Origin of the sequence: Bradyrhizobium sp. 6(2017) (genome assembly GCF_011058295.2) — a bacterium.
GTDB classification, from domain to species: domain Bacteria; phylum Pseudomonadota; class Alphaproteobacteria; order Rhizobiales; family Xanthobacteraceae; genus Bradyrhizobium; species Bradyrhizobium septentrionale.
On record NZ_CP049289.2, the window covers coordinates 6,822,449 to 6,934,063 of the forward strand.

Annotated in this window: 112 protein-coding genes and 1 pseudogene (2 of these 113 only partly in view); 50 read left to right on the forward strand and 63 right to left on the reverse strand. The window is 63.4% G+C overall.

Going from position 1 to position 111,615, the window contains the following annotated elements:
* The 3 genes from G6P99_RS32285 to G6P99_RS32295 all read right to left on the reverse strand — a co-directional run.
* On the reverse strand, positions 1–773 hold the 5' portion of the coding sequence (locus G6P99_RS32285; RefSeq protein ID WP_029079956.1) for a pyridoxal-phosphate-dependent aminotransferase family protein. It extends 424 nt beyond the left edge of the window; 773 of the gene's 1,197 nt are visible here — the first part of the coding sequence; its start codon is at positions 771–773; its stop codon lies off the left edge, out of view.
* 128 nt (positions 774–901) lie between these two features.
* Entirely contained in the window at positions 902–2,185 is a 1,284-nt protein-coding gene (locus G6P99_RS32290) for an MFS transporter (protein WP_165124917.1), read from the reverse strand.
* A gap of 67 nt (positions 2,186–2,252) precedes the next feature.
* Positions 2,253–3,455 (reverse strand): pyridoxal-phosphate-dependent aminotransferase family protein, encoded by a 1,203-nt coding sequence (locus G6P99_RS32295; RefSeq protein WP_165124920.1) that lies wholly within the window; start codon positions 3,453–3,455, stop codon positions 2,253–2,255.
* 132 nt (positions 3,456–3,587) lie between these two features.
* Between G6P99_RS32295 and G6P99_RS32300 the strand changes: the two genes are divergently transcribed.
* The 3 genes from G6P99_RS32300 (at position 3,588) to G6P99_RS32310 (ending at position 7,847) form a co-directional block, all read left to right on the forward strand.
* A complete protein-coding gene (locus G6P99_RS32300; RefSeq protein ID WP_165124923.1) occupies positions 3,588–4,340 on the forward strand; it encodes a GntR family transcriptional regulator in 753 nt (250 codons plus the stop codon).
* Positions 4,341–4,453: 113 nt separating this feature from the next.
* A complete protein-coding gene (locus G6P99_RS32305) occupies positions 4,454–7,426 on the forward strand; it encodes an FAD-binding and (Fe-S)-binding domain-containing protein (RefSeq protein ID WP_165124926.1) in 2,973 nt (990 codons plus the stop codon).
* Positions 7,419–7,847 carry a GlcG/HbpS family heme-binding protein gene (locus G6P99_RS32310; RefSeq protein ID WP_165124929.1) on the forward strand — a complete coding sequence of 143 codons (429 nt, stop codon included), beginning with the start codon at positions 7,419–7,421 and terminating at the stop codon, positions 7,845–7,847. Before G6P99_RS32305 ends, G6P99_RS32310 begins: the two co-directional genes overlap by 8 nt.
* A gap of 54 nt (positions 7,848–7,901) precedes the next feature.
* Here G6P99_RS32310 and G6P99_RS32315 read toward each other — a convergent pair whose 3' ends face one another.
* From G6P99_RS32315 to G6P99_RS32325, 3 genes are all read right to left on the reverse strand, one after another.
* On the reverse strand, positions 7,902–8,681 hold the full coding sequence (locus tag G6P99_RS32315) for an enoyl-CoA hydratase/isomerase family protein (protein ID WP_029079962.1): 780 nt from the start codon (positions 8,679–8,681) through the stop codon (positions 7,902–7,904).
* Between the two features lie 91 nt (positions 8,682–8,772).
* Positions 8,773–10,872 (reverse strand): molybdopterin oxidoreductase family protein, encoded by a 2,100-nt coding sequence (locus G6P99_RS32320; protein WP_165124932.1) that lies wholly within the window; start codon positions 10,870–10,872, stop codon positions 8,773–8,775.
* A gap of 125 nt (positions 10,873–10,997) precedes the next feature.
* On the reverse strand, positions 10,998–12,068 hold the full coding sequence (locus G6P99_RS32325; protein WP_165124935.1) for an ABC transporter substrate-binding protein: 1,071 nt from the start codon (positions 12,066–12,068) through the stop codon (positions 10,998–11,000).
* A 149-nt stretch (positions 12,069–12,217) separates the two neighbouring features.
* On the opposite strand from G6P99_RS32325, the gene G6P99_RS32330 reads away from it, so the two are divergent.
* Entirely contained in the window at positions 12,218–13,192 is a 975-nt protein-coding gene (locus tag G6P99_RS32330; RefSeq protein ID WP_165124938.1) for a Bug family tripartite tricarboxylate transporter substrate binding protein, read from the forward strand.
* A gap of 38 nt (positions 13,193–13,230) precedes the next feature.
* The gene (locus G6P99_RS32335; RefSeq protein WP_165124941.1) at positions 13,231–13,929 is read left to right on the forward strand and encodes a molybdate ABC transporter substrate-binding protein; all 699 of its coding nucleotides are present in this window, start codon (positions 13,231–13,233) and stop codon (positions 13,927–13,929) included.
* Positions 13,930–14,026: 97 nt separating this feature from the next.
* On the opposite strand, the gene G6P99_RS32340 is transcribed toward G6P99_RS32335, so the two are convergent.
* Positions 14,027–14,833, reverse strand: coding sequence for an SDR family NAD(P)-dependent oxidoreductase (locus G6P99_RS32340; protein ID WP_165124944.1), 807 nt, complete (start codon positions 14,831–14,833; stop codon positions 14,027–14,029).
* A 164-nt stretch (positions 14,834–14,997) separates the two neighbouring features.
* On the opposite strand from G6P99_RS32340, the gene G6P99_RS32345 reads away from it, so the two are divergent.
* The 3 genes from G6P99_RS32345 (at position 14,998) to G6P99_RS32355 (ending at position 17,906) form a co-directional block, all read left to right on the forward strand.
* A complete protein-coding gene (locus G6P99_RS32345; protein WP_165124946.1) occupies positions 14,998–15,693 on the forward strand; it encodes a cyclase family protein in 696 nt (231 codons plus the stop codon).
* A 19-nt stretch (positions 15,694–15,712) separates the two neighbouring features.
* The gene (locus tag G6P99_RS32350) at positions 15,713–16,708 is read left to right on the forward strand and encodes a Bug family tripartite tricarboxylate transporter substrate binding protein (protein ID WP_165124948.1); all 996 of its coding nucleotides are present in this window, start codon (positions 15,713–15,715) and stop codon (positions 16,706–16,708) included.
* Positions 16,709–16,811: 103 nt separating this feature from the next.
* Positions 16,812–17,906, forward strand: a complete 1,095-nt coding sequence (locus G6P99_RS32355) for an amidohydrolase family protein (RefSeq protein ID WP_029079970.1) — start codon at positions 16,812–16,814, stop codon at positions 17,904–17,906.
* A gap of 99 nt (positions 17,907–18,005) precedes the next feature.
* Here the strand turns inward: G6P99_RS32355 and G6P99_RS32360 are convergent, their stop codons facing one another.
* From G6P99_RS32360 to G6P99_RS32390, 7 genes are all read right to left on the reverse strand, one after another.
* Complete coding sequence (locus G6P99_RS32360) at positions 18,006–18,287, reverse strand: hypothetical protein (RefSeq protein ID WP_029079971.1); 282 nt, start codon at positions 18,285–18,287, stop codon at positions 18,006–18,008.
* Between the two features lie 117 nt (positions 18,288–18,404).
* Positions 18,405–19,148 (reverse strand): Crp/Fnr family transcriptional regulator, encoded by a 744-nt coding sequence (locus G6P99_RS32365; RefSeq protein WP_051346129.1) that lies wholly within the window; start codon positions 19,146–19,148, stop codon positions 18,405–18,407.
* Between the two features lie 274 nt (positions 19,149–19,422).
* Positions 19,423–20,262: a phosphodiesterase gene (locus tag G6P99_RS32370; RefSeq protein ID WP_029079973.1), complete on the reverse strand. Its 840-nt coding sequence runs from the start codon at positions 20,260–20,262 to the stop codon at positions 19,423–19,425.
* A 9-nt stretch (positions 20,263–20,271) separates the two neighbouring features.
* Positions 20,272–21,336, reverse strand: coding sequence for an ABC transporter ATP-binding protein (locus tag G6P99_RS32375; protein ID WP_029079974.1), 1,065 nt, complete (start codon positions 21,334–21,336; stop codon positions 20,272–20,274).
* On the reverse strand, positions 21,333–22,118 hold the full coding sequence (locus G6P99_RS32380) for an ABC transporter permease (RefSeq protein ID WP_029079975.1): 786 nt from the start codon (positions 22,116–22,118) through the stop codon (positions 21,333–21,335). Before G6P99_RS32380 ends, G6P99_RS32375 begins: the two co-directional genes overlap by 4 nt.
* A gap of 4 nt (positions 22,119–22,122) precedes the next feature.
* The gene (locus G6P99_RS32385; protein ID WP_029079976.1) at positions 22,123–22,938 is read right to left on the reverse strand and encodes an ABC transporter permease; all 816 of its coding nucleotides are present in this window, start codon (positions 22,936–22,938) and stop codon (positions 22,123–22,125) included.
* Between the two features lie 38 nt (positions 22,939–22,976).
* Positions 22,977–23,984, reverse strand: a complete 1,008-nt coding sequence (locus G6P99_RS32390) for an ABC transporter substrate-binding protein (RefSeq protein ID WP_029079977.1) — start codon at positions 23,982–23,984, stop codon at positions 22,977–22,979.
* A gap of 192 nt (positions 23,985–24,176) precedes the next feature.
* Here G6P99_RS32390 and G6P99_RS32395 point away from each other — a divergent pair, with 192 nt between their 5' ends.
* The gene (locus G6P99_RS32395) at positions 24,177–25,328 is read left to right on the forward strand and encodes a zinc-dependent alcohol dehydrogenase (protein WP_029079978.1); all 1,152 of its coding nucleotides are present in this window, start codon (positions 24,177–24,179) and stop codon (positions 25,326–25,328) included.
* Between the two features lie 45 nt (positions 25,329–25,373).
* Here the strand turns inward: G6P99_RS32395 and G6P99_RS32400 are convergent, their stop codons facing one another.
* The 8 genes from G6P99_RS32400 to G6P99_RS32435 all read right to left on the reverse strand — a co-directional run bounded on the left by G6P99_RS32400 (position 25,374) and on the right by G6P99_RS32435 (position 33,855).
* Positions 25,374–26,078 carry an ABC transporter ATP-binding protein gene (locus G6P99_RS32400; RefSeq protein ID WP_029079979.1) on the reverse strand — a complete coding sequence of 235 codons (705 nt, stop codon included), beginning with the start codon at positions 26,076–26,078 and terminating at the stop codon, positions 25,374–25,376.
* Between the two features lie 4 nt (positions 26,079–26,082).
* Positions 26,083–26,853 (reverse strand): ABC transporter ATP-binding protein, encoded by a 771-nt coding sequence (locus G6P99_RS32405; RefSeq protein WP_029079980.1) that lies wholly within the window; start codon positions 26,851–26,853, stop codon positions 26,083–26,085.
* Positions 26,850–27,836 (reverse strand): branched-chain amino acid ABC transporter permease, encoded by a 987-nt coding sequence (locus G6P99_RS32410; RefSeq protein WP_029079981.1) that lies wholly within the window; start codon positions 27,834–27,836, stop codon positions 26,850–26,852. The genes G6P99_RS32405 and G6P99_RS32410 overlap by 4 nt, the downstream gene beginning before the upstream one ends.
* Before the next feature lie 7 nt (positions 27,837–27,843).
* Positions 27,844–28,728, reverse strand: a complete 885-nt coding sequence (locus G6P99_RS32415) for a branched-chain amino acid ABC transporter permease (protein WP_035976572.1) — start codon at positions 28,726–28,728, stop codon at positions 27,844–27,846.
* A gap of 54 nt (positions 28,729–28,782) precedes the next feature.
* Complete coding sequence (locus tag G6P99_RS32420; RefSeq protein ID WP_029079983.1) at positions 28,783–30,036, reverse strand: ABC transporter substrate-binding protein; 1,254 nt, start codon at positions 30,034–30,036, stop codon at positions 28,783–28,785.
* Between the two features lie 68 nt (positions 30,037–30,104).
* Positions 30,105–32,495: a xanthine dehydrogenase family protein molybdopterin-binding subunit gene (locus tag G6P99_RS32425; RefSeq protein ID WP_029079984.1), complete on the reverse strand. Its 2,391-nt coding sequence runs from the start codon at positions 32,493–32,495 to the stop codon at positions 30,105–30,107.
* Positions 32,492–32,977 carry a (2Fe-2S)-binding protein gene (locus tag G6P99_RS32430; protein ID WP_165124950.1) on the reverse strand — a complete coding sequence of 162 codons (486 nt, stop codon included), beginning with the start codon at positions 32,975–32,977 and terminating at the stop codon, positions 32,492–32,494. The genes G6P99_RS32425 and G6P99_RS32430 overlap by 4 nt, the downstream gene beginning before the upstream one ends.
* Complete coding sequence (locus tag G6P99_RS32435; RefSeq protein ID WP_029079986.1) at positions 32,974–33,855, reverse strand: FAD binding domain-containing protein; 882 nt, start codon at positions 33,853–33,855, stop codon at positions 32,974–32,976. Before G6P99_RS32435 ends, G6P99_RS32430 begins: the two co-directional genes overlap by 4 nt.
* A 170-nt stretch (positions 33,856–34,025) precedes the next feature.
* Between G6P99_RS32435 and G6P99_RS32440 the strand changes: the two genes are divergently transcribed.
* Together G6P99_RS32440 and G6P99_RS32445 are read left to right on the forward strand one after the other, a co-directional pair.
* A complete protein-coding gene (locus tag G6P99_RS32440) occupies positions 34,026–35,123 on the forward strand; it encodes an LLM class flavin-dependent oxidoreductase (RefSeq protein ID WP_029079987.1) in 1,098 nt (365 codons plus the stop codon).
* 15 nt (positions 35,124–35,138) lie between these two features.
* Positions 35,139–36,014, forward strand: a complete 876-nt coding sequence (locus G6P99_RS32445; protein WP_165124952.1) for a polysaccharide deacetylase family protein — start codon at positions 35,139–35,141, stop codon at positions 36,012–36,014.
* Between the two features lie 6 nt (positions 36,015–36,020).
* Here the strand turns inward: G6P99_RS32445 and G6P99_RS32450 are convergent, their stop codons facing one another.
* The 4 genes from G6P99_RS32450 to G6P99_RS32465 all read right to left on the reverse strand — a co-directional run bounded on the left by G6P99_RS32450 (position 36,021) and on the right by G6P99_RS32465 (position 39,150).
* Positions 36,021–36,707 carry a TetR/AcrR family transcriptional regulator gene (locus tag G6P99_RS32450; protein WP_029079989.1) on the reverse strand — a complete coding sequence of 229 codons (687 nt, stop codon included), beginning with the start codon at positions 36,705–36,707 and terminating at the stop codon, positions 36,021–36,023.
* Entirely contained in the window at positions 36,704–37,258 is a 555-nt protein-coding gene (locus tag G6P99_RS32455) for a flavin reductase family protein (protein ID WP_029079990.1), read from the reverse strand. Before G6P99_RS32455 ends, G6P99_RS32450 begins: the two co-directional genes overlap by 4 nt.
* 10 nt (positions 37,259–37,268) lie before the next feature.
* Positions 37,269–38,426: an acyl-CoA dehydrogenase family protein gene (locus G6P99_RS32460; protein ID WP_371261157.1), complete on the reverse strand. Its 1,158-nt coding sequence runs from the start codon at positions 38,424–38,426 to the stop codon at positions 37,269–37,271.
* A gap of 442 nt (positions 38,427–38,868) precedes the next feature.
* Entirely contained in the window at positions 38,869–39,150 is a 282-nt protein-coding gene (locus tag G6P99_RS32465; RefSeq protein WP_334262151.1) for a GNAT family N-acetyltransferase, read from the reverse strand.
* A gap of 992 nt (positions 39,151–40,142) precedes the next feature.
* On the opposite strand from G6P99_RS32465, the gene G6P99_RS32470 reads away from it, so the two are divergent.
* Positions 40,143–40,328, forward strand: a complete 186-nt coding sequence (locus tag G6P99_RS32470) for a hypothetical protein (RefSeq protein WP_029079993.1) — start codon at positions 40,143–40,145, stop codon at positions 40,326–40,328.
* Between the two features lie 103 nt (positions 40,329–40,431).
* Here the strand turns inward: G6P99_RS32470 and G6P99_RS32475 are convergent, their stop codons facing one another.
* A complete protein-coding gene (locus tag G6P99_RS32475) occupies positions 40,432–40,734 on the reverse strand; it encodes a hypothetical protein (RefSeq protein WP_156928499.1) in 303 nt (100 codons plus the stop codon).
* A 254-nt stretch (positions 40,735–40,988) separates the two neighbouring features.
* On the opposite strand from G6P99_RS32475, the gene G6P99_RS32480 reads away from it, so the two are divergent.
* The gene (locus G6P99_RS32480; RefSeq protein WP_165124954.1) at positions 40,989–41,249 is read left to right on the forward strand and encodes a hypothetical protein; all 261 of its coding nucleotides are present in this window, start codon (positions 40,989–40,991) and stop codon (positions 41,247–41,249) included.
* A gap of 82 nt (positions 41,250–41,331) precedes the next feature.
* Here the strand turns inward: G6P99_RS32480 and G6P99_RS32485 are convergent, their stop codons facing one another.
* Entirely contained in the window at positions 41,332–41,685 is a 354-nt protein-coding gene (locus G6P99_RS32485; protein WP_029079996.1) for a phasin, read from the reverse strand.
* A 227-nt stretch (positions 41,686–41,912) separates the two neighbouring features.
* Here G6P99_RS32485 and G6P99_RS32490 point away from each other — a divergent pair, with 227 nt between their 5' ends.
* Positions 41,913–42,098, forward strand: coding sequence for a hypothetical protein (locus tag G6P99_RS32490; RefSeq protein WP_029079997.1), 186 nt, complete (start codon positions 41,913–41,915; stop codon positions 42,096–42,098).
* Between the two features lie 108 nt (positions 42,099–42,206).
* On the opposite strand, the gene G6P99_RS32495 is transcribed toward G6P99_RS32490, so the two are convergent.
* The 3 genes from G6P99_RS32495 to G6P99_RS32505 all read right to left on the reverse strand — a co-directional run bounded on the left by G6P99_RS32495 (position 42,207) and on the right by G6P99_RS32505 (position 44,863).
* On the reverse strand, positions 42,207–42,410 hold the full coding sequence (locus G6P99_RS32495; protein ID WP_029079998.1) for a hypothetical protein: 204 nt from the start codon (positions 42,408–42,410) through the stop codon (positions 42,207–42,209).
* 134 nt (positions 42,411–42,544) lie between these two features.
* Positions 42,545–43,678 (reverse strand): alpha-hydroxy acid oxidase, encoded by a 1,134-nt coding sequence (locus G6P99_RS32500; RefSeq protein WP_029079999.1) that lies wholly within the window; start codon positions 43,676–43,678, stop codon positions 42,545–42,547.
* A gap of 165 nt (positions 43,679–43,843) precedes the next feature.
* Entirely contained in the window at positions 43,844–44,863 is a 1,020-nt protein-coding gene (locus G6P99_RS32505; protein WP_029080000.1) for a GlxA family transcriptional regulator, read from the reverse strand.
* A gap of 42 nt (positions 44,864–44,905) precedes the next feature.
* Between G6P99_RS32505 and G6P99_RS32510 the strand changes: the two genes are divergently transcribed.
* The 4 genes from G6P99_RS32510 to G6P99_RS32525 all read left to right on the forward strand — a co-directional run bounded on the left by G6P99_RS32510 (position 44,906) and on the right by G6P99_RS32525 (position 48,030).
* The gene (locus tag G6P99_RS32510; RefSeq protein ID WP_084518392.1) at positions 44,906–45,640 is read left to right on the forward strand and encodes a hypothetical protein; all 735 of its coding nucleotides are present in this window, start codon (positions 44,906–44,908) and stop codon (positions 45,638–45,640) included.
* Entirely contained in the window at positions 45,640–46,932 is a 1,293-nt protein-coding gene (locus tag G6P99_RS32515) for an MFS transporter (RefSeq protein WP_029080002.1), read from the forward strand. The genes G6P99_RS32510 and G6P99_RS32515 overlap by 1 nt, the downstream gene beginning before the upstream one ends.
* Positions 46,933–47,026: 94 nt before the next feature.
* Positions 47,027–47,713, forward strand: a complete 687-nt coding sequence (locus G6P99_RS32520; protein ID WP_245284604.1) for a YqcI/YcgG family protein — start codon at positions 47,027–47,029, stop codon at positions 47,711–47,713.
* Positions 47,710–48,030 carry a cupin domain-containing protein gene (locus G6P99_RS32525; RefSeq protein ID WP_165124956.1) on the forward strand — a complete coding sequence of 107 codons (321 nt, stop codon included), beginning with the start codon at positions 47,710–47,712 and terminating at the stop codon, positions 48,028–48,030. The genes G6P99_RS32520 and G6P99_RS32525 overlap by 4 nt, the downstream gene beginning before the upstream one ends.
* A gap of 23 nt (positions 48,031–48,053) precedes the next feature.
* Here G6P99_RS32525 and G6P99_RS32530 read toward each other — a convergent pair whose 3' ends face one another.
* Complete coding sequence (locus G6P99_RS32530; protein WP_084518393.1) at positions 48,054–48,236, reverse strand: hypothetical protein; 183 nt, start codon at positions 48,234–48,236, stop codon at positions 48,054–48,056.
* Positions 48,237–48,261: 25 nt separating this feature from the next.
* On the opposite strand from G6P99_RS32530, the gene G6P99_RS32535 reads away from it, so the two are divergent.
* The gene (locus tag G6P99_RS32535; protein ID WP_016847356.1) at positions 48,262–48,447 is read left to right on the forward strand and encodes a hypothetical protein; all 186 of its coding nucleotides are present in this window, start codon (positions 48,262–48,264) and stop codon (positions 48,445–48,447) included.
* Positions 48,448–48,600: 153 nt separating this feature from the next.
* On the opposite strand, the gene G6P99_RS32540 is transcribed toward G6P99_RS32535, so the two are convergent.
* From G6P99_RS32540 to G6P99_RS32555, 4 genes are all read right to left on the reverse strand, one after another.
* Complete coding sequence (locus G6P99_RS32540; RefSeq protein WP_029080005.1) at positions 48,601–49,863, reverse strand: CaiB/BaiF CoA transferase family protein; 1,263 nt, start codon at positions 49,861–49,863, stop codon at positions 48,601–48,603.
* 305 nt (positions 49,864–50,168) lie between these two features.
* Positions 50,169–50,591 carry a GFA family protein gene (locus tag G6P99_RS32545; RefSeq protein WP_029080006.1) on the reverse strand — a complete coding sequence of 141 codons (423 nt, stop codon included), beginning with the start codon at positions 50,589–50,591 and terminating at the stop codon, positions 50,169–50,171.
* 378 nt (positions 50,592–50,969) lie between these two features.
* Entirely contained in the window at positions 50,970–51,545 is a 576-nt protein-coding gene (locus G6P99_RS32550; protein WP_165129059.1) for a DUF6456 domain-containing protein, read from the reverse strand.
* A gap of 94 nt (positions 51,546–51,639) precedes the next feature.
* Positions 51,640–52,200 carry a GcrA family cell cycle regulator gene (locus tag G6P99_RS32555; protein ID WP_051346131.1) on the reverse strand — a complete coding sequence of 187 codons (561 nt, stop codon included), beginning with the start codon at positions 52,198–52,200 and terminating at the stop codon, positions 51,640–51,642.
* Positions 52,201–52,327: 127 nt separating this feature from the next.
* Here G6P99_RS32555 and G6P99_RS32560 point away from each other — a divergent pair, with 127 nt between their 5' ends.
* The 3 genes from G6P99_RS32560 to G6P99_RS32570 all read left to right on the forward strand — a co-directional run bounded on the left by G6P99_RS32560 (position 52,328) and on the right by G6P99_RS32570 (position 54,713).
* Entirely contained in the window at positions 52,328–52,957 is a 630-nt protein-coding gene (locus G6P99_RS32560) for a LexA family transcriptional regulator (RefSeq protein ID WP_029080008.1), read from the forward strand.
* A 157-nt stretch (positions 52,958–53,114) separates the two neighbouring features.
* Positions 53,115–53,390, forward strand: a complete 276-nt coding sequence (locus G6P99_RS32565) for a hypothetical protein (RefSeq protein WP_029080009.1) — start codon at positions 53,115–53,117, stop codon at positions 53,388–53,390.
* Positions 53,391–53,558: 168 nt separating this feature from the next.
* Positions 53,559–54,713, forward strand: coding sequence for an OpgC domain-containing protein (locus tag G6P99_RS32570; RefSeq protein ID WP_029080010.1), 1,155 nt, complete (start codon positions 53,559–53,561; stop codon positions 54,711–54,713).
* Positions 54,714–54,723: 10 nt separating this feature from the next.
* On the opposite strand, the gene G6P99_RS32575 is transcribed toward G6P99_RS32570, so the two are convergent.
* On the reverse strand, positions 54,724–56,028 hold the full coding sequence (locus G6P99_RS32575) for a glycoside hydrolase family 3 N-terminal domain-containing protein (RefSeq protein ID WP_051346132.1): 1,305 nt from the start codon (positions 56,026–56,028) through the stop codon (positions 54,724–54,726).
* Between the two features lie 297 nt (positions 56,029–56,325).
* Between G6P99_RS32575 and G6P99_RS32580 the strand changes: the two genes are divergently transcribed.
* The 3 genes and pseudogenes from G6P99_RS32580 to G6P99_RS32590 all read left to right on the forward strand — a co-directional run bounded on the left by G6P99_RS32580 (position 56,326) and on the right by G6P99_RS32590 (position 60,065).
* Complete coding sequence (locus G6P99_RS32580; protein WP_334261762.1) at positions 56,326–57,762, forward strand: DUF4173 domain-containing protein; 1,437 nt, start codon at positions 56,326–56,328, stop codon at positions 57,760–57,762.
* 28 nt (positions 57,763–57,790) lie between these two features.
* Positions 57,791–58,476 (forward strand): annotated as a pseudogene (locus G6P99_RS32585) (response regulator transcription factor).
* Positions 58,473–60,065 carry an ATP-binding protein gene (locus tag G6P99_RS32590; protein WP_029080012.1) on the forward strand — a complete coding sequence of 531 codons (1,593 nt, stop codon included), beginning with the start codon at positions 58,473–58,475 and terminating at the stop codon, positions 60,063–60,065. Before G6P99_RS32585 ends, G6P99_RS32590 begins: the two are co-directional and overlap by 4 nt.
* A gap of 71 nt (positions 60,066–60,136) precedes the next feature.
* Here G6P99_RS32590 and G6P99_RS32595 read toward each other — a convergent pair whose 3' ends face one another.
* The 10 genes from G6P99_RS32595 to G6P99_RS32640 form a co-directional block, all read right to left on the reverse strand.
* Complete coding sequence (locus tag G6P99_RS32595; RefSeq protein WP_029080013.1) at positions 60,137–60,991, reverse strand: HpcH/HpaI aldolase/citrate lyase family protein; 855 nt, start codon at positions 60,989–60,991, stop codon at positions 60,137–60,139.
* 3 nt (positions 60,992–60,994) lie between these two features.
* Positions 60,995–61,450 (reverse strand): MaoC family dehydratase, encoded by a 456-nt coding sequence (locus tag G6P99_RS32600; RefSeq protein ID WP_029080014.1) that lies wholly within the window; start codon positions 61,448–61,450, stop codon positions 60,995–60,997.
* Positions 61,451–62,227 carry an enoyl-CoA hydratase/isomerase family protein gene (locus G6P99_RS32605; protein ID WP_029080015.1) on the reverse strand — a complete coding sequence of 259 codons (777 nt, stop codon included), beginning with the start codon at positions 62,225–62,227 and terminating at the stop codon, positions 61,451–61,453.
* 16 nt (positions 62,228–62,243) lie between these two features.
* Entirely contained in the window at positions 62,244–63,449 is a 1,206-nt protein-coding gene (locus G6P99_RS32610) for a CaiB/BaiF CoA transferase family protein (protein WP_051346133.1), read from the reverse strand.
* Positions 63,450–63,558: 109 nt separating this feature from the next.
* Positions 63,559–64,275 (reverse strand): ABC transporter ATP-binding protein, encoded by a 717-nt coding sequence (locus G6P99_RS32615; RefSeq protein ID WP_029080016.1) that lies wholly within the window; start codon positions 64,273–64,275, stop codon positions 63,559–63,561.
* Positions 64,272–65,030: an ABC transporter ATP-binding protein gene (locus G6P99_RS32620; protein ID WP_165124958.1), complete on the reverse strand. Its 759-nt coding sequence runs from the start codon at positions 65,028–65,030 to the stop codon at positions 64,272–64,274. Before G6P99_RS32620 ends, G6P99_RS32615 begins: the two co-directional genes overlap by 4 nt.
* A 2-nt stretch (positions 65,031–65,032) precedes the next feature.
* Complete coding sequence (locus tag G6P99_RS32625; protein WP_165124960.1) at positions 65,033–65,812, reverse strand: SDR family NAD(P)-dependent oxidoreductase; 780 nt, start codon at positions 65,810–65,812, stop codon at positions 65,033–65,035.
* Positions 65,809–66,837 carry a branched-chain amino acid ABC transporter permease gene (locus G6P99_RS32630; RefSeq protein ID WP_029080019.1) on the reverse strand — a complete coding sequence of 343 codons (1,029 nt, stop codon included), beginning with the start codon at positions 66,835–66,837 and terminating at the stop codon, positions 65,809–65,811. The genes G6P99_RS32625 and G6P99_RS32630 overlap by 4 nt, the downstream gene beginning before the upstream one ends.
* Positions 66,834–67,736 (reverse strand): branched-chain amino acid ABC transporter permease, encoded by a 903-nt coding sequence (locus G6P99_RS32635; protein ID WP_029080020.1) that lies wholly within the window; start codon positions 67,734–67,736, stop codon positions 66,834–66,836. Before G6P99_RS32635 ends, G6P99_RS32630 begins: the two co-directional genes overlap by 4 nt.
* Before the next feature lie 88 nt (positions 67,737–67,824).
* Positions 67,825–69,084, reverse strand: a complete 1,260-nt coding sequence (locus G6P99_RS32640; protein WP_029080021.1) for an ABC transporter substrate-binding protein — start codon at positions 69,082–69,084, stop codon at positions 67,825–67,827.
* Positions 69,085–69,256: 172 nt separating this feature from the next.
* Between G6P99_RS32640 and G6P99_RS32645 the strand changes: the two genes are divergently transcribed.
* The 5 genes from G6P99_RS32645 to G6P99_RS32665 all read left to right on the forward strand — a co-directional run bounded on the left by G6P99_RS32645 (position 69,257) and on the right by G6P99_RS32665 (position 75,211).
* Positions 69,257–70,753 (forward strand): AMP-binding protein, encoded by a 1,497-nt coding sequence (locus tag G6P99_RS32645; protein ID WP_165124962.1) that lies wholly within the window; start codon positions 69,257–69,259, stop codon positions 70,751–70,753.
* Complete coding sequence (locus G6P99_RS32650; RefSeq protein ID WP_165124965.1) at positions 70,750–71,394, forward strand: TetR/AcrR family transcriptional regulator; 645 nt, start codon at positions 70,750–70,752, stop codon at positions 71,392–71,394. Before G6P99_RS32645 ends, G6P99_RS32650 begins: the two co-directional genes overlap by 4 nt.
* Entirely contained in the window at positions 71,391–72,164 is a 774-nt protein-coding gene (locus G6P99_RS32655; protein ID WP_029080024.1) for an SDR family NAD(P)-dependent oxidoreductase, read from the forward strand. Before G6P99_RS32650 ends, G6P99_RS32655 begins: the two co-directional genes overlap by 4 nt.
* A gap of 9 nt (positions 72,165–72,173) precedes the next feature.
* The gene (locus tag G6P99_RS32660; RefSeq protein WP_029080025.1) at positions 72,174–74,096 is read left to right on the forward strand and encodes a flavin-containing monooxygenase; all 1,923 of its coding nucleotides are present in this window, start codon (positions 72,174–72,176) and stop codon (positions 74,094–74,096) included.
* Between the two features lie 485 nt (positions 74,097–74,581).
* Positions 74,582–75,211, forward strand: a complete 630-nt coding sequence (locus G6P99_RS32665; protein ID WP_029080026.1) for a 2-hydroxychromene-2-carboxylate isomerase — start codon at positions 74,582–74,584, stop codon at positions 75,209–75,211.
* A 33-nt stretch (positions 75,212–75,244) separates the two neighbouring features.
* Here the strand turns inward: G6P99_RS32665 and G6P99_RS32670 are convergent, their stop codons facing one another.
* Both G6P99_RS32670 and G6P99_RS32675 read right to left on the reverse strand, forming a co-directional pair.
* On the reverse strand, positions 75,245–76,255 hold the full coding sequence (locus G6P99_RS32670) for a glutathione S-transferase N-terminal domain-containing protein (protein WP_029080027.1): 1,011 nt from the start codon (positions 76,253–76,255) through the stop codon (positions 75,245–75,247).
* Positions 76,252–77,748, reverse strand: a complete 1,497-nt coding sequence (locus G6P99_RS32675) for a M81 family metallopeptidase (RefSeq protein ID WP_029080028.1) — start codon at positions 77,746–77,748, stop codon at positions 76,252–76,254. Before G6P99_RS32675 ends, G6P99_RS32670 begins: the two co-directional genes overlap by 4 nt.
* A gap of 188 nt (positions 77,749–77,936) precedes the next feature.
* Here G6P99_RS32675 and G6P99_RS32680 point away from each other — a divergent pair, with 188 nt between their 5' ends.
* Together G6P99_RS32680 and G6P99_RS32685 are read left to right on the forward strand one after the other, a co-directional pair.
* Positions 77,937–78,731, forward strand: coding sequence for a class II aldolase/adducin family protein (locus G6P99_RS32680; RefSeq protein ID WP_165124968.1), 795 nt, complete (start codon positions 77,937–77,939; stop codon positions 78,729–78,731).
* 112 nt (positions 78,732–78,843) lie between these two features.
* Positions 78,844–79,782 carry a GAF domain-containing protein gene (locus G6P99_RS32685; protein ID WP_029080030.1) on the forward strand — a complete coding sequence of 313 codons (939 nt, stop codon included), beginning with the start codon at positions 78,844–78,846 and terminating at the stop codon, positions 79,780–79,782.
* Positions 79,783–80,575: 793 nt separating this feature from the next.
* Here G6P99_RS32685 and G6P99_RS32690 read toward each other — a convergent pair.
* Entirely contained in the window at positions 80,576–81,217 is a 642-nt protein-coding gene (locus G6P99_RS32690) for a TetR/AcrR family transcriptional regulator (protein ID WP_029080031.1), read from the reverse strand.
* Positions 81,218–81,359: 142 nt separating this feature from the next.
* Here G6P99_RS32690 and G6P99_RS32695 point away from each other — a divergent pair, with 142 nt between their 5' ends.
* The 4 genes from G6P99_RS32695 to G6P99_RS32710 all read left to right on the forward strand — a co-directional run bounded on the left by G6P99_RS32695 (position 81,360) and on the right by G6P99_RS32710 (position 85,687).
* Complete coding sequence (locus G6P99_RS32695) at positions 81,360–82,589, forward strand: HlyD family secretion protein (RefSeq protein ID WP_246709679.1); 1,230 nt, start codon at positions 81,360–81,362, stop codon at positions 82,587–82,589.
* On the forward strand, positions 82,586–84,079 hold the full coding sequence (locus G6P99_RS32700) for a DHA2 family efflux MFS transporter permease subunit (RefSeq protein ID WP_029080033.1): 1,494 nt from the start codon (positions 82,586–82,588) through the stop codon (positions 84,077–84,079). Before G6P99_RS32695 ends, G6P99_RS32700 begins: the two co-directional genes overlap by 4 nt.
* Before the next feature lie 32 nt (positions 84,080–84,111).
* The gene (locus G6P99_RS32705; RefSeq protein WP_029080034.1) at positions 84,112–85,053 is read left to right on the forward strand and encodes an aldo/keto reductase; all 942 of its coding nucleotides are present in this window, start codon (positions 84,112–84,114) and stop codon (positions 85,051–85,053) included.
* 169 nt (positions 85,054–85,222) lie between these two features.
* Positions 85,223–85,687, forward strand: a complete 465-nt coding sequence (locus G6P99_RS32710) for a GNAT family N-acetyltransferase (RefSeq protein WP_029080035.1) — start codon at positions 85,223–85,225, stop codon at positions 85,685–85,687.
* A 28-nt stretch (positions 85,688–85,715) separates the two neighbouring features.
* Here G6P99_RS32710 and G6P99_RS32715 read toward each other — a convergent pair whose 3' ends face one another.
* Complete coding sequence (locus G6P99_RS32715) at positions 85,716–86,177, reverse strand: invasion associated locus B family protein (protein ID WP_246709680.1); 462 nt, start codon at positions 86,175–86,177, stop codon at positions 85,716–85,718.
* A gap of 269 nt (positions 86,178–86,446) precedes the next feature.
* Between G6P99_RS32715 and G6P99_RS32720 the strand changes: the two genes are divergently transcribed.
* Positions 86,447–86,569 carry a hypothetical protein gene (locus G6P99_RS32720; protein ID WP_256375154.1) on the forward strand — a complete coding sequence of 41 codons (123 nt, stop codon included), beginning with the start codon at positions 86,447–86,449 and terminating at the stop codon, positions 86,567–86,569.
* A gap of 124 nt (positions 86,570–86,693) precedes the next feature.
* Here G6P99_RS32720 and G6P99_RS32725 read toward each other — a convergent pair whose 3' ends face one another.
* The gene (locus tag G6P99_RS32725) at positions 86,694–87,680 is read right to left on the reverse strand and encodes an NADPH:quinone oxidoreductase family protein (RefSeq protein WP_029080037.1); all 987 of its coding nucleotides are present in this window, start codon (positions 87,678–87,680) and stop codon (positions 86,694–86,696) included.
* Between the two features lies 1 nt (position 87,681).
* Complete coding sequence (mddA, locus tag G6P99_RS32730; RefSeq protein WP_165124971.1) at positions 87,682–88,446, reverse strand: methanethiol S-methyltransferase; 765 nt, start codon at positions 88,444–88,446, stop codon at positions 87,682–87,684.
* Positions 88,447–88,543: 97 nt separating this feature from the next.
* Here mddA and G6P99_RS32735 point away from each other — a divergent pair, with 97 nt between their 5' ends.
* Together G6P99_RS32735 and G6P99_RS32740 are read left to right on the forward strand one after the other, a co-directional pair.
* Positions 88,544–90,079 (forward strand): alpha/beta hydrolase, encoded by a 1,536-nt coding sequence (locus G6P99_RS32735; RefSeq protein ID WP_029080039.1) that lies wholly within the window; start codon positions 88,544–88,546, stop codon positions 90,077–90,079.
* 258 nt (positions 90,080–90,337) lie between these two features.
* On the forward strand, positions 90,338–91,372 hold the full coding sequence (locus G6P99_RS32740) for an AI-2E family transporter (RefSeq protein WP_029080040.1): 1,035 nt from the start codon (positions 90,338–90,340) through the stop codon (positions 91,370–91,372).
* A gap of 90 nt (positions 91,373–91,462) precedes the next feature.
* Here the strand turns inward: G6P99_RS32740 and G6P99_RS32745 are convergent, their stop codons facing one another.
* Together G6P99_RS32745 and G6P99_RS32750 are read right to left on the reverse strand one after the other, a co-directional pair.
* Positions 91,463–93,181: a metallophosphoesterase family protein gene (locus G6P99_RS32745; protein ID WP_245284605.1), complete on the reverse strand. Its 1,719-nt coding sequence runs from the start codon at positions 93,179–93,181 to the stop codon at positions 91,463–91,465.
* Positions 93,182–93,293: 112 nt separating this feature from the next.
* Complete coding sequence (locus G6P99_RS32750; protein WP_165124974.1) at positions 93,294–94,436, reverse strand: epoxide hydrolase family protein; 1,143 nt, start codon at positions 94,434–94,436, stop codon at positions 93,294–93,296.
* A gap of 244 nt (positions 94,437–94,680) precedes the next feature.
* Here G6P99_RS32750 and G6P99_RS32755 point away from each other — a divergent pair, with 244 nt between their 5' ends.
* Positions 94,681–95,112 (forward strand): hypothetical protein, encoded by a 432-nt coding sequence (locus G6P99_RS32755; protein ID WP_029080043.1) that lies wholly within the window; start codon positions 94,681–94,683, stop codon positions 95,110–95,112.
* Positions 95,113–95,123: 11 nt separating this feature from the next.
* Here G6P99_RS32755 and G6P99_RS32760 read toward each other — a convergent pair whose 3' ends face one another.
* The 5 genes from G6P99_RS32760 to xoxF5 all read right to left on the reverse strand — a co-directional run bounded on the left by G6P99_RS32760 (position 95,124) and on the right by xoxF5 (position 100,388).
* The gene (locus tag G6P99_RS32760) at positions 95,124–96,077 is read right to left on the reverse strand and encodes a hypothetical protein (RefSeq protein WP_029080044.1); all 954 of its coding nucleotides are present in this window, start codon (positions 96,075–96,077) and stop codon (positions 95,124–95,126) included.
* Positions 96,078–96,225: 148 nt separating this feature from the next.
* Entirely contained in the window at positions 96,226–96,789 is a 564-nt protein-coding gene (gene gfa, locus G6P99_RS32765; RefSeq protein WP_029080045.1) for an S-(hydroxymethyl)glutathione synthase, read from the reverse strand.
* A gap of 34 nt (positions 96,790–96,823) precedes the next feature.
* Positions 96,824–97,933, reverse strand: coding sequence for an S-(hydroxymethyl)glutathione dehydrogenase/class III alcohol dehydrogenase (locus tag G6P99_RS32770; protein ID WP_029080046.1), 1,110 nt, complete (start codon positions 97,931–97,933; stop codon positions 96,824–96,826).
* 49 nt (positions 97,934–97,982) lie between these two features.
* Positions 97,983–98,459: a c-type cytochrome, methanol metabolism-related gene (locus G6P99_RS32775; protein WP_035976611.1), complete on the reverse strand. Its 477-nt coding sequence runs from the start codon at positions 98,457–98,459 to the stop codon at positions 97,983–97,985.
* Between the two features lie 123 nt (positions 98,460–98,582).
* Positions 98,583–100,388, reverse strand: coding sequence for a lanthanide-dependent methanol dehydrogenase XoxF5 (xoxF5, locus tag G6P99_RS32780; RefSeq protein ID WP_029080048.1), 1,806 nt, complete (start codon positions 100,386–100,388; stop codon positions 98,583–98,585).
* 422 nt (positions 100,389–100,810) lie between these two features.
* Here xoxF5 and G6P99_RS32785 point away from each other — a divergent pair, with 422 nt between their 5' ends.
* Together G6P99_RS32785 and G6P99_RS32790 are read left to right on the forward strand one after the other, a co-directional pair.
* Positions 100,811–101,785 carry a helix-turn-helix domain-containing protein gene (locus tag G6P99_RS32785; RefSeq protein WP_029080049.1) on the forward strand — a complete coding sequence of 325 codons (975 nt, stop codon included), beginning with the start codon at positions 100,811–100,813 and terminating at the stop codon, positions 101,783–101,785.
* Between the two features lie 30 nt (positions 101,786–101,815).
* Positions 101,816–102,232: a YkvA family protein gene (locus G6P99_RS32790; protein WP_051346134.1), complete on the forward strand. Its 417-nt coding sequence runs from the start codon at positions 101,816–101,818 to the stop codon at positions 102,230–102,232.
* Positions 102,233–102,328: 96 nt separating this feature from the next.
* On the opposite strand, the gene G6P99_RS32795 is transcribed toward G6P99_RS32790, so the two are convergent.
* Entirely contained in the window at positions 102,329–103,693 is a 1,365-nt protein-coding gene (locus tag G6P99_RS32795; protein ID WP_165124977.1) for a histidine kinase, read from the reverse strand.
* 180 nt (positions 103,694–103,873) lie between these two features.
* On the opposite strand from G6P99_RS32795, the gene G6P99_RS32800 reads away from it, so the two are divergent.
* The gene (locus G6P99_RS32800; protein ID WP_029080052.1) at positions 103,874–104,494 is read left to right on the forward strand and encodes a response regulator transcription factor; all 621 of its coding nucleotides are present in this window, start codon (positions 103,874–103,876) and stop codon (positions 104,492–104,494) included.
* A gap of 30 nt (positions 104,495–104,524) precedes the next feature.
* Entirely contained in the window at positions 104,525–105,364 is an 840-nt protein-coding gene (fghA, locus tag G6P99_RS32805) for an S-formylglutathione hydrolase (protein WP_029080053.1), read from the forward strand.
* Positions 105,365–105,561: 197 nt separating this feature from the next.
* On the opposite strand, the gene G6P99_RS32810 is transcribed toward fghA, so the two are convergent.
* Positions 105,562–106,041 carry a DUF3280 domain-containing protein gene (locus G6P99_RS32810; RefSeq protein ID WP_029080054.1) on the reverse strand — a complete coding sequence of 160 codons (480 nt, stop codon included), beginning with the start codon at positions 106,039–106,041 and terminating at the stop codon, positions 105,562–105,564.
* 175 nt (positions 106,042–106,216) lie between these two features.
* On the opposite strand from G6P99_RS32810, the gene G6P99_RS32815 reads away from it, so the two are divergent.
* From G6P99_RS32815 to G6P99_RS32840, 6 genes are all read left to right on the forward strand, one after another.
* On the forward strand, positions 106,217–107,398 hold the full coding sequence (locus G6P99_RS32815) for an ABC transporter substrate-binding protein (protein WP_029080055.1): 1,182 nt from the start codon (positions 106,217–106,219) through the stop codon (positions 107,396–107,398).
* Between the two features lie 14 nt (positions 107,399–107,412).
* Positions 107,413–108,381, forward strand: a complete 969-nt coding sequence (locus G6P99_RS32820) for a YVTN family beta-propeller repeat protein (protein WP_245284606.1) — start codon at positions 107,413–107,415, stop codon at positions 108,379–108,381.
* Positions 108,378–109,199, forward strand: coding sequence for an ABC transporter ATP-binding protein (locus G6P99_RS32825; RefSeq protein WP_029080057.1), 822 nt, complete (start codon positions 108,378–108,380; stop codon positions 109,197–109,199). The genes G6P99_RS32820 and G6P99_RS32825 overlap by 4 nt, the downstream gene beginning before the upstream one ends.
* A complete protein-coding gene (locus G6P99_RS32830; RefSeq protein WP_029080058.1) occupies positions 109,196–110,044 on the forward strand; it encodes an ABC transporter permease in 849 nt (282 codons plus the stop codon). The genes G6P99_RS32825 and G6P99_RS32830 overlap by 4 nt, the downstream gene beginning before the upstream one ends.
* Entirely contained in the window at positions 110,041–110,658 is a 618-nt protein-coding gene (locus G6P99_RS32835) for a hypothetical protein (RefSeq protein WP_035976578.1), read from the forward strand. Before G6P99_RS32830 ends, G6P99_RS32835 begins: the two co-directional genes overlap by 4 nt.
* Positions 110,659–110,786: 128 nt before the next feature.
* Positions 110,787–111,083 (forward strand): copper-binding protein, encoded by a 297-nt coding sequence (locus G6P99_RS32840; RefSeq protein WP_029080060.1) that lies wholly within the window; start codon positions 110,787–110,789, stop codon positions 111,081–111,083.
* A 26-nt stretch (positions 111,084–111,109) separates the two neighbouring features.
* Here G6P99_RS32840 and G6P99_RS32845 read toward each other — a convergent pair whose 3' ends face one another.
* Positions 111,110–111,615: the 3' portion of a PQQ-dependent catabolism-associated CXXCW motif protein gene (locus G6P99_RS32845; RefSeq protein WP_035976615.1), read on the reverse strand. 31 nt of this gene lie beyond the right edge of the window; the window shows 506 of its 537 coding nt (coding positions 32–537); its start codon lies off the right edge, out of view — the gene reads right to left on this strand; it ends in the stop codon at positions 111,110–111,112.

A 111,615-nucleotide genomic window follows, 5' to 3' on the forward strand; every position in this document is an offset into this window, starting at 1 on the left:
GCCTCCCTCAGGCCGAACAGCAGGTTGGTCGCGGGCGTGTACGGCCAGGTGCCGGCCTTGTTGATGTTGATGACCTCCTGCCAGTCCCAATAGGAGCGCATCGCGGGATTGGCCTTGGCCACTGCCAGCGCCTTCTCCGACACGGCGTTGAAGCCGAGGCCGGGCGGCAGCATCAGTCCCTTCTGGGAGCCGGCGATCGACACGTCGATCCCCCAGGCATCGTGCTCATATTCAAGCGAACCGAGGCCCGAGATGGTGTCGACCATCAGCAGCGCCGGATGCTTCAAAGTGTCGAGGATCTTGCGGACGTCGCGCGGATAGGTCACGCAGGCGGTCGAGGTCTCGTTATGGACCACGCAGACCGCCTTGATCTTGTGCGCCTTGTCGGCGGCAAGCCGCGCCTCGATCTGCTCGAGGTCGGCGCCATGGCGCCAGTCGCCCGCAATGAAATCGACGTCGAGCTTGAACTTGTCGGCGATGCCGTGCCACAGCACGGCGAATTGCCCGGTCTCGCACATCAGAACCTTGTCGCCGGGTTGCAGCGTGTTGACGATCGCGGCCTCCCAGGCGCCGGTCCCCGACGAGGGGTAAATGATCACGGGCTGCTTGGTGCGGAACACACGCTGCATCGCCGAAAGCACGGCAAAACCGATCTCGGCGAATTCGGCACCGCGATGGTCCATGGTCGGCATATCCATGGCCCGCAGCACCCGGTCCGGCACGTTGGTCGGTCCCGGAATCTGCAGAAAATGCCTTCCAGTATGCACGGTCATGAGCGTCTTCCCGGTCTTGTCTTGGTCGTGGTGAGCCGCTCGCATATCACTATTCGCCGGGTTTGTCCTAGGCCCGGCGAGGGGCCGTCATGCATATCTGACGGCGCTCCACCACCGCCGACGGCCCCTCATTCGGCGGCCACCACCCTTCCCGGTGCCACCGGTTCGCTCGCCTCCTCGAACGGCCGCTCCGGGTGCATCAGCAATGCCGAGAAACCACCGACCAGCAAGAGCCCCATCGACATCAGGAACGGCAGGTACCAATTGCCGGTCGCGTCGATGACGAAGCCGGCGACCAGCGGCGAGACGATGGCCGCAAACGCCGAGCCGGAGTTCATGATCCCCGCCGCGGTGCCGGAATATTTCGATGCGATGTCCATCGGGATCGACCACATCGGGCCGATCACGAGCTCGGCACAGAAGAACCCGGCCGACAGGCTGAGCGCGACCACCGTGATGTCGTGAACGAACAGGATCGGCATCAGCGACAGCAGCGCGCCGGCGAATCCCACGATCGTCACGCTGAGCCGCGCCAGACGCACATTGCCGGTGCGCTCGAGGATGCGGTCGGAGATGACGCCGCCGATGCTGTCGCCGACGACGCCGGCGAAGAAGACGCCGGATGCGAACAGCGCCGAGTTCTTCAGATCGAGGTTGTAGTTGTTCTTGAAGAACAGCGGCAGCCAGTTGAGGTATAGCCACAGGGACCAGCCGTAGCAGAAATAGGTCAAGGTCACCGGCCACATGCGCTGCAGCAGAGGCCCCCACGGCACCTTCGGCCGCTCGCCCTGCGGACGCGGCGGCAGGGTCGCAAGCTCGGCTGCGGTGATCGAGCCATGGTCGCTCGGCTCGTTGCGGAAGTACCAGACCCACGCGACGCCCCAGATCAGACTGACAATACCGAGCGCGATGAACGCGCCGCGCCAGGTCAGCCACAGGATCAGCAGCGCGACCACCGGCGGGGTGACGGCATTGCCGAGCCGCGCGAACGAATGCGTCAGCCCTTGCGCGAAGCCGCGCCGCTTGGCCGGCGTCCAGTACTGCATCGCGCGCGTCGCGGTGGGGAAGGTCGCGCCTTCGCCGAACCCGAGCGCGAAGCGGGCAACGAACAGCGCGGCGAGACCATGGACAAAGCCGGTCATGATGGTCGCCGCAGCCCAGATCATGCCGCACCAGAACAAGGTCTGGCGCGGCCCGAAGCGATCGCCCACCCAGCCGCCGATCACCTGGAACAGCAGATACGGATAGGCAAAGGCCGAGAACACCAGGCCGAGCTCGGTGTTGGACAGGCCGAGCTCCTTCTGGATATCGCTGGCCGCGGTGCCGATGTTCACCCGGTCGACATCGGTGATGAAGTACATCACGCAGAGCATGGCCAACACGACATGGGTGGCCTTGAACCGAAGCCTCATCTCCTCCCCTTCCCTGATCCGCGATTTTTCTGAGTTCGTTGGCTTGCGGGATGCCGTGGACTGCTGATTAGGTGCCGACCACTTTCAGATGCGACGGTGCGTTGCGCTGATCGCGCTGCTCGAGAAGCCGCATCGCGGCCTCGACGCCGCCCGGGCGATGCGGGACACCGGCGACCGACAGTCCCATCTCCACGCCGGTGAGCGCGCCAAGCAGCGTCAGCTCGTTGCACTCACCGAGATGGCCGATGCGGAACACCTTGCCGGCGACCTTCGACAGGCCGGCACCGAGCGACATGTTGAAATTGTCGAGCACGACCTTGCGGAACTGATCGGCATCGTGGCCGGGCGGCATCATCACCGCGGTCAGCACCGGCGAGAATTCCGACGGTTCCTGGCAGAGATTCTCGAGCCCCCAATGATTGACGGCCGCACGTGTCGCGGCGGCGAGCCGCCGATGCCGGGCGAACACGCTGTCGAGCCCCTCCTCCAGCAGCATCGCGATCGCTTCGCGCAGCCCGTAGAGCAGGTTCGTCGCCGGCGTGTAGGGGAAGAAGCCCTTGGCGTTGGGCTTCAGCATCTCCTCCCAATCGAAATAGGAGCGCGGCATCTTGTTGCTGCGCGATGCGGCGCGCGCCTTGTCGGAGATCGCGTTGAAGCCGAGGCCGGGCGGCAGCATAAAGCCCTTCTGCGAGCAGCTGACGCTGACATCAACCTTCCACTCGTCGTGCCGGTAGTCGACCGAACCCAGCGAGGAAATGGTGTCGACCATCAAGAGCGCCGGATGCGAGGTGCGGTCGATCGCGGCGCGGATCTCCGCGATGCGGCTGGTGGCGCCGGTCGAGGTCTCGTTGTGGACGACCATCACCGCCTTGATGCTGTGCGCCGTGTCGCCGGCGAGTCTCGCCTCGATCTCGGCGGGGTCGGCGCCGCGGCGCCAGTCGCCGGGCATGAAGTCGACCTCGATGCCGAAGCGGCCGGCCATCTGGCGCCACAGCGTGGCGAAGTGGCCGGTCTCGACCATCAGGACCTTGTCGCCCGGCGACAGCGTGTTGACGATCGCGGCCTCCCAGGCGCCGGTCCCGGACGACGGGAAGATGACCACCGGTCCTGCAGTCTGAAACACCTTCTGGCTGCCCTCGAGCACGGTGCGGCCAAGCTCGCCGAATTCGGCGCTGCGGTGGTCGATGACCGGCATGTCCATCGCGCGAAGAACGCGGTCGGGGACCGGGCTCGGTCCCGGAATCTGGAGAAAATGGCGCCCTTGATGCATAAGAACCTCCCAATCGCCGTGCTTCGGTCTGCTGATTGGCTATTTTGCATTCATTTTTTGTCTTTTCAACGCATATTTGGTATTCGATTGGAGACGTCGACGCGACCCTGTGGGTAAATTATTGTCCCGGATATGAAATCTGCGATTCCCGAAATCGGGGTTCCGATCACCCCACCAGCCGCCAGCAATGGCGGCGACCGCCAGGAAGCCTCGCTGCACGGGGAGATCCTGCTGCGGCTTCGCGACTATGTGGTGGAGGGCAACATCCCCGAAGGCGGGCGCGTTCCGGAGCGGCAGCTCTGCAACATGCTGGGGATATCAAGGACGCCGCTGCGCGAAGCGCTTAAGGTGCTGGCCGCCGAAGGCCTGATCGAGCTCCTGCCCAATCGCGGCGCGCGGGTGCGCCGGCTCAGCCCGCGCGACCTCGAGGAACTGTTCGACGTCATGGCCGGGCTCGAGAGCCTGGCCGGTCGGCTGGCCTGCGAAGCCATCACCGATGAGGAAATCGCCGCAATCGAGCAGCTGCATTACGAGATGTACGGCCACTATCTGCATCGCGACATGCACGGCTACTTCCAGATCAACCAGCGCATTCACGAGAGCATCGTTGCCGCGGCGCGCAACGAGACCCTGAAGACCGCCTACGCCAATTTCGCCGGCCGGATCCGCCGGGTGCGCTACTCCGCCAATTTCGCCCGCAAGCGGCAGCGCTGGGCCGAGGCGATGCGGGAGCACGAAGCGATCCTCGATGCACTGCGCCGCCGCGCCGGCAGCGAGCTCAGCGACATCCTGTTCGCACACCTGCGCAACAAGCGGACCGCCGCCATCGAGCACCTCGCCGAGGGACAGGACAACGCCGACGAGGCGACGCCTCAGGGCGATTAGCCCTTGAGGCCGCAAGTCTTGCTCATTATGAATTCATAATGTAATTCTGAATGCAATAGAATGAATAATCCATGGGCAATATCGGTTGCGTCGTGGATCACATCGGATCTGGGATGAAGAACGCCTCATCGCTCGAACAGCGCCTGCGGTCCGAAATGACCGGCGACGTCTTTTTCGATGACTTCAACCGCGGCCGCTACGCGACCGACGCCTCGTTCTACCAGATCATGCCGGCCGGCGTGGTGGTGCCCCGCACCGTCGACGAGGCGCTGCGGGCGCTCGCGATCGCCCGCGACGACGGGCGGATCGTGACCCCGCGCGGCGGCGGCACCTCGCAATGCGGCCAGACCGTCAATGACGGCATCGTGGTCGATCTCTCCAAGCACCTGAACCGGATCCTCTCGCTCGACGTCGACAACCGGACTTGTGTGGTCGAGCCCGGCATCGTGCTCGACGACCTCAACCGCCAGCTGAAGCAGCACGGGCTGTGGTTTCCGGTCGATGTCTCGACCGCGTCGCGCGCCACGATCGGCGGAATGGCCGGCAACAATTCCTGCGGCGGCCGCTCGTTGCGCTATGGCACGATGCGCGACAACACGCTGTCGATGGATGCCGCGCTTGCGGACGGCACGCTGCTGCATTTCGGCGAGGTGCCGCGCGATCTGACGCGGATCAATTCTCCCGACAGCGGATCGAGCCTGTTCCGCGACATGCTCGATCTCGGCGAGCGCGAGGCGGCCGAGATCGCGGACAAATTCCCGAAAGTGCAGCGTCGCGTCGGCGGCTATAATCTCGACGCGCTGGTGCCGCGCAACGCGCCGAACAACATGGCGCATCTTTTGGTCGGGTCGGAGGGGACGCTTGCCTTCACGACCCAGGTCGAGCTGAAGCTGTGGCCGGTGATCCGCAACAAGGCGCTCGGCGTCTGCCATTTCGGCAGCTTCTACGAGGCGATGGACGCGGCCCAGCATTTGGTCAAGCTGCGGCCGATCGCCGTCGAGCTGGTCGATCGCACCATGATCGCGCTCGGCCGCGAGATCGCGATGTTCCAGCCGATCATCGCAGCGGCCGTGCGCGGCGATCCGGATGCCATCCTGGTGGTCGAGTTCGCCGAAGAAGACCAGGCCGACAATCTCGCCCGCCTGAAACAGCTCGGCGAGCTGATGGCCGACCTCGGCTTCGGCTGGGACAGGCCGCAGCGCAAATGGGGCGGCGTGGTCGAGATCATCGAGCCCGCGCTGCAAGCCGGCATCGCCGACTTCCGCGCCGCCGGCCTCAACGTCATGATGTCGATGAAGCAGGAGGGCAAGCCGGTCTCCTTCGTCGAGGATTGCGCGGTGCCGCTGCCGCATCTCGCCGACTACACCGAGCGGCTCAACGCCGTCTTCGCCAGGCACGGCACTCGCGGCACGATGTATGCGCACGCCTCCGAAGGCTGCCTGCATGTGCGCCCGGTGCTCAACCTCAAGCTCGAGAAGGACGTCAAGGCAATGCGCGCCATTGCCGAGGAAGCCTTCGAGATGGTACGCGAATACAAGGGCTCGCATTCCGGCGAGCACGGCGACGGCCTGGTGCGCTCGGAATTCCACGAGACGATGTTTGGCGCGCGCATCGTTGCCGATTTCCGCGAGGTCAAGCAGCGCTTCGATCCGGACAACACGCTCAATCCGGGCAAGATCGTCGATCCGCCCAGGATGGACGACCGCTCGCTGTTCCGCTTCTCGCAAGAGTATCGCGTCGGCGAATTGCAGACGGCGCTCGACTGGTCGGCCTATCCCGGCGCCGGCGGCGGTTTCCAGGGCGCCGTCGAGATGTGCAACAACAACGGCGCCTGCCGCAAGCTCGAGGGCGGCGTGATGTGTCCGTCCTATCGCACGACCCGCAACGAGAAGGATGTCACCCGCGGCCGCGCCAACACGCTGCGGCTGGCGATCTCGGGCCAATTGGGTCCGGACGCGCTCGCCTCCGACGAGATGATGGACACGCTCAAGCTTTGCGTCTCCTGCAAGGCGTGCCGTCACGAATGCCCGACCGGCGTCGACATGGCCAAGATGAAGATCGAGGTGCTGGCCGCGCGCGCCGCGACGCACGGTCTGTCGCTGCGCGACCGGCTGGTCGGCTATCTGCCCCGCTATGTCGATCTCGCCTCGCGCTTTGCTCCGCTCGCGAACTGGCGCAACCGCAGCCCGCTGTTGCGCGCGCTGTTCGAGAAACTCGCCGGGATCAGCGCCAAGCGCGCGCTGCCGGCGTTTCGCCGCGACACCTTCCGGCCTGACGCCGAGGTGCTGGGTCCGCCTGACGGCCGCGAGGTGGTGCTGTTCGCCGATACGTTCAACCGCGGTTACGAGCGGGAAAATCTCGACGCGGCGATCGAGGTGCTGCTCGCCGGCGGCTATCGCGTCCACCTTCCCCGGCCATCGGACGGCGGGAGGCCGCCGTGCTGCGGGCGGACGTTCCTGTCGGCCGGACTGGTCGAACAGGCCCGCGCCGAACTCGACCGGCTGGTTGCGACCTACGTGCCGTTCGCCGCCCGCGGCGTGCCGATCATTGGTCTGGAGCCGAGCTGCCTGCTGACCCTGCGCGACGAGCTGCTGTCGCTGCGTTCGGATGACGCCGCAAAGGCGGTGAGCGCGCACGCCTTGCTATTCGAAGAATTCCTGGTGCGCGAGGCCGAGGCCGGGCGGCTCGCCCTGCCGCTCGGCGCGGTCGCCGGCAAGGCCGTCGTGCACGGTCATTGCCACCAAAAATCCTTCGGTGCGCTCAAGCCGGTGGAGAAGGTGCTGCGCCTGGTGCCGGGCCTCGAGGTCAAGATCATCGAGTCGAGCTGCTGCGGCATGGCCGGTGCGTTCGGCTATGGCGCGGAGACCTATCAGGCCTCGATCGAGATGGCCGAGCTGTCGCTGCTGCCGGCGATCAGGAGCGCCGATCCGGACACGCTGATCGTGGCCGACGGCACCTCATGCCGGCACCAGATTATGGACGGCAGCGGCCGCACGCCGCTCCATGTCGCCTGCGTATTGGCGATGAGCCTGAAGTGTGCGAAATCCAGTTCAGATCAATCGATAAAGGAAGAGGCCCATGGCTGATCTCACGCTCGACATTACCCGCAAGATTCTGGATGCCGCGCTGGCCAAGGGGGTCGAGAAGAAATTCAAGCCGCTCGTCGTCACCATCCTCGACGCCCGCGGCGCTGTAAAGGTGACAGCCGCGCAGGACGGCACCAGCCTGATGCGGGCCGAGATCGCCCACGGCAAGGCCTACGGCGCGCTGGCGTTGGGAATGGGATCGCGCGCCCTGTTTCAGCGCGCGCAGGAGCAGGCCTTTTTCGTCGACGCGGTGAACACGCTGGCGCAGGGCCGGATGGTGCCGGTCCCCGGCGGCGTGCTGATCATGGACGGCTCGACCCTGCTCGGCGCCGTCGGCGTCAGCGGCGACACGTCAGACAATGACGAGATCTGCGCCGTGGCCGGCATCGAAGCCGCCGGCCTGAAGGCCAACGCGGGCTAATTTTTGCGCACCGCCGCGCGACCCAGTCGCGCGGTGCGTGGTCGTCGCGCCGCTCTAGCGCCCGGTCCATGTCGGCTTGCGCTTCTCGCCGAAGGCCTTGAGGCCTTCCTTGGCGTCTTCGGTCATCGCGAGCAGCGCGATCTGGCTTTCGGTGTAGGCGATGCTTTCGTCGAACGACATCGAGGCGATCGCGCGCATGGCGTATTTGCCGCGCCGGATCGCGGTCGGCGACTTGTCGACGATGCGGCCGATCAGCCAATCGACCTTGGCGTCGAGCTCGGCTGCGGGCACGACATAGTTGAGAAGGCCAGCCGCCTGCGCGGTCCTGGCGTCGAACGGCTCGCCGGTCAGCGCCCATTCGTTGACGAGGCGCGGCGGGGCGATCGACTGCAGCAGGCTCAGCACCTGCATCGGAAACACGCCGACCTTCACCTCGGGCAGGCCGAAGATTACGCCTTCGGCGGCGACCGCCATGTCGGTCATGCACAACAGCCCCATGCCGCCGGCCATGCAGACGCCGCCGACCCGCGCGATCGCGGGCTTGGTCGCGCTCTGCGACAGCCGCAACAGGTCGGCGTAGTCGACATTGGGACGCGAAAAATCCATCGAGAACGCCGCGCCGCTGTTCTGCAAATCGGCGCCGGCGCAGAACGCCTTGTCGCCGGCGCCCGTCAGCACGATGACGCGCACGTCCTTGTCGTCATGCGCATCGCGGTAGCCCTTGGCGATGCCGGCGATCACACCGGCATTGAGCGCATTTCGCTTGTCCGGGCGGTTGATGGTGATCCAGAACGCCTGCCCGCGCTTCTCGAGAAGAACGCTGTTGTCGGTCATGTTTCCCGCCTGTTTTCTTGCCCGGTTTCTTGCCTGTGCGCTGTTGTCAGCCGACATTTGCGGCAGGATCGGCGCCGACTGCAAGCAGGATTTAGCCGGCGGCCGACGCCTTCCTGATCCAGACCTTGTTGTCGTGGAACGCGGCGCCACCAAGCGGTGCGACGGCCTCGGCCCCGGTCAGCATGTTGATGCCGCGGCCACCGATGTGGGACTTGTTCGGGTGGATCGATTCGGCGATCAGCACGCCGCGGCGAACGCCATCGAACAGCTTCGCGGTCAGCGTGGTCTCGCCGCGCATGTTGCCGAGCGTGACGGCCTCCCCGTCGGCGATCGACAGCGCAGCCGCATCGTCGGGGTGAATCATCACGGTCGGCGCGCCCTCGCGGGCCTGCGACGACGGCGTTTCGTTGAAGCTGGTGTTGAGGAAGCTGCGCGACGGTGATGTCGCGAGACGGAACGGGTGCTGCGCGTCCGCCTCCTCGATGATCCTCCAGTGGTCGGGCAGCGAGGGCATCTTGTCCCACGCTCCCATCAGCCCGCCTGTCCCAACCGGGACCTTGCCCCAATCGACCTTGAAGTGGAACTTCTTGTCGGCATGGGCGAATCCATCGAGATAATGCGAGGTGCGGAAATCCGGCTGCAGATCGCGCCACAAATCGGCTTCCAGCGCCTCGATATCGCCGTGCCCGCTCTTCTTCAAAGTTGCGTCTATCAGCTGGCGCGGCGTCATGTCGAAACCGGGATGCACGGCATTGAGCCGGCGGCCGAGCCCCTGCATCACCTCGTGGTTGGAGCGGCATTCGCCGGGCGGGTCGATCAGCTTGGGACCGACCGAAATGTGCTGATGGCCGCCACCGTAATAGAGATCATCGTGCTCCATGAACATCGTCGCCGGCAGCACGATATCGGCCATCTGGGCCGTCTCGGTCATGAACTGCTCGTGCACCGCGACGAACAGATCCTCGCGGGCAAAGCCCTGGCGCACCAGCGCCTGCTCGGGCGCGACCGTCATCGGATTGGTGTTCTGGATCAGCATCGCCTTGACTGGCCCGCCGCCGCGCAGCGCTTCGGCATCGCCGGTAAGAATGCGGCCGATCTTCGATTGATCGAGCACGCGCGTAGAGGGATCGATCGCGTCGTGGCCCTCGATGATCGACTCGTCGAAGCGCCAGATGCCGGCATTGTTGAAGAAGGCGCCGCCGCCCTCATACTGCCAGGCGCCGGTGACCGCGGGAATGCACGTCGCGGCATGCATCTGCGCAGCGCCGTTGCGGCTGCGCGTAAAGCCGTAGCCAAGACGGAAGAAGGAGCGCTTGGTGGTCCCGACCAGCCGCGCGAACGCCTCGATCTCCTCGACCGGCACGCTCGAAATCTCCGACGCCCATTCCGGCGTCTTGGTCTTCAGATGCGCTTCCAGTTCGTCGGGGCAATCGGTATAGCGCGCGAGATAATCGCGATCGGCAAACCCTTCGCGGAACAGCACGTGCATCACGGCGCAGGCGAAGGCGCCATCGGTTCCCGGCCGCAGCAGGATCTTGATGTCGGCCTGCTTCATGGTCTCGTTGTTGTAGACGTCGACCGCCGCAATCTTCGCGCCACGCTCCTTCCGCGCCCGCGATGCATGCGTCATCACGTTGACCTGGGTGTTGACCGGATTGGTGCCCCAGATCACGACGAGGTCGGAGACGCCCATCTCGCGGGGATCGACGCCGGCGATCTTGCCGGTCCCGGCCGCAAAGCCGATGCGCGCGATGGTTGCGCAGATCGTGCCGTAGAAGCGCGAATACTTCTTCACATGCGACAGCCGGTTGAGGCCGTCGCGCATCACCAGCCCCATGGTGCCGGCGTAATAGTAGGGCCAGACCGACTGGGCCCCGAACTCCCGCTCGGCGGCATCGAAACGCGCGGCGATCTCGTCCAGCGCCTCATCCCAGGAGATCCGCGTGAACTGCCCGGAGCCCTTCGGCCCGGTCCGGCGCAGCGGATACGTCAACCGTTCGGCATGATGAATCCGCTCGGCATAGCGCGCGACCTTGGCGCAGACCACGCCGGCGGTGTAGGTCTGCTGCTTGGAGCCGCGTACCCTGCCGATCGAACGTCCGTCGATCACCTCGACGTCGAGCGCACATGCCGAGGGGCAGTCGTGCGGACAGGTGGAATGGCGGATGTCGACCTTGGCATGCTGGTTCATGGCCAAATTGGTAACATCAAATGTCCCCTCCGCCGAGGGGCATTATTGACCCAGTCTCGGCGAAAACCGCGCATATGGCATGCGACAGCCGCCCAAATGCTCGGCTATCGAGCCCACGCCGTCCGTCAAACGCGGAAGATGCGGGTGTAGCGCGATTTGATCGATTCCCCTTCGCGCTCCACCGCCGCGGGATCGTCCTTCATCGTCTTGATGTCCTTCAGCGGCTTGCGGCCCGCCTTCTCCTGGGCCTGCGCGTGAACCGAGCGCAAGCCGCCGATCTCGATGTTGAGTTGCTGCCCCTCGCGCCCGAGCGCGAACGATTGAAACAGCCTTGCGGCGTTCGGATGCGGGCAATCCTTGAAGATCCCGTTCGGGCCGACAATGAGCGGCGACCCTTCGGTGGCGTAGACCGGCTCGACCGGGCGGCTGGCCTCCTTCATCTGAAAGATGTTGTACTCGTTGCCGTCAGCCATCACGGCGCGCTCGCCGAGATCGAGCTTCTTCGGCGGATCGGTGGAGGACTGCACCTGCATGATGTTCTGCTTTGCGAGTTGCTCGAAAAAGCTCCAGCCGAGGTCGCGCTGCATCTGATAGGTCGCAGTCATGATGGTGCCGCTATAGCCGGGATGCGCCTTGACGATCTTGCCCTTCCATTTCGGGTCGAGCAGATCGGCAAAGCTCTTCGGCGCCTCCTCGGCCTTCACCAGATTGGTGTTGTAGGCAATGATCGACAGCCAGACCCGGAAGCTTGCGAACTGGCCGTCGGGATCGCGATGCTCGTCCGGATAGTATCTTGCGACCTCCTCCGGAACATAGGGCGTCAGAATGCCGTCGCGCTTCCACACGATGAAATGTGCCGCGTCGGAGGAGTTGACGACGTCGACCGCATGAATGTTGCTGGAATATTCCTGGCCGACCCGCTGGAACACACGCTCCGCGCCGGTGCGCTCGACACGCACGGTGATCCCTGGATATTTCGCTTCGAACGCCCTTGCCAGCTTCTCGGCGACCGGCAGATCGGTCGAGGTGTAGTAGACGACCTGGCCCTCTTTCCTCGCCGCCTCGATCAGCGTCGGCGTGACCGGTTCGGCGGGTGGCGCAGCGGCCATCACGCGCGTTGAAAAAGCGGCCCCTGCCAGCACAGCGCCCGAGCCCTTCAGCATGGCGCGGCGCGATAGCCCAGGATGTTTCCTCATATGATTCCCCGCACACGATGGCGAAGTTGATACACCGTCCAGCCGCTCATATTCCGATACGCAAGGACGGAGTCTGTCGTCGACAGATGCTTCAGGTTGCAGCTAGACTTCTAACCAAGAAACAAGACTAAAGTTGGGGGAGAGGATCGATGGCGGGCTTACGGTACGCCTTGGTGCTTGTCGCGGCGCTGCTGACCGTGTCGATGGCAGGCTCACGTGCTGACGCCGAAGACTACCCTGCCCGGCCGGTCAGGATCATCGTTCCCTTCGGTCCCGGCGGCCCGGCCGACGTCGTCGCGCGACAGATCGGCAGCATCTTGCAGGAAAACCTCGGCCAGCCCTTCGTGGTGGAGAACCGCACCGGCGCCGGCGGCGTGATCGGCACGCTCGAGGTCGCCAAGGCGCCAGCCGACGGCTACACCCTGCTGATGATGTCGAACACCCAGACCGCGAATGAATCGCTGGTGCCGCAGCGCAAATATGAGCTGATGCGCGACCTCGTGCCGATCGCGTCCCTGAACACTTCCGACCTCGTGATCGTGGTCCACCCTTCCGTGCAAGCGAAGACGCTGCAGGAGTTCATTGCACTCGCAAAAGCCCAGCCCGGAAAACTGAACTACGCCTCGTCGGGTCAAGGCACGCCCTATCACATGGCCGGCGAGTTGTTCAAAGCCATGGCCGGGATCGACGTCGTGCATGTGCCCTACCGCAACAGCGGCGAAGCCCGTAGCGGCGTCATCGGCGGCCAGGTCCAGATGATGATCGACGCCGTGCCGGCGATGGCGGCGAATGCTGCCGAAAACCAGGTACGCGCGCTCGCGACAACCGGCAAGGTTCGTTCGGCGGTGCTGCGCAACGTTCCAACGGTGATCGAGGCCGGTGTCCCCGGCTATGAGGCAACGATCTGGCTCGGCTTGATGGCGCCAGCGGGTACGCCGAAGCCGATCATCGACAAGCTCAACACGGCCGTGAACGCCGCGATCAGACGGCCGGAGGTCGAGAAGCTCTGGGCCGCGCAGGGCGCGGTACCGATGCCGATGACACCGGACGAGTTCGACAGATTCCTGCGCGCCGATGTCGTGAAGTGGGCAGACGTCGTCAAAAGGCTGGACAAGACCCAATAGGCACGCGGCGCAAAGACTGCGGCGAAGGAACAGTGCGAATGAAGACGTTGAACATCTTGAGCGGCGGCGCAGCGCAGGGCCTGGTGCGCAGCCTCGCGCCGGCATTCGAAGCCGAAACCGGTCTCAGTATTACCGGCGATTTTGGCGCGGTCGGCGCCATGGCCGACAAATTGCGCGCCGGCGCTCCAACCGACATCGTGATCCTCACCGCCACGCTGATCGCGAAGCTTGCCGACGAAGGGCTGGTCCTGCGCAGTTCGATTGCCGACATCGGCCGGGTTGAAACGGCGCTTGCGGTCCGGGCGGGCGATCAGCCGGTGAGCGCAAAGGATGCGGCGAGCCTGCGCGCGGCGCTGCTCGCTGCGGACGCGATCTTCGCGCCCGATACCAAGGCCTCGACGGCCGGAATTCACGTTGCCAAGGTCCTCGCAGAGCTCGGCATTGCAGACGATATTGCCGATCGGCTGAGGATCTTTCCCAACGGCGCGACCGCGATGCGGCATCTGGCTGCCACCAATGACCGGCGGCCGCTCGGTTGCACGCAATCGACCGAGATCAGCAGCACCCAGGGTGTCGTGCTGTCGGGCACCTTGCCGCCGGGATGCGACCTTGCGACCATGTATACGGCCGCCGTTCCGACGCAGGCAGCCTCTGCATCGCAGGGGCTACGCCTGATCGCGTTGCTGACGTCGTCGGATGCATCGGAGCTGCGCAGCAAAGCGGGCTTCGTCTCCTAGAGCCTTTCCCGTTCCGATTGAATCGGAACGGGGCTCTAGATTCTAGTTTTGACGCGTTTTCTGCACGCGACCGGTATCCACTTCGCTCGAAAACGCTTTAGCGCGCCAACTGCGTGAGGCCGGTCGGCGGCCCGTCGACTGCGGTCCAGCCACCGTCGACGAACAGCGTGCTGCCACTGACGTAACTCGCCGCATCCGATGCAAGGTAAGCGACGGCGGTCGCGACCTCATCGGCACTGCTCCAGCGATTGAACACGGTGTGGCCGGCGTAGAGATTGTAGATGTCGGGCCGCTGCTTGAACGGGCCGGTCAGCGCGGTCTCCGCGATGCTCGGCGCGATCGCGTTGACCCGGACGCCGGATCGGCCGACCTCGGACGCGAAGCCCTTGACCAGCAGCCCGATCGCCGCCTTGGTCGATCCATAGACCGCAAGCCCCGGCTCGATGGTCACCGCGCGCACCGAAGAACAGGCAATCAGGCTGCCGCCTTGCTGCTTGACCATGATGCGGCCGAACGCCTGGAAGAACCAGACCGTGCCCTTGATGTTGAGGTTGATGACACGGTCGATGTCCTCCTCAGTGTAGTCGAGGATGGTCTTGCGGATATTCAGGCCCGGCGTCGTCACCGCGATATCGATGCGCTGAAATTCCGCGAGCGCCTTCGCCGCCAGCGCCTCGACATCAGCACGATCAGCCGCATCGCAACTGCTGGCCGTCGCCGATCCGCCCTGTTGCCGGATCGCCGCGGCGGTTGCCTCCGCACCTTCCACCGTCCGATCGGCACACAGCACGCGTGCACCAAGCGACGCCAGCGCCTCAGCCGAGGATTTGCCGATGCCCGAGGCCGCACCCAACACCACGGCGGTCTTGCCGGTGAGATCAAACAGCTTGCGATAGTCCTTCATATGACCCCTCCCTTCGGCAACGCATGCCGGAAATGTAACACTTCCCCGATTTGCTTCAGGTCCGGCACTGAGGGCAAGCGACACCTTGCACAAGCGCGGCAAACGCGTCAGCATTGTGGGTAGAAGCGCGCCTGCGCCAGCTCCGTCAAGAAAGTGCACCCGTCGTGAGGATCGTCGACCTGAGCCGAGAGCTCTATCACCGCACGCCGAGCTACCCCGGCCATCCGCCAATCATCCACGGGATGTGGAAGAACCACGCGGAAGCCCTTGCGGATTCGCGAAATGTTTATGGGCTGGCATCGATGTTCATCTCGATGCCGGACCATGGCGGAACCCATATCGATGCGCCCCGGCATTTCGGCCCGAGCGGCATCCCGATCAACGAATATCCGCTGGAAAAATGCATCGTGCCGGGCATCTGTCTCGACCTGCGCCATATTGCGCCGCGTGCCGAGATCACCCCATCCGACCTCGACGCCGCCGTGAAGGCGGCCGGACGGCCGATCCCGAAAGGCGGCACCGTCCTGCTCTGCACCGGCCATCATGCGCGAACCTTTCCGCGCAAGGAATACTCGACCGACAATTCCGGCGTGAATGTCGCCGCCACCGAGTGGCTCGCGCAGCAAGGCATCGTGCATTTCGGCATCGATTCGATGCGCCCGGGTCCCGATAGCGACGAGAACCTGCTGGTTCACAAGGCCTGCCTCGACCTCGACATCACCCACATCGAAAGCCTGTGCAATCTCGAGGCCCTGCTTGGCCAGGGGCAGTTCACCTTTATCGGCCTGCCGATGAAATGGCGCGACGGGACGGCATCGCCGATCCGCGCGGTGGCGGTGTTCGGCCTGCAGGAGCCGTGATGCGGGTGAGGCATATCCGATGACGGGCAGCAGGCCAGCCTCGCCCTCGCGTCGTGCCGTCTTGAAGGCCGGTGGCGTGCTCGCGGTTGCGGCTCTCGCCGGCGAAGCCAGGGCGGCCGGCTATCCGGAACGCCCGATCAAGGTCATCGTGCCGTTCGCGCCGGGCGGGCCGACCGACATCATGGCCCGCATCCTCGGTACTCACCTCGGCGAAGCGCTCGGCGGCACCATCGTGGTCGAAAACCGGCCGGGCGGCGGAGGCAATATCGGGATCGGTATAGCGGCACATGCCGACGCAGACGGCTACACGCTGCTGATCACGTCGAGTGCCTATGTCGTCAATCCCGGCCTCTACGCCAAGATCCCGTACGATCCGGCGAAAGACTTTGCACCAATTGCCGAGCTTGGTACCTCGCCCAACGTGATCCTGGTCAATCCGAAGCTCGGGATCAATTCGGTCGCGGACCTGGTCGCGCGTGCCAGGGCCAACCCGGACGAACTGAACTATGCGAGCCCAGGTCTCGGCACGACGCCGCATCTCGCCGGAGAGTTGTTCAAGATCTCAGGCCAGATCCAGATGACGCACGTGCCGTTCTCGGGCGCCGGTCCGGCCATCCAGGCGATCCTGAGCGGAACAACCCAGGTCGCGTTTGCAGCGCTGCCACCTGCCCACTCGCACATCGAGTCGGGCGCGCTAAAGGCGCTGGCCATCACTGGAACCCATCGATGGTTCGATTTACAGGACGTGCCGACCATGATCGAGCTCGGCTACAAGGATTTCGTCTCCGACACCTTCCAGGGGTTTCTTGCGCCCACAAATACGCCCTCCTCCATCGTCGCGCTGCTGTCGGCGAAATCGATCGCGATCCTGAAGACGCCGAAGATCGCTGAACAGCTGCGCAATGACGGTTTCGAAGTGCTGGCAAACGGCCCCGACGGCATGCGCAAGCGAATTGCGGACGAAGTGCCGAAATGGCGCGACATCATCGCGAAGGCCGGGATCAAGCCGGTCTGAGCAGATCAACATTGCGCGACACGCACAGCGTGTGGTCTTGCGACCGCCAAGGCGCATCCCTAGGCTGCCCCCATAACAAAACAACACTTGGGAGGCGATCGTCATGGCTACAAGGCGGGATTTCCTGAAGGTGGGAGCAACGGCGGCGGCCGGCATCGTGTTCTGCGGCTGCGGGCTCGTGCACAACGCGAACGCGCAGCAATCGCGCCAGAAATTGCCGGTCTCCGTCAGCGACAAACGCGTCAAGACGATCGACATTCATTCGCATTGCCACTTCCGCGAGGCGGGAGCCCTGCTCGGCGCTGACGCCGGGAAACTGCAACTGCCGCCGGTCAACGGCGCCATTGAGGCCTTCGTCGAGATCGACAAGCGCCTGGCTGCGATGGACGCGCAAGCGGTCGATATGGAGGTGCTGTCGATCAATCCATACTGGTACGACCGCGATCGCGAGCTTGCCGGGCAGATCGTGAAAATCCAGAATGAAAAGCTCGCCGAACTCTGCGCTTCGAAGCCCGAGCGGTTTGCGGCCTTCGCCTCGCTGACGCTGCAGGCGCCTGATCTCGCCGTGCAGGAGCTGGAGACGGCGGTCAGGAAGCAGGGCCTGAAGGGTGCGGCGATCGGCGGCGGCGTCAACGGCGTCGAATTCTCCGATTCCAGGTTTCATCCGGTGTGGGCCAAGGCTGAGGAACTCGGCGTCCCCCTGTTCATCCATCCGCAGGGCGTGCCCGAGCTCAACAAGCGGCTCTCCGGAAATGGCTGGCTCGGCAACACGATCGGCAATCCGCTCGAGACCACGATCGCGCTCTCTCACCTGATCTTCGAGGGCACGCTCGATCGCTTCCCGGGATTGAAGGTCATCGCCGCGCATGGCGGCGGCTACCTCCCCTCCTATGCCGACCGCTCGGACCATCCCTGCCTGGTCGGCCCCAAGGGATGCAACCCGGACGTCAAGCTCCAGAAAGCGCCGACGGAATATCTCAAGCAGATCTATTTCGACTCCTTGATCTTCACGCCGGAAGCTATCCGGCACCTGGCCACCCAAGTGGGCGCCGGCCAGATCGTGCTGGGAAGCGACTATCCCTATCCCTGGCAACTGGCACCGGTCGACCACATCTTCGCGTGCGCGTCGCTGAGCGACGACGACAAGGCCAATATTCTCGGCCAGACCGCAGCAAAGCTGCTCGGTGTTGCCGCGTGAGGATGGAAGCGGAGCGTTGGACGATCTGAATTGCCGACATCGCGCCTTGGCACGCGAACCTTGGCGCGCGACTTTGGCACGCGACGACGGCAGCAACGATCAGTAAGCTTTCACTGTCCGTATTTCGTTGCCCGGCCGGGCCGTTGGCGCCTGCTGTGCGATGTTGGGTACCGGATCGGCGTAGATGGCATCAGTTCCAGCGAACTCGGCTTGCGCCGCGTCCGATATCCATTTGACCGCCGCCGGGCGACTGACCAGCATCCCGATCAAGGCAACGATGACGAGCACCGGCAGAGCGATCAGCTTGATGCTGAAGCTCTGGTAGTTGCTCGCTGGGTCCTGCCGTCGCTTGTCGAAAGAGCCCTGCATGGATTCCTCCATAGTGTGCTCCCCGAAGCGTCACTTACCGCAATGCATGGAAGGCCGATGTGATTGGTTTCACAGGGCCTGCCCAATTCACCGTTTCGTGACATGCTGACTGGTCGGCCGCCGCGGCGACTACTCGCCGTCATCAGCTCCGGCCTCGACCAGCGCCTGAAGCGTCTCGGGCTTCAGCACGACGATCGCGCCATGCTCAAGCCTTACCCAGCCGCGTATCGCCCACGCCCGGAGCTGCTTGTTGATGCTCTCGCGCGTCATGCCGACCATCTCGCTGATCTCCTGCTGGGTGATCGAGATGGTGCGCCCCTGCGGCTCGCGCTTGTGCTTGTCACTCAGGCGCAGCAGCGCGCTGGCCAGGCGACCGGGCAAGTCCTGCAGGATCACTTGCTCGACCTGGTCACTGGTCCGGCGCAATCGTTCGCAAAGCAGTTCGATGAACTTCATCGCGAGCGTCGGCTGGCTGCGCACGAAGGGAATGAACTCGCGCCGGTCGATGACGAACAGCTCACAATTGCTGTTGGCGGTCGCATCGGCCGTCCGCGACAAGCCGTCGAGCAGCGCGATCTCCCCGAATATCTCTCCTGCCTCGATCAGGTTCAGGATAGCGTTACGACCATCCGGCGATGAGATGCTGATCTTCACCGTGCCCGAAATCACCGCGATCAAACTCGTGCCGGGATCGCCCTTGGAAAAGATCGTCGTCCCGCGCTTCAGCGTGGTGTGCTTGGCGTAGCGGCAGAGCTGATCGAACGCCTCTGGCTCCAGATCGGAGAAATAGGGATGCTTGCGCAGCACCGAAAGCTTGTTGTTCGGAAACGACGGCGCACCGGCAATTCGTTCTATGGGCGACGCACCGGTCATTGTCATCCAGACTGATTGTGTTGCGTTTAATCGGCCGCCAGAGCGGACGCCGACAAAGCCATCGATCAATGAAAGCGGAGGGGACTATAACCCCGCCGGGGACCTACAGCAACAAAGGTCCGTGCAGGGGATTCAAAGTACAATTTGGAATAAATAAACACCTAGTTGCAACGCTCAATTGTACCCGACAGCGCCACCCGATCCGGAAACCCGGTCCAGCAACGCAAATCCCGCGTGGCGAAACGCCTAAGTGCCGGCCGGCACCCCGGCCGGCTCACAGCAGCTTGCCGTCAGGCCCAAAGAACGGATGCGGCCCGTCGAACTGACCGATTGGGACCTGATGCGTGACCAACTGCCCAAAGCCCTGCCCCGGAAACCACGCGTGCAGATGGAACGCGGGCGGTTCCACCTTGAATGACGGTTCTCGGAGCTGTCCGAGATCCAGGTCGACCGCGTGGTTCGGCGCAGGACATATTGTCACGGGAATGCCGGCAAGGGTGGTCAGCATGGCCCGGTGGACGTGCCCGCACGCGATCAACTGCGCACGCGGGTGGCGCCTGACGATTGCGGCCAGTTCCTCGGCATTGAAGAGGTCCTGGCGGTCCATGTGCCAGATCCCGCCCTTGAATGGCGGGTGATGCAGGAAAAGCAGCGCCGGCCGGTCGACCGCGATCGCCAGCGTCGCATCCAGCCATTGCAGCGTCGACGCTTCGAGCAGGCCATGCGGCTTCCCGGCCACGCTTGAATCAAGCAGCAGGAGATCGAGGCCGTTCACCTCGATCTTCTGGTCGAGCGGTCCCGTTGCGTGAACATAGGGCGCGGCGGGAAATGCTGCGCGCATCCACTCCCGCGAGTCGTGATTGCCGGGAATGCCGGCTAACGGCAGGCGGAGCGGCGCGAGCAATCGCTTGAGATAGTCGTATTCTTCGATGGACGGCGTATCCACAAGGTCGCCGGAGATGACGACGAAATCCGGCGCCGGCTCGAATGCGCCGAGCGCCGCCACGCAGCGTTCAAGCGCTTTGGCGGTATCGACCCGGCCATAGGCCAGCGCGCCGGGCGGCTTGATGTGGAGGTCGGATATTTGGGCGACGAGGACCGGTTTCGACGGCATCGATGGAGCTCAGGGTTCGGAGGGCAGGACACGAAGAGCATCGGGCGCGATCGAAAGTCCGATCCGGTCGCCGACTTTGGCTTGAATCGTGTTCGGCGCATCGACATTGAGCGGCTTGCCCGATGCACCACTCACGACGATCCGCTGCCGGTCGCCGATGAAGCTGACGGAATCGACAATGCCCGAGAGCACCCCCGCTCCCGCGCCGGTCTCCGTCACGCGGATGGTTTCGGGACGGATCATGACAATTGAGTTCGCAGTCGTCGCTCCACCGTCGATCGGCAATCGCCCGCCGGGCAGCAGCAATACACCGTTCTCGATCGGAGCTTCCACAATGTTCGCCGCGCCGATGAACTCCGCCACAAACCGATCCTTCGGCGCGAAGTAGACCTCGCGCGGCGTTCCGATCTGGGCAATCGCGCCCTTCCGCATCACCACGATACGATCACCGAGTTCCATCGCTTCGGACTGGTCATGCGTGACATAGATCGTCGTGATTCCGAGCGCGCGCAGCAGCCGGTTGAGCTCGCTGCGCAGCCGGTCCCGCAAGGCGGCGTCAAGCGCGGTCAAGGGCTCATCGAGCAGCAAGATGCCGGGCCGGATCGCAACCGCACGCGCCAATGCGACGCGCTGACGCTGGCCGCCCGAAAGCTGGTCGATGCGGCGGTTCTCCAATCCCGTGATGTTCGTCAACGTAACCAGCTCGGCGACGCGTGCGGCCCGCTCGCTCCTGGCGACACCGCGGATCTTCAGGCCGTAGGCGATATTGTCCGCCACCGTCATGTTGGGGAACAGGGCGTAGGACTGGAACACCATTCCGACATTGCGCCGCTCGATCGGGACCGAGGTCATATCCTTGCCGTCGAACAGGACCTTGCCGCCGGCATCGGGCAACTCGAGGCCCGCAATGATGCGCAGCATCGTGGTCTTGCCGCAGCCGGATGGCCCGAGCAGCACCAGCGTCTCGCCGCGCGCAATGTCGAGGGTCGCGGGATCGAGGGCGCGGGTGCCGTCGGCAAACGTCTTGCCGCAGCTTTCAATCCGCACCGCTGCGCCATGGCCGGCCATACTCATCGCTTGTGATCCCTGTCGGCCAGCAGCTGCATCGCAACCAGGAGCGGAATGATCATCACGAAGAAGATCAGGGTGTAGGCCGACGCCACTTCGAGCCGCATCGAGGCGTAGCTGTCGGCGAGCCCGATCGGCAGCGTCTTCGTCAACGGCGTATGCAGCATCCAGGTCAGGTTGAATTCGCCGAGCGACAGCGTGACCACCATCAATGCGCCGGCCAGAATTCCCGGCAGGGCATTCGGCACGATGACATCGCAAAATCGCCGCCACGGCGATGCGCCGAGCGAGGCGGCGCCTTCATCGAGCGTCTTGATGTCCACGGTGGCAAACACCGCCATGACCGACCGCACCATGAACGGCATGGTGAAGGTGACGTGGCCGACCAGGATGAACAGCCAGGAACGGCGAAAGCCGCCAAAGCTCCCATAGGAGAGCAGCAGTGCAAGCGCGATCGCAAGTCCGGGGATCGCCAGCGGCAACGTGATGATCTCCTCGACGATGCGGGCAAGCCGGCCGCCGCGCGCGTGCAGCGCGTAGGCCGCGGGAACACCGACGAGCAGCGTGACCACGAGTGTCGCGAAGGCAATCACGAAGGACAGCAGAATGGTGCCGGCATAGAGCTCCCAGACCTGCGCGACCCATTGCAGGGTCACGCCGGATTGGATGCCTCGGAAGTAATTGACGGTAACGCCGGCAGAGATGGAAAGCCCCGCGGGCACCACCAGGAATGCGGCAACGAGCAGCGTGAAGATGAACTGGCCGGTGAAGATCAGGCGGTCGCGCATGCGTTCACCCGGCCGCCGCGATCGCACTGCCGCTGAACGTGCGGGCAAGCGCGAGGATGAGCCAGGTGATCAGGCCAAGCCCCACCGACAACGCCGCGGATGTCGCGAAATTGGCGGCCAGCGTGAACTCGGTGTAGATCAGCATCGGCAGCACGTCGATATTCGTCGCCAGCGTGAAAGCGGTCCCGAAGGCTCCCATCGCGGTGGCAAAGGCGATCGCACCGGAAGCGACAAAAGCCGGCGCGAGCGCAGGCAGCACGACGTCACGCTGCACCGCCCATGGGCTGGCGCCGAGCGAACGCGCGGCTTCCTCCAGGCCGACATCGAGCTTCTGTACGGCCGCCATGATGGTGAGGATCACGCGCGGGATCGAGAAATAGAGATAACCCAGGAAAAGCCCGTAGATCGAATAGGCGAAAACGATCTTCTCGCCGAAGATCCTGTTCGAGAGATCGCCGATCAGCCCCTGTCGTCCGGCCAGCAGAATGATCATGAAGCCGACGACCACGCCGGGAAACGCCAGCGGAAAGGTCAGCATTGCGATCAGCACGGCCCGCCCGGGAAAGCGGTGCCGCTGTAGAAACATTCCGGCAATCGTCGCCACGATCAGCGTCACGACTGTGGTTGCCGCCGCGAGAAGCAGGGTGTTGATCAACGTCGCGCGATAGCGGCCTTCCGCTAGGATCGCGAGATATCCGGCGAGCCCGTGCGGCCCTTCTGCACCTGCGATCACTAGCCGTGCCATCGGCAACAGGAAGAATGCCGTCGTCACCACCGCAAGCGGCAGCAGACAGAGCCAAACAAAGGACTTTTGCGACATCGGAAGATTGGTGCCCTGGCGAAGGGCACCATATTGCCTCAGCGAACCTCGGCGAGATAGCGGTCGACGAAGGCTTTTTGCACGTTTTCCATCTCGCCCCAGTCGACGCTCTTGGCGCGCGCGTAGTCGCTGTCGGGGAGGAATTTGCCCTTCACGGAAGCGGGCAGCTCGATCGGGCGGGCCGGACGCAGATAGGCATTGGTCCAGATCGCCTGGCCCTTGTCGGACAGGAGATAGTCCATGACCTTCTTGGCCTTCTCCTTGTCGGGCGCGTTCTTCACGAGACCGACGACATAGGGAAACACCACCGAGCCCTCGCAGGGAATCACAAACTCGAAGTTGCCCTTTTCCGAATATTTCGCGCGGTAGGCGTTGAAGTCATAGTCGAACAGAATAGGCATCTCACCCGAGACGACGCGGGCATAGGACGTCTGCTTCGGCACGATCGGATCGTTCTTGCGCAGCTCCTTGAAGAAGCCGATCGCGGGATCGAAATTGCTGGGCGAGCCGCCCAGCGCCAGATTGACGGCGACTGCGCCGACATAGCCGACGGCCGCCGACGACGGATCGAGGTAGCCGACCATCCCCTTGTAGTCGGGCTTCAACAAGTCCTTCCAGCAGGCCGGCACCGGCTTGCCGCCAAGTGCGTCCTTGTTGACGAACAGGCCGAGCGTGCCGGAGTGGATCGTGGTCCAATAGCCGTCCGGATCCTTGAGGCCGGCGGGGACCTGATCCCAATGCGCCGGCTTGTAGGGCTCGAGCGCGTCCTGAGCCTTGGCCTTCATGCCGAAGGTGACGCCGAAATAGCCGATATCGCCGACCGGATTGGACTTCTCAGCCAGGATCTGAGCCAGCGCCTGGCCGGAATTCTTGTTGTCGTGCGGGATGTCGTAGTTGAGGTCGGCCTTGATCGCCTTCAGCATCGAGGCCCAATCTGCCCATTCCGGCGGGCAATTGTAGCAGATCACGTCGGCCGCCCTGGCCGATTGCCACGGCGCGATCAGCGTCAACGCCAGCAACGCGAGGACAAGGCGGACGGTTTTCATGGGAGGCTCCGGTGTGGCGGGATGCGATGAGGATTTCAACATCAACCGGGCGATCAAGTATAGTCCGCGTATGAAGGTTTTGCGACGCGCCCGCTGCTGTGCAGCAAACGGCGGAGCCGAGACGCCAACCATCGGCTGCTCGCGGCCGCCGGCGGTTTTGCGCTAGGTTGCCAGGCAAAAGAGGAGGCGACCATGTACCAGCCGCCCGGCGTCAAGACATCGCCCGACCTTCCCGTCCCCGACCGCATGAAAGCTTGGGTCCTTGGCGACCCCGATCAGCTCCACCTGAGCGAGAAGCCGACGCCTGCCCCGTCGCGTGCCGAGGTGCTGGTCCGCATCGATGCGGTTGCGATCTGCGCCACGGATCTCGAGATCATCCATGCCGGGTCGCCGGCGAGCATTCAGGGCGGCCTGCCCTTCAACAAGAACTTTACGCCGGGCCACGAATACATGGGCACGGTCGCCGCGCTCGGCCCTGATGTCGACGAATTCAGGATCGGCGAGCGGGTCAGCGTGGAAATTCACGCCGGTTGCGGCCAATGCAAACGCTGCCGCCAGGGCATGTACACGTCGTGTCTCAACTATGGAAAACCCGAGAAGGGTCACCGCGCCAACGGCTTTACGACCGATGGCGGATTCGCCGAATACGCGGTGAACCACATCAACACGCTGGCGCGCGTACCTGATGCGATGAGCGACGCGGAAGCGACGCTGGTCGTGACTGCCGGTACGTCGATGTATGGCTTGACGGAATTGGGGGGATTGGTTGCCGGCGAGAGCGTCGTGGTGATCGGCCCCGGGCCGATCGGACTGCTCGCGGTGGCGGTGGCCAAGGCGCTTGGTGCAAGCCCGGTCATCCTGACGGGAACACGCAACAAGCGGTTGGCGATCGGCGGGGAATTGGGGGCCGATCGGGTCATCAACATCAACGACGAAGACGCCGTTGAGGTTGTGAGGCAACTAACAGGGGGGATCGGTGCGGACTATGTCGTCGAATGTGCCGGCACCGAAGCGACACTCAACCAGGCGATTCACATGACCAACCGTGGTGGCAGGATTTGTCTGGCCGCCTTCCCGCACGAGGCCGCAACACTGGACATTGCACATCTCGTGCGAAACAACATCTACGCCTACGGCATCCGCGGCGAGGGCCGCAGCGCCACCCACCGCGCCATGGAACTGATGGCAGCGAAGCGGTTCGACGCGACCAGGATCCACACGCACACGTTTCCGCTGGCTGACCTGCCGACGGCGCTCAGATATGCGCGGGATCGCGTCGACGACGCGATCAAGGTCGTCGTGACCAATCGCAGAGCCGAAAAGATCGCAAGCGCCGCGGAGTAAGATGGCGACCGCGCCGGTTGCAACTGCGCCGGCCTGGGAGCCTGCTCACACCGAACAATATCGCTCCTTGATCTCATTGTCGGCCAGCAGTGCCTGCGCAGATGCCTGATGCACCACGGATCCCTGGTCCAGCACATAGGCACGATCCGCGATACCCAGCGCCAGCTCGACGTTCTGCTCGACCAGCAGCACCGTCGTTCCCTGTGCCTTCATGCTGCGGAACAGCTCGAACATCTCGTCGACCAGCACCGGCATGATGCCCTCCGAGGGCTCATCCAGCATGATCAGGTCGGGCTTGGCGATCATCGCCCGCGCGATCGCCAGCATCTGCTGCTCACCACCGGACATCGTGACCGCCTCTTGATCCATGCGCTCGGCCAGTCGTGGGAATATCACGGCGATCTCGTCGATCAGCTCGGCCTCCCGCTTCTTCTGCTTCGATGCGACCAGCCCGAGCCGCAAATTCTCCCGCACGGACAGCCCCTGCACGATCCGCCGCTCTTCGGGAACATAGGCAAGCCCCAGCGCGAACCGAACATGCGCCGGCTGGCGCAGCAGCTCTTCACCCTTGAAGGTGACCGAGCCGCGCGTCCGCCCCATCAAGCCCATGATCGATTTCAGCGTCGTCGTCTTGCCGGCTCCGTTGCGGCCGATCAGACAGACGATTTCGCCCCCAGCCACCTCGAGATTGATGTCCTGCAATGCGTGGCTTGCGCCATACCAGGCATTAAGCTTGCTGATCTGCAGCATCACCTCAATGCTCCCGCTGGCCGAGATAGACACGCTTCACGGCCTCGTTCTGCCGGACCTCCTGCGGAGTTCCCTCGGCAAGAAGTTCACCATGGTGCAACACGAGGATGCGATCGCTGATCCCGAGCACGAGTTTCATCTTGTGCTCGACGAGGATGACCGTACGTTCCTTTGCGAGCTTCACGATGAGATCCATCATGGTCCGGGTTTCTTCCGGGCTCATGCCGGCCGTCGGCTCGTCCAGCAGCAGCAAGCGAGGCTGACTGGCAAGCGCCATGCCGATTTCCAACGCCCGCTGCTCGCCATGAGCCAGCGTTTTGGCGGCGCGTTCGCGGGACTCCCACAACCCGACCAGGGCAAGCAGTTCGTCCGCCCGCTCCACCAGTTCGGTCAGCCGCGCGCGCGGGCGCCAGATGTCGTATCTGGACACCAGGGCCTGCAGACCGACGCGGATGTTCTCACGCGTCGTCAGCTGCGGAAACACGCTGGTGATCTGGAATGACTTTGCGATCCCCATGTGAGCAAAGCGGTGCTGCGGCAGACCGGTGACATCCTTGCCCTCGAACTCAACGCCGCCATTCGACGGCGGAAAGGCACCGCACAGCAGATTGAAATAGGTGCTCTTTCCGGCCCCGTTCGGACCAATGATGGAGGTGATCGCCCCTCTGGCAAATTCGGCCGAGATGTTGTTGAGCGCGACAAACTTGCCGAACGTCTTGCCGACGCCCCTGGTGCGCAGAATGATCTCCCCTGCCTGATCTGCCGCCGCGGTCATCGCTTGCCCCGCGCGATCAGCGTGCCCCAGATGCCGGCAGGGAAGAACAGCACGCATGCAATGAAGATGGCACCAACGATCAGTTGCCAGTGCACGGTCCAGACGGAGACGATGTTCTCCAGCACCAGGAAGACCGCGGCGCCGATCATCGGCCCGAAGAATGTCCGCATACCGCCCAGCAGAGCGATCATCACGACGAGGCCCGAGGTCTCGTAGTGCAAAATCTCGATCGGCACGATCGACAGATGCAGGGCCTGCAAGGCACCCGCGAGGCCGCAGAAGCCACCGGACAAAACGAAGGTCAGCAACCGGGTCAGGGTCACGTCATAGCCCGACGCGCGGGCACGCATCTCATTCTCGCGCACGGCCTCAATGACGGCCCCAAATGGCGACGCGAGAATGCGCGACATCACGAAGAATGCAGCGATCACGAAGGCCGCAATGACGTAGTAGCGGACCATCGGGTTGATGAAATCAATCCGCAGGCCGAACAGATCGATGGTACGGACGTTGATGCCGCGCAGGCCGTTTTCGCCGCCGGTCAGGTCAACCGCCTGATAGAAAAGGTAGTAGACGCATTGCGACAGCGCCATCGTCACCATGGCGAAGTAGATGCCGCGGGTTCTGATCGCGAGTACCCCGATCAACAGCGCCATCAACAGGCCGCCGGCGACCCCCGCCGCGATGGCCGCATACCATGGCCAGCCAAAGTGCACGATGGCGATGCCACAGACATAGGCACCGGTCCCAAGCAGCGCAGCATGACCGAACGAGAGCAGACCCAGATAGCCAAACACGAGGTTGAAGCCGAGGGCGTACAGCCCATAGATCAGGATGTTCACGGCCAGGGCCGTGAACGGCATCACCAGCGGAAAAACCAGGATCACCACGGCCGCGATGCTGGCGCGATGCTTCGTTGCAAATTCGTACCAGCCGGCCGTCGTGGTATCGGGCTGTTTGATGGATTCGGTGGCGTCGGTCATGCCTGGCTCAGCTCATCAATCCGGCGCGGCCGAAGAAGCCCTGGGGACGAACGATCAGCACGATCGCCATCAGGGCAAAGATCGAAACCTTGGCCATCTCTGGTGCAAACAGCGAGGTCATGCTGACCACCACACCGACCAGCAGGCCTGCCAATATGGCGCCGCCGATCGATCCCATTCCGCCGACGACGGTCACCACGAAGGCTTCGGCGAGAATCGTGCCGCCCATCTCCGGGATGACGCCCTGCAGCGGGGCGGCCAACAGCCCGGCCAAGCCCGCAATCGCGGTACCTATCCCGAACACGATCAGCCAGACCCTGGAAACATCAACCCCAAGGACGCGGACGATCTGTGGATCGCGCGCGCCGGCGCGGATAATGAGCCCGAAGCTGGTCTTCTCCAGAAACAACCAGAGCGCCAGCAGGACGACGGCCGTCGCCGCGATGACAAACAGGCGGTAGAGCGGGAAATAGCCGACACCGATGTTGACCGCCCCCTGCAGGATCTCGGGCGTGTCAAAGGGATAACCGGTCTTGCCAAAGGCAATGCGCACGCATTCGACCATCACGTAACTCAGCCCGAAGGTGAGCAGCAGCGGATAGTCGATGCCGCGGCCGTAGAGCGGCCGGATCAGCACGCGCTCAACCACAAGGCCGAACAGTCCGACCAAGAGCGGCACCGCCACCAGGCAGATCCAGAAATTGCCGCCGATCGAGATCAGGTAAAGGCCGACATAGGCGCCGACCATGTAGAAGGCGCCATGGGCGAAGTTGACGACCGTCAACATCCCGAAGATCAGCGAGAGGCCGATCGCAAACAGCACGTAGATCGCGCCGAGCGCCAGCCCGGCAAACAGTTGCAGCGCAATCAGGTCAAAGCTCAGGCCGGCCATCTCATCACCCCAATATGGCGCGCACCGTCCCGCGGCGCGCGCCACCGCACGAGCTCAGCTCTTGTGACCGAGCGCCTCGCAGGTACGCAGGTTCTTTTCGTTGGGTTCTTCGGTCGACAGAACCTCGAACACATCGGATTCGTTCTTCATGTCCTTGGACTTCGACTTGATCACGAGCACCGACTGCACCGATTGGTGATCGCATTTGCGATAGTATTGCGGCCCCTTGTAGTAGTCGTACTTCAGAGCCTCCAATGCAGCGACGACCTTGTCGGTCTCCACGCTGCCGGCGCCCTTGACCGCCTCGAGCACGGTCCGAACCCCGCCATAGCCGAGCGCACCGTAATCGGTGGGCAGCTTGCCGTCATACATCTTGCGGAACGCATCGTTGAACGCCTTGGTCGAGGCGAACTTGTCATCGATGCCCCAGTAGAACGAGCAGCCACCGACGACGCCTTCGAATGCCTGCGGACCCGCCGCAACGCGACTGGCATGCGAGAGCAGCGGCGCGATGATCTGGATCGATTTCTTGATGCCAAAATCGGTTGCCTGCTTCAGTGCGATTTGCTGGTCCCGACCGAAATTGCTGATGCACAAGATATCGGGCTTCAGCGCCTGGAGACGGGGCAACAAGGTCGAGAAATCGGTCGTTCCCAGCGGATGGCGGATGTCACCGAGGTTCTCGATGTTGAACTCCTTGCCGACCTCAAGGAAGCCGCGAACCATCTCGTGACCGTAGGCATAATCCGCCGTGAGAAACGCAACCTTCTTGCCGAATTTGGTGAAGGCGTAGCGGCCGACCGCACCTGACGTCATGTGCGGGTTCAGCGCTTCGTGGAATGTGTATTTGCTGAAGTCGGCCACCTCGTTGATGGCGTCGGACTGGCTGATCGAATTGAAGATGACGCCCCGCTCCTTGGTGACGTTGTTGATCGCAAGCTGAACCGCCGCCGAGAGACTTCCGACGACAAAATTCACCTTCTCCTTCTCGACCAGCTCCAATGTCCGCGTCGCCGCCTCACCGGGATTGAGCTTGTCATCGCGCACGACGAGCTCGGCCTTGCGGCCGTTGAGACCGCCGGCATCATTGAATTGCGCGACGGCCAACTGACCCGCCCGGACCTGGTCCTGGGCCTCGGCGCCATAGGGGCCGGTCAAGGGAACCGGGAAACCGATCTTGATCGGCGCTTCCTGGGCCTGCAGTAGATTGATGCGAAAGGGCGAGACGGCGAGAGCGGCGCCGGCACTTGCCGTCGTCAGCAGACGACGCCGCGATATCGATCCAGCTTTGGTGACCTTGTTCGTCATGACCATTCCTCCCCAAGAACTGTCTGTGTTTTGCTTATCGTATTGTCTTTGCCCGAAACGTCTCCACCTCAGATTCGTCCCAGGGCCGTCAGGATAACCTGAGGCGTCAGCGGAATCTCGGTAATTATTGCGCCGAACGGCCGGAGCGCGTCATTGACCGCGTTGGCCACGCAAGCTGCCGCGCCGGCTGTCCCCGCCTCGCCCGCCCCCTTGGCGCCCAGCTCCGATTCCAGCGTCGGAGAGACCACGTGGCCGATCTCGATATCGGGCATCTCACCGGACATCGGGACCAGGTAGTCCGCCATATTGGCGTTGGTCAGCTGACCGCGTTCATCATAGATGCACTTCTCGAACAGTGCCGAGCCGAGCCCCTGCACGACGCCGCCCCGGATCTGCTCGTCGACCAGTTGCGGGTTGATGATGGTGCCGCAATCTTCGACAACCCAATGCTTGAGCAGCGTAACGAACCCGGTCTCGGTATCGACCTCGAGCCACGAGGCCTGAACGCCGTTGGTGAACGCAAAGGGGTACTGACGTGGAACGAAATGCCGGGTCGCCATCAACTCGGGCTGGATGCCTGGCGGGAGCGTGTCTGGTCGAAAATAGACGATCCGCGCCAGCTCATTCAGCTCGATGCGCGGCGCACCGTCGTCGGCATTGACGATGCTGTTGTTGACGATATCGAGCCCGGCCGGCGTCGATTGCAGGATGGCCGCAGCAACGTCGAGAATATTCTTGCGCAGAGCCTTGGCGGCCTGCAACGCGGCTTCGCCGCCGATGCCGGCGCCGCGCGAGGCCCACGTACCGCCGCCATAGGGCGTGTTGTCGGTGTCGCCCAGGATCACGCGGACCCGCTCCATCGAAACGCCAAGCACGCTGCCGACGATCTGGGCAGTCAGCGATTCCGACCCTTGCCCCTGCTCCGTGATGCTGGTCTGGCAGATCACCGATCCCTGGGCGTCGAGCCGAACCGCGACGCCGTCCTGCGACGAGATCCGCGCGCCGCCGACGCCGTAGAAGGCGGCGCTGGGATTGGTAACCTCAATGAAACTGGCGATTCCGATGCCACGGTGAACGTTTCTGGTACGCAAGGCCGCTTGTTCGGCACGCAACGCGTCGTAGTCCATCATCTGGAGCAGCTTGGCCAGCGAGGCGTGATGCGAGAGCTGCTCGAACTTCATGCCCGAGGGTGATGCGCAGGGATAGGCGTCGTCGGCGATCAGATTGCGTCGGCGAATTTCGACGGGGTCCATGCCGATCTTTGCCGCGGCCAGATCGACCAGGCCTTCGGTCACCGAACAGGCGATCGGGTGTCCGACCGCCCGGTACTGGCACATCACATTCTTGTTCTGGAAAACGACCCGCGCCCGCGCCCGATAGTTCGGGGTGACATATGGTCCACCGACCAGATTGACCACCTGATTTGCCTCGATGGCGCTGGTCCGCGGATACATCGAATAGGGGCCGATCCCCGTCAGATCGTCGATCTCGAAAGCCGTAATCGTGCCGTCCGGTCTGACGCCGATCCGTCCCCTGCATCGATGATCGCGGGCGTGGATGTCCGTGTTGAAGCTCTCGACGCGGTCAGCCACGAACTTGACCGGCCGGCGCAGCAGCTTGGACAGCGCATAGGTCGCCATTTCGTCGGCGTAGATATGGACCTTGATGCCGAACGAGCCGCCGACATCCTTGCAAACCACCCGGACCTGCGCTTCCCTCAACCCGAGATGGAGGGCCGCGATGTTCTGCACCATGTGGGGCGCCTGCGTGCCCTGATAGATCGTAAGCCGCGCCTCGGCTGCGTTCCAGTCGGCAACGACGGCCCGCGGTTCAAGCGTCACGCCGGTGTGGCGCCCGAACACGAAGTCGGCTTCGACCACCTCGGACTCCGACAATGCGAGGTCGACATCGCCGGCGTTGAGGGTCCGTTCGAAGGCGAGATTGTCACCGAGCGAGGCGTGAATGACGGGAGTGGCCGGATCGAGTGCCGCGCGCATGTCCGTGACCGCGTCGAGCTCCTCGTAGTCGACGGTAATGTGCTCCATGGCATCTTCAGCGGCCGCACGACTGGTTGCCACAACCGCCGCCACCGCCTCACCCTGCCAGCAGACCCGGTCGACCGCGATCGCGTGCTGCGGCGCCGACTTCAATCCCTTCAGATGCGAGAGCACACCGACCCAGGGCGTAATCACAGCCTTAAGCTCACGGCCGGTGACGATGGAAATGACGCCCGACATGCGCCTTGCCGCGGCGGCATCGATCGCCACGATCTTGGCGTGGGCATATGGCGACCGCAGAAAGACCACGTGCGCCATGCGCGGCAATTCCAGATCGCTGACATATTGTCCGCGCCCTTGCAGTAGCCTGTCGAGATTCGGACGCGGCACCGACTTGCCGATGTAGGAATTCGGGCGATCGAGCACCGAAAGCGTGTTTGTTGCCGCGCGGGTCACCGTCATGCGCGCCGCCCCGCGCGCGTTTTGGCCGTCGCTTCCACGGCGTCCACGATGGCCTGATAGCCAGTGCAGCGGCAATAGTTGCCGGAAAGATGCTCGCGGATCGCTTGACGATCAGGCACGGACACTTGCTTCAGCAAGTCCTGCGCCGTCATCAGCATGCCAGGCGTGCAATAGCCGCACTGCAATGCATTGCGCTCGCGAAACGCAGCCTGAAGATCGGCGACTTCTCCGCCGTCGGACAGCCCCTCGATTGTCTCGACCGACGCCCCCTGCGCCTGGACCGTCAACATCAGGCAGGAGCGAACGATCTCGCCATCGACCCGGACAGTACAGGCGCCACAGACGCCGTGCTCACAACCGACGTGAGTGCCGGTCAGCTTCAGGTTCTCCCGGAGGAAATCAGCGAGGTTGAGCCGCGGCAAGACAAAGGCATCGATAGGTTCGCCGTTGACCAGAAGCGAGATCGATACCGGAGCGCTCACTTGGTTGCTCTCGTTTCCAGGTCAGGTCGCGCGAGTAATGCGGCCACGCAACGCCGGAGCAAGACAGTGGCGAGATGTCGGCGCATGGCTGGGCTAGCCTGCTGATCCTCATGTGGATCGAGTTCATTGGCCAGCGCGGTCGCAGCCTCTGCGAGCAAGTCGGGAGTAACCGACGCATTGATCAGCATGTCGGCGACGGTCGCGAGCAAAGGCCGGTCGCCAACCGCAAAGAAGCCGAGCCGAAGATCGGAGAACCTGCCACCCGCGACGAGAGCGCGAGCGGCGAGACCAACGATGGCATAGTCGCCATGCCGCCGGGCGTACTCCTGAAAGAAGAACGTCGAGCCTTGGCCTGCGACAGGTACCTCGACTGCGACAAGCAACTCCTCCGGAGACAGTGCCGTCTCGTAGATTCCCTTGAAAAACCCGGTCGCAGCAATCCGGCGCTCGCCGGCCGGGCCGCGAACGATAATCGTGGCGTCAAGTGCTACGACGCAGGCGGGCAGTTCAGACGCAGGATCGGCATGGGCGAGGCTACCGCCAATCGTTCCGCGGTTGCGAATTGCGGGATGAGCAACATGGGCAACGGCATCGCGCAACAACGGCGCATGCAGAGCAACCTCCGGCGAATGGAGCAGGTCGACATGCCGGGTCAACGCACCAATGACCAGCACATCTCCCTTCACCGCGATGCCGCGCAACTCGGCGAGGCCGCCGATATCGACCACAATGTCCGGAGATAGGAGCCGCAGGTTCATCGCCGGCATCAGGCTTTGACCACCCGACAAAACCTTCGCCTTGTCGCCATGCGCAGCGAGCAATTCCAGCGCATTCACGACGCTGGTCGCGCGGGCATAGGCGAAAGCCGCAGCTTTCATGTGGGCGTGGCCTCCCGGGCCCAATTTTGGTTTGCCCGATTAGAGGGCCGCCCTCTTCAAAGGTCAAGCTTGTTTATCGAGTGATTATTTGCGCGGCGGGACTTGTCTTCGTCGCAGGAAGGCCGCAGGTTCCTCGCCAACTAAAGTTCTACTCGCAAGGGAGGCGGATCATGAAGCTCGGATTCTTTACGATGCCGATCCATCCTCTCGACAAGGATTGGCGGCAATCGCTCCGGGAGGATCGGGAGGCCTTCCTGCTCGCGGACGAGCTCGGGTTCGCTGAGGCTTATGTCGGCGAGCATGTCACCGACAAGGCCGAGAACATCACTTCCAGCATCGCGTTCATTGCCTGGCTCGCGGCCGCGACCAAGCAGATCAGGCTTGGAACCGGCACCATCAACATGCCGAACACCCATCCGGCTGCAGTCGCGGCATCTGTCGCCATGCTCGACCACATGCTTGATGGCCGCTTCATATTCGGGATCAGCCCGGGCGGGTTGCTGTCCGATGCGGAAGTCTTCGGTAATCTCGATGCCGACCGCAATGCGATGTTCCTGGAAGCGATCAATCAGGTTCTCGACATCTGGGCCGGCAAGCCGCCCTATGATCTACAGGGCAAATATTGGAATGTCTCGGTCAAACGAACTCTGATTGAGGATATTGGCCAAGGCACCGTCGCCCGCCCCTTGCAGACCCCTCATCCGCCGATCGTGGTGACCGCGGTCGCGCCGTTCTCAAAAGGGGTCACGGAGGCCGCGGCACGCGGCTGGGATCCGATCTCGGCAAACTTCCTGATGCCAGCCTGGGTGAAGAGCCATTGGCCCAAATATGTCGAGGGCTGCGAGCGCGCAAACCGGCCGGTCGACAGCGCCAATTGGCGTGTCGCCAAGAGCGTGTTCGTGGCAAGGGACGCAGCAACCGCGAAAGCCTATGCCACGTCCCCCGACAGTCCCTACGTGTACTACTATCACCAGCTGTTCACGAAGCTGAAGCGCAGCGGCCGGCTCGAATTGTTCAAGACGCGGCGGGACCAACCTGACGCCGAAGTCACATTGGAAGAGATCTGCGACAAGCTCATCATCTACGGCACGCCCGAAAGCGTGGCCGATCAACTGCTGGCGTTCCAGGAAGAGATCGGCACCTTCGGAACCTTGCTGTACGCCGGCAAGGACTGGAAGGATCGCGAGCTTGGCCGGCAATCGATGATCCTGATGGCCGAGAAGGTCTTGCCGCGGATCAATGCCACCGCTGCCGGATCATCGGCGTGATCAAGGAGTTTCGACATGGCCTTCACTGATCGCATTCCGTACCAGGCCCAGGTCGATCGCCCGAAGCTGACATTGCCGGGCGGCAAGAAACTTGCCGTGTGGGTCATCCTCAATGTCGAGGAATGGCGCATCGGGAACGCGATGCCGCGTACCGTGCTGAGCCCGCCGATGGGTCAGCCCCTGCTGCCCGACGTGCCGAACTGGTCGTGGCATGAATACGGCATGCGAGCCGGCTTCTGGCGGCAATTCAAGGCCCTCACCGACCGAAATATCCCAGTGACGCTGGCCGTGAATGCCAACGTCTGCAACAGCTATCCGCGGGTGGCGTCGGCAGCGCTTGAGGCGGGCTTCGAATTCATGGGACACGGATTTGTCCAGGGCCCGATGCACAAGGTCGAGAACCAGGCTGACGCAATCAAGCGCGCGGTCGACACCATTGCTGGATTTACCGGCAAGCCGCCGCGATCGTGGGAAAGCCCAGGCCTGACCGAGACCGAAGAGACGCTCGATCTCCTGCGCCTCAACGGCATCGAATACGTGGCCGACTGGGTGATCGACGATCTCCCGCAGGACATCGCCACGCCGCACGGAACGGTGACGACAATTCCCTATTCCGTCGAGACCAACGACATCGTTATCCACGCGCTGCAGCACCTTCCGTCAGAACAGTTCCTGACGCGCTGCACCGACCAGTTCGATCGGCTTTATCTCGAAGGCGCAGAGAATGCACGGATCATGGCGATCTCGGTGCATCCCTACATCACTGGGGTGCCACACCGAATCAAGTACCTTGAGGCCCTGCTCGATTACGTCATTGGTCATGACGGCGTGGCCTTGATGACGGCGAGTGAGATCGGAGATTGGTATCGAGGTCAGATGGCGACAAAGTAGTACGGTTCAGCCCACAACCTTGATCGGCGCCCGTCGACGATCGGTCGCGCTCTCCGCCATCCTCTCGAATCCTGCGAGAAAGATATCCAGCGCATCGCTGATCATTTGTGCCTTGTCCTCTAGGACCGGCGCTTCGTAGATGTACTTCCGTACACCATAGTAGAAGATGCCGCCGTGAAACACCCAGGCCAATTCCAGTTCGGCGGCGCTGGGCCTGCTTTGCGTCGCGAGGCCGGCATCGTGCCGGCATTCCCTGAGAATGCGGGTCAGTATCTTGTCCTTGACCATGCCGACATACCAGCGATTGATATCGAGGCCCTTCAGGCCGGAGTAAAGATAGATCCTCAGCCATTTGCGGTTGAAGATCGCATCCGTATAAACTTCGTAAAACTCCTGCAGGCGCACGCGAAGCGGACGCGACCGATCCGAGAGCAACTTCTCCCAGCCGATTTCCAGGGGTTCGAGATATACCTTGCGGTAGACCTCCTTGATGAGATCATCCTTGCTCGGAAAGTAGCGGTAAAGCAGCGGCTGGGTTACGCCGAGCTTTCGCGCAAGGGTACGTGTACCGCCGCCGAATCCCTCTTCCGCAAAAAGCTCAGTCGCCTTGGTGACGAATTCGCTGCGTCGGTCGTCAGCTGATAGTCGCCTCTGCTTGGTACGAGCTCGCTTGACGGGCGTCTTTCGATTCATGATGTCTTGTCACCATCGTCAGGCAGGAATCGGCCAAAACCTCCCCGCGCGAACAACAACGGATTGCTCCGGTTATAAGCGTAGGCTTCCACCGCCCCTAGAAAAATGACGTGATCTCCGCCGTAGTAGCGGTTGGCGGCACGGCATTGAAAATTTGCAACCACGTCAGCAAGCACAGGAGCTTGACCGAGGCCCGGCGTCCAGCCCACACCTGCGAACTTGTCGCCCGACGATCTGGCAAACTGCATCGCCAGCGTCTGCTGCGACGCATCAAGAACGTTGACCGTGAAATGGCTTGCATTCTGGAAGATCGGCAGCCCCTGCGAAAACATGCCCAGGCTCCACAGCACCAGCGGCGGATTGAGCGACACCGACGCGAAGGAATTGCAGGTAATTCCGTACGGCCGCCCTTCGGCAGACATCGCGGTCACGATCGTCACGCCGGTCGCAAACGTGCCGAGCGCGTTGCGGAAGTCACGAGGGTCGATCGTCGAACTGTCGCTTGCGAACTCACTGGCCGGATCCGGCGGATGTTTGGGTAAGTCAGACATCCAATCGGCCTCAAAGCGTCAGGTTTTCAGACGGAAGCCCGAGGGCCACCCGCCCGTAATTGGTACCGGCCGCGTCGAAATTGAAGGCGAGGTGCGAGTTCACCGCATGCGCATCGCGGAATTGACGCTGCAGCGCGCCCGAGGTGAACAGGCTGCGCGCCCCGCTCGCCGCGAACAGAAGAGACACCGCTTCGGTGCAAAGATTGACCGCAAACGCGCCGTCACGTCGGAGCTTCGTCTTCGCGGCAATGCTCGGGATGTCGCCGCGCCGAACTTCCGCTAACACCTCGACGCAGTTCGTACGCATGATCAGCCGCGCGGCATCTATCTTTGCCGACGCCTCAGCGATCTTGATTTGTGTGCTCTGCAGGTCTCCGATCTTGGCCCGGTTGTATGTCGAGGCGCGGTGTCGCGCGATCTCGACATAATCATCAAGGCAAGCCTGGGCATTCCCCAGGCCGACCCCTGACAATACATAAGGAAACAACGAGAAGACCGGAAGCGCGTAGAGCGCATTCGGATTGACAACACTGCCGGGCGTCGCACCACCCGCAAGATCGCTGACGGCAACGGTCATATGCTCGGGGACGAACGCGTCAGTTACCCGAACGTCGTTTGATCCCGTTCCGCGCAAACCAGCCGCATTCCAGGTATCGTCGATGCTGTAGTCCCGCCTGTTCAGCAGGAACAACCGATATTCGACGCCATCGGCTTCATCGTCAGAGGCAACCACGCTCGCGAGCATGTTCCATCCGCACGCTTCCACCCCGGACGAGAACGGCCAATGACCATTCAGCACATATCCGCCACTTGTCTTCCTTGCACGGCCTGCCGGGAAAACAAAGGAAGACGCGATCAGCGTATCCGGATCCTTGCCCCACACCGCGTTCTGCGCCTCAGGCGCGAACATGCCGAGCATCCAGTGGTGACTGGCAAGATTGGCAAAATTCCAGGAGACCGAGGCGTCGCCCTGCCCCAGGGCATCGGCGCAATCGACCAGTGCAACATAGTCGAGTTCGCTTCCCCCGACGCGCTTGGGCTGCAGGATCCGGAAAAGCCCATGATCGTGCAGATCCCGTTCGGTCTCCGGCGGCAATCGGCGCAGCTCTTCGGTCCGTTGAGCCCGCTCACGCAAGGCCGGCACAAGCGCCCTGGCTCGTGCGACCATGACCGAATAGCGGTCTATATCTGGGCCTGGCGGCACCTTCGCGTCGAGCCCGCGGTCAACCTCAACCATGGTCTCTTCCTTCGTTCGATCTCCAAGACATCTGCGCGTGCGATCGAGCCGTACGACTCAGTTTATCGATCGATCACCAGAGATCAAGCCGCGCAAGCCTACGTCCCGCGAATTCAACGCCCAGGATTAACGACTGCGGCGGGGTCCCTATTGAAGGAACGCTTCCAGCAATGCCCCGTCCGCTCGGGCCAGGCCACTCTAGCATTTTCCCGCCAAGATTCGAGACGTGGTCCAGTTCCCGGCTAACGACCGCTGCTTACCGAAGGCACCACCAACGGTGCGGAAACGCAAAAAAGCCCGGTGGTCATTCGGCCACCGGGCGGCGCTCTAGGTCGTCGAATTGTTGGCAACAGCCCAAACCGCCTCGCGGGATCTAGACGAGCCCCTTTCGCCAATACAGCGTGTGCTGCCATGCCCAGGGCGAGACAGGTTCGAAGAGCCGATATCCCTGCCGGATAAAGTTATTGGCAGAGAAACAATTGTCGGTCGTATCCGAAACGATCGCCATCCAGCCGGCGCGCTGCGCTCGCGCTTCCAACGCACGAGTAAGCCGCACCTGCAGGCCGCGGCCGCGGTGCGGTATCGCGACGCCGACGCGGCACAGATATCCGGTATTGGCAACATGGGTTGAGGGAACGACGCCCGCGAACGCTATCGGCCGCGTTCCGCGGAACGCAAACCACTAATATCCCTGCTCGAAGTCAGGCACATGTGTCCCATCGCAAAATATCAGCTGATGAAGCTCGGCGAGCGAGTCCGCGACCTCATCGTCCTGCGGATTAACTTCGCGTATCCTGTACATTTTCACCCCTCGAGATTCTATTGTCTGCCAGGATGCCCAGACGTCTGACGTGGACATCAAGCCGCCCAGCCTCAGTTACAACGCCAGTCACTTTCCGAGCGTGGCCTTGATGCCCAACCAAACGGCACCGAGAAAACCAGTAGCGATCACGGTGATCACCGCTTTGAAAGTATAACTAGGCGGTCATACGAACCTCGTTGAATTGGTCCACCGCGCGCAGCGCGAGACCATGGAATGAATGTGCGGCAGGTCGCGCAAAATGCTGCGACCGTTTGGGGCGCGAACCTTATCCCTGACGAGTGGGGCCGCGGGCAGCGCCGGCTTGCGCCGCGCCGCAGGACCGGCGCGTTCGCGCGCGCCGGCCAATTTCGTGCTCGTTCCAAATGGTTCGGACGGCGGCGCGCTGACGACGCTCAGGCGATGGGCGGGGAGGATGTGGCGTCGTGACGTTGCGGCCGCCGTCCGATTGGTGAAACGGCAAACAAAAAGCCCGCCGCGGATTGCTCCGCGCGGGCCCAACAATTTCGGAATGTTTGAATTATGCAGCTGAGTTGCCCGACGTGTCAAACCTTTTTACGAGCTGAATGCGATCGGTAAAATTCAACGCGTCGGCTTCGACGGTGGGAAACCGCCTTGATCGAAAGTTTACACATGATCTGGAATCGCAACATGAGTTGGCGTCGATCGGCCGTATGCTTGTTGCGATGATGTCAGTGTGCCGCTGAGTTGCCCGACGCGTCAAGTGGGACAAGCGGTTCATATTTGCACCGACATCAATTACGGTTTTCGGCTCGCGCCGGTCGAACCGGCCCGCGCCGTACGTTGATTGCAGGGAGGACGCGTCGATGTATTTCGTTGCTGCCGTGCTCGCGGTCTTGTCCGGCCTGTTCTATGCCGCAGGCCATCATCAGATCGGTTCGCTCGGTACGACCATGTGCCAGTACGGCGGCTTCTTTTGCGACGCTCCGGTGCTGGTTCTCGTCGGTGCCGGGTTCGCCGCGGCGTGGGGCATGCTCGTCAGCGTTCGCTGATCATCGCTTGATACTGCCGACAGTGATCTTGTGCCGCTGAGTTGCCCGACGAGTCAATTCCTGCGCTCCGCGTCATCGGACGCATCTCCACGAACACCCGCATCTATTGCGGCGGGATTGGGTTTGCCGGTTGCGCTGGTTTGGGGCCAGGTGGAACGGGCTCAATCGGCGCCTTCGGCTCGGTCGGCATGACCGTTGCGCCGGCCGCACGCGCCGCCTCGCCGGTCGTCGAGTAGTTGGCGGAGGCGGCCGGCTGCACCTTCGGATTATTCCATGGACCATGGTCGACGATCAGCATCCCCAACACGCCAAGGATCGCAACCACGGCTGCAACCACCAGCGGCATACCGCCGTGCCGATTGCGATGCCTGAGCGAACCACCGTCCATTATGCCGTACGCTTGCATTGTCATCATCGTCTCCCCGGAAACAAGCCGCGACCCGCGCGTAAGTTTCCGGTTCCCTGACGTGAAAGGACGGCATGTCGGTGGAACCAATCCGCGGCTGTGGCATTTGCACGATGTGCGGCCGCCACCCGCAATTCAAAACGGCGCCTGTCGCGGATAGCCCGAGGTCATGACCCGCTGTTCAAAAACACGCGCATGCACGGACAGCCAAAAGTGGCGGCCACCTGACCTTTAGCGAGATCGCGGTACGGCACATGAGCTCCGAGACACCCGAGTCCCCGCTGCAGCCAACGCTCGGTGAGCGAGCGATCGACACCGCGACGGACGTTTCGCGCACCATCACGGAGGTGTCGGACGGATTGCGAGCGGCTGCAGATCGGCTCAGCGACGCGATCGCAAGCTCGCGCCGGTCAGGCGGAGTCCTTGCCACGGTGAGCGCGGTCACGCGCGAAGCGCCGCTCGCCAGCCTGTTCGTCGCGTTTCTGCTCGGCGTTGCCGTCGCGCGCCAGCGCTAGAGCGTTTTCGAGCGAAGTGGATACCGGTTCGCGTGAAGAAAACGCGTCAAGGCAACAGCCTCGACGCGCTGCGAAAGCCGTCCTAGAACTTGCCTTTGGTGGCGTCCTTGGTTGCGGACATGACGCTTCCGCTGATCTGCCGCATATGTTCGCCGGCGTTGGTGAACTGGCTGCGCAGGAACTCCGACTGGATCCGCATCGCCTCTTGCAGATCGGTCGCGTGCACGAGCTTGCGCGCATGCTCGAACGCGGCCTTCATGTTCTGCTCGGTGAACGACAGCGCCTGTTTGGAAATCTCGGTACCGGTGCCCGGCATCGCCGTCATCGACTTGCTCGCGGCATCAAAGAACAGGCTGAAGGCCTTTTCGGCCTGGTCGATGGTCTTTTCCGCGAGATCGCGCAACTCGGCGGGAACTTCAAGCTTCGGCTCAATCATGATCGCGCCCCCTGAAATAAGCGTGGGGCAACGTTAGCATAGTTTGTGACGGCGTCAGCGCCGGATCGCCAGCCAGGACAGGCCCGCTCGTTCCAGCCCAAAGGAAAATTTACCTAGCCTGGCCGGAGCGCAAGCGTAGCCGATTCCAATCATGTCAGCACTGTGGCATAGTGATTCGACTTTCTTCGTTGGTCGCGTCCGCGTCTCTTGGGGAATAAGGGGATCCGATGCTGCGCGCCGTTCGTCCGACACCGACCTGCACCCGATTCAAGACCAGTATCGAGATGCCGTGCATGAAGTGCGGCACGCAAATGCGGCTGACCTTGATCGAGCCGCGCGACCAAGTCTACGACGTGCTGACCTATCAGTGCACGCCCTGTAATTCCGGCGAAAGCTTTCTGAACGCGCGATAAAGCGTTTTCACGCGAAGTGGATACCGGTTCGCGTGAAGAAAACGCGTCAAAATAAGCATCTAGGGCCCCGTTCCGATTCCATCGGAAGGCTCTAGGCGGCTACCCCGTTCAGTCGCTCAACACCGCAGCTCCCGCCGGCGTCAGCACGGGCTCGTCGTCATGCAGTTCGACCAGACCAAGCTCCGTCAGGACGCGCAAATCCTCGTCGCTGATCGGGGACAGTCCGAGCCGGCGGGCCTGGATATCCCGCAGGGTCCAGCGCAAGCCGATCGCGCGTTCAAGGGAAAACTCAGCGAATGGATTATCTGCCATCCGCCTCGACTAGTGCGGCATTTGGATCAGACTTTGTCTTTGCCGCGGCGGCTTCATGGACACCACAGATTGATGGCGACTTGGCGCGACCGAGGCGCCCGTGGGCCCCGATCGCGCTATCGCTTCGTACCAGTTCAGTAGCGGTAGGGATCGATATCGAGCAGCGGGAATGCGCTGAACACGCTCGGCAGATTGGTCGGCAGCGCAGGGTGAAGATAGGATTTGTCCAGTTCGGCAAAGCTGGTGACGCCGAGCAGCCCGAGGCACCGGATCACCTCGTCCTCCAGCAATTCAAGCATCCGGACAATGCCCGCCTCACCGGCCGCGGCGAGCGCCCAGCACTGCAAGCGGCCGATCCCGACAAGGTCGGCGCCCGAGATGATGGCCTTCACGATGTCGGTGCCTCGGCAGAACGAGCCGTCGACCATGATCTTGGCTCGCCCTGCGACGGCCTGGACGATCTCGGGCAGGACATGCATGGAGCCGCGGCCGTGGTCGAGCTGGCGTCCGCCGTGATTTGAGACGTAGATCCAGTCGACCCCGTGATCGAGGGCGATCCTTGCATCTTCGGCGGTGGCGATGCCCTTGAGGATCAGCGGAATCTTGAACTTGTCCTTGATCAACTTCACGGTCCGCCATTCCAGCCCCTTCTGGAAATCGCCGCCGGTGGCGCGGATGCGGCTTTCACGGACGTAGCGCTTGGCGATGTCGCGTTCGCGCCGGCTGTAATGGGCGGTGTCCACGGTGAGGCAGAACGCGGCATAACCGTTGTCGATGCTACGGCTGACCGTGTCCTCGACGAAGGCGTCGTCGCCACGCACATAGAGCTGGAAGATGCGCAAGGCGTCAGGCGCGGCCTTGGCCGTGTTCTCCAGACCTGGCTCCGACACCGAGCTCAGCATATGCGCCGCGCCGAACGTTCCAGCTCCGCGCGCAACGGCTGCGCCCGCATCGGGATCGAAGATCTCGAGCGCGCCGACCGGAGCGATCATCACGGGAAGCCGGAGCTTGCGTCCGAATACCTCAACGGAAGGATCGACATCGATGACGTTGCGCAGGACGCGCGGCCGGAACGCGATCTCGTCGAGGGCCATTCTGTTGCGGCGCATCGTGGTCTCGGTCTCCGAGGCGCCGACGATATAATCCCAGGCGTTCTGGTTCAGCTTGGCGCGGGCCTTCTGCGCGAATTCGTGCAGATTCTGGAATTCCTCGCCGCTGGCGCCGAGCTCGACATTGCGCGTCTGTTGAATGGGGGTCCCGTCATTCATGGTGTTTCTTCTCCCGATTTTGGCCGGCACATTAGCCGCAGACAAACCGGAAAAGCTACACCTTGAACATCGAATCCGGCCAGCGAAGGCCAGCTATTCGCTCGTGAGATAGATCAATTTCGACAGCAGGCGCCCGGCGTCCGGACTGAGCCAGCCGGAGGCGAGCTAGCTGCCCGAAAACCGGTTTCGGTACTCGGTCGGTGACACGCCAAGGTGGCGCAGGAAGGCCCGCCGCATTCGTTCGTCATCGCCGAAACCCGCGCGCTTGGCGACTTCGACCACGCCGCCGATCTGACGGCTCTCGAGCAGCAGGCGCGCGGTCTCCACGCGCAGCGCCTCGACGCCGCTTGCGGGCGTCATGCCGGTGCGGCTGACATAGGTCCTGGCAAAGGTGCGAGGCGTCATCCCGGCCTTTTCCGCGAGGGTCTCGACCTTGAGGTCGTCAGTGATGTTCTCGATGATCCAGGCGTGCAGCGCGCTGAAGCGTCCCTCGACGTCCGACGCCTGGGCCGCGAGCACAGTCGAGAACTGGCTCTGACCGCCCGGCCTCTTGAGAAACACAACAAGCCGGCGTGCGACATCGAGCGCGGTGGTGTGGCCGAAATCCTCTTCGATCATGGCAAGCGCGAGGTCGATACCAGCGCTGACGCCGGCCGATGACCAGACCCGCCCATCCTTGACGAAAATCGCGTTGGGCTCGACGCGGATGTTGGGGAAGCTGTCCTGCAAGCGCGGGCAATACCGCCAGTGCGTTGCAGCACGCTTGCCGTCCAGGATTCCGGTCCAGGCCAGCGCAAACGCGCCGAGGCACACCGATGCGATACGGCGCGCCTTCGGCAGCGCCTCCGCAATCCAGTTCATCAACTTGGCGTCGTTGCGGAGCTTCCAGATGCCCGGCCCACCAGGGATCACCAGCGTATCGACCTCGGCGGGTGCAACACTGTCGATCGGCGCCGTGTCGATCATCATGCCGACATCGGTCGGCACCAACCCACCGGACGCCGACAGGTAGGAGAGCGAGTAGTCCGGCCCGGGCAGTTCGATCGCCTCCAGCTCCGCGAACACCTGGGCGGGCCCGGAGATGTCGAGCAAGGTCACGCCCGGAAAGGCGACGATCGCGATCCGCCGCGTGGTTTTCTTGTCGCGCGGCTCCGGCCGAGGCGCTTTGGCAGCTTTCGAGGGCATATTGTCCTTTAAGCCATTCGAGGCTGCCCTGTATAGGTCGCGATGGAATTCTGGAGTTCTGCCATGTCGCGAAATCTGGGCAGCGGATACGAGGCGATCAAATCGCCTCGGGCGGATTACGCGATCTACAGTCTACCCGACGCCTCCCGGATCGAAGCCTGCGACCGTCAGCCGCTGATGGACGCCATGAACGGCATCATTGCCATCAACTGGCAAGCCCGCGAGCCGCACTGGACCGCAACCTCCTCGCCCTTCGACAAGAAGTACAGCCTGATCCTGGTCTACGACGGCTCGGGCCTCGTGGCCTTCTCGGTTTACCGCATCCTGCAGATGTCGGCCGGACTTGGAATCTACCGCAGCGGCACGGAAGTGCTGCCCGCGCACCAGGGCCGCGGCTTGTACGGCTCCTTCACTTCGGAAGTCCTGAAATGTTCGGGTGCAGCTGCGAGAGCCGACGGCAACGTCCTCTACGGCTGGCGGACCCGCAATCCAATCGTGTGGGCAGCGAACGCTAAGATTTGCGAAAAAGTGTCTCCATCGTTGCTCGACGATGCACAGGATCCCGCGTTGCAGGCGGCGTGTGTCGAGATGTGCACCTCGCTCTATCCGGGCAAGCCGCTCGAACTTCCCGACATGATCATGCGCGGCGCCTACGGCCACATTAAGCACCATCGGCAGACCTACCATGGCACCGCATCGCTGGTCGACGCCGCGATGTCGCGCAAGATTCCGAATTCTGCGGATGCCCTTTTCTCTGTCGGTTACGCGAGGGTTTGATGTCGATGCTCGGACAACAGGCGGTATACGTCCCGACGTCGCGCTTCACCGATCGCGCCTATCTGGCCTGGACGGCGGTGGCGATCGCCTATGCCATCGCTTTCCTGCAACGCGTGTCGCCGCAATCGGTGAGCCTCAGCTTCATGCACGACTTCGACACCGACGCGGCCGGTGTTGCGATGCTCGCCTCGAGCTATTTCTGGGGCTACACCCTGATGCAGATTCCGGCCGGCCTTCTGGTCGACCGTTTCGGCGTCAAGCGCGTCGTCCTGGCCAGCATGATCGCCTCGTCGCTCGGCAGCGCCGCATTCGCGCTCGCGCCGAACTTGCTCGACGTCTTTGCCGCTCGGCTGATCGTCGCCTGCGGCGACGCGCTGGTCTTCACCGCACTGCTGAAGCTCGTCGCACAAAGCTTCGCCGACGAGAGGTTCGGCATGATGTCCGGCATTTCGCAGGTGTCCGGCTATGTCGGCGGCGTCATCGCGACCACGCCGCTTGCGGCCGCGGTCTCGGGCTTTGGCTGGCGGTCCTGCTTCCTGTTCATCGCCTGCATCGGGCTTGCCAATCTCGCTTTCGCCAAGCTTGCGCTCAAGCCGGATCCGGTCTCGCACAGCAACAAGACGCTGAAGGGCGTTGCCATCGCGGCACGGCAAGCGCTGACCCATGTCGCGAACTGGGGTTGCGCAATGACGTTTGCCTCGCACTTCGCGGTCGTGACGACGCTGTCGGGCGTCTGGGGCATTCCGATGGTCGCGCACTTCTTCCATATCTCGCCTACGGCCGCCGGCACGCCGCTGCTGGCCTTCATGATCGGCAATGCGCTCGGATCGATCTTCCTCGGTCATGCCGCCGACCGTGCCGCCGCGGTACTCGACCGCGCGCTGATCGGCATTTGCGCGCTGCGCATGCTCCTGATCGCGATGCTGCTGCCGCCGATCGCCCAAACGTTTGGTCTTGCCTACGTCACCGTCGTGTTCACGGCATTGGGCCTCGTTGCCGGCGGCACGGTTCCGCTGGTGCTGAAATGCGTCAAGAAATTGTACACGGCGGACCTGATCGGTGTCGGCGCCTCCGTGAATACCACGGCTGCCGGCATCTTCGCGGGCGTCGCGCAGCCCATCATCGGCTTCGCGATGCTTGCGGCCAGCAGCGCCTCCGGGACCGACGCCGTGCACAACACGGCCGTGATCGGTGATGGCGGCTACAGCGCCTTGATTGCCATTTTGCTTCTCATGTCGCTGCCGGGCATTGCCGGGCCGCTGCTGATGAGAGGCAAGTTGATAGCTCGTTAGTGTCGTTAGGAGTCGAGGGGGTGTTATGGAGCGCTTGTTTTTGAGAAAAGGCGAAGTCGCGTCAAACTTTCCGGTCAGCAGCTGGCAAAGCGTGATGTTTTCCGAGTTTGAAGCGCAGATGAGCAGCGAGGCGAGGCCGTTCCCTTGCGTGTTCGGGGTGACCGGACATCGCCAGGACCAGCTCCGCTACCTCTTCCTTGATCCGTATGATGTGGCGGTGCTTGGCGAACAGCTCGGACAATATCTCTCGGAGGCGCGCTCGTTCGGCCCCAACACCTCATTGATCGTTTTCACGCGGCCCCGCCCGGTGCAGACGCTCGACGCCTATTATCGCAAGATGTGGCTGACGCTCGACCAGCTTGCGCGGCTGGACAAGAACCCCTGGCCATCAGAGATTCCGGAGCAGATCGACCATCCGATGTGGGAGTTCTCGTTTGCGGGCGAGCCGATCTTCGTCGTGTGCACAACGCCCGCGCATGTGATGCGCCAGAGCCGCCGGTCCAGCGCCTTCATGCTCACCTTCCAGCCGCGCTGGGTGTTCGAGAAGATTCTCGGGACGGAGAAGGCGGCGAACGCCGCGTTCGCCGAAGTGCGCAAGCGCTTGATCCCTTACGACAGCGCGAGCCCCTCGCCGCTGCTTGGCCGCTACGGCGCGTCCGACGGCCGCGAGTATCTGCAGTACTTCCTGGACGACGACAACAATGCGAGCGCCGGCTGCCCCTTCGCCAAGCTCGCACAGAACAAGACGCCACCGATCGCGAACAAGGAACAGGCAGCATGACCCAGATCATCGCAGGCGCGAAGACCGAATTTGCCATCGATCCGGAGATCCTGAACCTGCTCCCGGCGCAGGGCTCCGTCGAGCTGCAGCATGATGCGGCCGGCAAGGTGCATCACTTCCATACCCATCCGGTCGATGAAATCCTGATGATCATCAGCGGCCGGCTGAACTTCATCTGGGATGGCGGCGAACGGGTCGTCGGCGCCGGCGACACCATCCTGCTGCCTGCCGGCACCCGACATCAATCCGAAGCGCTCGAAGGCGGCGCGATCTACGTGATCGCGACGCAGCCCCCGGCCAAACCAATGAACAACTGACATCCAGGGAAAACGCGAACACCTCAGGACAGTGGAGGGTCGCGCGGCGGTTCAACCGCCAAACGTTCGACCAGCTCGATGACTTCGGAACGCTGGTCGGGCGCAAGCCGAAGGAAAGCCTTCAACAGTCGCAGGCTTTCCAGTGTTTCGCTCGATGGAGCTCCGAGCTTGTTCTGCAGCTCTGCAACATATGTGGGATTTTTCATCTCGCACCTTAAGTGAGGATTACGAATGGCATACCCAGGTAAACGTGAAGGCTTGGCCCAGAAGGTCGACACCGCAGCGCAAGAGGCCGAACGCCTCGGCCTGACCACGGCAACCCTCATACTCCGGATGGCCCGCCTCGAGATTGATCGGGCGGAGCCCGAGGAAGTTGAAAGTATGCCAAGGAACAACTTGCGCAGCAAGCCGAACTGAACTCCCGAAACGGACCGGTTCCGGCTCCGAGGCCGCCGGCATGCGCCGGAGGCCTGTGACGTCTGAACGACGTCCTGCGAGGCGAGAGGCTTGCCTCTCGCCTGCGCTCAGGTTGCTTTGCGAATATTCGATCTTCGGTGCAGGCCAGCCACGCTAGCCGGTGTTCCCGGCCTTGCCGAACGCGCCCGCCTCGGCCAAGCCGGCCATGCGCCGGTCGTCATAGCCAAGCGTCTTGCTCAACACATCCCGCGTGTGCTGACCGAGCAGCGGAGCCGCAACAGGATCAACCGCCGGCGTCAGGCTCATATTGACCGGCGACTCGATGTTCGGAACCGAACCGGCGGTCGGATGCGCGATTCTGCTAAGGCGATGCCGATCGCGCACCTCGGGTGCGTTGAACCCTTCCTCGACCGTCCGCAGATAGCCAACCGGAATGTTGGCCTTCTTCATCTTCGCCATCCAGTGCTCGAGCGTGTCGCTCGCGAACACGCTGGCAATGATGGCGCGGAGCTTCTCCTTGTTGGCCGTCCGCGCCTTGCGGTGAGCAAATTCGGGGTCAGTGACGAGATCCGGACGCTCCAGCACGTCGGTGACCAACCGGCGATAGAGCCGATCATTGGCGCAGGCCATGTAAAGCGGACCATCGGACGCCCGGTAGACGCCGACGGTCGGCGAACCGTTCGGAGAATTGCCGAAACGGCCCGGGTTGTTGCCGTTGATGAGATAGGCCATGCCGTAGAAGCCGGTCATTGAGACCGCGGTGTCGATCAACGCGACCTCGACCTGCTGACCGCGTCCGAGCCGATCGCGCGCGATCAGCGCCAGCAGGATGGCGTTGCAGGCCGACATGCCCGTTGCCATGTCCACGATCGGCGGACCGGTGCGCACCGGCTCGCCATCCGGAAAGCCGTTGAGCGACATGAAGCCGCTTTCGGCCTGGGTGATCGGGTCAAAACCAGGACGTAGCGCGAAATCGCCTTTACGGCCGTAAGCGGAGATCGAGCAATAGATCAGCCGCGGATTGGTCGGCGCCACCGACGCATAGTCGAGCCCGAATTTCTTCATCACGCCGCCGGAGAAATTCTCCACCACGACGTCGGCCTTGGCGATCAACGCGCGCGCGACCTCGAGCGCGGCCGGATTGTTGAAATCGAGCGCAATGCCGCGCTTGTTGCGATTGAGGCTCAGATAAGCTGCGCTCTCTCCGCCGATTTCGGCGTGCTCGTAAGCGCGCGTATCGTCTCCGCCGTCCGGGTTCTCGATCTTGATGACCTCGGCCCCGAAGTCTGCCAACGTTTGCGTGCAGGCCGGACCGGCGACAACGCGGGTGAAATCGACAACCAGCAGCCCATCGAGCGCCGTCGGAACTCCCTCCCCGCGCGGCGCGCGCCCTGGCAATTCTGGTCCGGTCATGATCTGACGCTTCCTCTGTTATTTTGTCAGGCGAAATACGACGGCCCTCCCAGGACCGACGCTGCGCGCCTTTTTAGCGGAAGCCCGTCACCAAAACCAAACCCGGATTTTGCAGGGCGGGACCTTCGCCTGACATGGCTGTCATCAGCAGAGCAGATCCCGCGGTGCCGACACGGTCGGACCATTCGAATGTCGAGGAAGACTACCGGATAGCGGGTCCGTGAGGGCTTCCGGCCAGCGGAGGAATGCAGATTCGATGGGTGGCGACGCCCCGCCGCCACCCGCTTTCGTCATCGAGAAGCGCCGCGCTATTCGGCGAGCATTTCGCCAGAGCCGCCGAACTCGGCCGGAAAATCCTTCAACTTCGGCAGACCATCGCGTATCGGCAGCACCGCCTCGGCATAGTTGACGTGCACGCCAGGGCTGAATTTCAGCGTCGGGATCGTTGCCGTGAATACGTCGACGAGTCCAAGCGTCGGGTGGTTGGTCATCAGGTGACCGCCGCACTTGGTGCAATATTTGCGTTGGCTCATCGCCGTCTTCTCGAACGTCCCGATATGGTCGGCGCCCTTGGTGACCTCAACCGCCTCGGGCTTCCACAGGCTGAAGGCATTCACCGGACCGCCGGACCAGGAACGGCACGAGCGGCAGTGGCAGTAGCCCATCGCCTCAGGTTCTCCCATCACCTTGAGTTCGACGGCGCCGCAAAAGCAGTTTCCAGTGTGATTCATCGGTCGGTTCTCCTTGGGTGAATTTTGATTGGGGCTCCGCGCCGGCACCGACCCACGTTGCTCGTGATGTTCGTGATGCAGGAGGAAGATATGGAGAGGCGTAGCCGCTGCGAACTCCCTTGAGGTGACGCGCCAGACCCATTGCCGGCCCCCGAGGCCATCACACTTCGCTCGAATGCAGGCAGGTCATAGGCGTGGGCGAAGTTACATGAGAGTCCGCGCCGCTGTCGACCTTCTTCACGGCCTGGCCGAGTGCAACGCCCATCACACACGAAGGATGGAGCGCAATGTGAGGCCAGGCACAGTCCCGCAATGTGATGAAGCGTTGCCGTACCGGAGGCCTGCGTCGCGACCGGCACGCAAGCACATCACTTCAAATCAGCATCGGCGATCCTTCACGGGAACCCTGTTCGGCGTGGCAAGCCCGTACATCAGCGCCAGCCGATCCAGGCACTCCTTGAGACGCCGCGCGAAATAGTCCTGCCAGCGCTGCGTGCGCAGCCCGCGCCGCTGCCCAACCTGCTCCATGGTCATGCCGAGGATCAGGACATCGTGCACCAGCGCCGAGCCGTCGGCGCCGAGCTCATGCTCGGCACGATTCAACCGCAGGGTCGCCTGACGCTGCCCCTCCGTGATCGGCTCGCGTTGCTGACCGCCATCGACGTATTCGCGTGTCGTGTCCACTGCGCGAGGGCCACGCTCGGCCTTCTCCCAATCGTTTTGGAAGGCCCTGCCGCTCCGATACTGCGTATCGTCGATCTGTCGATGCGCGTGCAACCGGCTGAGCGGATCGTTGCGTATCGAGCGGAACGCAACGATCTTGTCGCCCGGCTCGAGCGCAAGGGGGTCGTCGATCTCGACCGTCGCCACCTCGGCATTGAAGGGCAGATCCTGGGAGCGTCGATCGTGCGCTCCGGCGGGATCGTACGGTTTCCGGCGTTTGCCTCGCGGCATTGCTGGTCTCCAAAATGTGTGGTGATGAGCGCGCGGGGTCATCCGCGCGATTGCGGTTGCGGACCGAAGTCCGGCAGTCGGGAGGTGAATCGCCTCAGATGGCTCCGACGGCCTGAAGCCAGGCGTCGTTCAATACCGGCCTCGCTGAGGCCTCCGGATCGCGGCTCAGGTGAAAATGCGGTGCGCAGTAGCTCGTGCCCGGCCGGCACGGATGACCGCAGAAGGTGACCGTCTCGCCGTCGGCATCCCCGCCATAGGGATAGCGGCAGTCGCCGCGTTTCAGGTCGAGCAGTGAAAGATGCCGCGGCTCGACCGCCGCGCAACGAAGTTGGGGCATCTCCACCGCTTCGGCGAAGATTTTTGGCCAGCGAATCAGATCGGGCTTCAGCTCGGCCCGCCCCTCCCGCAGGCACCCGTTGCCCGGGAGCTTCGCCAGGGACGGTTTCAGTGGGTCGAGGCGCCCCGGCAGGGACGGCTCCACCCGATCGAGGCCCACCAACCCCATGCGCTGGGCCCGGCTGAGGGCCGCGTAGCGTGTGTAGGCCGTGTTGAAGGTTGCGTTGATGGTGTCAGCGATCTCCGAGTAGGACAAGCCGCGGGCGCGCAGGTCCTGCAGGGCAGCCGAATGCTCCGGCAGCCAGTTCGTCATTTCCATTCCAGATTCCCATTTTTGTCATTCCGCCGGCGCCTTGCATAGCTTCCGATATTCCGAAGAAAAAGTCAAGCTTGATTTCTGATAATCGTAACGGTATGGATATGACAGGATTTGGAGAGGATGAAACATGCTGGACGCGGCACTGATCGAACGAGCACTGGAAAAGACAGGGAAGAGCAAGGGCGGGCTTGCCCGCGCAATGGGGGTACGGGCCGGGGCGGTATCCGAGATACTGTCGGGGATACGGTTGATCAAGGCGTCGGAGATCGCCCCGATCATCGAATATCTGGAGCTGAACTCGGTGCCGATCATGGGCCGGGTCGGCGCCGGCGCCTCGATCGAGCCGGACCTCGAGCAGGTCCCGCCGGAGGGTCTCGGCGAGGTCGAACTTCCGTTCCCGGTAACCGAGGAGACCATCGCTTTTGAGGTCTCAGGCGATTCGATGCTGCCAAAATACGAGAACGGCGACGTCATCGTGGTCTATCGCGAGCAGCGCCATCCGCTGTCGAGCTTCTACGGCGAAGAAGCTGCGGTCCGGCTGAAAAGCGGCGAGCGCTACCTGAAGACGATCGAACGCGGCAGCTCTTCCGGCCTGGTCAACCTCAAGAGCTTCAACGCCAAGCCGATCAACGGTGTGAAGCTCGAATGGATCGGGGAAATCTGCGTCACCCTGCCCCGCGGCCAGATCGAACGGCTGCGCGGCAAGACGGCGAAGGGCCGCAAATCTGCCCGGACGCAGGGGCGATCGGAGAAATAGCGGCGCGACTTCAGGGCCGACCAGGCCGATTCGGATACCCAGACCGAATCGGCCGGACCAGCGGCGTCGAAATTCGGGTTATCGGCAATTCCTCTTGACATAGTTCCGATTATCGGAAATAATGGCCGATAACAGTCAAGGCATCGAACTATCAGGCATGCAGTATTTTGTCGTGATGATCGACTATGGCCGCCGCGGCCGGGAAGCGATCGTCGACCCCGAAATGACCCGGCGTGAGGTCGTCTCGCGCATCGCGTCGGGTGAATATACCAACATCAGCTTCATCCACGAGATTGCCGAATGTTCGGTTGAGGATGTCACGGACGACATCCTTGCCGAGGCCGCCCTGCCGGAGGTCCCCCTGACCGCCGCTGATATGCAAGCCAATACGCTCGATCACATCGGCGACCTGCGCAAGCACGAGCCGGTCTGACGTCGAGACCTCACGTGGTGATTTCGAAAACGTGATCTTTCTTGAGCCGGCCACTTGGCCGGAACCGGAAACGGACTAGATTGGGTTCACGCAAAGTCTATTCGGACCGGGCGCGGGTTCCCTTTAGATTAGCGATTCGTTTCTCGGGCCGGTAGATTTCTGCTTCAAATGACTCCGACAAAAAATGCCGGGATCGCGGCAGGCGATGGCGATCTCAGGATTGCGCTGCTGCTCGGCATCGCGAACTGGTTTCTATTCCTCGATCATATTCCGCACAACGTCGTCAACACGCTGACCATTCGCAACTTCGGCTTCAGCGGCGCCACCGACCTGTTTGTATTCGTCGGCGGCTACGCGACGACGCTGATCTACAGTGGGATGGCGGTGGAGCGCGGAATGCTGGTGGCGGCCACCCGCATCTTCAGGCGTGTGTGGCAGCTCTACGCCGCCTACATCGTTCTGTTCGTAATCTATGTCGAGTTGATCAGCTATGTCGCGGCCCGGACCGCTGCGCCCGAGATCATCAGCGAGTTCAACATCACCGGCTTCATCGACCACGGTATCCGAACGCTGATCTACGGCCTGTTCCTGCAAGCCAAGCCGCTCAATCTGGATGTGCTGCAACTCATTATCGCCTTGATGGCCTTCCAGCCCATTATCGTGTGCGGGCTGCTCTATGTGCCGAACGCGACGCTCGCCGGGTCCGTTGCGCTTTACGCGACCGCCCGCGTGCTCGACTGGAATCTGACATCATACCCGGATGGACGCTGGTACCTGAACCCGTTCTGCTGGCAATTGCTGTTTGTGATGGGCGGCTGGCTCGCGCTCGTCGGTAGGCGGTACGCCTCCGAGATCCGCTCGCTGCAGGCTACTCCAGCGCTGCGCGCCGCGGCCCTGTTGTATCTGGTGTTCGCGCTGACGATCGTCTCAATTGGCGATATCCCGGCCCTCGCCCAGATGATGCCGGATGGACTGAGCGACATGCTCCTGCCAAGCGACCGGGAGGATGTCGCACCCCATCGCATCCTGCATTTCCTGGCCCTGACGTTCCTGTTCACGTTGCTGGTGCCGCGCGACTGGGAATACCTGCGATCACACGCCCTGCAGCCGCTCATCAAGTGCGGCGAGGAGTGGCTCGCCGTGTTCTGTGCAGGCGTTTTCCTCTCCTTTGCCGCGCACCTTATCCTGATCACCGGCCCGAACTCGGTGGCGAGGCAGGCCGCCGTCAGCATCGCAGGCATCGCGGCGATGATCGCCGTCGCCTACTACGTCTCGTGGTCGAAGAAGCAGGATCACAAATCGGCCGTCGGCGCCCATTCGTGAATCCGGTGGTCTAATCGATCGTCAGCGACCGCCGCAGCCGCGTCTCGCTGTCGTGCAACATCGCAGCGTCGAGCGCATCCCGACCGACTGCGTCGCTCGCACAGGCGAACAGACGGTAGAATTGGGCCCCATCATAGGCGACCAGCAAGAGATCGACGCCCGCGTTCAATGCCTCCACGACGGCGGTGCAGACGTCGTGCTGATAGATCGCGCCCATCACCAGATCATCCGTCATGACGAGGCCCTGGTAGTTCCAGGTTTTCCGGATCAGCCCATCGATGACGGCCTTCGAATGCGAGGCAGGCCGCGCCGGGTCGAGAGCGCTGACCGCCACATGCCCGACCATCAGGCGCGCACCGGTCGTCGACAGCACATCGCGGAACGGACGCCAGTCGGTCACCTCCAGTTCGCCGACCGGCGTATCGAGATCGGCGTTGAAATGATGCGTGTCGGCGCGCACGCGGCCCAATCCGGAAAAGTGCTTCACGGTGGCATTGACGCCCGCGGACTCGAGGCCATGGATGTAGGCGCCCGCGATCGCGCTCACCTTGGCGGGGTCGTGGGAAATCGCGCGCTGATTGGTCAGCGTATTGAAATCGAACCGGTTGCGCGTCGCCTCGGGCCGAAGGTCAAGCACCGGAGCTAGATTGAGGTTGACGCCGAGCGACGCCAGTTCGCGTCCATGGATACGCCCGAATTCCTCGGCCTTTGCCGTCCGCTGCTCCGGCGCCAATTCGGCCAGCGAGGCAAGCGCGGGCAGCCTCGTCAGCGGCGGCGCGAGGTGCGAAACGATGCCGCCCTCCTGATCCGTCGCGACCATCAGCGGCGAAAGCCCAGCCGCGCGCCGCTTCGCCTGCAGCGCAGCGATCTCCGCCTTCAGTGCATCGACCGTCCTGCCGGCGACATTGCGCCCGGTGACATAGATGCCCGCAATCAAGCCGCTCTCCGCCAGCGGCGCGACCTCGTCGAACGACCGGTAGCCGACGATGAAATGCTGCCCAAGGGACCGCGCAAGAAGCGGCTCAGTCTGCATTACGCGGTGCTTGCGGACCTCGAACGCACCATGCGCGGCGAGCATTGCGAGTGGCGGCAGGCACCACAGGATGACCAGAAGCTTCCCCGCCCACGCCCGCCTGCGCCAGGCGCGACGGCGGACCAGCATCAGCACGACGGCGACACTTGCGACCACGAGGAGCAGATTGCCCGTCCCGCGTAGCGGGACCAGATAGGGATCGTTGTGGTTGACGCCGGCAAAGACGAATGCGAGCCCGACGATCCAGGCCAGGGCGATGCCGACTCGCTTGATGATTTGCATGGAGACGATGGGTTGAACAAACCGAACGTGTCGTCCGTATCAGAGCGGATTCGCCGCAGCTAGCGGATAAGACCCCTCTGCACGCAATCTGCATAAGAATCCTGAACTCCTGCTCATCGCCTTTCCGCTGTCTGCACGCAGCCAACCCAAGGTTCGCCATGCCGCAGCCGGGATCGCGTTCGCACACCTGTCGATGACGTCAGCGCGACCGCCGGAGTCCAAACGTCCTTCAATCCTGAGGTCACAATGACAAGCCTTGAGTCACCGGAAACCGAGACCCAATCGATTGCCAACGGCTTGCCGCCGGCCAAGGCCGCCGCCGCGCTTACTCTCGCCGCGCTGGCCGATTGGTTGTTCTATGATCAGAATGCCGGACTCTCGGTGGTCCTGTTCGCAGTCGCGCTGGCCGGCGTGTCACTGGCCTCCAACTTTGGTCACCTCGCTCGCCACAGGCTGCTGATGGCCGGCGCGATCGTTGTGGCCGGGTTGCTCCCTGCCCTGGAGGAGTTCAACGCAGCCTCGCTAGCCTTCGCCGTTCTTGCGCTCGGCACCGCGCTCACTCTCACGACCAATCCCTGTCTCGACAGTGTGGCCAAGGGAGCTGCCTCGCTGGTGGACCTCTTTCTGGTCAGCCCTTTCAGGTTGTTCCGGGACGTCGTCAACGCATTCAGCCTGCCGGGCCTGACCAGGGGTTTCATCCTATGGTTCGTACCATTGCTGCTCGGAACCGTGTTTGTCTCTCTGTTCGTCGCCGCCAATCCAGTGCTGGAAATATGGATCAGCCAGCTGAACCCGGGCAATCCCGCCGCCAGCCTCAGCCTCGGTCGCACGCTGTTCTGGATCCTCGCATTGGCGCTGGTCTGGCCCTTCATCCATGTCAAATGGCGGCACTACACCAACGTCGTGCCCAACGGACCTCGATCTTCCGCGAAGGATCCGGCCGAACCCGATCATTTCATCGACTTGTTCGGCGCAGGCTCCATCCTGCGCTCCCTGATCTTGTTCAACCTGCTGTTTTCGATTCAGACCATTCTCGATGCGATCTATCTCTGGGGCAACGCGACGCTTCCTGCCGCCATCACCTACGCCTCCTACGCCCATCGTGGCGCCTATCCGTTGATCGTCACGGCGCTTCTGGCCGCGGCCATCGTTCTGCTCGCGATGCGGCCGGGCGGCCCGGCCGAACAATCGCGAGTGATCCGACCGCTCGTCTACGTCTGGGTCGGGCAGAATGTCTTGCTGGTGATCTCCTCGATGCTCCGGCTTGATCTCTACGTCCAAACCTACCTGCTCACCTACTGGCGCGTCGCGGCATTCGTCTGGATGCTGCTCGTCGCGGACGGGCTGATCCTGATTCTGGTGCGCATCGTCCTGCGGGCATCGAATGAATGGCTGGTCGGCACCAACCTGTCGGTACTGACCATCGTGCTCTATGTCTGCTCCCTGGTTAATTTCGCCGCCGTCATCGCCGACTACAATGTCAGCCACAGTCGCGAAGCCTCGGGCAGTGGCGTCAATCTGGATATGGACTACTTGATCCAGCTCGGCCCCCAAGCCCTTCCGGCCATCGACCGGGCGATCCAGCTCCGCTACGCCGACCGGGTCCTTGTCTCGCGCCGCAATAGCCTTGTAGAACAGCAACGCCAGCAGATGGCCTCATGGCGCAGCTGGGGCTTTCGCGGCTGGCGGCTTCAGCGTTTCCTGGACAGGCAGCAGACCAATGCGCCGGGATAGTCGATGCGCCGGTTTTCGGAGAAGACTCGTGACGCACCGCATCCTCATCGTCGACGACGACCTGCATCTCCGCGAGGTCATCCGCGTCGCCCTCAAGAAAGCCGGCATGAGCGTGGCCGAGGCCCGCGACGAAAAGGAGGCGCTGACCCGGTTTGCCGGCGAGTCGACATCGGCATGCCGGAATTCGACGGCCTCGATGTCTGCCGCGAGATCCGCAAATCATCGGACGTGCCGATCCTGTTCCTCTCCGCCCGCGACGACGAGATCGACCGCGTCCTCGGCCTCGAGATCGGCGGTGACGACTACGTAACCAAGCCGTTCAGCCCGCGCGAGCTCGTCGCGCGGGTGAATGTCATCCTGCGGCGGCTGACCCCGCGGATAGCGGCGTCAAGAACAGAGGCCGCCGTGCTCGCGCGGGGGCAGCTCTCGATCGATCCCGAGCAGCACATCGCGACGTTCGCGGGCGTGCCGCTGCGCCTGACTGCGATCGAGTTCGGAATCCTGCGCGCCTTCCTGACGCGACCGACGGTGGTGTTCAACCGCGAACAGATCATGAGCGCGGCCTACCAGCTCAACATCCAGGTCTCCGACCGCACCATCGACAGCCACATCCGCAACATCAGAGCCAAGCTCGCAGCCGTGAGCTGCGACAACGTTATCGAGACCGTTCACGGCGTCGGCTTCAAGCTCGGTCGCTGCGAGCTGCAGGCATGACATCGTTCCGCGCCCGCCAGAAGTGGCGACCGTCGCTTGGTCTGGTCATCTTCACCGTGCTTGCCTTGGTCGCTCTGCTGCCGCTGGTGGGTCTGTTCTTCTTCCGCCTCTATGACAACCAGCTGATTCACCAGACCCAGGCCGAGCTGATCGCGCAGAGCCGTGTGCTGGCTGCAATCTATGCGCGGGACGTGCAGGCGCGGCTTGGCAACGCCATCCCGCTCGGCCCCGCGGTCCCGCCGGAGGCGCTGCCTGATCCCGGCGATCAGGTGACGCCGATCCGGCCCGCGCTCGACCTCGCCGGCAACGACCTGCTCCGGCGACGGCCCGACGCGCTGCCGGCGGCCAGGCCGGCGGATCCGGCCTATGTCGAGATCGGCACCCGGCTGATGCCCATCATCCTGGAGACCCAGAAGGTCACGCTTGCGGGTTTCCGGATTCTCGATCCGCAGGGCGTGGTGATCGCCGGACGCCAGGAGGTCGGACAGTCGCTTTCCCATATCGAGGAGGTGGCCGCGGCGTTGCGCGGCCAGTATAGCGCCGCGCTGCGCATCCGCATGCCCGACAAGCCTCCGCCACCGATCTATTCGATCAGCCGCGGCGTCGGTGTTCACGTCTTCTCCGCGATGCCCGTGATCGTCAACGACCACGTTGCCGGCGTGATCTACACGTCGTGGACGCCGAGCAACATTTTCGACCATCTCTATCAGGAGCGCGGCAAGTTCCTGCTCGCCACATTGGCCGTGCTGCTGGCGACGATTGCGATCGGGTTGATGTTCTCACGCACGGTCACGCGCCCCATGCGCGAGCTCGTCGATCGCGCCGTGCGGATCGGCCGTGGCGACCGCAACGCGTTCCAGCCGCTGCAGCACTACGGCACGCGTGAGCTCGCCCAGCTCTCAGATAGTTTCCTCGATATGGCCCAGCAGCTGTCGCGCCGCTCCGACTACATCGCGACCTTCTCGGCCCACCTGACGCACGAGTTGAAATCGCCGCTGACATCGATCAGGGGCGCAGCCGAGCTGCTGCAGGATTCGCTTCAGAGCAAATCGGATACGCTGACCCGCTCCGAACAACAAAGCTTCATCTCGAACATCCTTGGCGACGTCGAGCGGCTCGACGCAATGAGCCATCGGTTGCGCGAGCTGGCCCGTGCGGAGAGCGCCCCACAGAACGAGCAGACCCCGCTCTCTCCCGTCATCGAAAACCTGAAGGGCCGCTTTGCAGGCCGTACCATTGCGGCCAGCGGCTGCCTCGACCGCTCAATCGGCATGTCCGGCGAGAAGGCGCTGATCGTGCTGGCGCATCTGGCCGACAACGCGTTCCGTCACAACGCCAAGTCGGTGGAGATCGAAGCGACCGGTGACGCCTCCAGCGTCAGAGTGTCGGTGAGCAATGACGGCGACCCGATCTCCGACGCCAACCGCGACAAGATCTACGATGCCTTCTTCACCACGCGCCGCGACAGCGGCGGCACCGGCATGGGGCTTGCGATCGCGCAAGCCGTCATGGTGAGCCATGGCGGTTCGATCCGTCTCCTGCCCTCCAGCCAGGGTGCAGCCTTCGAGTTGCAGTTTCCCGCCGTCTGACCGGTCAGAACCGCTTGATGATGATCGCCGCCCTCATCTCGGAGGGCGCGTTGATCGAACCCACTTCCCGACTATTTCCTGCGCGAAGCCAAAATCTTCTCAGCGGCACGAAGGTGCGGCTTGTCCAGCATCTTGCCATCCATCTTGGCGACCCCGGACGGATTGCCGGCGAACGCGGCGACCACCCGCTCCGACCACGCGATCTCCTCATCCGTCGGCATGAAGGCCGCGTTGACAACGTCGACATGCTTGGGATGGATCACGGCTTTGGCGAGGAAGCCGTCCTGCCGCGCGGCAATGGCCTCCGCCTTCAACGCATCGAGATCGTTGATGTCGGTGGCAATGGTATCGATCGCGACCACCCCGGCGGCGGCCGCGCCGATCAGGCAGAGATCGCGGGCCAGGATGAAGGGCGAATGATAGCGGCCGTCGGTCCGGTTGCGGGTTGCCCCGAGCGAGGCCGCGAGATCCTCCGCACCCCACATCATGCCCCAGAGCCGCGGGCTCATGTTCTCGAAGTCGAGGATTTTCAGCACCGCCCGCGCCGTCTCGGTCGCGACCGTGACAATCCGCGTCGTGCCCTGCGCGATATCAGACGCGGCCTCGAACGCGTCGAGATACAGCGCGAGCCTGTTGACATCGGCGGCACCGGCGCATTTCGGCAGCACGATGCCGTCGGGCTTCCCCGGCATGACAGCGGCGAGGTCGCCGAGCGTCAGGTCGGTATCCAGCGCGTTGACGCGGATATAGAGCTTCTGGTTCGGATTGCGCGCATCGAGCATCTTGCGCGTGATGCCGCGCGCGACGACCTTCTGGTCCGGTGCGATGGAATCCTCGAGATCGAGGATCAACGCATCGGCCGCGGTCTTCTTCGCGCTCTCGTATTTCCGGGTGCTGTCGCCGGGAACGAACAGGAACGATCGCATTGTCTATGCCTTCGGCTTGCAGTGCATCAGGCCGGTGCGGCGGCAGCTCGCCACCACCTCGCCGCGCTGATTGGTCATGGTGTGCTCGAACTCGACGATGCCCTGGGTCGGCCGCGACTTGCTGGCGCGCGTGCCGATGATCCTGGTGTGCGCCTTCAGCGTATCGCCATGGAACACCGGCTTTGGAAACTTGACGTCGGTCATGCCGAGATTGCCGACCGTGGTGCCCAGCGTCGTGTCGTACACGCTCATGCCGATCATGATGCCGAGCGTATAGAGGCTGTTGAACAGCCGCTGGCCGAACTCAGTCTTCTCCGCGAAATGCGCATCGATGTGCAACGGCTGCGGGTTCATGGTCAGGAGGCTGAACAGGGTGTTGTCCATCTCCGTCACGGTGCGGCTGAACTCGTGATGGAATTCCTGCCCGACCTCGAACTCTTCGAAATACAATCCAGCCATTTAGCGTCCCTTGTAGTTAGGCGTCCGCTTCTCGACGAACGCATTCAGCCCTTCCTGGCAGTCTTCCGTCGACGCCACCACGACAAAGCTCTCAGCCGCATTCTCGACCGAGCGGCGGAAATCGGCATCGACCGCGCGCATGAAGGCGTCTCGGCCGATCTTCATCACGATCGGCGACTTCGCCGCAAACTTCCGCGCGATCTCGCGCGCTCGCTCCAGCGCAGTGCCCTTCGGCACCACTTCACTGAGCAGGCCCATGCGATGGGCGGTCACCGCATTGAAGGGCTCGCCGAGGAACAACGGGCCGAACGCCTGGTGCTTCCCGACCAGCCGCGGCAGCTGCACAAAATGGATCGCCGGGATCAGACCGACGTCGATCTCGGGATAGCCGAAGGTCGAACCGTCGCCGGCAATGATCATGTCGCAGGAGATCGCAATCGTCATGCCGCCGGCCCGCACGGCACCATCGATCGCCGCAATCGTCGGCTTGCCCATGCGATACTGCGTATCGTTCAGCGCGAAATACAGCCGCTCGAGGAATGTCTTGGTCTCGATCGCGGGCTTGCCTCTGACGATGTCAAGGTCGAGTCCAGCGCAAAACACCTTGTGAGCGCTGCTGATGATGACGGCGCGCACCGCCTCATCATCGCGCGCCTTCGCAAGGGCCGCCAGCAACGCGTCGATCAGGGGCATGCTGAGTGCGTTGACCGGCGCGCGATCCAGCACGATCTCCGCAATCTGATCGGTGATCGAGTAACGAACGAGGTGCGTGCTCATGATGTATTGCCTCCAATTATCGCTTGGCTTGCCGCACGGCGCCTGACAGCAGCAGGCCGTCGATCTCTGCGGAGCCGAAACCAGCCTCCATCAGCACGGCGCGGCTGTCCTGTCCAACATCAGGCGCGGGACAGAGGTGATCCTCGGACAGGCTCGCGATCCCCGGCGTCCGCGGCGAGTAGACCGCACCGACACCGGGCGTATGCTGGCGCACCGACGCCCTGGTCGCCTCGACATGGGCGTTGCGCAGCCATTCCCCGGGATTGAGGATCCGCTCCGCGATGATATCGCCGGCGTGCAGTCGCGTCAGCCAGGCGTCGGTCGGCTGGGTCAAAAACACTTCGCGCAGCTGCGGGATCAGCGTGTCGGCCGCATCGGCGCGCCGGGCGAAATCGGCGAAGCGCGGATCGCTGGCCAGATCCTCGCGGCCGATCGCGGTGCACAGCCGCTTGTATTGCGGCTCGTTCACCAAAGTCACCATCATCCAGCCGTCCTGGGTCTGATAGGTGCCGGCCGGCACGTTGAGCGCGCGAGGCGCACCACCCTCGAGGATGAATTCCGCGACCTTGTGGCCGAGCAGCGCCGAGGTCGACTGGCAGAGATTGACGTCGATCCAGCGGCCGGTGCCGACCGTCGCGCGCGCGAACAGCGTCGTCGCAATCGCCTGGAACGCATACACGCCGGTGACGACGTCGGAGATGGTGGTGCCGACCCGATGCGGCACGCCATCGGTGCCGAGATTGACCGAGACCAGCCCCGAAAACGCCTGCGCGACCGAGTCCGAGCCGGGCCGCTTCGAGTATGGCCCGCTCTGCCCGAAACCGCTGACCGACAGATAAACCAGGCCGGGATTGTCGCGCGACAGGCTCTCATAGCCGAGCCCAAGCCGCTCGGCGACACCAGGGCGAAATCCTTCGATCAGCACGTCTGCCTCGCGCGCCAGAAGCTGTGCGATCGCGATGCCGTCCTTGTGCTTCATGTCGAGGCACAGGCTGCGCTTGCCGCGGTTGTAGACCGCCGACAGCGTCGTGTGATTGCCGTAGGTCGTGCCGAGATAGCGCGACCAGTCGCCTTCCGGCGGCTCGACCTTGATGACGTCGGCGCCATAGACCCCGAGCAGCATCGCGCAATAGGGCGAGGCGATCCCCTGCCCGAAATCGAGCACCTTCAGCCCGCGATACGGCGCCTCGTGCGTCGGCGTCAGCCTGCGTTCGCCCGCCATTTGTCCTCCCACAGCCGTCGAGGAGCCTTATCCTTTTGGGCATGATCCCCGCGCAAACGCTACGCGTTTGTCGCGAGGAAAACCGTTGCACACTTTTCCGGATCATGCCCTACAGCGCCAGATAGCGCTGCCGGATGTTGTCGTTGGCCTTCAGCTCTTCGATGGAGGATGTGTAGACGATCTGTCCCTTGTCGATAACCGTCGCGTGGCTCGCAAGGCCAAGGCAAAAATGCATGTTCTGCTCGGCGATCAACACTGTGGCACCGGTGCCGCGGAGCTGCCGCAGCAGCTCGCCGATGCGCTGCACGATGATCGGCGCCAGCCCCTCGCTCGGCTCGTCCAGCAGCAGCAGCACCGGATTGCCCATCAGCGTTCGGGCGATCGCCAGCATCTGCTGCTCGCCGCCGGATAGCCGGCCCGCGATCCGGTGCCGCAGCGGCTCCAGCAGCGGGAACACGTCATAGACACGGCGGATCGACCACTCATCCTCTCCGTCCGGCCCCTTCTTCTGGCCGATGACGAGATTGTCCTCGACGGTATGCTCGGGAAAAATCTGGCGGTCCTCGGGCACGAAGCCGAGCCCGGCCCGCGCGATGCGATGCGGTCGCATTCCCGAGACCAACTGGCCGCGCAAGGTCACCTTGCCGCGGCGCGCCGGCGCCAGCCCCATGATGGCCTTCATGGTGGTCGACTTGCCGGCGCCGTTGCGGCCGAGCAGCGCCATGGTCTCGCCCTGCCGTACCGAAAGGCCGACGCCGAACAGGATCTGGCTGGTGCCGTAGTAGACGTCGAGGTCCTCGACCTGCACCACCGGCTGCACACTCATGCCACCGCTCCCGCGTGGTCGTCGCTGCCGAGATAGGCCTCGATCACGGCATCGTTTCGCCGGATCGCGTCCGGCGTCCCGGTCGCAAGAATTCGCCCGTAGCACAGCACGACAATCTGCGGCGCGATCTTGAACACGATATCCATGTCGTGCTCGATGAATACGACGGTGATCTTCTGCCTCTCCCAGAGCTCGCGCACCTTGTCGATCATGCGCCAGCGCTCCTCGGTGCCCATGCCCGCGGTCGGCTCGTCCAGCAGCAGCACCTTGGGTTCGAGCACCAGCGCGAGGGCAATATCGAGCAGCTTCTGGTCGCCATGCGACAGCGTCGCCGCGGTCCGGTTGCGCTTGCTGGCGAGGCCGAGCAGCTCCATCGCATGCTCGGCGCGGTCGCGCGTCTCGGCCAGCGGAAAGCGGCGATGCATCACGCCGGCGCGGCGCTGATCGGCGCAGACCGCTGCCAGCATCGTCTCCTCGACGGTGAGCGACGGGAAGATGCTCGCGACCTGGAAGGCGCGGCCGATGCCATGGCGCACGATCTCGGGCGGCGTCTTGCCCGCCATGTCGACGCCATTGAGCAGGATCTGCCCGGCGTCCGGCCGCAGCGCGCCCGTGATCAGGTTGAAGAAGGTGCTCTTGCCGGCGCCGTTGGGGCCGATCACGGCGGTGAGCGAACCGTCGGCAAAGTCGAGCGAGACGTTGTCGGTCGCCTTGACCCCGCCAAAGGATTTCGAGAGGGCGCGAATTTCCAGCATGGCTAGCCGCCCGCCTCCCGCAACCCGCCATAGCTATTCCACGACGTGGCGACGAGCCAGCCGCAATCGACCGGCACGTTGGCGCCCGTCATGGCGGACGCCGCGTCAGAAGCGAGGAACGCGACCACGCGGCCGATTTCCGAGGGATCGACGAGGCGGCGGAGTGCGGCATTGGCGGCGAGTGCGGAGACATCCCGCTCCCCGCGATCGATCGCAGTCTTCAGCGCCGGAGTCAGCGTGTAGCCGGGCGACACGGAGTTGACGCGGATTCCGGACGGTCCCCACTCCGCCGCCAGGCACTCGGTGATGGCGATCACCGCGGCCTTGGCAGGCGCATAGGCATGCAACGGCATCGAGCGCATTCCGGCAATCGAGGCGATGTTGACGATGCTCCCGCGCTTTCGCGCGATCATCTGCCGCGCAAAGGCGATGCAGGCGACATAGGTGCCGCGCTGGTCGACCCGCACGACGTCGTCCCAGGCCGCCATCGGCAGATCGTGCGGCCGGACCGGCACCTGGATGATCCCGGCGCTGTTGACCAGCACATCCACGGGGCCGCAGTCCCGCTCGATCCCGGCCGCACAGGCCTCGACGCTTCGCTCGTCTGCCACATCGGCGGCAAACGCCCTGCCGCCGACTTCCGCGGCAACCGCCTGCGCCTTGGCGAGGTCGCGGTCGACGACCGCCACAAGGTCGCCGGCCGCGGCCAGTTCCCGGACGCAGGCCGCCCCGATGCCGCTGGCGCCGCCGGTGACGACGCTGATCCGTCCTTTTGCACTCATGGCGCGCGCTCCCCGGCCACGCCGCGACGCTGCGCGAACCATTCGACGACAAAGTCCATCAGGCCCTTCCGCAGGCCGATGGCAAAGAACAGGATCACGATGCCGAGCACGATGCCGTGATACTCGGTCAGGCGCGTGACGGTGTCATTCAGGATCAGGAACAGCATGGTGCCGACCATCGGTCCGAGGAAGGTGGTCACGCCGCCGAGCATGTTGATGAAGATGCCCTCGCCCGAGATCGTCCAATAGGCGAATTCCGGATAGGCGCCGGAGACGAACAGCGCCATGATCATGCCGCCGGTCGAAGCGAACAGCGCCGCCAGCACGAAGATTGTCAGCTTGGCGCGCCAGACATCGATGCCGATGAAGCTCGCCCGCGTCGCGTTGTCGCGGATCATGCGCAGCGTGTAGCCGAACGGCGACTGTGCGATCTGGCGCATCAACAGCAGACCAATCACCAGCAGCGCGCAACTCGCGATGTAGAGATGCAAATGGTTCGACAGATCGATGCCGAGAAACGGCGGCCGCGGGATGCCGCCGCGCAGGCCCTGGTCGCCGCCGGTCAGCGACTGCCACGACAGGATGGTCGAGTGGATCAACATCTGGAACGCCAGCGTGACGAAGGCGAAGTAGATTTCCTTCAGCCGCACGCAGATTGCGCCAATAGCGACGGCAACGACCAGGGTCATCGCCAGCGTGCCGACGAAGGCCACCGGGATCGGCACACCGGTCTTCTGCATCATGAGGCCAAAACCATAGGCGCCGAGGCCGAAGAACATGCCGTGCCCGAACGAGATCAATCCGGTGTAACCCACGAGAAGGTTGAGTGACGTCGCGAACAATCCGTAGGCCGCACAGCGGATCACGAAGTCGAGCAGCTGCTTGCTGCCGAATATCATCGGCAGCAGCGCGAGCACGGCGAACGCCGCGAGCGCGATCAGCACATCGCGATAGCGCTGCGGCCTGGCATCGATCCGGGGAACCTCGAGCGGCTGTGCGCCTTGGCCGGCCTGCAGCTCGGTCATGCGACCTCCTTGCCGAACAGGCCGGTCGGGCGCGACACCAGCACGATCACCATGAAGAGATACATCAGCCCCTCGGTGAACAGCGGGAAGCCGAGCGATCCGAACGAGCGGATCAGGCCGATCAGCAGCGCACCGATCAGCGCACCCAGGATCGAGCCCATGCCGCCGATCACGGTGACGATGAAGGACTCGATCAGCACCGAGAACCCCATGCCCGGCGTCAGCGAGCGCACCGGCGCGGCAAGCGCTCCCGCCAGTCCCGCCAGCATGCCGCCGAGCGCGAACACGCCGCCATAGATCAGCCCGGTGTTGATGCCGAGCGCCGAGACCATCCCGGGATTATGCGCGGCGGCGCGGATGACCTTGCCGATCCTGGAGCGCGCCAGCGCCAGCCCGAGAACCACGGCCGCTGCGAGCGCCACGCCGATCAGCAGCAGGTAATATGGCGGCACCACGCCGCCGGCGATGAACAGCGGCGGCACCTGGAACGCGGCCGGCATGCCCATGGACCTGAATTCGGGTCCCCAGATCATGCGGACGACGTCGTCGAAGATCAGCACGAAGGCATAGCAGACCAGAAGCTGCATCAGCACGTCGCGGCCGTAGACGCGGCTCATGAAGACGCGCTCGAAGATCAGGCCGAGGATCGCGGTGCCGACGGCGCCGCTCAGTATCGCCAGCGCAAAGCTGCCGGTGAACTGATAGGCCGTCATCGCGAAATAGGCGCCGAACATATAGAAGGCGCCGTGGCTGAAATTGACCACCTTGAGCACGCCGAAGATCAGCGTCAGCCCGACGGCGACGAGAAACAACAGCATGCCGATGATCAGGCCGCTGGTGGTCTGCGTCACCAGGCATGCAGGACTGACGAGACAACTGGCGAGCGCGTCGAGGTCCACGGGAAATCATCCATTACGGCGAGCCGCAAGGACGGCGCGCGACAGAAAGGCGGAGACAGCACGCTGCTGCCTCCGCCCCGCATGCGGATCAGGTGTAGCCCTTGCTCTTCTTCCACTCGGCTTCGAGCTCGAAGATGGTCTTCCAGTCGCCTGCCTTCACGTCGGGCACGTAGGGCTCCTGCGGGATCGTGGTGCCCCAGCCGATCGCGTAGCCGACCAGCGTGTGGTCGTCGGCGCGCATGGTGACGGTGCCGTCGGCGCCGAACGGGCACTTGATGGTAAGCCCGGTGAGGGCCTCCGCGACCTTCTTGCCATCGGCCGAGTTCGCCTTCTTGACGGCCTCGTTGAGGAACATGACCGCCGTTGCGTTCTGCCACGACCAGTTGGTCGGATATTCGTTGTACTTCGCCTTGTAGGCATCGCCCCAGGCCGCATTCTCTGGCGTCGGCGGGAATGTCTTGATGTAGCGGTCGCCGGAGTGGATGCCCTTGGGCAGGTTCTTCACCACGGTGAGCGCGGTGTAATCGGCCATGTTGACCGCGAACACCTCCATCTGGGTGAACATCGCGTAAATGTTGGCCTGGTCGATGTACGAGGTGAGATCGCCGCCCCACAGGCAGGAATACAGCGCCTGCGGTTTCGCCTGCAGGATCTTGGTCACCACTTCGGTGTAATCGGGCTGGAACAGCTTTGGCCAGGACTCGCTGATGATCTCGACATCGGGCGCGAACTTCTTCAGGTACAGCACGAACTCGCCGGTGGTGTCGCGGCCATAGGCATAGTCGGGCGAACAGGTCGCCCATTTCTTCAGGCCCTTGGCCTTGGCGATCCCTGCCGCGTAGCCGGCACCGACGATCGAGTCATGAATGCCTTGCCTCACGCAACGGAAAGCGTTCGGGATGTGCTGCTTGGGATCGGCGGTCAGCGACGACGCTTCCGAGCAGGTGTGGATGCAGAGCACGCCGAGATCGCGCGCCACCTCATGAACCGCGAACGATCCCGACGACGCCTCGCCGTCGAGCAGCATCTCGCAGCCGTCGGTGTTGACGAGCTCGCGCGCGATGCGGGCGGCTTCCTGCGGCTGTCCCTTGGAATCGCGGATCACCATCTCGATCTGCCGCCCGGCGAGCCCGCCGGCGGCATTGACCTTCTCGACCTCCAGCATCACCGCATTGCGCGAGGAGGTTCCGAGCTGCGCGACGCGGCCCGAGAGAATGGTCGGCATGCCGATCTTGATGGTCTTGGCCTGGGCACGCGCCACCCATGGCGCGGCAAGGCTCGCCGCGCCGGCACCCATCAGCGCAAGCGTCGAGCGCCGGGTGATGCCCGGTTTCCGGGTCCTCTTCATATTCCCCTCCCTGTCGGGTGTTGGCGTTCCCAAAATCCCTGTCGGAGATCGTTCCGTCTCCGTGACCGCAATGTTTTCAGAGCAAGGGGGGTGACGTCAAGCCAAAGATGAATTACGACTCATAATTCATCTAGGGAGAAACGGCGCCGGAAATCGGCCCGACGGGCGGCAAATGATCAATCTTTCCAGCTTCATCGCATTTCATGCCAAGCGGACTCCGGACCGCTGTGCGCTGAAATATCGCGGCGAAGATGTCTCCTATGCCGACTTTGATCTGCGCATCCGCCAGGTCGGCGGCTGGCTGGCGGCGCGCGGGATTGCGCCCGGCGACGTCGTCGCGGTGCTGATGAAGAACAGCACGGCCTTTCTCGAACTGGTGTTCGCAACCAGCCATATCGGCGCGGTGTTCCTGCCGATCAATTATCGGCTGTCGGCCGATGAGGTCGGCTATATCGTCGGCAATTCCGGTGCGCGCCTGCTGGTCGCCGACGAGGAATTTTCCGCGATCGCAGCCGGCGACGCGCCGGTCGTGCTGCTCGACGAAGGCGCGCAGTCCAGCATCACCAGCCTCGCGCCCGACATCGCGCCGGCGCCGATCCATGTGCGCCAGCCGCGCGACCTGATGCGGCTGATGTACACCTCGGGCACGACGGATCGCCCCAAGGGGGTGATGCTCACCTACGAGAACATCTACTGGAAATCCGCCGACCAGACGCTGGTGCTCGGGCTCAACGCCGACACCCGGCTGCTCGTCGTCGGCCCGCTCTACCATGTCGGCGCGCTCGACCTGCCCGGCATTGCGGTGCTCTGGCACGGCGGCATGCTGTGCATTCATCGCACCTTCGAACCGGAGCCGGCGCTCGCCGCGATCGAGCGCGAGAAGCTGAACGCCGCGTGGTTTGCGCCTGTCATGACCACCGCCCTCCTCACCTGCCCGAACCGCGAACGCTACGACGTCTCCAGCCTGAAATGGGCGATCGGCGGCGGCGAGAAGACGCCGGAAGTGCGCATCCGCGCCTTCTCGGATTATTTCGGTAATGCGCGCTACATCGATGCCTACGGCCTCACCGAAAGCTGCGGTGGCGACACCTTCATGGAAGCGGGCCGCGAGATCGAGAAGATCGGCTCGACCGGCCGCGCCATCGCCCATGTCGAGATCGATATCCGCGACGATGCCGGCAAGCGCCTGCCCGCCGGGCAGAATGGCGAGATCTGCCTGCGCGGTCCGAAGGTCACGCAGGGCTACTGGAAGGACCCGGAGAAGACCGCATCCGCCTTCTTCGGCGACTGGTTCCGTACCGGCGACGTCGGCTATCTCGACGCGGACGGCTTCCTCTATCTGACCGACCGTAAGAAGGACATGATCATCTCCGGCGGCGAGAACATCGCCTCCTCCGAGGTCGAGCGCGTCATCTACGAAATGCCTGAGGTGCGCGAGGTCGCGGTGATCGGCCTGCCGGACGCGCGCTGGGGCGAAAGGCCGGTCGCCATCGTGGTGCTGGCCGCCGACGCAAAGCTCGATCTGCCCGCGCTCACAGATTTCTGCCGCTCGCGGCTCGCCGGCTTCAAGGTGCCGCGGCAGTTGATCATCCGCGACAGCCTGCCGCGCAATCCATCCGGCAAGGTGCTCAAGCGCGTGCTCCGCGCCGAACTCGAGGCCATCGCATGACACAAGCGACATCTGCCAAGGTGACCAAGCTCAACCGGGTCGAGCGCAACGCCTGGACCAAGCAGAAGGTCTTCGACGCCGCGACCAAGATCGTCGGCAAGTACGGCTACGCCGAAGCCTCCGTCGCCCGCATCACCGAAGCCGCCGGCGTCGCGCAGGGCACTTTCTACAATCATTTCGAAAACCGCCAGGAACTGCTCGACCAGCTGCTGCCGAAGATCGGCCTCGACATGGTCCGCTTCATCCGCGCGCGAACCGGCACCGCCAGCGCAGCCCGGCAGGAGATCGAGCGCTTCAGCGCCTTCTTCGATTTCATCCGCGAGGTACCGGAATTCCTGCGCATCCTCAACGAGGCCGAGTTCTTCGCGCCGATCGGCTACCAGAAGCATTTCGACAACATCTCGAGCGCCTATCTGCGGATTCTGCAGCGCGCGCGGGCCGCGGGAACCACCAATAATTTCAGCGACGAGGAATTCGAGGCCATCGTCCAGGTGTTGATGGGCGCGCGCGGCTATCTCAGCCGCCGCTATTCCTACTCCGAGCAGGGCGTCACCGCCGTCCCCGATTACGTCATCACTGCCTACCAGAAGCTGGTCACGCGCGGCCTGTTCACCACGAGCGACAAGGGAAGAAAATCATGAGCGCCGACGGCACCATCCTCGTCACCGGCGGCAGCCGCGGCATCGGCGCGGCGACCGCAACGCTGCTTGCCGATCAGGGCCATCGCGTCGTCATCGTCGACATCGCGCCCGAGCCGCTGGCCGGAACGGCGGCCATCCTTTGGCCGGCGCCGTTCGACGTCGCGAGCGAAGCCGCCGTGGTCGCGGGCATTGCCGATATCGAGAAGGCGCACGGCCCGATCACCGGCCTCGTCAACGCGGCCGGCGTGTTCGGCAAGATGCACACGATCGAGCGCGTGCGGATGGAGCAATGGGACCGCGAGGTCAACATCGATCTGCGCGGCACCTTCCTGGTCGCGCGCAGCGTCGGCATCGCGATGGCGAAGCGGCGGCATGGCGCGATCGTCAACGTCGCCTCGGTGGCCGGCATGACGTCGGGTCCGATCCACGCCTACACCGCGGCGAAGGCCGGCGTCATCCAGATCACCCAGACGCTCGCCGCCGAATGGGGCCGCGTTGGCATCCGCGTCAACGCGGTGTCGCCCGGCTTCACCCGCACGGCGGCGCTCGAGGCCGGCATCGCGTCGGGCGCCCTGAACAGGGACCTGCTGGCGCGCCCGACCGCGATGAACCGGCTGGTCGAGCCGATGGAAGTGGCGCAGGCGATCGCCTGGCTGCTTTCGCCGCAGAGCAGTGGCGTGACCGGCATCAACCTGCCGGTCGATGTCGGCTACATCGTCGGCACCACCTGGGCCGCCTATGGCGGTCTGCCGGACGCGCCGGCCAGCTGAGGACAACGCATGAACATCGAGCTTCCGCGCAAACATCTCGATCTGTCCTCCGCCATCGCCGAGGGCGACATCCGCGTGCTGCTGATGGTGCTCGTGCACCTGACCGGCGACCAGAAGTGGCTGGAGCCGCCCTACAAGCCGAAGCGCGACGTCCGCCTGATCCCCGATCCGGATGCCGGCGTGCCTAAGGAGATCCAGGACGAGATCCGCGCGGCCGTCCTGAACCTGTTCGCGAACGGCACGCCGAAGCCCGTCATCACCGATCCCGGCAACGAGTTGATGCTGCGGATGATGCGCGCCACGCTCGGCGAGAACGTCGCACCGGAATACGCGCCGCTGATGCGCGAGGAGATGGCTTTCACCCCGCGCGATGCGCGCTGGCGCGAGCGGCCCTCCGACGGGCGGCTGGCGCAACAGCATGTGCTGATCGTCGGTGCCGGCGTCTGCGCGATCGCGCTTGGCGTTGCGCTCGGCCGGCTCGGCATTCCCTATACGATCGTCGAGAAGCAGGACGAGATCGGCGGCACTTGGTACGTCAACCGCTACCCCGGCTGCGGCGTCGATACGCCGAACCACTCCTATTCCTTCTCGTTCGGCGCCCGCAATCCGTGGACCCGTTATTTCGCGCAACGCCAGGAATTGCTCGACTACCTGCTCAAGGTCGTGCGCGAATACGACATCCGCAAGCACGTCCGTCTCAGCACCGAGCTCGTTGCCTCCTACTGGGACGAAGCCAGGCGGCGCTGGATCTCGACCCTGAAGACTGCGAGCGGCGAGGAGACGTTCGAGTCCACCGCGCTGGTCAGCGCGATCGGGCAACTCAATGATCCCTTGCCCGCTCGCTTTGAGGGAGACGAGGATTTCAACGGGTTGAAGGTTCATTCGGCGCTGTGGTCCGACGACATCAAGCTCGACGGCAAGCATGTCGCCGTGATCGGCACCGGCGCCACCGCGATGCAGCTGGTGCCTTCCATCGCCGACCGAGTCGCCTCGGTGACCGTCTACCAGCGCACCGCGCAGTGGGCGCGGCCGGTGAAGGGCTATTCCGATCCGATCACCGAAGGCGCGCAGTGGCTGCTCGCCCATCTGCCGTTCTATGTGCAGTGGTATCGCTTCAACATGTTCTGGCGTTACGGCGACGGATTGCTGCTATTCCTGCGCAAGGACCCGGCCTGGCCGCATCCGGACCGCGCCGTCAACAAGGGCAACGATCGGCATCGCCAGGAACTGGCCGACTTCATCCTGTCCGAGCTGAAGGATCGCCCCGACCTGATCGACAAGTGCATGCCGACCTATCCGCCCTACGGCAAGCGCATCCTGCTCGACAACAACTGGTTCAAGACCCTGACCAGGCCGAATGTCGAACTCGTCACCGACAAGATCGACCATTTCGCTGCAGAAGGAATCGTCACCGCCGACGGCAAATCGCGGCAGCACGACGTCATCGTGATCTCGACCGGTTTCAAGGTCTCCGAGATGGCGGCACGTCTCAACATCACGGGACGCGACGGCAAGACTCTCAGGCAGGCGTGGGACCACGACAATCCGACCGCATATCTCGGTCTCACCGTGCCTGACTTCCCCAACCTCTTCCTGATGCTCGGGCCCAATTCGGGACCTGCGCATGGCGGCAGCGTGATCTTCCAGTCGGAGTGCCAGAGCCGCTACATCTCCGCGTGCCTCGTCGAGATGATCGAGAACGGCATCGCTGCGATCGACGTGCATCCCGATGCGCATGATCGATACATCCGCGAGGTCGATGCCGAGCATGAGCAATTGATCTGGACGCATCCGGGCATGACGACCTACTACCGCAACAGAAGCGGCCGCGTGTTCTCTGCGATGCCGTGGCGGTTCGTCGACTACTGGAAAATGACGCATGATGCGGACTTCACGCAGTATCGCCAGACCAAGTCGCGACAGGACGCCTGACCTGAATTACCCCTCTCGTTAACTTGACAGATGACCATAACTGCCGCAGCATTTCGCTGACTGCACCTGTTGGGGTGCGGGAGCGCCTGCTCCCCGCGTCGCAGGAATTGACGGACGATTATGGGATCGGCCGCCAGGCAGCAAAAGCGGACAGATGTCCGTCGGCCCACCCTTGGAGAGGAGCATGACGCCACCGGCGAAAGCCAGCGACCTTGCTCGGCAAGGTCTCGGTGCACGTGAGGCGAACAGCAGCTGCTAGCCGCGTGTGCCGCCGACAATCTGAACATATCCGCAGGACGAGAGCGCAAAGGCCAAGCGCTTTTAGGTCCAGAATCACCACTGGTCTACACCAGAGATCCTTCGCTAAAACGAAGTAGCAGGGCCCCGCGATGCTTGAATGCACCGGGGCCCATTCGTTTGCCCGCACCGCATTGCGCCCCCGTCCTGGATCGGGAACAATTGTCGTGACGGGATGAGGAACGCTGATGGAAAAGCCGCTTGTGCGAATCTACACCGACTACAAGTCTCCCTACGCCTATGTCGCCAACAGGCGGCTGTTCGAACTCGAGGAGAGCTGCGGCGTCGAACTCGAATGGCTGCCCTACACGCTGCGCATTCCCGAGTTCATGGGCACGGTGGAGGCGCGCACGCCGCACTTCTGGCGCAAGGTGCGCTACGCTTACATGGATGCGCGGCGGTTCGCCAATGCGCAGGGGCTCACCATGAAGGGCCCGCGCCGGATCTACGACGCGTTCTACGCCAGCGCCGGGATGCTGTTCGCGCAGCGTCACGGGCTGTTCCGGCCCTATCACGACACGGTGTTCCGGAGGTTCTGGAACCATGAGCTGGAGATCGACGAGCTGTCGGAGATTTCCGGCGTGATTGCCGCGGTTGGCGGCTCCGCTGAGGCGTTCGAGGCCTATGTCGGCGGCCCTGCCCGTGCGGAGCACGATCGCATCATCGACGAGGCGGAAGCGCTCGGCGTGTTCGGCGTACCCAGCATGGTGTTCAACGGCGAGCTGTTCTGGGGCGGCGACCGCATCGACATGCTGATCGAACGGATCAAGCGGCCGGAGACCATCGCGAATGCCCTCGGGAGCAGGCACCGGACCTAGGCATCCACTACTTCGAATCTGTCTCCTGATCGATCAGCCTCCATCCAGGATGGCCCAACATCCCGTGCGTTCCAGCACGGGCTTCAATGCGGCGCGATCGCCGGCATCGAGCGCGGCGAACTTTTCGCGCAGCTGCTGCAAGCATTTGACCTGATATTTGAACGGCGCCAGCGCGTAAGGCAGCCCCCAAACGTTGATCTCGAGCCGATCGAGTCCTTTCGTGAACGCATCCGCATTGGCCGCCAGGAACGGCAGATAGAGTTCGCCCGCGATCCGCAGCAGCGCCTCGGCGAACCCGCCGAGCGCCTGCTCGCGCGGATACCATTTGCCCTCGACGCCGGACGCGTCATCGAGCCGCCGCACCCAGTGATCGGTGAACGGAGCCCGCTCGCGCATGATCCGCATCGGGGTCGGGTCGGTCGCCATCTCGCTGAGCTGGCCGAAGCAGGCAAAATCCGCCAGCGACGGCCGGCTGCCGAACAGATAGTTCGTCATGCCGACATGCGGCTCGAACGCCGCGAGGGTCCGGCGATAACTCTCCTCCAGCAGCGGCCTGTTCTCGTCGGTCGCGCCGAGAATGACCATGCGCGAAATCTGCCGCTGCCGGAACTGCTCGATCTCCTCGCGGCTGCCGGCCGCGGCGTCCGACGTCGACCATTCCTCGCTGGCCCAGCGCGACACATAGGCCTGATCTTCCGGATCCCACCAGCGATAGAGAAACAGCGGCTTCACCGCCCATTCGTCGGCGAGGTCCTCAAGCAGGTCGCAGACGAACGCGACGGCCTTATCCTCCGGGATGACCGAGCGCCCCTGGTGGCGCGCTTCGAGGTCGTAGGCGAGCGTCGTGGTCTCGCCGCGATAGCTGCCGTCGGGATATTGCAGCACCGGGATCAGCATCGGCTTCAAATGCGCGGTCGCCGCGCGCAGGGCCTTGGTCATGATCACCCAGTCGTGCGGAATCCGCCGGTAACGCAGCAGCGCACGCAGCTTGATCGCATAGGGCGACGCGGTCGATCCGATCAGGCGATAGCGCCCCTCGGTCATGACGACGCCTCCGAGAACGTCGGATTGCCGTACGGATAGAACTGCGCCAGATCGACGTTCTTGTAAGGCAACTTGTCGAGACGCGTCGTGCCGAGGAACGGCTCGTCGGGCTCGACCAGCAGGATCGTCTTGGCAAAGCCGTTGTCGTCAAAACCGCGGCGGAAGTGGACCCGCGACTTGATCGCCATCACATCAAACGTGCCGATGTCGGGGACCAGCGCCTTCAGCGAGAACGGCTCCATGACCTGCACCAGATAGGTGGAGAGGACCAGCACATTGTTGCGCCCGAAGCGCACGCAGACCCAGAACTGCCCGTACCCCTCGCCCGCAGCCGAGATGGTGCCCTGAATACGAACCGGATCGCCCGCCGACTCGTCGGCGCGGCCGCCGATCGCCATGTCGAAGGCATCGCCGGCCTTGGCGCCGGCGGCCTTCAGCGCTGCGGTCGCCCTGCTATCCGCTATGGTCGCGATTACTGTGTTGGCAAGGTCCTGCGCGATGATCTCGCGCAGCAGCCAGGTCGCCGATCCCGAGCGGTCGCTGTGATCGGCCAGCACCACCGGCGTGTTGCCGTCGGCAACCGCCTGCTTGGCCAGTGTGACGCCCTCGGTGATGCTGTGCAGCCTGGTCGATTGCAGCAGCGCCTCGCGCAGCCGCCAGATCGTGCCGGCGAGGTCCCGCGCGACCTGCTCGGCGAGTTTTGGATTGTCATTGGTCAGGACCTGCACGGTCATGCCGACGTCGGGAACATCGGCGAACGGGAAGCCGAAGAAGATGTTGACGTAGAGGTCGACCTCGCGAGCCTCCCAGACCAGCGCACGCTGCACGAGATCCATCCACGGCCGCGCCCCGGTCCATTGCAGCACGGTGGGCGAGATCACGGGAACCTTGATGGTCCGGTGCGTTGGCTTGTAATCACCGCGGATCGCCCGCACCAGCATACGCGCCGCCCGCTCGCCCTGCAGATGGGCGTCATAGTGCGGGAAATATTTGACGGTGAACGCCATGTCCGCCTGTTCGAGGAACGCCTCGTCCTCATTGCCGTGAAGGTCGAAGGTTGCTGCGATGAAGGCGGAACGGCCGACCACCTCGCGCACCTGCCGCGCCAGATCGGCCTCCGGCCGCGGCACGCCACGCACGGCCATGGCGCCGTGCAGACACAGATAGACACCGTCGAACGGAGCCTCGTCCTTCAGTCCCGCGATCATCTTGTCGACGAAGGTGCGATAGGCGCCCTCGGTGATCCAGCCCGATCCGGTACCGGTCTTCGGCCAGAGCGGAGATTCGATACCGACCAGTTCGACCTCGGAGAATTCGCGCGCCACCTGCACGAAGCCGCCCATGTAGTTCTTGGGATCGAGCTGCAGCAGCGCCTCGCCGCTCGCCGGCGAGCCCGGATAGATGAAGTCGTCGAATGTGGTCTCGTTCGGCAGGAACGAGACGGTTTCGTGGGAGAAATGCAGGACGGCGATACGTATCTTGCGTTCGCTCATTTTGCGCGCCTCGGCTGTTTTTCCGTATCCTGACATCGAAGGCGCGGCGCGCCAATGCCGCATTCGGTTTTTGCCCGCCAGCCCTGCAAATACGCAGACGCGCCACAGCTTGCCGCCGCGCCGATTCTGCTATGGTCCACGCCAACAATCGGGCCGCGGGCCCGCAGATGTCTCAAGGAGAGAACGCCATGAATCCCCCCGTCAGCTCGCCCGCGATCAAGGTCGTCAAATCGGTTCGCGAGCAGGTGAGCGCCGAGGAGTGGCAGGCCCGCGTCGATCTCGCCGCCTGCTATCGGCTGACGGCGATGTACGGCATGACCGAGATGATCGCAAACCACATCTCCTGCCGGGTGCCCGGCACCACCAACCAGTTCCTGATCAACGCCTACGGCATGCTGTATGAGGAGATCGACGCCTCCAGCCTGATCAAGGTCGATGTCGAGGGCAACACGCTGCTCAACGCCACCGACTATGACGTCAACGTCGCCGGCTTCGTCATTCACAGCGCCATCCACATGGCCAAGCACGACATGGACTGCGTCGCGCACACCCACACCCCGGCCGGCATGGCGGTTTCCGCGATGGAATGCGGCCTGCTGCCGCTCGCGCAGACCTCGATGCGCTTCCTGCACATCGCCTATCACGACTTCGAAGGCATCGCCGACAATGTCGACGAGCGCGAACGCCTGGTCCGCGACCTCGGCGACAACGAGGCGATGATCCTGCGCAATCATGGCCTGCTGGTCGTCGGCCGCACCGTGCCCGCCCCCTTCAACGTGCTGTTCCGGCTCGAGCGCGCCTGCCAGACCCAGGTGATGGCGCTGTCCTGCAACACCAAGCTGATCTATCCGCCGCAAAACATCCTCGAGGACACCTATGAGCGGATGCAGCCGAAGCCCGGCCGCGCCGCGCGCAACGGCGAGCTCGCCTGGCCTGCTCTGCTGCGCAAGCTCGATCGCGCCGATCCGTCGTACCGGGACTGAGGCGAAATCGCGCCTTCGCATCAACTTTGGGCGTCGCTTGCCCGCTATTTGAGCGCACGTTTTGCCATGAGATCGCCGATGCTAGCCGTCGGCGAGGCGGCAGGTGCGTGCGATGAAGACCTTCATTCGCGTTGTTGAACTGTGGGTGCCCGATAAAACCCGGACGCGGCTGGAATTCGGCGGCAGCCTCCACAGCGGCGAGTTCACGGAGTTCAACGCGGTCAGCGAGAACGCGCTGTTCGCCTATGACGAGGGCCTTCCCGGCAAGGCCTGGGCGAGCGGCCATCCGGTCATCCTGACCGAATTCGCCAACTCCTATTTCAAGCGAACCGACGAGGCGCGCGAGGCCGGCCTGACCTGCGGCGTCGCGCTTCCGGTGTTCGCCGGCGAATTCCTGATGGCGGTGATGGTGCTGCTTTGCGGCGACGACAGGAAGCATGTCGGCGCGATCGAGCTTTGGCACAACGATCCCGACAGATCCCACGAGATGGCGCTGGTCGACGGCTACTACGGCACCGCCGACATGTTCGAGTTCAACTCGCGCCACACCAAATTTCCGCGCGGCTTCGGCCTGCCCGGCCGGACCTGGAAGGCCGGCATGCCGCTGATCATCAAGGAGCTGCACAATGCCAAGGGATTTCTGCGCGGGGAGGAGGCATCCGAGATCGGCATCAATTGCGGCGTCGGCATCCCTTACACGACCGGCGACCAGACCTGGGTGGTGACATTCCTGTCGGCCCAGGCGACGCCGATCGCACGCCGGTTCGAGATCTGGGTGCCGAACGAAGCGCGGTCGGCGCTGCTGTTCGACTCCGGCGATTGCAGCGAGCAGTCCGACCTCGCCACGCTCTACGCGGCAAAGACGATCCGCCGCGGCGAAGGCTCTATCGGCGGTGTATGGGCAACCGGCATGCCCGCGCTCACCGAACATCTGAAGCAGGATCAATCGATTGCGGCCGCACTGGCGCGCGCCTCCGGCATGAACCAGGTGGTCGCGCTGCCGGTGATCGAGAACGCCCGGCTCAAGGCCGTGCTGGCCTGGTATCTTTAGGGGCCGGAAGGGACGTTCGTCATCGCCTGGATATAGCTCCATCACCGTCATCCCGAGGCGCGAGCGGAGCGAACCTCGAAGGATGACGGAATTGGCTTTTTGATTCCACTGTCAAACAGCTTGTTCGGTGTCATCACCCGCGCATGCGGGTGATCCAGTATTCCAGAGACGTCGGTGCTTGAATCGAGAGGCCGCGGCGTACTGGATCGCCCGGTCGAGCCGGGCGATGACAGCTTTGGATGGGCACGCAGCATCGTATTCTCGCGACAAGAATCGTCCGAGTCTTGCATCTCATTCCGCCCTCCCGAACAGAGGGCGCAGGGAAAGCCGGGTGCCGATCGCACCCATGGGCCCCGAGCAAAGGGTAGAAAGCTCGGGGGTAGGACCACAGGTGTAACCGGAGCAGTCCGGCTTTCCCTGCGCGATGGTTTTACGGCTTACTTCGTGCTCTCCCCGGCGAGACTGGGCTTGCTTGTCACCGCCTTCGCAAAACGCGCGTTCGCGTTTGCTAGAGGACACCGGCCACCAGGGCGTCAGGACCAAACGACTTCACCGTCCGCCTCATGCGCACTCGTCAGTCGCGCAATCAGCGTCCACCGCATCCCACACCGCGTTCGTGACGACCGCGAAGCGCCCCTCGATCGGGTGAGACGGGCGGAATTGGACCACCGAGTTGCCCGACGACGGAAGCGCCGATTTGCCCGTCGGGTTGATTTGTCGCAGGGGCCTGATCTCGATCGCTCGTGCAGCGGAGCCGTCCCGGGTACGCAACAAGACGCTCGTGCGACCCCGCTCAGCTTGCCTCGACCGGATTTCGGCAGATCACGCTCACGGCTTTCCGCGCAACCTCCCGCAGTTCGGCGCGACGAGCGCCGGCACGGGCACGGATCGCGATGCTGTGCATCGTGGCTGACGCGAGGATCGCGAGCGCTGCGGGATCGGCGTCAGGTTTGAGTTCTCCCCGCTCGCGCGCGGCAAGAAAGCGCGCTTCGAAGTCAGCGTCGATCGCGCGGAGGCCGCGCGCCACATTGCTCCGGATCGCGGTATCTTCGACCGATTCGACGACGGCGGTCCCGAGCACGAAGCAGCCGCGCGCGCTGCCCCGGCCCGAAAAATAGATCGAAAGGGCCGCATCGTAGGCCAGCACCAATGCCTCGGCCAGCGGGCGGTCCCCCGCCAGCGCCTCGCGCGTAGCCGCCAGGCTGATCTGCCAATAGCGGTCGAGCGCCTCGAGATAGAGGGCGTGCTTGTTGCCGAAAGCCGCGTAAAGGCTCGGCGGATTCATTCCGGTCGCGGCGGCAATGCTGTCCAGCGAGGTGCCGGAGTAACCGGTCCGCCAGAAGGCTTCCGTCGCCTGCTTCAGCGCGGCCTGCGCGTCATAGGCCTTCGGCCGCCCCCGGCGGGCCGGACCTGGCTGGCTGTTTTTTCCTGCCATAGCGTAAAGCACCCTGTTTGCTGCATCTTCCCCATATTTGTATACATCGTTACAAAAATCAACCCGGGAACCCTTGACGTCACCCCACCCCGATCTATTTTGTAAGATACGTTATAAAATTAAGTCCGGGAAGGGTTCTGCGATGCGTTTCGTTTTTTCGCTGTTCGGCGGCTGGATGGGCGACCAGAAGGCGTTCCGCGCAAAGTCGGCGTCGACGCAATTGGTAAGCGCTGCGGCGGCAGGTACCGTCGAGGCGCAGTTCGACGGCGAGGTCGGGCGTTCGGCGTCCGACCGAGCGGCCGTGGCGGCCGGCTGGAGCGTCGGGGAGCGGCTGCGGCGGCCGCTGATAGTCGCAGTGCCACTTCTCGCGGCCGCATGGGGCGCCGCCGTGTACTTCGCCGAGGAGCCCTACGTCTCCACCGACAATGCGTTCGTTCGCGCGGCGAAGATGACCGTCAATGCCCGCGTCTCGGGTCAGGCGGTTGAAATCGCCGTTCACGACAATCAGCGCGTCCGCCAGGGCGAGGTCCTGTTCCGGATCGATCCGGAGCCGTATCAGATCGCGGTCGATCAGGCGGAAGCGCGGCTCGGCAGCGCACGCCTCCAGATCGACGCGTTGAAGGCAACCTATCGCCAGCAACAGGCCGAATTGCAGTCAGCCCGGGATACCGCGGCCTTTGACGAGCACGAATACGACCGCAAGAAAGCGCTGGTCAGCTCCGACTTCACGCCGCGCGCGGTCTACGAGCGCGCAGAGACCGATCTTAAAGTCGCCCGCCAGCGCGTCGCATCGATCGAACAGCAAATCGCCAACACCGTGGCGGCGCTGGACGGCGACGCCGACATCACGATCGATCGCCATCCGACGGTTCGTGCAGCCAAGGCCCAGCTCGACCGTGCGAAACTCGATCTCTCCTACGCGACGGTGACGGCACCCGACGACGGCGTCGTGACCAGGGTCGACGACCTGCAGATCGGCGGTTTCGTCAATTCCGGCGCACCGGTGTTTTCGCTGCTGTCGAGCCGGCACGTCTGGATCGAGGCGAACTTTCGCGAAACGAGCCTGACCCACATGCGCCCGGGCCAGCAGGCGACGATCGACGTCGATACCTATCCGGATCGCACCTTCAAGGCGCACATCGTCAGCATGGGCCCGGGTACCGGTTCGGATTTCTCGGTGCTGCCGCCTGAAAACGCGACCGGCAATTGGGTCAAGGTCGTGCAACGCCTCCCGGTTCGCCTCGAGCTCGACGACGTCGATCCGAACCGGCCGCTCTATTCCGGCATCAGCGTGACGGCGCGGGTTGACACCGGCTATCGCCGCGCCTGGCACCATCCACTCCAACTTGCCAACGCGACGGAGGCAAAATGAGCACCGCCCTCCCGTCTGCCGCGGACGAGGACCATCGCGCGCTCTCGCTGGCGGCGCTCACAGCGACCTACATGCAGGCCGTTAACATCTCCCTGCCGAATGCCGCCCTACCCCATATCCAGGGTGCCCTATCGATGGCCACCGACGAGGTCGGCTGGGTGTTCTCCTCCTATATCGCCGCGAGCGCCGTGGTAATGTCGGTGGCGAACTGGCTCGCCGGGCGATATGGCAGAAAGACCGTCTATCTAATCTCGCTCGCCGTCTTCGCGCTCGGGCTCCTGCTTGATACGATAGCGACGACTTCGGTGCAGTTCGTGCTCGCCAGGATCCTCCAGGGTGCGGCGAGCGGGCCGCTCGCCCCTCTCTCGCTGGCGATGCTGCTTGAGACACGGCCGCCGACGCAGCACGCCCGGATCAACCTGATGTGGTCGTTGTGCTTCCTGGTCGGGATCAGCAGCGGGCCAGGAATCGGCGGCTGGCTCAGCGAATATTACGGCTGGCGATCGATCTTCTATGTCAGCCTGCCGGTGACCGCCTTCATCTTTCTGGCGACGGCGCTGTTGCTCCGCGAGAAGCGGGCCGAGCGCTTCAAGCCCTTTGATTTCTTCGGCCTCGCGACCTTCTCCCTCGGCATGATCGGTCTGCAAATGATTCTCGACCGCAGTGAGCGCCTGGAATGGTTCGCCTCAACGGAGATCTGGATCGAAGCAGGGGCTTCGGTGCTGGGATTTTATCTTTTTATCGTGCACGTGCTGACGACGAAGGCGCATTTTCTCCGTACGGCGCTGTTCAAGGACCGCAACCTCGTGCTCTCGGCGGTGATTTCGTTTGCGCTTGGCTTCGTGCTGCTGCCGACCCTGGCCTTGACCTCCCCGATGCTGGAGGAATTGCTCAACTATCCGGTCGACACCACCGGCTTCATGACCATCCCCCGCGGCGTGACGCTGGTGGGGACAGTCGTGATGACGAGCCTGGTTCCGGCCCAGATCGACTACCGACCGTTCATGCTCGGTGGAATGGCTCTAGTCGTCTATGCCAATTGGATGATGCTCGGCTATTCGCCCGCGATGGACTGGCGAGCGGTGGTCCAGACCGGCGTTCTCCAGGGTGCCGGGCTCGGTATGCTGATTTCGGCGCTCGGCAAGGCGGCGTTCGGCACACTCGATCCGAAGCTGCGCCCGGAAGGCAGCGCATTGCTCAACCTGTCGCGGCTCTATGGCAGCACAATCGGCATCGCAGTGGTTCAGATCTTCTTCTACAACAACACGCAAGCCATGCATGCCGCGCTCGCGAGAGACCTTGCGCCGTATCGGGCCGCTGCGCATGTCGCAGGCTCAATCACGGCGCCAGGTCTTGCCGCGCTCAACGGACTGGTGACCCAGCAAGCCGCCGTGGTCGCGGTGATCGGCCAGTTCGAGATCTTGATGTTCGCCATGTTGGTTGTCAGTCCGCTGGTGCTGTTCCTCCGGAAACCACGACCGGCCAACTGATCCCGTGCTACATCAAAAGAAGGAGTATAAGCATGACAACGTCCAGTACGCTCCGCGATACCCGGATTCCCCTCAACCACGGCGCTGGCGCGATTCCGGCGGTCGGGTTTGGCACCCTGATCCCGGATCCTCTCGCAACCATGCAAGCAACGAAGACCGCACTGGAGGCCGGATTCCGACATCTCGATGCAGCGGAACGCTACCGCAATGAAACAGCGGTCGGCGACGCGATACAGGACGCCTTGAAGGCCGGGACGATTCGGCGCGAGGAACTGTTCGTCACCACAAAGCTATGGAACACCAATCACCGCCCGGAGCGGGTCAAGCCTGCCTTCGATGCCAGCCGGCAGCGATTGCAACTCGACGATATTGATTGCTATCTGATCCACACACCCTTTGCCTTTCAGCCCGGCGACGAGCAGGACCCAAGGGACGAGCACGGCCAGGTGATCTACGATCGTGGTGTGACGCTGGTGGAGACGTGGCAGGCGATGGAACGCCTGGTGGACGATGGCCACTGCAAGGCGATCGGCCTCTCTGATATCACGCTGGAGAAGCTGCGCGAGATCGTTGCCGTCGCACGGATCAAGCCTGCCGTGGTGCAGGTCGAGTCGCACCCTTATCTTCCCGAATGGGAGCTGCTCGAATTCTGCCGGCAGAACGGCATCGTGCTGCTGGCATTTGCCGCGTTGGGACATGCCCTGAAGCCAAACGTGCTGGAGGATGCGGTCATTGCCGACATCGCGCGCCGCGTGCACAAGACGCCGGCGCAGGTTGCCCTCGCCTGGGCCGTGCAGCGCGGCACCGCTTTCCTGACCACCTCGACCAATCCTCAGCGCATCCGAGAGAATTTTGATATTTCGGCGTTGCCCGAAGATGCCTTGCAGGAAATCCGCGACCGCATCACGACAAACGTGCGGTTCAACTCGGTGGTGCAAACCGGCGTGCCCGGATTCATTCCCGGATCGCGCTGAACCGGATTCGACGTAGTTGTGAAACTCGGCCGCTGACGTTCGTGCGGACCATGGCAAGGTTCGTCGAGCCCAATCGCTCTGCATCTTGCCAAAAGCCGGTGGATTGCGCCATTGCCAACCCTCCTCGCGTGATTTGCCTGCGGGGCGCGTTTTCAACTAAGGTCGCCGGATGGACATGCTCGTCAAGCTCTATGCCTTGCCCGATTCCCGGCCCGCCTACGATCGATTGCTTAAGGCCGGAATTGTGATGCGCCGTGCGCTTGCACCCGAAAAGCACGAGGTCGTGGCCTGGGTGCGGGAGACATTCAGCGAGGCTTGGGCCAGCGAAACCGAGGTCGCGTTCAGCCGCCTGCCGGTGTCCTGCTTCATCGCGATCCAGCAAAAGAAGATCGTGGGATTTGCCTGCCACGACGCGGCCTGTCGCAACTTCTTCGGTCCGACCGGTGTCGCGCCCAAGGCGCAGCAGGGCGGAATCGGCAAAGCGCTGCTGTTCGCCTGTCTCGAGGACATGAAACACCAGGGCTTCGGCTACGCCATCATCGGTGGCGTCGGTCCGGCGGAATTCTATGCGAAAGCCGTCGGCGCGGTGGCCATCGAAGGCTCTGCGCCCGGGATCTATCGGGGATTGCTATAGCTGCGCCGGCGCGCAGCGCGCGTGTCGATCAGGTCCCCAGCTGAATGGTGCGCTCCAGCGCCGCGCCGAAGCCGTTGAGGGGGACATTGAAGACGACAGCCTGCCCGCCATTGATGTTCTGAGCGGCAATTGTGAGCGTCTTGGCCTTGCTGATGGTGTCGGTAACAGCTGTTGGAAATGATACCGGAAGCAAACAGCCTTGCGCCGTGCATGTGGAGAAGCGCGTCTGCTCCAGATCCCTGCCGTCAAGCTTGACGACGGCCCCGGTGTCGAGCGTCAGCCCAAACGGCATCAATATGTTGCCTTCCGCCTTTCCGTCCCTGGGAATCAGTTCGATGGCGAAGATTTGCTGGTTGGTCTCCTTGGAGAGTTGTGTCTGACCAAGGGTGCACAGCTTTGCACCGCCGTCGAGCAGGCATTTGACGATCCAGTCTCCATAAGTCTCGCTGATCGCGGAAGCGCCCTTGGGAAGCTGGACGGGGCGGACCACGCCATCCGCCGCGGAGGTCTGGCTCCGCGTCTCGATCGGAACGGAGACGGTGCCCCCGCTGGCATCCGATTTATCGGCAGTTCGGGCGGCTTGCGCCGAACCGATGCCGGCAATGACGACGAGAGCGACGACCGCCCGAAGACGCCTGTCCGCTGCGCTTACTCTCACCATGCATTCGCTCCAGCACGATACATCTCGAAACCGATTCCGGCTCTACGTGGGCATATTTCCCACGTAGATGTGCTACGTGTACTTGGAGAACCGCAGACATGCAAGAGATTATCGCCGCCAGTGTGATCGTCGCGATCGTTGCATTCTGCGGCTGGTATTTTTGGGCGATTGCTCGTGAAGCCAGGACCTCGAACAAGCAACAGCGGAAGCCGCAGCGCTGACCGGCGATCCGCACCGCGCGGCGCACAGCCCGGATGGGGGAGCGAAGCGATACCCGTCGTTCCCACCTCCGATGCGACCTGGTGGCTAGCGCTGCGCGTTCTGCGAAGTTCGCGCTGAGATCGGTCAAAGGTCTTGTCTGACCTGCAGCACAATTCGCCCCATCGCGCGCCGGTTCGCAACCAGGCTCATCGCCTCACCGGCACACTGGAGCGGAAGCACCCGGTCAACCTGCGGACGCAGCTTGCCCTCGCCGACCCATGCCATGACGGCTTCCGTCGCGCGGGCCGCTTGTTCCGGACAACGCTCCATCCAGGCGCCGACAAAGACGCCGACCACCGAATAGTTCTTGAGCAGAGGCAGATTCATCGCGAGCGACGGGATTTCGCCGCTGGTGAATCCGATTGGGAGCAGCCGACCGTTCCAGCCCATAAACCTTGCAAGGGTGGCGAACAGCGCACCGCCGACATTGTCGACGCAAATGTCGAGGCCCTTGTCCCCCGCAAGAGCCTTCACACGTTCACGCACGTCTTCGCGCGAATGGTCGACGATCTCGGCAGCGCCATGCGCGCGCACCGTGGCCGCCTTCGCAGCACTGCCCACGACGGCAATGACCCGCGCGCCCATCAAATGCGCCATCTCGACGCAGGCGAGACCGACTCCGCCGGCAGCGCCCGTCACGAGCACCGTCTCGCCCGCCTGCAGGCGCGCCCGCTCAATCAGGGCGTACCAGGCCGTGAGATAGGTGTGCAGCACTGTTGACCCCACGGTGAAATCAACGTTGGCCGGCAGCAATGCGACGCTGCTCTCCCTGGCAACCATCCGCTCCGCAAATGCACCGAACCAGTTTCCGCAACTGACACGGTCGCCGGGCCGGAAGCGCGTGACCCGGTCACCACAAGCCAGCACGATTCCGGCAGCGTCCGTGCCGGGGACGTAGGGAAGCGCCGGCCGCATCTGATAACCGCCGCAACTCATCAGATAGTCCATGTAGCTGACGGACGCGGCATGGACATCGACGAGAACCTCGTTTGCTGCCGGGCGCGGTTCGGCGATCTCGGTGAAGCTCAGGTCTTCGATACCTTTGAAGGCCTTGCAAACAATAGCGCGCATATCAGCCTCCGTGGCGGGTTTCTGGAGCGATCGGGGCACCGCCAGGAAGACGCGGCAGCAGCATCGGAACGCGTTGGCGATACTGCTCGTAGCTGGCGCCGAACGTTGCAACCAGGTCCCGTTCCTCGAGCCTGACGCCAATAAGGATGTAGCCGGTGGTCGCGACGGCAAACAACAGATGCCCGGCGGTCATGTGCGGCGTCGCCCAGAAAGCAAGCAGCAGACCCAGCATCAGCGGGTGACGGACCAGCCGGTACAACAGCGGCGTCTTGAACGCTGGCATGCAATCGGCTGCTCCGCGCAGCGCGTCGACGACCTGGCGCAATCCAAACAGCTCGAAATGGTCGATCTGGAAGGTCGACATCAGCGCGATCACCCAGCCCATCCAGAAGATTGATGTCAGCATTACTTCCGGCCAGCCCTCGACGCGCCAGACTGTCGCGACGATCGGGCGCCACTGCCAGAAGATCAGGATCAACAGAAAGCTAGAGATCAGCACATAGGTGCTGCGCTCACATGAAGCCGGGACGATGCGCGTCCACCAGCGCTTGAAGCCCTGACGCGCCATGACGCTGTGCTGGATCGCGAATATCCCGAGCAAAATCGCGTCGATCGCGAGCGCCTGCGCTAACCCGCTTTCCGGTCCGACATCGATCGTCTCCGGGACAAGAAAATTGCCGATAAAGGCCGACGCATAGGCAAATGAAATCGAGAAGACGAGGTAGCTCGCGAGCCCATAGATGAGGGCAACGGCGCGTCCGGTCATGACGTTTCTCCAGAAGGTGGCGGCGCAATGCCCCCGGTGCTAGCATCGCGGCGTCCCCTGAGCGTCCCCGGACGCCTTCATCGAAGATCGCATCGGTATGGCTTCGTTCAGCGTTCGGACGCTCGGATTTCCGGAGGTTCGTTGTGATGACCGCCTGCGCCCGTTGGCGCTGCGCAAGGGACTTGCACTGCTGGTCTATCTGGCTGAGGCGAGAGGCCCGGTCGGACGCGATGCGATTGCGACCATGTTGTGGCCGGAAAGCCCCGCCGAGGTGGTAAGAGCCCGGCTGCGTCGGCTGTTGCATCGCCTGCAGCTCACGCTCGGCGATGTCATCGCATCCGACAGATCCACAGTTCGATTATCGGCGGGGATCAAACTGGATATCGATTCACGCCTGTTTGAACAGGCTTGTGATCGCGGCGAGTTCGAGCGCGCCTGCGGTCTCTATCAAGCCGATTTCCTCGACGGCTTCTCGCCCGGCGATTGTCCTCAATTCGACGAATGGGCGTTCTTTCGAAGGGAGGCCTTGCGCGGCCGCGCGATCCAGGCGCTCGAGCGAGTTGTGCAGGAGAAGCACGCGGCGGGCGACTACGCCTCCGCCGCCGCGCATGCCGGCCGTCTGGTGGCACTCGATCCGCTCAGCGAAATCTATTCCCGTCACTTCATCCGCAATCTCCTCCTGAGCGGCGATCGGGCCGCGGCCGAGCGCCAGCTCAAGGCGCTGACGCAGCGTCTGCGCAACGAACTCGACGTGGCGCCCGAAGCCGAGACCAACGCGCTGCTCGAGGCCGGCGCCGCGGAACCGCCGACGACGCAATATATCAGCGGAGGCAACGTGCATCTCGCATTCCAGACCTATGGCAAAGGGCCTACCGACGTTCTGATGCTGCCCGGCTTCGTGTCTCATGTCGAACGGGTCTGGGAGGACGCAAGGTGCCGAGCCTTCCTTTCCTCGCTTGCGGCGATGGGCCGTCTCGTCCTGCTTGATCGCCGTGGCGTCGGCCTGTCTGACCGGGTCGGGTTCACCCCCAACGCCGAGGCAACTGCGCAGGACATTCGCACCGTGCTTGATGCCACAGGCTCGCGCCGGGTCGTGCTGTTCGGCGCATCCGAAGGCGGACCGGCCTGCATCAGGTTCGCCGCCGATCATCCCGACCGCGTCGCCGGACTGATCCTGTTCGCTTCGCTCGCGAAGGGAAGTGCCGCGCCCGACTATCCGCATGCGTTGCACGCCGAGCAGTATGATGCGTGGCTGCAGCAGCTCGTTTCGGCCTGGGGCGGCCCTGCCGGCATCGAAACTTTTGCGCCAAGTCTGGCCGGCGATGCCAAGGCGAGGGCCTGGTGGGCCGGCCTGCTTCGTGCGGCCTCAAGCCCTGGCGCCATCAGGGGCGTGCTGGAGACGCTGCGCGACACGGATGTGCGACATCTTCTGGGGCGGGTTACCGTTCCGACCCTGGTGCTGCACCGCCGCGGCGACCGAGCCGTCCGCATCGGTGCCGGGAGACATCTCGCCGACAACATCCCACACGCGCGATTCGTCGAGCTCGACGGCGCCGACCACTGGGCTTTCGCCGGCGATCGGCAAGCGGTGCTTGACAGCGTCAGGCAGTTCGTCGGCGACCTCGCGGAGTAGTGTTGTCAGGGCAGCCGCAGCGCTGACCGGCGATCCGCACCGCGCGCAGACGGTTGAATGTTTGATCTTCCCTTCTGATTTCAATTGCACACGCCTGGCGATCGCGGCCGTCTTGCGCATCTGGCAGCATATGTTGGAACATGGCACACTTGCGATGGGTCGTACCTCTCGCGAGGTCTCCGTCAGCTTGACGGAGGCACCGGTCTGGTCGCACCGCGAGACAGACTGACAATCTTTGTGTTCTGGGAGAATCCAGAGATGGGTGGCGGGTTGAAGATCACGACCGGCATCATCGCCGCGGTGCTGGTCACTGCGGCGGTGGCCCAGGCGCGCAGTGTGCTCGCCCCGCTTGCGGCCGCCCTGTTCATCATTGCGATCGTCTGGCCCGTTCAGGAACGGCTTCAGTCGTGGCTGCCGAAACTCCTCGCGCTTGCCATTACCGTCGTTGTTACGGCAGCAACCTGCGTCGCGTTTGCCTCGCTGGCGGCATGGGGATTCGGCCGCGTCGGGCGCAATTTGATGGCGGACGCGGCGCGGTATCAGGCCTTCTACGACGCCGCAGTGATCTGGCTGGACGGCCACGGCGTCTCATTCGCCGGCCTTTGGGCGGAGCATTTCAATGTCGGCTGGCTGCTGCGCACCACGCAGTATGTCACGGGCCGCATCAACACCACGTTGAGTTTCTGGCTCATCGCGCTGGTCTATGTCGTGCTGGGACTTCTCGAGGTCGAGGACGCTGGTCGACGAATTGGGCGGCTGGAGAATCGCACGGCTGCGCGCATCTTGCTCAAGGGCAGCAAAGCCACGGCTGCGAAGTTCCGCAAATATATGCTGGTGCGGACGCAAATGAGCGCGGTCACGGGTCTGCTGGTCGGCCTGTTCGCTGCCGTGACCGGACTGCCATTCGCGTTCGAATGGGGCGTGATCGCCTTTGTCCTCAACTACATTCCTTTCATCGGCCCTTTCATCGCGACGCTGTTCCCCACCCTGCTGGCCATGACGCAGTTCGACAGTTGGCCCTCGGTGTTTGGTGTGTTCGCCTGTCTCAACGTCATCCAGTTCGTGGTCGGCAGCTATGTCGAACCCCGGGTGGCCGGCTCGACGTTGTCGATCTCGCCGTTCCTGGTTCTGTTTGCGATCTTCTTCTGGAGCTCGCTTTGGGGCCTGTTCGGGACCTTCATCGGCGTGCCGATCACGCTCGCTATTCTGACCTTCTGCGCCGAGTATCCCCCGGCCGCCTGGATCGCCGATCTCTTCGGCGGATCAGACGAAGACAAGCCGAAAACGGCCTAGAGCCGTTCCGATAGAATCGGAACGACTCTAGATTCTTGTTATGACGCGTTTTCTTCACGCGAACCGGTATCCACTTCGCTCGAAAACGCTCTAGCCTTTGGAAATCTCCACCCGCTCGGGCTCGGCGAGGCAGAGCTTCCGGTCCGGCCCGACCATCATTCTGTGGATATAGAAATAGCTGACTGCATCATCGGCCCCCATCACCGGCGACGGGGCCGAGACGATCTTCGACGCACCACATGTACCGATCCAATCGATATGACGGTGACCGTGCATCACAACCGAGCGATCGGAAAACCTTTGCAACCTGCGCACAAACCAACTGCCGTTGATCAACGCCGTCCCAATGCGCTCGGCGAACGTCTTCACCGGCATGGGATATTCCATCAGGTGATGGTGTAGCGCGATGGTCCAGTACGCCGTCGGGAAATGACGGATCGCAGCCTCCAATCGCCGCGTTTGCGCCTCCGACACCAAACCGAGCGCGTTGGTGAAGGAGAAGTGAGTTTCGGCGTTGGAGTTGAGAACGGCGATCCCGAGGCCGCCGTCCCCGTCCGGCGGCACGATCATTGGAAACTGATCATCGAACAGGCCGCGGAGCGCCGCTGCGCGGCGCACGCCCCCGTGCTGCGCAAATTGCGTTATCCGATCATGGGATGGCGCCAGCGCCTGGTTCAGCGTCGCCGATGGCTTGCCGGAACCATCGATGACGCGCACGCGATCACCCTGGACGGCCGCGATTGCCGATAGCGTACGCATCTGCCGCAGCCGCTTGCTTGGGCTAAACGGCAGGTCGAGGCGCGCGGGATTGGCGCGATCCACGACGTTAACGTCATGATTCCCCGGAAGCATGATGATGCGTGCGGCAAGGTCCGGATGACCTGCCAATGCATCAAGAAATTCCGCCCATTCGCCGGGCCGGCCGGCATCCGTCATATCGCCGCTGATCAACACATGGTCGAGCGGATCAGCGGCGTGAATTTCGGCAAGCTGAGCCAGCACGCGATTGAAGCGTTCGTTTCCCCGCGGACCGGCCGTCCCGCTTTCGATGCGGAAGCCGTATCGCTCGCTGACCACGTGAAGATCGGACAGATGCGCAACGCGCCAGACACGCCCTCCTGACGGCGTCGCGTCAAACCCGGCAAGGTCGGCCGGTTGATCCATGCTGGCATCGGCCACACTCCAGACCAGTGATGCGACCGCAAGATAGCAGGACACCAGCACCACGGCGTTCGCGAACGTCGGCACCACAAGATGATGGATCAGAACAAAGTCATTGATGGTCGCTTTCCATTGCGAGGCAGGCCAAGCCAGGACCGCGATCAATGCCGCACCTGCCGAGAGCAGCAGGCCAGCGCCGACTGAGCAACTGCGGCGCAGCCGCATGCGAGAGGCAGGAGTTGCGCCGGTGCGCCAGAACAGCTCGGCCAGATGGCCCAGCGCCTCGCGCGCGAACGCGTAACTCGGCTGGACCGCGAGCGCGTTAAGTGACCAGAAGCTGGTTTCGGCGATTTGAAACAGCGGTCGCCCGCCGAGCCATCCTAACGCCGCGATCAAAATGAGCGCCAACACGGCGCCCGCTTCGGACAGTGCAAGAACGTGTTGGGAAAGGCCCGAAATCCAGGCGGACGCGACCAGCGGCGCAAGGCCGAGCAGCACGCCCGGAAGCAGAAGCGAAACCGTCCAGGCGAATAACAGCTTCGCCGGGCTGATCTCAACGAGAAGGCTGCCCACGATCGCGAACAACGAACGCTGTTCGGGACTGGCGGCATCGTCCTCAAAGTCACCGTCGCGGGGGTCAAGCAGCACGCTGACGTCCCTCCGTAGGATTGGTGGAGCGCAGCGATACCCATCAACTCAGATCCGCGGCGCGAAGATGGGTATCGCTGCGCTCCACCCATCCTACACGGCTAGCCTATCGTCAGCGCAGTTTCCTGAAAAACTCCCGGACCTCACCGACAAACAGTTCAGGCTGCTCGAACGCCGAGAAATGCCCACCCTTCGGCATCTCGCTCCAGTGCTGGATGTTGGTGAAGTTCGTCTCCATCCATTTGCGGACCGGCGTAACGATCTCCTTGGGGAACACCGCAACGCCGGTCGGCACGGTCACCTTGTGCAGGGTTCGCTTGCCCGGCCCAAAGCTTTCCCAGTAGAGCCGGGCCGACGAAGCGGCCGTCGCGGTGACCCAGTACAGCATCACGTTGTCGAGCATCTCGTCGCGGCTGAGGATGTTCTCCGGATGCCCGTCGCAGTCGGTCCAGGCCCAGAATTTTTCCAGGATCCAGGCCGCCTGCCCGCTCGGCGAATCCGTCAGGCCATAGCCAAGCGTCTGCGGCCGGGTGGACTGCTGTTTGGAATAGCCGGAATCCCAGTCGGCATAATATTTGATGCCGTTGAGCGCGCGGGTCTCCTCCGGCGTCGGCTGGCCCTCGACATTGGGCCGCGTCGACATCGCGAGCGTGATGTGGATGCCGGCGCAGTGTGCCGCGTCCTGACCGCCGACCGCGGTCGTGACCGCGGAGCCCCAATCGCCGCCTTGCGCGAAGTATTTGGTGTAGCCGAGCCGTTCCATCAGGACGGCCCAGGCCCTGGCGATCCGGTCGACGCCCCAGCCTGTCGTGGCCGGCTTGGCGGAGAAGCCGAAGCCCGGCAATGACGGGCACACCACGTGGAAGGCATCGGCCGCGCTGCCGCCATGCGCGGTCGGATCGGTCAGTGGCTCGATCACCTTGTGGAATTCGACCACCGAACCCGGCCAGCCATGGGTGATGATCAGCGGCCTTGCCTCCGGATGCTTTGAGCGGGCATGTATGAAGTGGATGTCGAGCCCGTCGATTTCGGTCGTGAACTGGCTGAAGCGGTTGAGCCGCGCCTCGCGCTGCCGCCAATCATAGGTCTCGGCCCAGTAATGGCAGACGTCCTTGATCCATTGCAGCGGCGCGCCCTGGCTCCAATCGTCGACCAGTTCGGCCTCCGGCCAGCGGGTCCGGCGCAGCCGGGCGCGCAGATCCTCGAGGACGTCGTCGCTGACGGCAATGCGAAACGGGCTGATGGCGGTCGTCATGGCGCGTCTCCCCGGGATGTAGACCTTTCTGGGGAAGATAGCGCGCGCGGGTCGCCGATCAAACCCGCGCCGCGCCATTTACTGCGACCCTGGCCGTCCTCTGCACGAACCCTGCACGACAAACCGCGAATTCTGCACGACAAAATCCATCATCGGCCTCGCCATGTTGTTAAGACAGAGGCTGCGGTCAGTCGACATGAATCGGGACGATTGAAGCACTCATGGCGCAACGCATGGAGCTGATGTGGCACTCTATTTGACGAGCATCGTGAACGCCCAGGACGTTTTGTTGAAGCTGGGCGTGCCGCTTGTCATCATGTTCTTGTCGGGGTGGATCATCATCGGGACATGGGTGAACAGGCCTGGCATCGATTCGTCAGGCTTTTCGCCGGCAGCGTCGTCGGCCCTGTTTGCCCCTGTACTCCTCGTCATCTACTTCTTGCTGCTGCAATCCGTCATGCAGGAAGGCATTGCCGCTCACGCGGAGCTCGTCATTTTATACGGCGCGATCTTCGCACCGACATTTCTTCTGCTGCCGCCATTCGCAATCATCTCCCTCGTGCGAGTGCGCCAACGGAGAGCACCGCTCGGCAATGGGCTGCTATGTAGCGCATTCGCGGCCTGGCCGATCTTGCAGGTGGTGTGGATGTGTCTGCTGTTTGGAGAGTGGGAATAGATCGGGTCAAATTACCTGCCGATCGCGGTCTGCAGCAGCGCCTGGGCCTGTTTGGTGGCCTCTGCGAATGCCGGTTGCTCTGGCGCGTGCTGAACGAAGCAGCGCTTGAAGGCGTCGTCGCCCTGCTGGCGCAAATCGCCAAGCTTGTCATAGGCCTTCTTCGTGATCTCTTTGCGATCGAGCTTCTCGGCCGCCGCGTCGGCCTTCTTGTTGTAGTCGGCACGAATGGTCGCGCAGGTCGGCACCTGCACGGCGGGCTCGATCTCGCCACAGGCGATGTAGAATTTGCCGCCAGCAAGCGCCGCGACGAACACCTCATCGCCGGCCTCGGGGGTCGAATCCTGGGTGCGGCCGGCCAGGAAGCCGTAGGTCAGGGTGGCCGGCGACGGCTTGGCGACCGGCAGTTGGTCGAAGTTGATCACTGCGGCATCGGTTGAGATCGCCTGGGTGTAGAGGCCTTCGAACTTCAGGGCCGCTTCGATCTGTTGCGGCACGTTCTTGCTGCCCTTGTCCCACCAGGTCTTGTGCTCGTGCAGCCAGCGGGTGAACAGGGCTTCGGTGGTGACGATGATATGGGCCTTCGGCTCGACGAAGCTCCCGTCGGGGCGCTGCCAGCCGATCTTGCCGCCGTCCCTGCCCTTGTCGGCATCGAAGCGCAGGCCGTCCAGCATGCCGAACCCCATATCGCCGTTATATAGAGTGTCGAGGTTGAGCTGGGCGGGCGCAAAGCCCGGCCAGGCGGACTCGGACAGGATTGCGGTGAGCTGCGTCTTCAGCTCGTCGCGCGCCGCCGCCTCGGCCTTGTCGACGGCCTCGCCGGTCTTGCCGTCCTTCGCCTGTTTGGCGAATTTGGCGATCGCGGCGTCACGCGCGGCAATGTAGCGGTCTTCCAGCGACGCCGCGTGGGCGTGCGAAAGGACCAGGATCGGGGAAAGCGCGAGGGCAAGGCGGAAGATAAAATGCATGCCCTGTGGTCGCCCGCAGGGCATGCAAGGTTCAAGGTCACGGGTACTACCAGCATATCCGACACCGGCAGCCCTCTGCCGGCGCAGGATCTCGTCAGGCCCGACCGTTCAGGCCGCCTCCATTAGGCTGCCTTAAGATTAGGCTGCCTTAGGCCGCCTTGGAGTTCGCCACGTGGGTGGCGATTGCGTCCATCAGCGGCGGCGACAGGCAGTCATAGGGCTCGAGCCCAAGCTCCTTCAGCCGCGACCGGATCCCGGCCATATCGGCCGGCTTGACGCCGGACTCGATCACCGACGACACGAAAGCGGCAAATCCCGGAGCCGCCGAGCCGGACTCCTGGAACAGCTCGGGATGGATGAAGTCGAGGCCGTAGAACGGATGGCCCTTGTTCTCGATCCGGCCGTACATGTGAGTGCCGCAGCCCGAGCAGGCGTGGCGCTGAATCACCGCCGCCGTATCGACGATCTTCAGCTTGTCGCCGTTTTCCAGCACGGTGACGTTCTCGCGCGGCACCACCGCGACCACCGAGAAGGTGGCGCCCGAGGGCTTCCAACACTTGGTGCAGCCGCAGGCGTGGTTATGGGCGACGTCGCCCTTGACCCCGACCTTGACCTTCTTGTCCGCGCATTTGCAGACAAGCGTGCCGCCGGCAAAACTGCCGGAGCCTTGCTTGACGCCGTTGTCGATTGACGGGTGGATATGAACAGTCATTGACCTATCCTCCTAGTGCTTGGTGTTTTGATTCTTAGAACACGACGACCGAACGGATCGACTTGCCCTCGTGCATGAGGTCGAAGCCCTTGTTGATCTCCTCGAGCTTCAGCACGTGGGTGATCATCGGATCGATCTGGATCTTTCCGTTCATGTACCAGTCGACGATCTTCGGCACGTCGGTGCGACCGCGCGCGCCGCCGAAGGCGGTGCCCTTCCAGACCCGTCCGGTGACGAGCTGGAACGGCCGGGTCGCGATCTCCTTGCCGGATTCCGCAACGCCGATCACCACCGAGACGCCCCAGCCTCGGTGGCAGGCTTCCAGCGCCTGACGCATCACGTTGGTGTTGCCGGTGCAGTCGAAGGTGTAGTCGGCGCCGCCGTCGGTCAGCCCAACCAGGTGCTGGACGATGTCGCCGCTTACCTTGGTCGGGTTGACGAAATGCGTCATGCCGAACTGGCGGCCCCAATTGTCCTTGGAGTCGTTGATGTCCACGCCGATGATCTTGTCGGCGCCGACCATCTTGGCGCCCTGGATCACGTTGAGGCCGATGCCGCCGAGGCCGAACACGACGACGTTCGAGCCTGGCGTCACCTTGGCGGTGTTGACCACCGCACCGACGCCGGTGGTGACGCCGCAGCCGATGTAGCAGCTCTTGTCGAACGGCGCGTCCTCGCGAATCTTGGCCACCGCGATCTCGGGCAGCACGGTGAAGTTCGAGAAGGTCGAGCAGCCCATGTAGTGGAAAACCGGCTTGCCCTTGTAGCTGAAGCGCGAGGTGCCGTCGGGCATCACGCCCTTGCCCTGGGTGGCGCGGATCGCGGTGCAGAGATTGGTCTTCTGGCTGAGACAGCTTTTGCACTGGCGGCATTCGGGCGTGTAGAGCGGGATCACGTGATCGCCCGGCTTCACCGACGTCACGCCGGCGCCGACCTCGCGAACGATGCCGGCGCCTTCGTGCCCGAGGACCGACGGAAAGATGCCTTCGCTGTCGAAGCCGTCGAGCGTGTAGGCATCGGTGTGACAGATGCCCGTCGCCTTGATCTCGACAAGGACCTCGCCGGCCTTGGGGCCTTCCAGGTCGAGCTCGACGATCTCAAGCGGCTTCTTTGCTTCGAATGCGACTGCGGCGCGGGTCTTCATCTTGGTCTCCAACAAATATTAAACAGGTTGCCGTTCGCGCCGGACACGCTCACTTCTTGTTGCCCATGCAGGCGTCTTCCGCCTTGGTGTAGGCTTCCGATTTGTCTTCGTGCTTGGCCGGCCGAACACGCCCGGTCGCATCATTGGCGCGGGCGCGCAGGTACACATAGAGGTCGTCCATGTAGCAGGCAACGTTCGGGTTATCGCCGAATGCCGGCATCACGTTCTCCTGCGCCGTGGAGACATTCTTGCGGCCGCTCGCGACCACGCCCATGAAGTCGGCATAACTCATGGTCTTCAGCGAATCCTTCAACGCCGGCGCGTAGGTCGAGCCCATGCCATCGGGTCCGTGGCAGACGTGGCACTCCGAGTGATAGCGGCGGTATCCGGAGTAGGTGTACCAGTCCACCGTGCCGTCGGGCGCCACCTTGAACGTCGGGTCTCCATCCTTGTCGAGATACTTGCCGTCCTCGGACTTGACGGCGGTCGGATCACCCGCGTCCTCGGCGGAGGCAACTCCACCCATTGCCACGACAAAGATCGCGGCACTCACAAACCAGATCTTACGCAAAAGCATATCCTCGCGTGCAGATTGAAGACGGTCCGGCGCATGGAGATCGCTCCATGCGCCGGAACGAGCTTGCTCAGCTCACTGCTGCGGCAGCGAGAACACGGTGAGCGTTCCGCCGAGCGCGGTGTAGTTGCTCAGCGCGGCATAGCCACCGACCGCACCGAGACCGGCCGTCGGATCGGTCAGACCGGCCGCGAGGCCGATGCCCGCCCAACCGCCAACACCCGACAGAATGGCGATGTACTGCTTGCCGCCGTTCTCATAGGTGGTGACGTTGCCGATGATGCCGGACGGGGTCTTGAACTTGTAGAGTTCCTTGCCCGTCTTGGCGTCGACTGCCTTCAGGTAGCCTTCCAGCGTGCCGTAGAACACCACGCCGCCGGCGGTCGCGAGCGCACCCGACCAGACCGAGAACTGCTCCTTGTTCGACCACACGATCTTGCCGGTCTTGCCGTCCCAGGCGATGAAGTTGCCCATGTGGGTTTCACCGGGAGGCGGATACATCGACAGCGTCGCGCCGACATAGGGCTGACCTGCGGTGTAGCTCACCTTGAACGGCTCGTAGTCCATGCAGACGTGGTTGGTCGGCACGTAGAACAGCTGGGTGTCCGGCGAATAGGCCGCCGGCTGCTCGTCCTTCGAACCGAGCGCCGCCGGGCAGATGCCCTTCACGTTGACGTCCTCGCCCGCCTTGTCGGTCGACGCTGCGTCAAGAACCTTCGGACGACCATAGGTCGGCGAGCTCTTGTTCATGTCGACGCCGGAGGTCCAGTTCACCTTCGGATCGTACTTCTCGGCGACCAGCAGTTCGCCGGTGGCGCGATCGAGCGTATAGCCGAGGCCGTTACGATCGAAATGCGTCAAGAGCTTGCGCGGGGTGCCGTTGATCGATTGATCCGAGAGGATCATCTCGTTGATGCCGTCATAGTCCCATTCGTCATGGGGCGTCATCTGGTAGACCCACTTGGCGACGCCGGTATCCGGGTTGCGTGCCCAGATCGTCATCGACCACTTGTTGTCGCCCGGACGCTGCTTCGGATTCCAGGTCGAGGGGTTGCCCGACCCGTAATAGACGAGGTTCAGTTCGGGATCGTAGGAGATCCAGCCCCAGGTTGCGCCGCCGCCGATCTTCCACTGATCGCCTTGCCACGTCTTCAGGCTCGAGTCCTTGCCGACCGGCTTGCCGAGCTCGGTGGTCTTGTCGTCGACCAGGATCTGGTCATCCGGACCTTCCGAGAAGCCACGCCAGACCTGCTTGCCGGTCTTGATGTCGTAGGCGGTCACATGAGCCTGGACACCGAATTCGCCACCGGAGATGCCGAGCAGAACCTTGTCCTTGACCACCAGCGGCGCGGAGGTGCCGGTCGAGCCCTTGCTGGGATCGCCGTTCTTCACCGTCCATTCCACCTTGCCGGTCTTGGCATCGAGCGCGACCAGCGTGGTGTCGGCCTGGTGCAGGAAGATCTTGCCGTCGCCATAGGCAACGCCGCGGTTGACCGTGTCGCAGCACATCACCGGAATGACGTTCGGATCCTGCTTCGGCTCATACTTCCAGACGATCTTGTTGTCCTGCGAAAGGTCAAGAGCATAGACCTTGTTTGGGAACGGCGTGTGGACGTACATCATGTTGCCGATGATCAGCGGACCGCCCTCGTGGCCGCGCAGCACACCGGTCGAAAACGTCCAGGCGACCTGCAACTTTCCGACATTCGAAGCGTTGATCTGATTCAGCTTCGAATAGCGCGTATTGGCATAGTCGCCAGCCGGCATCACCCAGTCTTTCGGGTTCTGCGACATCTTGCTGAGTTCGTCATTGGCGTTGGCGGCTCCGGCGGCGAACACCGCCATGGCGCCAAGGCTGGTCGCGTAAAGCAACTTGCGCATCGTGGATTTCCTCCCAGGGTTCAAGAGCTCAAGGGTTTCCGCCGAAACGGCCCCACTTCTTCCATTTTGGTTGCTCAGTGGTAGTCCCATCGAACCGTGCTGACTTGCCCAGCAGCGAAGCGCCGTTTGCTCAGAAGCGAAGCTTTGTCAGATTTTTGCGGCCGGGCCCCCAATTGGCAGGAAAGGCCGCCTCATGTTGCAGGGCATCAAACGCCCTCGGTGCCGTTCCAGCGTCAGATGGAAGCGGCCCAAGGTTGCGCTTGACGCGCCCAGAACTAAGTCGGAGGATCACCCGACATTAACCGGGAAGAAATCCCGTCGCCTCCCTAAGCTGTTCAGAATCAGGGAGAAGGCGCATCATCCCGGGCCAGACCTAAGCTCGGTGAGCAGTCACGTTGGGGATCGAATCGGTGGCTGGAAAGATGACCGATACAGTCCATTCACTCAGCACGAACGGTTTGACGCCCAAGCGTCAGATCCAGCGCTGGTCGGATGCGCTCACTGACCTCTGCGGTCAGTTCGACGTCGATGCGCTCGAGGGATCTTCGCTCGAGGGCCGGATCAATTTCACGACGGTTTCGCGATTGAAGCTGTGCCAGATCGAGGCAAGCCAGCACCGGATCGCGCACACCATCTCGCGCATCAAGCTGAGCGAGCACCCCTACATCAAGATCGTGTTCCAGACCCACGGCGTCTCGCATTTCGAACAGGACGGCCTGCACTTCGACATCATGCCGGGCGACTGCTTCGCCTACGACGTGTCCTGCCCGCATACGATCATCAGCCCGTCCCTGACCCGTCACGAGGTTGTCATCGTGCCGAAGGACCTGCTGAAGGAGCGCGGCTTCCAGCTCTCCAAGATGGCGCCGTGCAAGCTGTCGGCGCGCAACGGCACCGGCCGCATCGCCTATGATTTCGTCCATGCCGCGTTCGGCGAGGCACCGACACTGACCCCGGTCAACGCGGTCGGCGTCGCCGATGCGCTGATCGACCTGCTGCTGCTGCCGCTGCGCGAGACCGGCGCAATGTTCGACCGCGGCAGCGCGGAGGCGACCTATGTGCGGGCCCAAGGCTTCATCCGCGAGCATCTGCGCGATCCTGATCTCTGCATCGACCGCATTTCCGCGGCGCTCGGCTGCTCGAAGCGCTATCTGCACATGCTGTTCAGCGATCGCGGCATGACGGTCAGCGACTACATCTGGAAGGCTCGGCTGCAGAATTGTCGGCAGGAGCTGGAATCACAGAACGGCAAGACCATCACCGATGTCGCGTTCTCCTGGGGCTTCTCGAGCTCCTCGCATTTCAGCCGCGTGTTCCGGAAGTATTTTGGCATCGCGCCCTCCTCCGTCCACAAGGGCCTGCACGGCGGCATGCCGGCTGACGTGGTGCTGGAATAGCGTTTCCGCCTGGCGTGCAGGCGTCACGCCATGCTGTCCGCGACCAAACTTTCCTCGATCAAGCATTCACTCAAAACCTGGGCGCGCAACCTTAAGCGAGACAGCGTCGCGCTGTATCTCGCAGCGCGTGATCCGCGCGTGCCCTGGTACGCCAAGGCCGTTGCCGTCGCGGTGGCCGCCTACGCGCTGTCGCCGATCGATTTGATTCCGGATTTCATCCCCGTCATCGGCTATCTCGACGACCTGATCCTGCTGCCGCTCGGCATCTGGCTTGCGATCGCGCTCGTTCCGGACGAGGTGATGGCGGAATGCCGCGCCAAGGCCAGCACCATATTGCAGCGTCCGACCAGCTGGGCGGGCATGATCGCGATCATCGTGCTCTGGATCGCCGGCGCACTGGCGCTGGTATGCGCCGCCTTCAGATACTGGCCGCGATCCGCCTCCTAGAGCGTTTTCGAGCAAAGTGGAGGCCGGTTCGCGTGAAGAAAACGCGTCAAAACAAGAATCTCGAGCTTCGGTTCTGATTCAATCAGGACCGAAGCTCTAGGCGCGCGCGGCCTTCGGCACCAGCGCCTCGACCGTCACGCCGTCATCGCCTGAAGTGATATTGAGCGTGCCGCCAAGCGCGAGGATTCGCTCCCGCATGCCGGATAGACCGCGCCCAAGCCGGTGATCCCCGAGCATACCGCGGCCGTTGTCGCGAACCCGCACCAGCGCGCAGCCACGGCTGCCGCGCGGGCCTGCCTGCCGCTCCGCCGGCTCGATCATGATGTCGACTTCAGTTGCGCCGGCGTGGCGAAACACGTTGGTGAGCGCCTCCTGGACGATGCGATAGATCGTCAAATCGGCCATCTCGCCGGTATCGCCGAGATCGGGCGAAATGCGGCTATCGATCTCCACCTCGGGGTGCGACTCACCCCACATCCGCACCAGCGCGCCCAGCGCTTCCGCAAGCCCGAGCTCGGCCAGTCCAACCGGCCGCAAGCGCTCCAGGATGCGGCGGGTGAACTGCTGCAGCGCATTGACCTGCTCGAGGATGGCATTGCCGTGCTTGCGCAGCGCCGAAGGATCGGGCTTTTCGACCTCCGACAGCCGGTTCAGCGCGCCGGCATGCGCGCGCAGCGCAAACAAATACGGCCCGAACTCATCATGCAGTTCGCGTGCGATCTCCTTGCGCTCGGAATCCTGCAGCGACACCGCGCGTTCGGCCAGCTGCCGCTTGCTGTCCACGGCTTCGCCAAGGGTCGCCGCCAAATGGTTCAGTTTGGCACAGATTGCCGCCAATTCCGGCGATCCGCCGGGCTCGACGCGCGCATCGTAATCCCCGGCCTCGATGCCGGTCATGGCCTGCGACAGCGCCTCGAGCGGCGCAAGCGCACGGCCGACCACCAGCATCGTGACGAGAAGCAGCGCCACCGCAATCGCGGAGCCGACCTCGAGCTGGGTGACGATGCCGTCCCAGATCTCGGCCATTTCGTCGTCCGGATGCGAGGTGATGACCAGCGATTGCGGCTTGCCGTGAACCGAGATCGGCACCCGCACCGAGGTCTGCTCGGGATGCACCAGCGCGACGAACCACTCGGGCGGGGCGCGCGGATCGCCAGCCTCCTCCGCCCGGTCCGCCGGCTTTGCGGTCGCGTCATCCTGCCGCGAGATGCTGACATGGCGCAGCCGGCTCAAATCCTCGACGATCTGATCGAGCCGCGCATCGGGGTCCGGCGCCTCGTCGAGACCGGCCACGATCGTCGCGACAAACTCGCGCGCCAGCCGGATCACGCTCTGGTCCTCGGCCTGGACACGCGGCCCCGCTTCCAGTACTAGCCGCGCAATATTGATGCCCAGTCCAAGCGCCAATATCAGCGCCAGCAGCAGGTTGATCCGTGCGCGCAAGGATAGCTTTTGCCACATGACGTTGCCCCCGACCCGCGATCCCTCCTCCGAGAGGATCGTTGACAGCCAAATTTGCCCGGCTATCTAATCGCAGCCTATCGCAATCTCGCGCGAGGTGCACAAGCGGTCGGAACCGACGTGTCCTGGTGCAAACCGATGTGATGATGAGTGAATCAAGGCAGGTCGCGGAACAACGCCATGCGCATTCTGATTGTTGATGATCATCCCATCGTCGCCTCGGGTTGTCGCACCGTGTTCGCCGACGATCCCGAGATCATCCTGCTGGAAGCTGCGGATGCCGAGAGCGGCGAACGGGCTTTCGTCGCTGAAAAGCCCGATCTCTGCGTGATCGACATCAACCTGCCGACGGTCTCCGGCTTCGAGCTGGCGCGCCGCATTCTGTCGCACGATGCATCGGCGCGCCTCATCATGTTCAGCATGAACGACGACCCGGTGTTCGCCGCCCGCGCCATCGATATCGGCGCCAAGGGCTATGTTTCGAAGACCGGCGACCCCAACGATCTGGTGGAGGCAGTGCGCGAAGTCGGCAATGGCGGCGTCTATTTGCCGCCCGCGATCGCACGCAATGTCGCCTTTGCGCGGCCGGGCTTTGCGCAGAATCCGCTCTCCAAGCTGACCTCGCGCGAGATGGAGATCCTGCGCCTGCTCAGTTCCGGCAAGAGCCTGTCGGAGATCGCCTGGCTGGTGCATTCGTCATACAAGACGGTCGCGAACACGTCATCGATCATGCGTCAGAAGCTTGGCGTGCGCACCTCGGCCGAGCTCGTGCGCCTCGCGATCGAGAGCGGCGTCGGCTGACGCAGCACTCCAACCCAGAGGAATACGACAATGCAGACGGTTTCCCAGAACAAGTCGCATGGCGGCACACAGGGCGTGTACCGGCATCCAAGCCGCGAGACCAGGACCGACATGACCTTCTCGGTGTTTGTCCCGGAGCATGCGGCCGGCGCCAAACTGCCTGTGGTCACCTACCTGTCGGGCCTGACCTGCACGCACGCCAACGTCACCGAGAAGGGTGAATTCCGCCAGGCATGCGCCGAACTCGGCCTGATCTTCGTTGCGCCCGACACCAGCCCACGCGGCGAAGGCGTCCCCGGTGATCCCGCCAACTCCTATGATTTTGGCCTCGGCGCGGGCTTCTATGTCGATGCGACGGAGCAGCCGTTCGCCACCAATTACCGGATGTGGAGCTACGTCACCGAGGAATTGCCAAAGCTGATCGCCGAGCAATTCCCGGTCGACACGGCGCGGCAATCGATCCTCGGTCACTCGATGGGCGGCCATGGCGCGCTGACGGTGGCGCTGCGCCATCCGGATCGCTATCGCGCGGCGAGCGCGTTTGCGCCGATCGTGGCGCCGTCGCAGGTGCCATGGGGCAACAAGGCGCTCGGCGGCTATCTCGGCAGCAACAAGCAGGCGTGGCGAAAGCACGATGCGGTGGCGCTGATCGAGGACGGCGCCCGCTTCTCCGATCTGCTGGTCGATTACGGCGATGCCGACGGGTTTCTCACCGAGCAGCTGCGGCCGGAGCTGCTGAAAGCCGCCTGCGCGAAGGCCAACATTCCCCTCACTCTGCGGCGTCAGCCGGGCTACGACCACAGCTACTACTTCATCTCGACCTTCATGGCCGATCATCTGCGCTGGCACGCCGCGCGGCTGAAGGCCTAAGCATCACTTAGGACGACGCCGGTCCATCTCCGTCACCCCCGCGCAACGGCTTTGCCGTTGTCGCTGGAGGAGCCGCGTAGCGGCGTCTCGAAGGGTCGACGGCCCCGACTTTCTCCGCGCGGCTGTAGGTGGGCCGTCATCCTTCGAGACGCGCTACGCGCTCCTCAGGATGACGGGGAAAAATCCGTGCGCGCGAGCTACCGTGCCTGCGGCGCGCCGTAATTCGGCGCGAGCAGGCGGTTGCGCACGAGGTAATTGGTGGCGCGCGACCAGGATTCGTCGGTATTGCCGCGCATGTCGGCGCTCGCCGCGGCCAGCAATTGCCCGCTGTGCACGTCGCGCAGATAGAGATTGATGTTGAGGATCAGGTTGGAGACCTTCTGCACCACGCCTGTCATCACGAGATCGGCGCCCAGCTCGCCGGCCAGCTTCACATCGCACCCGCCGCAGGCCTGAAGATTGCTGCCGTGTGCCGCAGCATTGACAGGCGCGATGTCGAGCACGCGGAACCTGCCTGATTCTGCGAGCTCCTTGCGCACCTGATCGCCGGTCCGGAGCAGCCGCGCCTGCTCGTCAGTCCGCGGCCCGTTGACCTCGCCTTGCAGGCTGGTGTCGATCATCTCGAGGTCGAACACCGCGAGCCTGGGCGGCTCGGCGCGCGCGGCCGCCGCAGACATCACCAGCAATGAGACGACGAAGGCGAACGTTGATCTCATGATTGTGAACCAATCGAATTTGTAACCTCGCAACGACAAAAAGCGGGGTTGCAAGCTAGGCCAATTCGGTCATCTTGCACGTCAACGCATGGTCCGACAACGCCATGCCCGGTGAAGAAAGACTGCGGGAGGAGTTATGTTCCGATGGCTGATCGGCACGATCGCGCTCAGCATGATGACGACCGGAGCGCTGGCGGCTGATCCCGTCGAGGTCCATATCGGCTATCTCGGCCACGCTGGCGTCAAATCGACGCTCTCGCTGCTCGACCAGCCGGCCGATAATGACGGCATCGCCGGCGCACGGCTTGCGATCGAGGACAACAATACGACCGGAAAATTCCTCAACCAGCGCTTCGTGCTCGACGAGGTCAAGGTCAAGGACAGCGACGACGTCGCCAAGGTCGCGACCGATCTCGCCGGCCGCAACGACTACATCATCACCGACCTGCCCGCCGATGCCCTGCTCAAGGTCGCCGATGCGCTGCGCGACCGCGGCACCGTGCTGCTGAATACCGGCGCGATCGACGACCGGCTGCGCGAGCAGGACTGCCGCGGCAACGTCATCCATGTCGCACCGACCCGCTCGATGCTGGCCGACGCGCTTGGCCAGTACCTGGTGTGGAAGCAGTGGAAGCGCTGGTTCCTGGTGGTCGGCTCGCACGATCAGGACAAGCTCTATGCCGACGCGCTGCGCCGCGCCGCCACCCGTTTCGGCGCCAAGATCGTCCAGGAGCGGACATTCGAGGATACCGGCGGGGCACGCCGCACCGACTCTGGCGTGACCTTGATCCAGCGCCAGATGCCGGTGTTCACGCAGCAGGCGCCGGCTTACGACGTGCTGGTCGCGGCCGACGAGAGCGAGGTGTTCGCGAACTATTTGCCTTACCGGACCTGGGACCCGCGGCCGGTGGCGGGCTCGGCCGGCCTGGTGCCGACGAGCTGGGACGCGGCGCATGATCAATGGGGCGCCGTCCAGATTCAGAACCGCTTCATCAAGCTCAACATGCGCCGCATGACGGCGATCGACATGCAGGCCTGGATCGCCGCGCGCATGATCGGGGAGGCCACGTCGCGCACCAATTCGGGGGATCCCAGGAAGGTCATCGCCTTCCTCAAGGGCCCCGACTTCTCGATCGCCGCCTTCAAGGGCACGCGATTGACCCTGCGAAACTGGAATCTGCAGCTGCGCCAGCCGATCCTGCTGGCCGATGGTCGTATGGTGGTCTCGGTCTCACCGCAGGAAGGTTTCCTGCACCAGGTCTCCGAACTCGACACGCTCGGTGTTGACCGGCCTGAAACGAAGTGCAAGCTGCAATGAGGGAGAATGAACGCATGTGGCGCCGCTGTCTGTTGACCGGGATGCTTGTTTGGCTTGCCGCGGCGCCGGCATCCGCTTTTGTTGCCTATGTCTCCAACGAAAAGGGCAACACGGTTACGGTGATCGACACCACTAGCTGGACGGTGACAAAAACCATCAAGGTCGGCCAGCGGCCACGCGGCATCGAGTTCTCACGCGACGGCAAATTCGTGATGGTCGCGGTCGGCGATGACGACACGATCCAGGTGATCGACACCAAGACCCAGGAGATCGTCGACACCCTGCCCTCCGGCCCCGACCCTGAACTGTTCGCCCAGGATGCCGCCGGCAAGACCATGTATGTCGCCAACGAGAACGACAACACGGTCACCGTGATCGACCTCGAAAAGCGCGCCCGGATCGGCGATATCCAGGTCGGCGTCGAGCCCGAGGGCATGACGATCAGCCCGGACGGCAAGATCCTGATCAACACCTCCGAAACCACCAACATGGCGCATTTCATCGACACCGCGACGCGCCAGATCGTCGCCAATGTGCTGGTCGATTCGCGGCCGCGCTTTGCCCAGTTCAAGCACAACAGCTCTGAATTGTGGGTATCGTCCGAGATCGGCGGGACGGTGTCGATCATCGATCCCGTCAAGCACGAGGTGACGGGCAAGATCACCTTCGAGATTCCGGGCCTGCGGAACGAGGCGATCCAGCCCGTCGGCATCGGCATGACCAAGGATGACAAGACGGCGTTCATCGCACTTGGCCCTGCCAACCGCGTCGCGGTGGTCGACGCCACCAGCCACAAGGTGATCAAATATCTCCTGGTCGGCCAACGGGTCTGGCACATGGACTTCACCCCGGACGAAAAATATCTGCTGGTCACCAACGGCGTCTCGAACGACGTCTCGGTGATCGACGTTGCGGCCCAGAAGGTGATCAAGACCATTCAGGTCGGCGAACTGCCCTGGGGGATCACGATCGCGCAGCCATGACCGCAACCGACGCCCATATCGCGAGCCAGCCCTCGCCTGACGCAGCTCCAGGAGCCGCAGCCGCGGTGCAGCCGGCACTGTCGATCGGCAATGTCAGCCACAGCTACGGGCCGCGGCGCGCCCTGATCGATGTCAGTTTCACGGTCGCGCCGGCGAGCTTCACCGCGCTGCTGGGCCTCAATGGCGCCGGCAAGAGCACGCTGTTCTCGCTGGTGACGCGGCTGTTCGGCATCCAGCACGGCCAGATCAAGATCTTCGGCCACGACATCAGCCGGACGCCCGGTGAAGCGCTGCGGCTGATGGGCGTCGTGTTCCAGCCGCGCACGCTCGATCTCGATCTCTCGCTGACGCAGAACCTGCTCTATCACGCCGCGCTGCACGGCATCTCGCGGCGCGAGGCGTGGCTGCGCAGCGCCGCGGTGCTCGGCCGCATCGGCCTTGCCGACCGTGCCGGCAGCAAGGTGCGCGACCTCTCGGGCGGCCAGATGCGGCGGCTCGAGATCGCCCGCGCGCTGCTGCACCGTCCCAGGCTGTTGCTGCTGGATGAGGCCACCGTCGGGCTCGACGTCAAGGCGCGCGCCGACATTCTCGATCATGTCCGGCAGCTCGTCACCGAACAGGGCATCGGCGTGCTCTGGGCAACCCATCTGTTCGACGAGATCATGCCGAACGACGACCTCGTCGTGCTGCATCAGGGCAGGATGCTGGCGCACGGTCCGGTGTCGCGCGTGATCGCGGAGGCCGGTGCCCAGGACGTCAACACCGCCTTCATGCGCCTGACCGGAACGGCCACACTTTCGGGGAGACCGCCGTCATGACCAGCACGACGGTCACGCCCGAGCGAAGCGGCTTCTCGCTGTCGGAATACATCGTCTGCCTGAACGGCATCGTGTGGCGCGAGGCGCTGCGCTTCCTGCATCAGCGCGAGCGCTTCGTCTCGGCCCTGGTCAGGCCGCTGGTCTGGCTGTTCATCTTCGCCGCCGGCTTCCGTCAGGTGCTCGGCATCTCGATCATCCCGCCCTACGAGACCTATATCCTCTACGAGGTCTATATCGCGCCCGGCCTGATGGCGATGATCCAGCTCTTCAACGGCATGCAATCCTCGCTGTCGATGGTCTATGACCGCGAGATGGGCAACATGCGCACGCTGCTGGTCAGCCCGCTGCCGCGCGGCTATCTCCTGTTCTGCAAGCTGCTCGCCGGCACCGCGGTCTCGCTGCTGCAGGTCTACGCTTTCCTCGTCATCGCGTGGTTCTGGGACATCGCGCCGCCAACGATCGGCTATCTCACCGTGCTTCCGGCGCTGGTGCTGTCGGGCCTGATGCTCGGCGCATTGGGCATGCTGATCTCGGCCAGCATCAAGCAGCTGGAGAATTTCGCCGGCGTGATGAACTTTGTGATCTTCCCGATGTTCTTTGCATCGTCGGCGCTCTATCCGCTCTGGCGCGTGCAGGAAGGCAGCCCGATGCTGTATTATGTCTGCCAGTGCAATCCGTTCACCCATGCGGTGGAGCTGATCCGGTTCGCGCTGTATGGCAAGATGAACTGGGTTTCGCTCGCGGTGGTCGGCGGCTGCACGGTGGTGTTCATGATCGGCGCGATCGTGGCTTACGATCCCTCGCGCGGCCTGGTGCGCCGCGGACCCGGCGGAGGCGAGGCATGAGAGGTCTACGAATCGGACTGGGTGCGCTGTGCGCGATGGTTCTGTCGAACCAGGTCGCATCCGCCGCGGACCCGCGCTATCCGGACTGGCCTTGCGCACAGGCCAAGGTGCCCGAGATCTCGCTCGCCGCCGTCTGGGCCGGGCCGCCGCTGGGCGATGCCGAGACCAAATGGAAGGACGATCCGAAGATCAGCGCACTCGCGGCCAAGCTCGCGGCACGCCGCATTCCGCTGGAGGACGCGCAGAAAGAGATCACCGAGTTCCTGTCGGCCGCCGCGGCCGACAAGGCCAATGCGGGAAAGCTGCTGTTCGCGGGCCTGTTCAACACGCTCAACGGGCAGCGGGCCTCGGTGATGAACGGGCTCGAACGCGTGATGCGCAAGCAGCGGGAGGCCGCGGAAAAGATTCGCGCCGATACGCTTGCGCTGCAGGCACTGCAGGACGCCACACCGCCGGATCAGGCCAAGGTCGATGAGCTCGGCAATCAGCTGGTCTGGGAGACGCGGATTTTCGAGGACCGCGGACGCGTGGTGCGATTCGTCTGCGAGGTGCCGACCACCATCGACCAGCGCCTGTTCGCGCTGGCCCGCACCATCCAGCAGGAGCTGGATTGAGGCTGCGACCGATCGCCCCGGCGGTCATGAACATGCCTCCCAATGTGTTCACTCGGGCGGCGCCGATCCGGAACAAACTGCGCGCTCCGCTCGTTGTCTCCAACTATATCTGAAGTTCGGAGGCCTCGATGAGAGCAGCCAAGATCGTCATGACCGGCCTTGCGGCCGCGAGTCTGGTCACGTCAGCGGCTTTGGCCCAGCAACCCATGTCGGGAATGGTCACCAAGATTGACCGATTGAGCGGAACCATCTCGATCCAGCAGACACAGAGCGGAACCGTTGGCGCGGCTGGCGGAGCGATCCAGGAATACAAGGTACCCAAAGGACAGTCGCTGGAGGACCTTCACGCCGGCGACAAGGTGACGTTCACCACAGCGGACGGCGACGGCGGCAAGACGATCAGCAAGCTCGACAAGCAGAAGTAGCTCGCAAACCGCGCGTGAGGGCGGGCTCATTGCTCGCCGTCGCGCGGCTCGGGCTGCGCATCCGCCAGCGGCAGTTTGGCGCGCCCCCACCCGTCGGTTCCATCCGGATACCACGCCACGTTGCGGTAGCCGTAGGACAGCACGCGCCTGGCGGCGTTCCACGACATCCAGCAATTCTCCTGGCAATAGATCACCAGCAGTCTCGCCTTGTCGTCGCCGGAGGCACGGGCCAGTCCGCGTCGCAGATACGCCTCCGTAGGCGCGGCGAGCCTGCCGTAGCCGGTGTCGGGCAGCCAGATGCTGCCGGGGATATTCTGATGCGGCCGCTCGCGCCACACCGTGCCGGCAGGCAGATTTGGTTTCGGCGCGCGCGGCAGCACGTCGACGAAGGCGCCGGATTTCTCGCGCCAGATCGCTTCCGCTTCCGCGGTCGTGAGCACCTGTGCGCCGGCAAGCGTTGTCGGCACCGGCGCGCGATAGTCCTCGGTGCGATAGCCCTCGGGTTCTGCGGGATGGTCCTGCGCGCGGACAG

Coding starts and splice junctions, on each gene's coding strand:
- G6P99_RS32290 (WP_165124917.1), bottom strand. CDS start 2,185: ATGAGGCTTCGGTTCAAGGCCACCCATGTCGTGTTGGCCATGCTCTGC.
- G6P99_RS32295 (WP_165124920.1), bottom strand. CDS start 3,455: ATGCATCAAGGGCGCCATTTTCTCCAGATTCCGGGACCGAGCCCGGTC.
- G6P99_RS32300 (WP_165124923.1), top strand. CDS start 3,588: ATGAAATCTGCGATTCCCGAAATCGGGGTTCCGATCACCCCACCAGCC.
- G6P99_RS32305 (WP_165124926.1), top strand. CDS start 4,454: ATGAAGAACGCCTCATCGCTCGAACAGCGCCTGCGGTCCGAAATGACC.
- G6P99_RS32310 (WP_165124929.1), top strand. CDS start 7,419: ATGGCTGATCTCACGCTCGACATTACCCGCAAGATTCTGGATGCCGCG.
- G6P99_RS32315 (WP_029079962.1), bottom strand. CDS start 8,681: ATGACCGACAACAGCGTTCTTCTCGAGAAGCGCGGGCAGGCGTTCTGG.
- G6P99_RS32320 (WP_165124932.1), bottom strand. CDS start 10,872: ATGAACCAGCATGCCAAGGTCGACATCCGCCATTCCACCTGTCCGCAC.
- G6P99_RS32325 (WP_165124935.1), bottom strand. CDS start 12,068: ATGAGGAAACATCCTGGGCTATCGCGCCGCGCCATGCTGAAGGGCTCG.
- G6P99_RS32330 (WP_165124938.1), top strand. CDS start 12,218: ATGGCGGGCTTACGGTACGCCTTGGTGCTTGTCGCGGCGCTGCTGACC.
- G6P99_RS32335 (WP_165124941.1), top strand. CDS start 13,231: ATGAAGACGTTGAACATCTTGAGCGGCGGCGCAGCGCAGGGCCTGGTG.
- G6P99_RS32340 (WP_165124944.1), bottom strand. CDS start 14,833: ATGAAGGACTATCGCAAGCTGTTTGATCTCACCGGCAAGACCGCCGTG.
- G6P99_RS32350 (WP_165124948.1), top strand. CDS start 15,713: ATGACGGGCAGCAGGCCAGCCTCGCCCTCGCGTCGTGCCGTCTTGAAG.
- G6P99_RS32355 (WP_029079970.1), top strand. CDS start 16,812: ATGGCTACAAGGCGGGATTTCCTGAAGGTGGGAGCAACGGCGGCGGCC.
- G6P99_RS32360 (WP_029079971.1), bottom strand. CDS start 18,287: ATGGAGGAATCCATGCAGGGCTCTTTCGACAAGCGACGGCAGGACCCA.
- G6P99_RS32365 (WP_051346129.1), bottom strand. CDS start 19,148: ATGACCGGTGCGTCGCCCATAGAACGAATTGCCGGTGCGCCGTCGTTT.
- G6P99_RS32370 (WP_029079973.1), bottom strand. CDS start 20,262: ATGCCGTCGAAACCGGTCCTCGTCGCCCAAATATCCGACCTCCACATC.
- G6P99_RS32375 (WP_029079974.1), bottom strand. CDS start 21,336: ATGAGTATGGCCGGCCATGGCGCAGCGGTGCGGATTGAAAGCTGCGGC.
- G6P99_RS32380 (WP_029079975.1), bottom strand. CDS start 22,118: ATGCGCGACCGCCTGATCTTCACCGGCCAGTTCATCTTCACGCTGCTC.
- G6P99_RS32385 (WP_029079976.1), bottom strand. CDS start 22,938: ATGTCGCAAAAGTCCTTTGTTTGGCTCTGTCTGCTGCCGCTTGCGGTG.
- G6P99_RS32390 (WP_029079977.1), bottom strand. CDS start 23,984: ATGAAAACCGTCCGCCTTGTCCTCGCGTTGCTGGCGTTGACGCTGATC.
- G6P99_RS32395 (WP_029079978.1), top strand. CDS start 24,177: ATGTACCAGCCGCCCGGCGTCAAGACATCGCCCGACCTTCCCGTCCCC.
- G6P99_RS32400 (WP_029079979.1), bottom strand. CDS start 26,078: ATGCTGCAGATCAGCAAGCTTAATGCCTGGTATGGCGCAAGCCACGCA.
- G6P99_RS32405 (WP_029079980.1), bottom strand. CDS start 26,853: ATGACCGCGGCGGCAGATCAGGCAGGGGAGATCATTCTGCGCACCAGG.
- G6P99_RS32410 (WP_029079981.1), bottom strand. CDS start 27,836: ATGACCGACGCCACCGAATCCATCAAACAGCCCGATACCACGACGGCC.
- G6P99_RS32415 (WP_035976572.1), bottom strand. CDS start 28,728: ATGGCCGGCCTGAGCTTTGACCTGATTGCGCTGCAACTGTTTGCCGGG.
- G6P99_RS32420 (WP_029079983.1), bottom strand. CDS start 30,036: ATGACGAACAAGGTCACCAAAGCTGGATCGATATCGCGGCGTCGTCTG.
- G6P99_RS32425 (WP_029079984.1), bottom strand. CDS start 32,495: ATGACGGTGACCCGCGCGGCAACAAACACGCTTTCGGTGCTCGATCGC.
- G6P99_RS32435 (WP_029079986.1), bottom strand. CDS start 33,855: ATGAAAGCTGCGGCTTTCGCCTATGCCCGCGCGACCAGCGTCGTGAAT.
- G6P99_RS32440 (WP_029079987.1), top strand. CDS start 34,026: ATGAAGCTCGGATTCTTTACGATGCCGATCCATCCTCTCGACAAGGAT.
- G6P99_RS32445 (WP_165124952.1), top strand. CDS start 35,139: ATGGCCTTCACTGATCGCATTCCGTACCAGGCCCAGGTCGATCGCCCG.
- G6P99_RS32450 (WP_029079989.1), bottom strand. CDS start 36,707: ATGAATCGAAAGACGCCCGTCAAGCGAGCTCGTACCAAGCAGAGGCGA.
- G6P99_RS32455 (WP_029079990.1), bottom strand. CDS start 37,258: ATGTCTGACTTACCCAAACATCCGCCGGATCCGGCCAGTGAGTTCGCA.
- G6P99_RS32460 (WP_371261157.1), bottom strand. CDS start 38,426: ATGGTCGCACGAGCCAGGGCGCTTGTGCCGGCCTTGCGTGAGCGGGCT.
- G6P99_RS32470 (WP_029079993.1), top strand. CDS start 40,143: ATGTATTTCGTTGCTGCCGTGCTCGCGGTCTTGTCCGGCCTGTTCTAT.
- G6P99_RS32475 (WP_156928499.1), bottom strand. CDS start 40,734: ATGCAAGCGTACGGCATAATGGACGGTGGTTCGCTCAGGCATCGCAAT.
- G6P99_RS32480 (WP_165124954.1), top strand. CDS start 40,989: ATGAGCTCCGAGACACCCGAGTCCCCGCTGCAGCCAACGCTCGGTGAG.
- G6P99_RS32485 (WP_029079996.1), bottom strand. CDS start 41,685: ATGATTGAGCCGAAGCTTGAAGTTCCCGCCGAGTTGCGCGATCTCGCG.
- G6P99_RS32490 (WP_029079997.1), top strand. CDS start 41,913: ATGCTGCGCGCCGTTCGTCCGACACCGACCTGCACCCGATTCAAGACC.
- G6P99_RS32495 (WP_029079998.1), bottom strand. CDS start 42,410: ATGGCAGATAATCCATTCGCTGAGTTTTCCCTTGAACGCGCGATCGGC.
- G6P99_RS32500 (WP_029079999.1), bottom strand. CDS start 43,678: ATGAATGACGGGACCCCCATTCAACAGACGCGCAATGTCGAGCTCGGC.
- G6P99_RS32505 (WP_029080000.1), bottom strand. CDS start 44,863: ATGCCCTCGAAAGCTGCCAAAGCGCCTCGGCCGGAGCCGCGCGACAAG.
- G6P99_RS32510 (WP_084518392.1), top strand. CDS start 44,906: ATGGAATTCTGGAGTTCTGCCATGTCGCGAAATCTGGGCAGCGGATAC.
- G6P99_RS32515 (WP_029080002.1), top strand. CDS start 45,640: ATGTCGATGCTCGGACAACAGGCGGTATACGTCCCGACGTCGCGCTTC.
- G6P99_RS32520 (WP_245284604.1), top strand. CDS start 47,027: ATGTTTTCCGAGTTTGAAGCGCAGATGAGCAGCGAGGCGAGGCCGTTC.
- G6P99_RS32525 (WP_165124956.1), top strand. CDS start 47,710: ATGACCCAGATCATCGCAGGCGCGAAGACCGAATTTGCCATCGATCCG.
- G6P99_RS32530 (WP_084518393.1), bottom strand. CDS start 48,236: ATGAAAAATCCCACATATGTTGCAGAGCTGCAGAACAAGCTCGGAGCT.
- G6P99_RS32535 (WP_016847356.1), top strand. CDS start 48,262: ATGGCATACCCAGGTAAACGTGAAGGCTTGGCCCAGAAGGTCGACACC.
- G6P99_RS32545 (WP_029080006.1), bottom strand. CDS start 50,591: ATGAATCACACTGGAAACTGCTTTTGCGGCGCCGTCGAACTCAAGGTG.
- G6P99_RS32550 (WP_165129059.1), bottom strand. CDS start 51,545: ATGCCGCGAGGCAAACGCCGGAAACCGTACGATCCCGCCGGAGCGCAC.
- G6P99_RS32555 (WP_051346131.1), bottom strand. CDS start 52,200: ATGGAAATGACGAACTGGCTGCCGGAGCATTCGGCTGCCCTGCAGGAC.
- G6P99_RS32560 (WP_029080008.1), top strand. CDS start 52,328: ATGCTGGACGCGGCACTGATCGAACGAGCACTGGAAAAGACAGGGAAG.
- G6P99_RS32565 (WP_029080009.1), top strand. CDS start 53,115: ATGCAGTATTTTGTCGTGATGATCGACTATGGCCGCCGCGGCCGGGAA.
- G6P99_RS32570 (WP_029080010.1), top strand. CDS start 53,559: ATGACTCCGACAAAAAATGCCGGGATCGCGGCAGGCGATGGCGATCTC.
- G6P99_RS32575 (WP_051346132.1), bottom strand. CDS start 56,028: ATGCAAATCATCAAGCGAGTCGGCATCGCCCTGGCCTGGATCGTCGGG.
- G6P99_RS32590 (WP_029080012.1), top strand. CDS start 58,473: ATGACATCGTTCCGCGCCCGCCAGAAGTGGCGACCGTCGCTTGGTCTG.
- G6P99_RS32595 (WP_029080013.1), bottom strand. CDS start 60,991: ATGCGATCGTTCCTGTTCGTTCCCGGCGACAGCACCCGGAAATACGAG.
- G6P99_RS32600 (WP_029080014.1), bottom strand. CDS start 61,450: ATGGCTGGATTGTATTTCGAAGAGTTCGAGGTCGGGCAGGAATTCCAT.
- G6P99_RS32605 (WP_029080015.1), bottom strand. CDS start 62,227: ATGAGCACGCACCTCGTTCGTTACTCGATCACCGATCAGATTGCGGAG.
- G6P99_RS32610 (WP_051346133.1), bottom strand. CDS start 63,449: ATGGCGGGCGAACGCAGGCTGACGCCGACGCACGAGGCGCCGTATCGC.
- G6P99_RS32615 (WP_029080016.1), bottom strand. CDS start 64,275: ATGAGTGTGCAGCCGGTGGTGCAGGTCGAGGACCTCGACGTCTACTAC.
- G6P99_RS32620 (WP_165124958.1), bottom strand. CDS start 65,030: ATGCTGGAAATTCGCGCCCTCTCGAAATCCTTTGGCGGGGTCAAGGCG.
- G6P99_RS32625 (WP_165124960.1), bottom strand. CDS start 65,812: ATGAGTGCAAAAGGACGGATCAGCGTCGTCACCGGCGGCGCCAGCGGC.
- G6P99_RS32630 (WP_029080019.1), bottom strand. CDS start 66,837: ATGACCGAGCTGCAGGCCGGCCAAGGCGCACAGCCGCTCGAGGTTCCC.
- G6P99_RS32640 (WP_029080021.1), bottom strand. CDS start 69,084: ATGAAGAGGACCCGGAAACCGGGCATCACCCGGCGCTCGACGCTTGCG.
- G6P99_RS32645 (WP_165124962.1), top strand. CDS start 69,257: ATGATCAATCTTTCCAGCTTCATCGCATTTCATGCCAAGCGGACTCCG.
- G6P99_RS32650 (WP_165124965.1), top strand. CDS start 70,750: ATGACACAAGCGACATCTGCCAAGGTGACCAAGCTCAACCGGGTCGAG.
- G6P99_RS32655 (WP_029080024.1), top strand. CDS start 71,391: ATGAGCGCCGACGGCACCATCCTCGTCACCGGCGGCAGCCGCGGCATC.
- G6P99_RS32660 (WP_029080025.1), top strand. CDS start 72,174: ATGAACATCGAGCTTCCGCGCAAACATCTCGATCTGTCCTCCGCCATC.
- G6P99_RS32665 (WP_029080026.1), top strand. CDS start 74,582: ATGGAAAAGCCGCTTGTGCGAATCTACACCGACTACAAGTCTCCCTAC.
- G6P99_RS32670 (WP_029080027.1), bottom strand. CDS start 76,255: ATGACCGAGGGGCGCTATCGCCTGATCGGATCGACCGCGTCGCCCTAT.
- G6P99_RS32675 (WP_029080028.1), bottom strand. CDS start 77,748: ATGAGCGAACGCAAGATACGTATCGCCGTCCTGCATTTCTCCCACGAA.
- G6P99_RS32680 (WP_165124968.1), top strand. CDS start 77,937: ATGAATCCCCCCGTCAGCTCGCCCGCGATCAAGGTCGTCAAATCGGTT.
- G6P99_RS32685 (WP_029080030.1), top strand. CDS start 78,844: ATGAAGACCTTCATTCGCGTTGTTGAACTGTGGGTGCCCGATAAAACC.
- G6P99_RS32690 (WP_029080031.1), bottom strand. CDS start 81,217: ATGGCAGGAAAAAACAGCCAGCCAGGTCCGGCCCGCCGGGGGCGGCCG.
- G6P99_RS32695 (WP_246709679.1), top strand. CDS start 81,360: ATGCGTTTCGTTTTTTCGCTGTTCGGCGGCTGGATGGGCGACCAGAAG.
- G6P99_RS32700 (WP_029080033.1), top strand. CDS start 82,586: ATGAGCACCGCCCTCCCGTCTGCCGCGGACGAGGACCATCGCGCGCTC.
- G6P99_RS32705 (WP_029080034.1), top strand. CDS start 84,112: ATGACAACGTCCAGTACGCTCCGCGATACCCGGATTCCCCTCAACCAC.
- G6P99_RS32710 (WP_029080035.1), top strand. CDS start 85,223: ATGGACATGCTCGTCAAGCTCTATGCCTTGCCCGATTCCCGGCCCGCC.
- G6P99_RS32720 (WP_256375154.1), top strand. CDS start 86,447: ATGCAAGAGATTATCGCCGCCAGTGTGATCGTCGCGATCGTTGCATTC.
- G6P99_RS32725 (WP_029080037.1), bottom strand. CDS start 87,680: ATGCGCGCTATTGTTTGCAAGGCCTTCAAAGGTATCGAAGACCTGAGC.
- mddA (WP_165124971.1), bottom strand. CDS start 88,446: ATGACCGGACGCGCCGTTGCCCTCATCTATGGGCTCGCGAGCTACCTC.
- G6P99_RS32735 (WP_029080039.1), top strand. CDS start 88,544: ATGGCTTCGTTCAGCGTTCGGACGCTCGGATTTCCGGAGGTTCGTTGT.
- G6P99_RS32740 (WP_029080040.1), top strand. CDS start 90,338: ATGGGTGGCGGGTTGAAGATCACGACCGGCATCATCGCCGCGGTGCTG.
- G6P99_RS32750 (WP_165124974.1), bottom strand. CDS start 94,436: ATGACGACCGCCATCAGCCCGTTTCGCATTGCCGTCAGCGACGACGTC.
- G6P99_RS32760 (WP_029080044.1), bottom strand. CDS start 96,077: ATGCATTTTATCTTCCGCCTTGCCCTCGCGCTTTCCCCGATCCTGGTC.
- gfa (WP_029080045.1), bottom strand. CDS start 96,789: ATGACTGTTCATATCCACCCGTCAATCGACAACGGCGTCAAGCAAGGC.
- G6P99_RS32770 (WP_029080046.1), bottom strand. CDS start 97,933: ATGAAGACCCGCGCCGCAGTCGCATTCGAAGCAAAGAAGCCGCTTGAG.
- G6P99_RS32775 (WP_035976611.1), bottom strand. CDS start 98,459: ATGGGTGGAGTTGCCTCCGCCGAGGACGCGGGTGATCCGACCGCCGTC.
- xoxF5 (WP_029080048.1), bottom strand. CDS start 100,388: ATGCGCAAGTTGCTTTACGCGACCAGCCTTGGCGCCATGGCGGTGTTC.
- G6P99_RS32785 (WP_029080049.1), top strand. CDS start 100,811: ATGACCGATACAGTCCATTCACTCAGCACGAACGGTTTGACGCCCAAG.
- G6P99_RS32790 (WP_051346134.1), top strand. CDS start 101,816: ATGCTGTCCGCGACCAAACTTTCCTCGATCAAGCATTCACTCAAAACC.
- G6P99_RS32795 (WP_165124977.1), bottom strand. CDS start 103,693: ATGTGGCAAAAGCTATCCTTGCGCGCACGGATCAACCTGCTGCTGGCG.
- G6P99_RS32800 (WP_029080052.1), top strand. CDS start 103,874: ATGCGCATTCTGATTGTTGATGATCATCCCATCGTCGCCTCGGGTTGT.
- fghA (WP_029080053.1), top strand. CDS start 104,525: ATGCAGACGGTTTCCCAGAACAAGTCGCATGGCGGCACACAGGGCGTG.
- G6P99_RS32810 (WP_029080054.1), bottom strand. CDS start 106,041: ATGTCTGCGGCGGCCGCGCGCGCCGAGCCGCCCAGGCTCGCGGTGTTC.
- G6P99_RS32815 (WP_029080055.1), top strand. CDS start 106,217: ATGTTCCGATGGCTGATCGGCACGATCGCGCTCAGCATGATGACGACC.
- G6P99_RS32820 (WP_245284606.1), top strand. CDS start 107,413: ATGTGGCGCCGCTGTCTGTTGACCGGGATGCTTGTTTGGCTTGCCGCG.
- G6P99_RS32825 (WP_029080057.1), top strand. CDS start 108,378: ATGACCGCAACCGACGCCCATATCGCGAGCCAGCCCTCGCCTGACGCA.
- G6P99_RS32830 (WP_029080058.1), top strand. CDS start 109,196: ATGACCAGCACGACGGTCACGCCCGAGCGAAGCGGCTTCTCGCTGTCG.
- G6P99_RS32835 (WP_035976578.1), top strand. CDS start 110,041: ATGAGAGGTCTACGAATCGGACTGGGTGCGCTGTGCGCGATGGTTCTG.
- G6P99_RS32840 (WP_029080060.1), top strand. CDS start 110,787: ATGAGAGCAGCCAAGATCGTCATGACCGGCCTTGCGGCCGCGAGTCTG.